84 protein-coding genes and 12 pseudogenes are annotated in these 93355 nt (G+C 69.8%); 42 read left to right on the top strand and 54 right to left on the bottom strand.

Translation table 11 applies throughout. The annotated features are described in order from the left end of the window. Window positions 1-42 precede the first annotated feature (42 nt). The 3 genes from ACWC1K_RS38875 to ACWC1K_RS38865 all read right to left on the bottom strand — a co-directional run bounded on the left by ACWC1K_RS38875 (window position 43) and on the right by ACWC1K_RS38865 (window position 5339). A complete protein-coding gene (locus ACWC1K_RS38875) occupies window positions 43-1242 on the bottom strand; it encodes an MFS transporter (RefSeq protein WP_450837693.1) in 1200 nt (399 codons plus the stop codon). Window positions 1243-1481: 239 nt separating this feature from the next. Next, window positions 1482-4694 carry a cytochrome P450 gene (locus ACWC1K_RS38870; RefSeq protein ID WP_450837691.1) on the bottom strand — a complete coding sequence of 1071 codons (3213 nt, stop codon included), beginning with the start codon at window positions 4692-4694 and terminating at the stop codon, window positions 1482-1484. Window positions 4695-4955: 261 nt separating this feature from the next. Then, a complete protein-coding gene (locus ACWC1K_RS38865; RefSeq protein WP_450837690.1) occupies window positions 4956-5339 on the bottom strand; it encodes a zinc-binding dehydrogenase in 384 nt (127 codons plus the stop codon). An 894-nt stretch (window positions 5340-6233) separates the two neighbouring features. Here ACWC1K_RS38865 and ACWC1K_RS38860 point away from each other — a divergent pair. Then, window positions 6234-6656: an Hsp20/alpha crystallin family protein gene (locus tag ACWC1K_RS38860; RefSeq protein ID WP_450837689.1), complete on the top strand. Its 423-nt coding sequence runs from the start codon at window positions 6234-6236 to the stop codon at window positions 6654-6656. 219 nt (window positions 6657-6875) lie between these two features. Here the strand turns inward: ACWC1K_RS38860 and ACWC1K_RS38855 are convergent, their stop codons facing one another. Continuing rightward, complete coding sequence (locus ACWC1K_RS38855; protein WP_450837687.1) at window positions 6876-7055, bottom strand: hypothetical protein; 180 nt, start codon at window positions 7053-7055, stop codon at window positions 6876-6878. A gap of 133 nt (window positions 7056-7188) precedes the next feature. Between ACWC1K_RS38855 and ACWC1K_RS38850 the strand changes: the two genes are divergently transcribed. From ACWC1K_RS38850 to ACWC1K_RS38840, 3 genes are read left to right on the top strand one after another with little or no spacing between them, the layout of a single operon-like run. Continuing rightward, window positions 7189-7842, top strand: a complete 654-nt coding sequence (locus ACWC1K_RS38850) for a response regulator transcription factor (protein ID WP_450837686.1) — start codon at window positions 7189-7191, stop codon at window positions 7840-7842. Next, window positions 7833-9101 (top strand): sensor histidine kinase, encoded by a 1269-nt coding sequence (locus tag ACWC1K_RS38845; protein WP_450837684.1) that lies wholly within the window; start codon window positions 7833-7835, stop codon window positions 9099-9101. Before ACWC1K_RS38850 ends, ACWC1K_RS38845 begins: the two co-directional genes overlap by 10 nt. Before the next feature lie 38 nt (window positions 9102-9139). Then, window positions 9140-10411 (top strand): COG4705 family protein, encoded by a 1272-nt coding sequence (locus ACWC1K_RS38840; protein WP_450837682.1) that lies wholly within the window; start codon window positions 9140-9142, stop codon window positions 10409-10411. Between the two features lie 134 nt (window positions 10412-10545). Here the strand turns inward: ACWC1K_RS38840 and ACWC1K_RS38835 are convergent, their stop codons facing one another. Further along, window positions 10546-11208, bottom strand: coding sequence for a response regulator transcription factor (locus ACWC1K_RS38835; protein ID WP_450837680.1), 663 nt, complete (start codon window positions 11206-11208; stop codon window positions 10546-10548). Between the two features lie 236 nt (window positions 11209-11444). Continuing rightward, the gene (locus ACWC1K_RS38830) at window positions 11445-12770 is read right to left on the bottom strand and encodes a sensor histidine kinase (RefSeq protein WP_450837679.1); all 1326 of its coding nucleotides are present in this window, start codon (window positions 12768-12770) and stop codon (window positions 11445-11447) included. Between the two features lie 152 nt (window positions 12771-12922). On the opposite strand from ACWC1K_RS38830, the gene ACWC1K_RS38825 reads away from it, so the two are divergent. From ACWC1K_RS38825 to ACWC1K_RS38805, 5 genes are read left to right on the top strand one after another with little or no spacing between them, the layout of a single operon-like run. After that, window positions 12923-13573: a hypothetical protein gene (locus ACWC1K_RS38825; RefSeq protein ID WP_450837678.1), complete on the top strand. Its 651-nt coding sequence runs from the start codon at window positions 12923-12925 to the stop codon at window positions 13571-13573. Window positions 13574-13578: 5 nt separating this feature from the next. Continuing rightward, window positions 13579-14319, top strand: coding sequence for an ABC transporter ATP-binding protein (locus ACWC1K_RS38820; RefSeq protein ID WP_450837696.1), 741 nt, complete (start codon window positions 13579-13581; stop codon window positions 14317-14319). Next, on the top strand, window positions 14306-14968 hold the full coding sequence (locus ACWC1K_RS38815) for an ABC transporter ATP-binding protein (RefSeq protein ID WP_450837676.1): 663 nt from the start codon (window positions 14306-14308) through the stop codon (window positions 14966-14968). The genes ACWC1K_RS38820 and ACWC1K_RS38815 overlap by 14 nt, the downstream gene beginning before the upstream one ends. Then, window positions 14965-17616, top strand: coding sequence for an FtsX-like permease family protein (locus ACWC1K_RS38810; RefSeq protein WP_450837674.1), 2652 nt, complete (start codon window positions 14965-14967; stop codon window positions 17614-17616). Before ACWC1K_RS38815 ends, ACWC1K_RS38810 begins: the two co-directional genes overlap by 4 nt. Window positions 17617-17675: 59 nt before the next feature. Next, complete coding sequence (locus ACWC1K_RS38805) at window positions 17676-18404, top strand: response regulator transcription factor (RefSeq protein WP_450837672.1); 729 nt, start codon at window positions 17676-17678, stop codon at window positions 18402-18404. A gap of 144 nt (window positions 18405-18548) precedes the next feature. On the opposite strand, the gene ACWC1K_RS38800 is transcribed toward ACWC1K_RS38805, so the two are convergent. Next, window positions 18549-19304, bottom strand: coding sequence for a hypothetical protein (locus ACWC1K_RS38800; protein ID WP_450837670.1), 756 nt, complete (start codon window positions 19302-19304; stop codon window positions 18549-18551). A 151-nt stretch (window positions 19305-19455) separates the two neighbouring features. Here ACWC1K_RS38800 and ACWC1K_RS38795 point away from each other — a divergent pair, with 151 nt between their 5' ends. Both ACWC1K_RS38795 and ACWC1K_RS38790 read left to right on the top strand, forming a co-directional pair. Continuing rightward, window positions 19456-20181 (top strand): response regulator transcription factor, encoded by a 726-nt coding sequence (locus tag ACWC1K_RS38795; RefSeq protein WP_450837668.1) that lies wholly within the window; start codon window positions 19456-19458, stop codon window positions 20179-20181. Beyond that, complete coding sequence (locus tag ACWC1K_RS38790) at window positions 20162-21601, top strand: HAMP domain-containing sensor histidine kinase (RefSeq protein WP_450837667.1); 1440 nt, start codon at window positions 20162-20164, stop codon at window positions 21599-21601. The genes ACWC1K_RS38795 and ACWC1K_RS38790 overlap by 20 nt, the downstream gene beginning before the upstream one ends. Before the next feature lie 231 nt (window positions 21602-21832). Here ACWC1K_RS38790 and ACWC1K_RS38785 read toward each other — a convergent pair. Beyond that, window positions 21833-22351 (bottom strand): annotated as a pseudogene (locus ACWC1K_RS38785) (transposase); the annotation flags it as partial. A gap of 64 nt (window positions 22352-22415) precedes the next feature. On the opposite strand from ACWC1K_RS38785, the gene ACWC1K_RS38780 reads away from it, so the two are divergent. Next, window positions 22416-22823 (top strand): DUF6193 family natural product biosynthesis protein, encoded by a 408-nt coding sequence (locus ACWC1K_RS38780; RefSeq protein ID WP_450837665.1) that lies wholly within the window; start codon window positions 22416-22418, stop codon window positions 22821-22823. A 37-nt stretch (window positions 22824-22860) separates the two neighbouring features. Further along, window positions 22861-23100: pseudogene (locus ACWC1K_RS38775) on the top strand (IS5 family transposase); the annotation flags it as partial. Window positions 23101-23103: 3 nt separating this feature from the next. Here ACWC1K_RS38775 and ACWC1K_RS38770 read toward each other — a convergent pair. The 7 genes from ACWC1K_RS38770 to ACWC1K_RS38740 form a co-directional block, all read right to left on the bottom strand. After that, on the bottom strand, window positions 23104-23619 hold the full coding sequence (locus tag ACWC1K_RS38770; RefSeq protein ID WP_450837663.1) for a hypothetical protein: 516 nt from the start codon (window positions 23617-23619) through the stop codon (window positions 23104-23106). Between the two features lie 189 nt (window positions 23620-23808). After that, a complete protein-coding gene (locus ACWC1K_RS38765) occupies window positions 23809-24591 on the bottom strand; it encodes a phosphotransferase enzyme family protein (RefSeq protein ID WP_450837662.1) in 783 nt (260 codons plus the stop codon). A gap of 338 nt (window positions 24592-24929) precedes the next feature. Then, window positions 24930-25274 carry a DoxX family protein gene (locus ACWC1K_RS38760; protein WP_450837661.1) on the bottom strand — a complete coding sequence of 115 codons (345 nt, stop codon included), beginning with the start codon at window positions 25272-25274 and terminating at the stop codon, window positions 24930-24932. Next, window positions 25271-27238, bottom strand: a complete 1968-nt coding sequence (locus tag ACWC1K_RS38755) for an acetoacetate--CoA ligase (RefSeq protein ID WP_450837660.1) — start codon at window positions 27236-27238, stop codon at window positions 25271-25273. The genes ACWC1K_RS38760 and ACWC1K_RS38755 overlap by 4 nt, the downstream gene beginning before the upstream one ends. Next, window positions 27235-28821, bottom strand: coding sequence for a bifunctional 3-(3-hydroxy-phenyl)propionate/3-hydroxycinnamic acid hydroxylase MhpA (gene mhpA / locus ACWC1K_RS38750; RefSeq protein WP_450837658.1), 1587 nt, complete (start codon window positions 28819-28821; stop codon window positions 27235-27237). Before mhpA ends, ACWC1K_RS38755 begins: the two co-directional genes overlap by 4 nt. 19 nt (window positions 28822-28840) lie before the next feature. Beyond that, the gene (locus ACWC1K_RS38745) at window positions 28841-29779 is read right to left on the bottom strand and encodes a fumarylacetoacetate hydrolase family protein (protein WP_450837657.1); all 939 of its coding nucleotides are present in this window, start codon (window positions 29777-29779) and stop codon (window positions 28841-28843) included. 35 nt (window positions 29780-29814) lie between these two features. Continuing rightward, window positions 29815-30957, bottom strand: a complete 1143-nt coding sequence (locus ACWC1K_RS38740; protein ID WP_450837655.1) for a VOC family protein — start codon at window positions 30955-30957, stop codon at window positions 29815-29817. 135 nt (window positions 30958-31092) lie between these two features. Here ACWC1K_RS38740 and ACWC1K_RS38735 point away from each other — a divergent pair, with 135 nt between their 5' ends. Continuing rightward, window positions 31093-31731, top strand: coding sequence for a TetR/AcrR family transcriptional regulator (locus ACWC1K_RS38735; protein ID WP_450837653.1), 639 nt, complete (start codon window positions 31093-31095; stop codon window positions 31729-31731). Between the two features lie 2 nt (window positions 31732-31733). Here ACWC1K_RS38735 and ACWC1K_RS38730 read toward each other — a convergent pair whose 3' ends face one another. Both ACWC1K_RS38730 and ACWC1K_RS38725 read right to left on the bottom strand, forming a co-directional pair. After that, complete coding sequence (locus ACWC1K_RS38730; RefSeq protein ID WP_450837651.1) at window positions 31734-32516, bottom strand: LmeA family phospholipid-binding protein; 783 nt, start codon at window positions 32514-32516, stop codon at window positions 31734-31736. Window positions 32517-32551: 35 nt separating this feature from the next. Beyond that, a complete protein-coding gene (locus ACWC1K_RS38725) occupies window positions 32552-33190 on the bottom strand; it encodes a TetR/AcrR family transcriptional regulator (RefSeq protein ID WP_450837650.1) in 639 nt (212 codons plus the stop codon). Window positions 33191-33376: 186 nt separating this feature from the next. Here ACWC1K_RS38725 and ACWC1K_RS38720 point away from each other — a divergent pair, with 186 nt between their 5' ends. The 3 genes and pseudogenes from ACWC1K_RS38720 to ACWC1K_RS38710 all read left to right on the top strand — a co-directional run bounded on the left by ACWC1K_RS38720 (window position 33377) and on the right by ACWC1K_RS38710 (window position 36250). Beyond that, a complete protein-coding gene (locus ACWC1K_RS38720; protein WP_450837648.1) occupies window positions 33377-34990 on the top strand; it encodes an MFS transporter in 1614 nt (537 codons plus the stop codon). A gap of 278 nt (window positions 34991-35268) precedes the next feature. Continuing rightward, window positions 35269-35756 (top strand): annotated as a pseudogene (locus ACWC1K_RS38715) (helix-turn-helix domain-containing protein); the annotation flags it as partial. 74 nt (window positions 35757-35830) lie between these two features. Continuing rightward, complete coding sequence (locus ACWC1K_RS38710) at window positions 35831-36250, top strand: nuclear transport factor 2 family protein (protein WP_450837646.1); 420 nt, start codon at window positions 35831-35833, stop codon at window positions 36248-36250. A gap of 436 nt (window positions 36251-36686) precedes the next feature. Here the strand turns inward: ACWC1K_RS38710 and ACWC1K_RS38705 are convergent, their stop codons facing one another. The 5 genes from ACWC1K_RS38705 to ACWC1K_RS38685 form a co-directional block, all read right to left on the bottom strand. Further along, a complete protein-coding gene (locus ACWC1K_RS38705) occupies window positions 36687-38606 on the bottom strand; it encodes a PASTA domain-containing protein (protein WP_450837644.1) in 1920 nt (639 codons plus the stop codon). A 102-nt stretch (window positions 38607-38708) separates the two neighbouring features. Further along, complete coding sequence (locus tag ACWC1K_RS38700; protein ID WP_450837643.1) at window positions 38709-39335, bottom strand: TetR family transcriptional regulator; 627 nt, start codon at window positions 39333-39335, stop codon at window positions 38709-38711. A gap of 102 nt (window positions 39336-39437) precedes the next feature. Next, window positions 39438-40526, bottom strand: coding sequence for a catalase family protein (locus ACWC1K_RS38695; protein WP_450837642.1), 1089 nt, complete (start codon window positions 40524-40526; stop codon window positions 39438-39440). A gap of 28 nt (window positions 40527-40554) precedes the next feature. Beyond that, on the bottom strand, window positions 40555-41895 hold the full coding sequence (locus ACWC1K_RS38690; protein ID WP_450837641.1) for a Dyp-type peroxidase: 1341 nt from the start codon (window positions 41893-41895) through the stop codon (window positions 40555-40557). Between the two features lie 13 nt (window positions 41896-41908). After that, window positions 41909-42517, bottom strand: coding sequence for a hypothetical protein (locus tag ACWC1K_RS38685; RefSeq protein ID WP_450694264.1), 609 nt, complete (start codon window positions 42515-42517; stop codon window positions 41909-41911). A 275-nt stretch (window positions 42518-42792) separates the two neighbouring features. On the opposite strand from ACWC1K_RS38685, the gene ACWC1K_RS38680 reads away from it, so the two are divergent. From ACWC1K_RS38680 to ACWC1K_RS38660, 5 genes are all read left to right on the top strand, one after another. Then, window positions 42793-43968, top strand: coding sequence for a DUF4331 family protein (locus tag ACWC1K_RS38680; protein ID WP_450837640.1), 1176 nt, complete (start codon window positions 42793-42795; stop codon window positions 43966-43968). Then, window positions 43965-45056 (top strand): tetratricopeptide repeat protein, encoded by a 1092-nt coding sequence (locus ACWC1K_RS38675; RefSeq protein ID WP_450837639.1) that lies wholly within the window; start codon window positions 43965-43967, stop codon window positions 45054-45056. The genes ACWC1K_RS38680 and ACWC1K_RS38675 overlap by 4 nt, the downstream gene beginning before the upstream one ends. A 29-nt stretch (window positions 45057-45085) precedes the next feature. Further along, window positions 45086-45679 carry a TetR/AcrR family transcriptional regulator gene (locus ACWC1K_RS38670; RefSeq protein ID WP_450837637.1) on the top strand — a complete coding sequence of 198 codons (594 nt, stop codon included), beginning with the start codon at window positions 45086-45088 and terminating at the stop codon, window positions 45677-45679. Window positions 45680-46039: 360 nt separating this feature from the next. Continuing rightward, window positions 46040-46474 carry a hypothetical protein gene (locus ACWC1K_RS38665; protein ID WP_450837636.1) on the top strand — a complete coding sequence of 145 codons (435 nt, stop codon included), beginning with the start codon at window positions 46040-46042 and terminating at the stop codon, window positions 46472-46474. 336 nt (window positions 46475-46810) lie between these two features. Then, complete coding sequence (locus ACWC1K_RS38660; protein ID WP_450837634.1) at window positions 46811-47032, top strand: hypothetical protein; 222 nt, start codon at window positions 46811-46813, stop codon at window positions 47030-47032. 824 nt (window positions 47033-47856) lie between these two features. Here ACWC1K_RS38660 and ACWC1K_RS38655 read toward each other — a convergent pair. Further along, on the bottom strand, window positions 47857-48129 hold the full coding sequence (locus ACWC1K_RS38655; RefSeq protein ID WP_450837694.1) for a phage terminase small subunit: 273 nt from the start codon (window positions 48127-48129) through the stop codon (window positions 47857-47859). A gap of 319 nt (window positions 48130-48448) precedes the next feature. On the opposite strand from ACWC1K_RS38655, the gene ACWC1K_RS38650 reads away from it, so the two are divergent. Beyond that, window positions 48449-49339, top strand: a complete 891-nt coding sequence (locus ACWC1K_RS38650; RefSeq protein ID WP_450837632.1) for a hypothetical protein — start codon at window positions 48449-48451, stop codon at window positions 49337-49339. Window positions 49340-49778: 439 nt separating this feature from the next. Here ACWC1K_RS38650 and ACWC1K_RS38645 read toward each other — a convergent pair whose 3' ends face one another. Then, window positions 49779-51293, bottom strand: coding sequence for a hypothetical protein (locus ACWC1K_RS38645; RefSeq protein ID WP_450837631.1), 1515 nt, complete (start codon window positions 51291-51293; stop codon window positions 49779-49781). A gap of 674 nt (window positions 51294-51967) precedes the next feature. On the opposite strand from ACWC1K_RS38645, the gene ACWC1K_RS38640 reads away from it, so the two are divergent. Next, entirely contained in the window at window positions 51968-52414 is a 447-nt protein-coding gene (locus ACWC1K_RS38640; protein WP_450837629.1) for a hypothetical protein, read from the top strand. 305 nt (window positions 52415-52719) lie between these two features. Here the strand turns inward: ACWC1K_RS38640 and ACWC1K_RS38635 are convergent, their stop codons facing one another. After that, complete coding sequence (locus ACWC1K_RS38635; protein ID WP_450837697.1) at window positions 52720-53331, bottom strand: hypothetical protein; 612 nt, start codon at window positions 53329-53331, stop codon at window positions 52720-52722. Here ACWC1K_RS38635 and ACWC1K_RS38630 point away from each other — a divergent pair. Further along, window positions 53296-53814 (top strand): annotated as a pseudogene (locus tag ACWC1K_RS38630) (IS5 family transposase); the annotation flags it as partial. The gene ACWC1K_RS38635 and the pseudogene ACWC1K_RS38630 overlap by 36 nt on opposite strands. Before the next feature lie 69 nt (window positions 53815-53883). Here ACWC1K_RS38630 and ACWC1K_RS38625 read toward each other — a convergent pair. The 3 genes from ACWC1K_RS38625 to ACWC1K_RS38615 form a co-directional block, all read right to left on the bottom strand. Next, window positions 53884-54756, bottom strand: coding sequence for a class I SAM-dependent methyltransferase (locus ACWC1K_RS38625; protein WP_450837628.1), 873 nt, complete (start codon window positions 54754-54756; stop codon window positions 53884-53886). A gap of 212 nt (window positions 54757-54968) precedes the next feature. Beyond that, the gene (locus ACWC1K_RS38620; RefSeq protein ID WP_450837626.1) at window positions 54969-55478 is read right to left on the bottom strand and encodes an NUDIX hydrolase; all 510 of its coding nucleotides are present in this window, start codon (window positions 55476-55478) and stop codon (window positions 54969-54971) included. A 643-nt stretch (window positions 55479-56121) separates the two neighbouring features. Continuing rightward, window positions 56122-56811 carry an HAD family hydrolase gene (locus ACWC1K_RS38615; RefSeq protein ID WP_450837625.1) on the bottom strand — a complete coding sequence of 230 codons (690 nt, stop codon included), beginning with the start codon at window positions 56809-56811 and terminating at the stop codon, window positions 56122-56124. A gap of 313 nt (window positions 56812-57124) precedes the next feature. On the opposite strand from ACWC1K_RS38615, the gene ACWC1K_RS38610 reads away from it, so the two are divergent. The 3 genes from ACWC1K_RS38610 (at window position 57125) to pyrE (ending at window position 58931) form a co-directional block, all read left to right on the top strand. Further along, window positions 57125-57514, top strand: coding sequence for a hypothetical protein (locus ACWC1K_RS38610; RefSeq protein ID WP_450837624.1), 390 nt, complete (start codon window positions 57125-57127; stop codon window positions 57512-57514). A 181-nt stretch (window positions 57515-57695) separates the two neighbouring features. Next, on the top strand, window positions 57696-58142 hold the full coding sequence (locus ACWC1K_RS38605) for an NUDIX domain-containing protein (protein ID WP_450837622.1): 447 nt from the start codon (window positions 57696-57698) through the stop codon (window positions 58140-58142). 261 nt (window positions 58143-58403) lie between these two features. Then, the gene (gene pyrE, locus ACWC1K_RS38600; protein WP_450837621.1) at window positions 58404-58931 is read left to right on the top strand and encodes an orotate phosphoribosyltransferase; all 528 of its coding nucleotides are present in this window, start codon (window positions 58404-58406) and stop codon (window positions 58929-58931) included. 276 nt (window positions 58932-59207) lie between these two features. On the opposite strand, the gene ACWC1K_RS38595 is transcribed toward pyrE, so the two are convergent. Both ACWC1K_RS38595 and ACWC1K_RS38590 read right to left on the bottom strand, forming a co-directional pair. Further along, window positions 59208-59879 (bottom strand): alpha/beta fold hydrolase, encoded by a 672-nt coding sequence (locus tag ACWC1K_RS38595; protein WP_450837619.1) that lies wholly within the window; start codon window positions 59877-59879, stop codon window positions 59208-59210. A gap of 660 nt (window positions 59880-60539) precedes the next feature. After that, window positions 60540-61973, bottom strand: coding sequence for a glycoside hydrolase family 43 protein (locus ACWC1K_RS38590; protein ID WP_450837617.1), 1434 nt, complete (start codon window positions 61971-61973; stop codon window positions 60540-60542). A gap of 446 nt (window positions 61974-62419) precedes the next feature. Between ACWC1K_RS38590 and ACWC1K_RS38585 the strand changes: the two genes are divergently transcribed. Further along, window positions 62420-62620, top strand: a complete 201-nt coding sequence (locus tag ACWC1K_RS38585; protein WP_450837616.1) for a hypothetical protein — start codon at window positions 62420-62422, stop codon at window positions 62618-62620. 267 nt (window positions 62621-62887) lie between these two features. Here ACWC1K_RS38585 and ACWC1K_RS38580 read toward each other — a convergent pair whose 3' ends face one another. Then, entirely contained in the window at window positions 62888-63472 is a 585-nt protein-coding gene (locus ACWC1K_RS38580; protein WP_450837615.1) for a hypothetical protein, read from the bottom strand. A gap of 77 nt (window positions 63473-63549) precedes the next feature. Then, window positions 63550-64569, bottom strand: a complete 1020-nt coding sequence (locus tag ACWC1K_RS38575) for an SDR family NAD(P)-dependent oxidoreductase (protein WP_450837613.1) — start codon at window positions 64567-64569, stop codon at window positions 63550-63552. A gap of 55 nt (window positions 64570-64624) precedes the next feature. Here ACWC1K_RS38575 and ACWC1K_RS38570 point away from each other — a divergent pair. Next, window positions 64625-65048 (top strand): annotated as a pseudogene (locus tag ACWC1K_RS38570) (MerR family transcriptional regulator). A gap of 34 nt (window positions 65049-65082) precedes the next feature. On the opposite strand, the pseudogene ACWC1K_RS38565 reads toward ACWC1K_RS38570, so the two are convergent. After that, window positions 65083-65166 (bottom strand): annotated as a pseudogene (locus tag ACWC1K_RS38565) (transposase family protein); the annotation flags it as partial. Window positions 65167-65199: 33 nt separating this feature from the next. After that, a complete protein-coding gene (locus ACWC1K_RS38560) occupies window positions 65200-65337 on the bottom strand; it encodes a hypothetical protein (protein ID WP_450837611.1) in 138 nt (45 codons plus the stop codon). Between the two features lie 32 nt (window positions 65338-65369). Here ACWC1K_RS38560 and ACWC1K_RS38555 point away from each other — a divergent pair. Together ACWC1K_RS38555 and ACWC1K_RS38550 are read left to right on the top strand one after the other, a co-directional pair. Continuing rightward, window positions 65370-65813 (top strand): annotated as a pseudogene (locus ACWC1K_RS38555) (cupin domain-containing protein); the annotation flags it as partial. A 10-nt stretch (window positions 65814-65823) separates the two neighbouring features. After that, window positions 65824-65931: pseudogene (locus tag ACWC1K_RS38550) on the top strand (AraC family transcriptional regulator); the annotation flags it as partial. Between the two features lie 47 nt (window positions 65932-65978). On the opposite strand, the gene ACWC1K_RS38545 reads toward ACWC1K_RS38550, so the two are convergent. Next, a complete protein-coding gene (locus tag ACWC1K_RS38545; RefSeq protein ID WP_450837609.1) occupies window positions 65979-66164 on the bottom strand; it encodes a hypothetical protein in 186 nt (61 codons plus the stop codon). Between the two features lie 211 nt (window positions 66165-66375). After that, complete coding sequence (locus ACWC1K_RS38540; RefSeq protein WP_450837608.1) at window positions 66376-66864, bottom strand: hypothetical protein; 489 nt, start codon at window positions 66862-66864, stop codon at window positions 66376-66378. Window positions 66865-66963: 99 nt separating this feature from the next. On the opposite strand from ACWC1K_RS38540, the gene ACWC1K_RS38535 reads away from it, so the two are divergent. Next, complete coding sequence (locus ACWC1K_RS38535) at window positions 66964-67314, top strand: hypothetical protein (RefSeq protein WP_450837607.1); 351 nt, start codon at window positions 66964-66966, stop codon at window positions 67312-67314. 224 nt (window positions 67315-67538) lie between these two features. Here the strand turns inward: ACWC1K_RS38535 and ACWC1K_RS38530 are convergent, their stop codons facing one another. Continuing rightward, the gene (locus ACWC1K_RS38530) at window positions 67539-68081 is read right to left on the bottom strand and encodes a peptidoglycan DD-metalloendopeptidase family protein (protein WP_450837606.1); all 543 of its coding nucleotides are present in this window, start codon (window positions 68079-68081) and stop codon (window positions 67539-67541) included. A 251-nt stretch (window positions 68082-68332) separates the two neighbouring features. Between ACWC1K_RS38530 and ACWC1K_RS38525 the strand changes: the two genes are divergently transcribed. The 3 genes from ACWC1K_RS38525 to ACWC1K_RS38515 all read left to right on the top strand — a co-directional run bounded on the left by ACWC1K_RS38525 (window position 68333) and on the right by ACWC1K_RS38515 (window position 69696). Continuing rightward, entirely contained in the window at window positions 68333-68722 is a 390-nt protein-coding gene (locus tag ACWC1K_RS38525; protein ID WP_450837605.1) for a hypothetical protein, read from the top strand. Next, entirely contained in the window at window positions 68719-69045 is a 327-nt protein-coding gene (locus tag ACWC1K_RS38520) for a hypothetical protein (RefSeq protein ID WP_450837603.1), read from the top strand. The genes ACWC1K_RS38525 and ACWC1K_RS38520 overlap by 4 nt, the downstream gene beginning before the upstream one ends. Window positions 69046-69348: 303 nt before the next feature. Beyond that, window positions 69349-69696, top strand: coding sequence for a hypothetical protein (locus ACWC1K_RS38515; RefSeq protein WP_450837602.1), 348 nt, complete (start codon window positions 69349-69351; stop codon window positions 69694-69696). Between the two features lie 34 nt (window positions 69697-69730). On the opposite strand, the gene ACWC1K_RS38510 is transcribed toward ACWC1K_RS38515, so the two are convergent. From ACWC1K_RS38510 to ACWC1K_RS38435, 16 genes and pseudogenes are all read right to left on the bottom strand, one after another. Further along, on the bottom strand, window positions 69731-71068 hold the full coding sequence (locus ACWC1K_RS38510; RefSeq protein ID WP_450837600.1) for a DUF6519 domain-containing protein: 1338 nt from the start codon (window positions 71066-71068) through the stop codon (window positions 69731-69733). Between the two features lie 55 nt (window positions 71069-71123). Further along, window positions 71124-73241, bottom strand: a complete 2118-nt coding sequence (locus tag ACWC1K_RS38505; RefSeq protein ID WP_450837598.1) for a hypothetical protein — start codon at window positions 73239-73241, stop codon at window positions 71124-71126. Further along, on the bottom strand, window positions 73238-76369 hold the full coding sequence (locus tag ACWC1K_RS38500; protein WP_450837596.1) for a putative baseplate assembly protein: 3132 nt from the start codon (window positions 76367-76369) through the stop codon (window positions 73238-73240). Before ACWC1K_RS38500 ends, ACWC1K_RS38505 begins: the two co-directional genes overlap by 4 nt. Next, window positions 76366-79065 carry a putative baseplate assembly protein gene (locus tag ACWC1K_RS38495; RefSeq protein ID WP_450837595.1) on the bottom strand — a complete coding sequence of 900 codons (2700 nt, stop codon included), beginning with the start codon at window positions 79063-79065 and terminating at the stop codon, window positions 76366-76368. The genes ACWC1K_RS38500 and ACWC1K_RS38495 overlap by 4 nt, the downstream gene beginning before the upstream one ends. Beyond that, complete coding sequence (locus ACWC1K_RS38490) at window positions 79062-79424, bottom strand: GPW/gp25 family protein (RefSeq protein ID WP_450837593.1); 363 nt, start codon at window positions 79422-79424, stop codon at window positions 79062-79064. Before ACWC1K_RS38490 ends, ACWC1K_RS38495 begins: the two co-directional genes overlap by 4 nt. A 5-nt stretch (window positions 79425-79429) precedes the next feature. After that, window positions 79430-79783: a hypothetical protein gene (locus tag ACWC1K_RS38485; protein WP_450837592.1), complete on the bottom strand. Its 354-nt coding sequence runs from the start codon at window positions 79781-79783 to the stop codon at window positions 79430-79432. 8 nt (window positions 79784-79791) lie between these two features. Then, window positions 79792-80322 carry a phage baseplate assembly protein V gene (locus ACWC1K_RS38480; RefSeq protein ID WP_450837590.1) on the bottom strand — a complete coding sequence of 177 codons (531 nt, stop codon included), beginning with the start codon at window positions 80320-80322 and terminating at the stop codon, window positions 79792-79794. Further along, window positions 80319-81437, bottom strand: coding sequence for a hypothetical protein (locus tag ACWC1K_RS38475; RefSeq protein WP_450837588.1), 1119 nt, complete (start codon window positions 81435-81437; stop codon window positions 80319-80321). The genes ACWC1K_RS38480 and ACWC1K_RS38475 overlap by 4 nt, the downstream gene beginning before the upstream one ends. Then, on the bottom strand, window positions 81434-81763 hold the full coding sequence (locus ACWC1K_RS38470) for a hypothetical protein (RefSeq protein ID WP_450837587.1): 330 nt from the start codon (window positions 81761-81763) through the stop codon (window positions 81434-81436). Before ACWC1K_RS38470 ends, ACWC1K_RS38475 begins: the two co-directional genes overlap by 4 nt. Window positions 81764-81792: 29 nt before the next feature. Further along, window positions 81793-82434, bottom strand: coding sequence for a hypothetical protein (locus ACWC1K_RS38465; protein WP_450837585.1), 642 nt, complete (start codon window positions 82432-82434; stop codon window positions 81793-81795). Continuing rightward, on the bottom strand, window positions 82431-82766 hold the full coding sequence (locus ACWC1K_RS38460) for a hypothetical protein (RefSeq protein WP_450837584.1): 336 nt from the start codon (window positions 82764-82766) through the stop codon (window positions 82431-82433). Before ACWC1K_RS38460 ends, ACWC1K_RS38465 begins: the two co-directional genes overlap by 4 nt. Then, complete coding sequence (locus ACWC1K_RS38455) at window positions 82763-83953, bottom strand: DUF4255 domain-containing protein (RefSeq protein WP_450837583.1); 1191 nt, start codon at window positions 83951-83953, stop codon at window positions 82763-82765. Before ACWC1K_RS38455 ends, ACWC1K_RS38460 begins: the two co-directional genes overlap by 4 nt. Window positions 83954-85652: 1699 nt before the next feature. Then, window positions 85653-86375 (bottom strand): hypothetical protein, encoded by a 723-nt coding sequence (locus tag ACWC1K_RS38450; RefSeq protein WP_450837581.1) that lies wholly within the window; start codon window positions 86373-86375, stop codon window positions 85653-85655. After that, window positions 86372-86893 (bottom strand): phage tail protein, encoded by a 522-nt coding sequence (locus ACWC1K_RS38445; protein ID WP_450837579.1) that lies wholly within the window; start codon window positions 86891-86893, stop codon window positions 86372-86374. The genes ACWC1K_RS38450 and ACWC1K_RS38445 overlap by 4 nt, the downstream gene beginning before the upstream one ends. A 29-nt stretch (window positions 86894-86922) precedes the next feature. Next, entirely contained in the window at window positions 86923-88737 is a 1815-nt protein-coding gene (locus ACWC1K_RS38440) for a phage tail sheath family protein (protein WP_450837577.1), read from the bottom strand. A gap of 234 nt (window positions 88738-88971) precedes the next feature. Continuing rightward, window positions 88972-89490: pseudogene (locus ACWC1K_RS38435) on the bottom strand (transposase); the annotation flags it as partial. On the opposite strand from ACWC1K_RS38435, the pseudogene ACWC1K_RS38430 reads away from it, so the two are divergent. From ACWC1K_RS38430 to ACWC1K_RS38410, 5 genes and pseudogenes are all read left to right on the top strand, one after another. After that, window positions 89489-89719, top strand: a pseudogene (locus ACWC1K_RS38430) (IS1380 family transposase); the annotation flags it as partial. The pseudogenes ACWC1K_RS38435 and ACWC1K_RS38430 sit on opposite strands and share 2 nt — an antisense overlap. 703 nt (window positions 89720-90422) lie before the next feature. Further along, window positions 90423-90809, top strand: coding sequence for a hypothetical protein (locus ACWC1K_RS38425; RefSeq protein WP_450837576.1), 387 nt, complete (start codon window positions 90423-90425; stop codon window positions 90807-90809). A gap of 135 nt (window positions 90810-90944) precedes the next feature. Then, complete coding sequence (locus tag ACWC1K_RS38420; protein WP_450837574.1) at window positions 90945-91370, top strand: hypothetical protein; 426 nt, start codon at window positions 90945-90947, stop codon at window positions 91368-91370. An 89-nt stretch (window positions 91371-91459) separates the two neighbouring features. Further along, window positions 91460-91571: pseudogene (locus ACWC1K_RS38415) on the top strand (IS5/IS1182 family transposase); the annotation flags it as partial. Between the two features lie 56 nt (window positions 91572-91627). Beyond that, window positions 91628-91966, top strand: a pseudogene (locus tag ACWC1K_RS38410) (transposase); the annotation flags it as partial. Between the two features lie 139 nt (window positions 91967-92105). Here ACWC1K_RS38410 and ACWC1K_RS38405 read toward each other — a convergent pair. Continuing rightward, window positions 92106-92255, bottom strand: coding sequence for a hypothetical protein (locus ACWC1K_RS38405; RefSeq protein WP_450837573.1), 150 nt, complete (start codon window positions 92253-92255; stop codon window positions 92106-92108). Between the two features lie 311 nt (window positions 92256-92566). On the opposite strand from ACWC1K_RS38405, the gene ACWC1K_RS38400 reads away from it, so the two are divergent. After that, on the top strand, window positions 92567-93247 hold the full coding sequence (locus tag ACWC1K_RS38400; RefSeq protein WP_450837571.1) for a sensor domain-containing protein: 681 nt from the start codon (window positions 92567-92569) through the stop codon (window positions 93245-93247). The last annotated feature ends 108 nt before the right edge of the window (window positions 93248-93355 follow it).

Here is a 93355-nt window from a genome sequence, read left to right as displayed (position 1 = left end):
GTCAGGGGCAGCGGCCGCTTGGGCCTGGTCGGGACGACGTCCTCAGACCGTCGGCACACGCCCGGGCTGCGGTTGTTCGGCGGTGGCCTCCCCGCTGGCCACCGTCATCCTCAGCAGGGGCAGCGAGGCGGCGAAGGTACCGACCGCCAGGACGAGACTCAGTACGCCGGCCCCGGCACCGTCGAGTATGGCGCCGACGGCCAGCGGCCCGACGCCGGTACCCAGCGCACCCGCCCCGCTGAGGGAGGCCACCAGGCGTCCGGTCGGGTCGATGAGCGCCGCGGCGGCGAGCATCTGCACCAGGACGGCCAGTTGGCAGGCCTGCCACAGGACAGCCGCGACGGTGAAGACGACCGGGTCGTGGGTGACGATCAGGACCGCCATCGCGAGGGCCTGCGCCGTGACGAAGGCGGCCATCGACCGCATGCGTCCGAAGTGCCGCGCGCAGAGGGGCCCCACCACGGCGCCCACGAGTGCCACGACGCTGGAGACGGCGAGGACGGCCGACACGGCCGAGTGCGACATGGCGGTGTGCTGACGCCCCAGCACCGAGGCGTACGACCACGCGCCCTGCGTGACGGCCCACAGGAGCCCGGTGCCGAGGAGCAGAAGGACTGTCGGTCCTGCCGAGGCCGCCCCTTCCGTGCCGGAGGAGCCGGCGTCCGGTGCCGCGGGACCGGACGCGCCGTCGGGGAGCCGGCGCAGCAGCGGCCAGGCGAGCACACAGCACAGCGCCATGAGCAGGAAGCCGGTGCCCTCCCCGAGGTCGTGGTTGGCCGCGGGGACGCCCATGATCAGCAGCGCCGTCACACCGACCACACCGGAGATGGTGACCGCGGAGGCCTTGTCGGCGTCGTCGGTGGCGGCGAGCGCGGCCGTGGCCGCCGCGTAGACCGCGCCGAGCCCCGCGCCGAGCACGAGGTTGGCCAGGACCAGGCTCACCGGGTCGGTGACCGTCGCCGCGCCCAGAAAGCCGACGCCCGAGACGGCCAGGCCCAGACGGGCCATCCGTACCCGCCCCGGGCGCGCCGCCCGCTTGGCCAGCAGCAGGGTGACGACGGCGGTCGCCATCAGCTGGGTCGCGGCCACGAGCCCTGCGGTGGAGTCCGACAGCGCGAAGCGGGTGGCGAAGTCGTCGACGAAGACGGGCATCACGTTCGCTCCGCCGTTCCCCAGGGTCACTCCGGCGATGAGGGCGACCGCCACGCCGAAGGTCAGGGCGGAACCGCTGCGCGCGTTCACCGGCCGCTCCTCAGCGGGGAGTAGGGAAGTGCGGGAAGTGCCAGCGGCCCCCGGCGGGGCGCGGAGCGTACGACAAGCATGGGAACCTCATGAGTTCGGGAGGGGCGGGCACGGGTGAAAGCAGAGGGACGCGGGGGTAGAAGACAGGGCCACGGACCTTGGGGGGAGTGTGTCCGTGGCCCTGTCGCTCAGTGGGGTGTGCGGTGGACGTCGGCCACCGCACACCGGGTGGTCTGCCGTCAGCCGGCCCAGACGTCCTCGACATAGATGCCGGACTCGATCAAGGCGTCCAGCCAGGCGCTCGCCTCGTCGTCACCGGTGCCGGTGTACTTGCGGTAGATCGCCATGAACGCCTCCCGTACCGCCGGAGCCATGCGGCGGCCGTCGCCGCAGATGTAGACGCGTCCGCCAGCCTCCAGCGCCGCCCAGACCTCCTCGCTCTCCTTGGCGATGCGGTCCTGGACGAAGCGGGCACCGTCCTCGGGGGCGCAGGAGAAGGTGGGGCGCATGCTGACGGCTCCGGCTGCCTCGGCCGCCTCGAACTCCGCGCGGTGGAGGTAGTCGACGTCCGGGTGGTCGCAGCCGAAGTAGCACAGCAGGGTGCCGGTCGACTTGGTGTGGTGGCGGTCGAGGACGGCCCCGCGGAAGGGGGCCAGGCCGGTGCCGGCGCTGACCAGGATCACGGGTACGGAGTCGTCCTCGGGCAGACGGAAGGCCTCGCTGCAGGGCAGCACCCGGGCCTGGACGGTGTCGCCGGCGTTCACGGTCTGCAGGTAGTGCGAGCCGATGCCGCGGAAGGTGCCCTCGCCGCAGCGGTGGGGCGCGGCGAGCAGCGACACCATCAGGTCGACCTCGCCGGGTGCCGCCGCGGCGGACGAGGAGATGGAGTAGTGGCGCGGGCGCAGGACGGGCAGCAGCTCCAGGAAGACCTCGAACGGCAGCTCGCAGGCCCGGTAGCGCTCCAGCAGGTCCAGGAGGCCGAGCCCGGCGGCGGTCACCTGCTCGCGGAACGTCTCCTCGTCCGCCGCCGCGAGTTCGGCCAGGGGACGCTTCTCGGGCGGGCAGGCGGTGTGCTCGGCGAGCACGGCGACCTGTTCCCGGGTGGCGGCATCCTGCAGTTCGACGAAGTCGGTGAGCAGGCGGCGCAGGGTCAGCGGGCGGTCGACGGGCAGGGCGCTACGGCTTCGGCGGCGGGCGCGGAGCCGGACGGTACGGTCCAGGTCGAGCGAGAAGCGGTCGGCCACGCGCTGGACGAGGTCGCGCGGGTTGCTCGGGAGGACAGCCAGGTGGTCGCCGGTGCGGTAGGTGACGCCCTCGGGCAGCCGGAGCCTCAGGAACCGCTTGGAGCGGCCCAGCCCATGGTTCATGTCGACGAGTTCGTACGCGTCGAGCACCTCCATCGGCTGGACGCCGTGGCGTGCCGCGAGCCCGCCGATGACCGAGTCGGTCGTGTCCTCCAGCTCGTACAGTGCCGTGTCCTCGTCGGCGGCCTGCTCGGTCTGCTGTACGTCTCCGGCGGCTCCGTACCGCTCCAGCAGGGCGGTCCACAGGTCCCCGGTCCACCGGTCCACCGTGCCGGCGAAGTCGCCGGCGGCGTCCGCGGCGCCACGCTCCAGCAGTGAGGTGGCGCCCGCGGCGGTGAGCCGTTCGTCGATGAGAGTGGGGACGCGTTGGTAGGTGGCGGCCCAGTTGCGGTCGCCGACGCCGAGCACGGCGTACTTCAGGCCGTCGAGTGCGCCGGGCTCCAGTCCTTCCAGCCATGCGACGAACTGCGTGGCGTCGTCGGTGGGCCTGCCGTTGTAGGAGGCGGCCACGATCACCACCGGCCCGTCGCCGGGGGAGAGCCTGCCCACGGCGTCGTTGAGGGGCGCGACGGACGGGGCGAAGCCTCGCTCGTCGCCGTCTTCGGCCAGGTCGCGGGCGATGCCCGCGCAGGTGCCCAGGTTGGAGCCGTGCAGCAGGGTCAGCGCGGTTCCGGTGGCGCGCCGGACGGCGGGGCGGCCCTCGGCGGCGGGGCCGGCGCTCGCGGAGACGGCGGGCAGGCGACGCTCGCCGCTGGTGCGCCGGGCCAGGTTCAGGGTGAACTCGTCGGGCTTGAGGGTGAGGGACTGCTTGATCTTCAGCTGGTAGTTGGTGTGGTCGATCAGGCGGTAGCGGTGGATCACCAGTGCGAGGACCAGCGTCGCCTCGTGCAGCGCGAACTGGCGGCCGATGCAGGCGCGTTCGCCGCTGCCGAACGGCTTGAACAGGTGGACCGGGCGCTCCTCCTCCCGTTCCGGCAGGAACCGGTCGGGGTCGAACAGCTCGACGTTCTCGCCCCAGGCGGGATCGCGGTGCAGCTGCGGGATGAGTATCTGGATCGACTCGCCCTTGCGCACGGCGTACTTCCCGCCGATGACCGTGTCCTCGAGCGGCTCCACCGCGAAGGCGGGCGCCGTCGGCCACAGCCGCAGGCCCTCGTTGAGCACCTGGCGGATGTACGTCAGCTTGCCGATGTCCCCGTAGTCGGGCTCGGGGGCGTCGGCGTCACCCCAGAGGGCGTCGACCTCGGCCTGGGCCCGGGCAAGAACCTCGGGGTGCTTGGTCAGGTAGTACAGGGCGAACGACAGGGCGCCGCTGGTGGTCTCGTGACCGGCGATGAGGAACGTGATCGCCTGGTAGCGGATGTTGACGTCGTCCAGGGGCTCGCCCGTCACCGCGTCGCGGGTGTGCAGCATGCGCCCGAGCAGGTCGTCGGTGCTCTGGTCGCCGGACGCCCGGCGCTGCCGGATCACGTCGTCGACCAGGTCCTTCATCAGGGTGACGTCCTTGCGGAACTGCTCCGTCTGCTTCCACTTGAACAGCTCCGTGCCGGGGATGGACTCCCCCTTGGCCTGGGCGAAGCCCAGAGCCCGCGACAGAGCGGTGACGAAGGGGTGCGGCTCCTGACGGCTGAACGACTCGAAGTCGTAGCCGAAACCGCACAGGCCGATCGTGTCGAGCGTCAGCCGCGTCATGTCGTCGGCGACGTCCACGGGCTCCGAACCCGCCGCCCGGTCCCACTTGCCGATCAGCTCACGGGCGACCTGGAGCATCGTGTCGTGATAGCCGCGCATCGCGCCGAGGGAGAACGCCGGCATCAGGACGTCGTGCGCCTTGCGCCAGTTGGGCTCGTCGTTGAAGGCGGTGAAGAGACCGTCGCCGCCGATCTCCCGGAGGATGACGAGGTCGGGGTGCACGTTCTTGCGGAACCGGCTCTCGTCCGCCAGCTCGGTGACCAGGTCGAGGCCCGAGGCGAAGTTGATCTCGTTGCCGAAGACGCGGATCTTGAACAGCGGCCCCAGCTCCTTGGCCTCCTTCATCACGTAGTGCAGGCCGTCGACACCACTGGGGATGTCGAACGCGTGGCCGACCAGAGGCAGGGCGGGACGCTGGGGAATCGGTTCGGTTCCGCGCAGGGTCTCGTGGGTCATGAGCATGCCTTTCGTTCCGCACAGGCTGTCGCTGTCCAGAACTATACGGGTGACATTGTCACTCGACAATGTCGATCGATTGTGGCAACTGACACAGTCGCCTGACGGAACCATTCGAAGCCCGGTCCGTCCGCCGGGGTCAAGGCCCCCGCAGGGGGCACGCCCCCCTCTGCCGGCCCGCCGCAACGCACGAAGTCCCTCCCGCGACTCACGTCGCGGGAGGGACTTCTCGGACCCGCCATGAACCGGGGCCGGCAGACGTCAGGGGGTGAGCACGAACCGGATCGGGTCGCCGATCTTCTTCTCCAGCCGGGCGGCGGCGTCAGCGGCCTCGGCCAGCGGTATGTGAGCCGTGACGGAAGGGGTCAGATCGATCCGTCCGGCGGAGGTCAGGCCGATGAGCTGCTCCACGTGCTCGAACCCGGAGCCGTAGTGGCCGCGGACCTGGTGGCCCCGGAAGCTGAACCCCGTACTGTCCTCGACGACGATCGACTCCGGAGTGAGCCCCGCGAGAACCAGGACTCCGCCGGCTCGCAGCGCGGCAACCGCCTGAGCGCGCGCGGCGGGTACGTCGACGAAGTCGAACGCGACATCGACACCCTGCCCCGCGGTGGCCTCCGCCGGCGCCTTGGCAAATCCGTCCACCGTCGGGTGGAGCGGGAGATCGGCAGTGATGGCCGGACTGATCGCGGCCGTATGGCCGGGTCCGACGGCCCTGGCGCTGTTGATCGTGGCGGCGCCTGGCCATCGTGACGGGCTGCCTGGAGCTGTGGGTCGCCACGCGGATGCGGCATGAGTTGCGGCACGCGTGGTGGTGGCGGGCCTCGGCCGGCGTGTCGGTGGCGGCGGGTGCACTGCTGTGGCTGCGCCCGGAGGTCGGCGCGGTGGTCATCGCGCTGGTGCTGGGCGTGTACGCACTCGCGGGCGGACTGTGGCTGCCGCCTGGCGGGAGTACCGCACCCCTCCCGGGCGCGGTGCCCCGCGGGCGAACTGGAGCACCCCCGAGGCCGGGACGCACCGCAGGCGAGCGGGGCATGCGGTGCGCCCTGGATACCCGAAAGGCAGGTGAGCATCGTGACGCGGCTTGCGCATCGACGGCGGCGACCTGGTGGTGCACCTGCCGTGGCGGTGGGCGCCGGCGGCGCGGCGCCGCAGCGTGCGCCTGCGACTTGAGTTCGTGGACGAGGTCCGCGTGGATCCGCACGGGTGGCGCGCGGTGCGCCCGCATCCCGGGCCCCGCTACCGCTTCCGTCCCGGGCGCTGGTGCGCGGGCGAACGGGAGCACCCCCGAGGCCGGGACTTCGCCGCCCTTGACGCTCGGGGCCCGGTGCTCGTGGTGACGACCTTCTCCCGCGACACCCCGTATACCCGCCTGGCCGTGTTCACCGGCCGACCCGGAGGGGGACGCGGTCTGGCTGCGGCAGGTCACCGCTCAGAACAGAAAAAAGTTGAGCCGATAGTTGGCAACTTTACGGCGTGGTGCTATATCAGAAGTGGAGCGGATTACACGCAAGGAACGACGTGAAGGAGGGATGACAGATGCTGATGCGTACGGATCCCTTCCGCGAGCTTGACCGGCTCGTCGAGCGGGTCTGGGGCACGGCCGCGCACCCGGCGGGCATGCCGCTGGACGCCTGGCGTGAGGGTGACACGTTCTTCGTGGAGCTGGACCTGCCGGGCGTGGACGCGGAGTCGATCGATCTCGATGTCGAGCGCAACGTCCTGACCGTGAAGGCCGAACGCAAGCCGGCGTACAGCGAGAACATCGATACGGTGGTCACCGAGCGGCCCGCAGGGACGTTCAGTCGGCAGCTGTTCCTCGGCGAGACCCTCGACACCGACAAGATCGAAGCCACCTACGAGGCCGGTGTGCTGAGCCTGCGGATCCCCGTCGCCGAGCAGGCCAAGCCCCGCAAGATCGCCATCAGCGGCGGCAGCGACCGCAAGGAACTGGGCAGCTGACGCCACAGCGGCTCCTTTCTCAAGGGCCTCGGGCACCAGCCCGGGGCCCTGACGTCGTCTCTGGCTCCTACGCGCATTTGCGACCGCGGGGCGCCGCCAGGTGCCCCCTGGGACACCTGGCGGGCATCGTCATCGGGGGCATCCGAGTGGCCCACCCCACCGACACGACGGCGTCGGGGCAGTGCGCGTGATGCGGGACCACGTGCACCACGCCGGCGGTCAGCAGCCCAGGCCTGGATCCTCGACCGAGTACGCGGACCTGCGCTTCTCGACGCAGTAGGTGCGCATTCCGCACGACAGCGCTACGCCCCCCGGCGGGAATTCCTGCAGGATCAGCCTGCCCACCCGGTCGAAGAGCGGGCGGTGACCTGGCGCGATGGCGTCGACGTGCTCCTGCACGGGGTCCCTACGACCCGTCGTGGTCCTCCCGCGTCCGGCACCCCGCAGCCTCAGCTCGGCCGCTCGTGTCCGACCGGCAAGCGGCTGATCAGGGCAGATGGAGAACTGGGACCCGAGTATCTAGGGTCGGCACGTGGCTTTCATCATGGTGTGCGAAGACGACGCGGCGGTCCGCGGCATCCTCAAGCGCGCCCTGGAACACGACGGCCACACCGTCTCCGTCGCCGCCACGGCCGACAGCCTGCTGCGGCAGCTCGCACCGGCGCCCCAACTGGTCGTCCTGGATCTCGGGCTCCCGGACGCCGACGGCCGCGATGTCTGCCTGGCCCTGCGGGCTCGGGGCGTCGACGTGCCGGTGTTGATGCTCACCGCCCTGGACGGCCTGCATCACAAGGTGGGCGGCTTCGAGGCCGGCGCCGACGACTACATGACCAAACCCTTCGACATCCCGGAACTGCTGGTCCGCGTCCGAGCCCTGCTGCGCCGGGCCACCGTCGCGGCCGCACCGCACGAGGTCGTCCTCGACCCGTCGAAGCACGTGGTGACCTACGATTCGGTGAGCATGAGTCTGACCCCGACGGAGTTCCGGCTGCTGGGCCGCCTGATCGCCTCGCAGGGCGACGCGGTACGCCGCCACGCCCTCGTCGCCGCCGGCTGGCCGCACGGAGCGCAGGTCAGCGACAACACCCTCGACTCCTATGTGCGCCGGCTGCGGGCCAAGCTCGGTCCGTTGGGTGTGGCCGAGCGTCTGGCGACCGTCCGCGGCGTGGGCTACCGATGGCAGTGACGGGATTCCGCCGAAGCGTCGTCGCGCTCACCGTGCTGATCGCCACCGCAGTGGTCGCGATCCTGGTCGTGGTCTCGCACGTGCTGCTGAGCAGGGTGACAGACGCCGACGCGCACGATCTGGCCCGTACGCGCGCCGAGGCGGTCGCGGCGAACGTCAGCACGAAGGGTGGCCGTGTCGTGCTCACGGAGAACAGCAGCGAGGCACTGGACGAGGTCGCCTGGGTGTACGCCGACGGCAGTCTGATCGACGGGAACGTACCGGCGAGTATGGTCGGGCGCGTCGAGGAGCTGGCGGACTCGGAACGATCGCAGACCGCGTCCGTCGGTGACTACCTCCTGTACGCGCGGCCGGTTCCGATCGACGCCCACCACGTCATGGTGATCGTCCGAGTGGACCTCACGCCCTATGAGACGTCCGAGCAGCGCAGCCTGACCTTGTCGTTGATTCTGGGCGGCCTCACGATCGTCCTCGCCGGGGGTGTCGCGCACCTGGTGGTGCACCGCGCGCTGCGGGTCGTGCACGAGATGGCCGCTCTCGCCGACGACTGGGGCCATCACGAGCCCGGGCGCCGTTTCAACCTCGGAGTCCCCCGCGACGAGTTCGGGGAACTGGGACAGACTCTGGACCGCCTCCTGGAGCGCGTTGACAACGCGCTGGCGGACGAGCGACGGCTCACCGATGAGATCGCCCACGAACTGCGCACACCGCTCACGGTCCTGCGGGGCGAGGCGCAGCTGGCGCAGCTGTCCGGTGAGCACGTGGTGCCGGAGGCGGTGCTGAGCGAGGTCGACCGCCTCGATGCGGCGATCACGACGATTTTGCGCGCCGCGCGCGCACGGACGGACGAGGGGACCCGCTGCGATCTGCGCTCCGCCGCGCGGCGGGCGATCGGCAGCCGCGCGGTCGAGATCGCCTTCCCGGCGAAGGTAGAGGTGGCCGTGGCGCCCGACGTCGCCGTGTCGCTGCTGTCACCCCTGCTGGAGAACGGCCTGCGGCATGCGAAGTCCCGTGTGTGGATCACCGCACGCAGCCAGGGCGAGGCCATCGTGGTCGACGTCCTGGACGACGGCCCCGGGTTCGATCCCGCTGAGGTCGACCGGGTCTTCGAAGCGGGTGTGACCGGTGGCGGAGGGTACGGGCTGGGGCTTCCTGTGGTCCGGCGCATCGCCGCCTCGGCCGGTGCGGAGGTCCGGGCCATCGCGGACGGCCGCGGTCACGTCGAGGTGACACTCCCGGCCGCGCGTGCGGGCACGTAGTCAGGTTGCTTGCAGGTTCCCCGCGTAAACCTCCCCGCATGACAACGACAACGGAAGCACGCCCACGCAGCGGGCGCCTCATGCTGAACAAGGTCCCCGAGGTCACCATCTGGTTCTGGGTGATCAAGATCCTGTGCACCACCGTCGGGGAGAGCTTCGCCGACTGGATCAACATGAAGCTGGGCGTCGGTCTGGTGAACACGGCCTGGATCTTCACCGCGGTGTTCGTCGTGGTCCTGGCCGTCCAGCTGCGGCTGAAGCGGTACGTCCCGTTCCCGTACTGGCTGACCGTGGTCGTTGTCAGCGTCACGGGCACGCTGTACACCGACATCCTGACCGACCAGCTGACTGTGCCGCTGTGGATCAGCACTGCCGTGTTCTCGGTCCTGCTCGCCGTGGTCTTCGGCGTGTGGTGGCTGCGTGAGCGCACCCTCTCGATCCACTCGGTCACGACGCTTCCGCGTGAGTCGTTCTACTGGCTCGCCGTCCTCGTCACCTTCGCGCTCGGCACCGCGACCGGTGACTGGACCCTGGAGCTGACCGGCTGGAGCCCGGGCGCCTCGGTGCTGCTGCCGCTCGGCCTCATCGGCGCGATCACGCTGCTGTGGAAGTTCGGCGCGAACCCGGTGCTGTCCTTCTGGCTCGCCTACATCCTGACCCGCCCGCTGGGCGCGAACATCGGCGACTGGCTGGCCTCCCCGAAGGTCGCTCAGCCGGGCGAGCCGACCGGTCTCGACCTGGGAACCTTCACCACCAGCCTGATCTTCCTCGGCCTGATCCTGGCGACGGTGGTCTATCTGACGGTGACGCGCTCGGACGTGACCGAGACCTACGAGGCCGCCCACGCCGCCCATGCCACCGGCGATCCGCGCAAGGAGCGCGTCGGGCTGGCCGGCTTCGGTCTGCTGGCCGTCGCCACCACGGGCCTGCTGGTCTGGGCCCACGGTCAGCCGCACGTCGGCCCGGCGCCGGAGGAGGACAACACCTCCGCCGTCCAGATGGCTCCCGGCCAGGCGGTGAAGAAGTTCCCGCCCGCCAAGGTCGCCGCGCTGAAGAACCTCGCCTCCACCTCGCTCAACGACGCACGCTCGGGCAACGAGAAGGGAGCGCACGCGGCCGCACAGTCGCTGCGTGACCTGTGGGATGCCGACCAGGCATCGCTCCAGCCGCTGGACAACACCGGCTGGACCTCCATCGACGCCCAGATGGACAAAATGCTCAAGACCTTCGGCATCGACCACTCGAACCCGCCGATGTCGCCCGCGCAGCAGGAGAAGGAACTGAACGCCCTCCTGACGGACATGGGCTGACCAGTGGCGGACAGCGCAGGCGGCCGCTTGGAGCGGCCCGGGCATGTCCGCGGACTCACCTGGGCGGTCGAAGCCGGCGTCTCAACGGCTTCGACCGCCCACTGTTCCTCCGAGCTCATCGAGGACGACGCTTTTCATGAAAGGCGGTGTCCGACCCCGCGGGCCGTGCCGATGGTCAGCGCGCTGCCGGCTTCACGCAGCTTCCGCCGCAGCCGGGTCAGGTACTGGTCCAGCGTGTTGTCACTGACCTGGGCACCCTCCGGCCAGCCCGCCCCGATCAGTTCGCGGCGCCGCACGATGGTCCCGCCCGCGGCCACGAGTGTGGCCAGCAGCCGGAACTCCGTGGGGGACAGGGCGACGGCCGTGCCGTGCACGGTGACGCGGTGGCCGAACGGGTCCAGAATCAGGTCCCCGGCCGCGATCGCCGGGGCCGGCGCAGCCCGCTTCACGGACGCCCGCAGCCGGGCGGCGAGTTCGGCCAGATGGAAAGGCTTGTGCAGGTAGTCGTCACCGCCTGCCGAGAAGCCCGAAAGCCGGTCCGCGAGCCGTTGCCGGGCGGTCAGGAAGATGACCGGGGCCACGAATCCGTTGGCGCGCAGCGCCTGGCACACGTCCCGGCCGTCCGCGTCGGGCAGCCCGATGTCCAGGACAACCGCCGCGATGTCGCCGGTGGCCAGCCGCAGGGCGGTGGCACCGTCGCCGGCGAGGACGGGCTCGAAGCCCTCCTCGTACAGCCCACGACGCAGCACGTCCAGCAGCACCTGATCGTCCTCGACGACCAATATCTTGTGACGCACGGTCTCCCTCAGGTGCTCCGGCCGGGCGGGTCCTGTCCGAGATGAGCGATCCGGGCGGTCAGCGGGCCAGGGCCCACGGACACACCGCCGGCCGGCCTACGACGAGTCGCGGCGGCAGCGCCCCTTTCCTTCGGGCCGCCTGACGCAGGTGAACGGCTGGATACGAATGACTACAAGGGTGTAGACGTTCTTCGCACTGTAGACGATCGGCGAGGGGCGGCGTTCCCGGGGGTGCACTACCTGTCCGTCGGCTCGGCGGCGTCATGCTCGTTTCGGCGGACCGGGACAAGCAAGGTGAAGGTGGCCGGGGTGTCACTGGTCAGGAAGAGCCGTCCGCCCATGGAGACGGCCAGGTCGCGGGCGAGGGCCAGGCCGATGCCGGTTCCCCGTCCGTCGCCGGTCTGTCCTCGGTCGAACAGCTGCGCCGGTTCGCCCTGCACGCTGCCCTCGTCGCTGACGTCGAAGGCGAGGGCGTCGTCGAGGTCCCGTACCGCGACCCTGGTCGTCCCCTGCCCGTGCGTCCGTGCGTTGTCCAGCAGCACGTCGAGAATCTCCGACACGGGGCCGCCGGGCACCCGGACATCCGCCGGTACCTCCCGTGTGCCGCACTCCAGACGGCGGCCGCCGTCGGCGAACAGGCCGTGCCACCGCTCCTGCGTCTCCTGCAGAAGGCGTGTCACCGCAATCTGCCCGGCGGCGAGGCGGGGCGTGTCCTGGGGGCGGGACAGCCGGAGAACTTCCTCCACGGTGCGGTGCAGGCCCTGGGCAGCGGTCAGGGCCTCGGCCAGGATCGGTCGCAGCCGGGCGTCGTCGTCCTGCTGGAGGCCCGCCTCCAGCGTGAGTTGCAGACCGGTCAGGGGTGTGCGCAGCTGGTGGGAGGCGTTGGCGGTGAAGTCGCGTTCGCGGCGCAGGAGTTCGGACAGGCTGCGCAGCATCTCGTTGTGGGTGCGGGCGACCTGGTCGATCTCGGCGATGCTGCTGGGCGCGGCACGGGCGTTCAGGTCGCCCTCGGTGACGGCCCGGCAGTGGCGGGAGAGGTCCTCCAGGGGTGTGGCCAGGACCCGGGCCTGACGGCGGACGACGAGGACGGCGACACCGAGCGCGAACAGGGTCACCCCGAGCAGCACCGCCCACACGGCCAGGACCCGGTCCCGTACCGCGCCCGCGGGTGAGGACGCCCGGACGACGCCGATGACCTGTTCGGTGTGTGAGACGGGCACGGTGACCACCAGATCGCCGTCCGACCGTCCGCGCACCGGCTCACCGCCGAGCGCGCGGCCGACCGGTGCGTCCCCCGTCCCGGGGCCGCTTCCGGACCGTAGACGCTGGTGCCGGTCGTACAGCCCCAGGTGCCCACCCGCCGGGGCGGCGGGAAGTTCCACCGGATCGCCGGTCGTGTAGTCCGGGCTCACCCGCACCGCGGCGGCCAGGGCCGCGCGTTCCAGCGTGTCGCGCTGGTCGGCGTACAGGGACGACCTGATGGCGAGGGCCAGCGGTACGGCCAGCAGGACGACGGCGACCAGGGCGGCGGTGACGGCGACTCGCACCACGCGCTGTCTCATGCCTTCATCATGCGGGCCCGCCACCTGGCCGGGCGGCCGCGGCACAGGCTTTTGCCGTCGTCTAACCCTCGGCGGGCCGGGCGCTAACCGGCGGCTTCCTAGTGTCGGTGCCATGACCGTCCGCTCCGGGCGCTCCTTGGAGGTCAGTGGCCATGGCAGCACACCCCCGTTCATCTGCGATCGCCGGACTGGCACTCGTCGCGGCGGTGACCGCCGGCTGTTCCGGTTCGACCTCGCACTCCGGTTCCGGTACGACGACGCCATCGCCGTCGGCTTCCTCGGCGGGAGGCGGCAGCGCCGGCCGGGCAGCGGCTCCCACGGAGTCCAATCCGCCCGGTGACATCCCCGACAACCAGGTCTACGTCGCCTACCGGCCGGCCGGCGGAGCCTTCACCGGCTTCACGGTCAAGGTGCCCGAAGGCTGGGCCCGCACCACACAGGGCGGTACCACTTCGTTCACGGACAAGCTCAACACCATCACGATCACGGCGGTCTCCGCGGCCAACGCACCCACGGTCGCCTCCGTCACCCACACGGTCGTCCCGCAACTGCGCTCCCAGGTGGCGAAGTTCGCCGCGCCGAAGGTGTCGGAGGTGAACCGGCACGCAGGCCGTGTCGTGCGCCTCACCTATCGGGGCGATTCGGCGAAGGACCCGGTCACCGGCAAGGTGGTGCGGGACGCGTTCGAACGGTACGCCTTCCACCGGTCCGGTCACGAGCTGGACTTGACCCTGTCCGGCCCGGTCAACGCCGACAACGTCGACCCGTGGCGCATCGTCAGCGACTCTTTCACCTGGCGGTGAGCGCGGTGTCCCTCCACTCCCAGGGGCCGGCCGAAGTCGTGCTGGCAGCCCGCGAGTTGTACCGCTTCTACCGGGCCGGCGACGAGGAGACGCTCGCGTTGCGCGGAGTCTCACTCGCGGTACGCCGCGGCGAGACGGTCGCGGTCGTCGGCCCGTCCGGGGCGGGCAAGTCGACCCTGCTGGCGTGCCTGGCCGGCCTCGACGAGCCCTCCGGCGGCGAGGTGTGCGTCGCGGGCGTACGGATCAGCCATCGGCCGGAGACCGAGCGGGCCCGGCTGCGGGCCCGGCATGTCGGCGTACTGCTGCAGTCCCGCAACCTGCTGCCCCACCTGAGCGTGCGCGACAACATCCGCCTGCCGCAGCGCTCCCAAGGCGGCACATCCGCGACTTCGGCCGGAGAACTGCTCGCCCAGGTGGGCCTCGCCGACCGCGCACACGCCCTGCCCCGGCAGCTGTCGGGCGGCGAACTGGCCCGTGCCGGTCTCGCCGTCGCGCTGGCCAACTCTCCCGCCGTCCTGCTGGCCGACGAGCCGACCGGTGAACTGGACGGCGAGACCGAGCAGTTGGTCCTCACGATGCTGCGGGAGCGGGCCGCCCAGGGCTGCGCGGTACTGATCGTCACGCACAGCGCAGAGGTCGTCCGCAGCGCGGACCGGGTGATCGAACTGGAGGACGGCAGGGCCAGGACCACGTCGGCGCGCCAGGATCGCCCTGTACTGCGGGAGGACCACGATGTCACGCGATGAGGTCCTCGTGGCCTGCCGCGACGCGGCGCTCACCTTCGGGCGAGGCAGCCAGGCCGTCGTGGCCGTACACGGCGCGCACCTGGAGATCGGGGCAGGAGACCGGCTCGCGGTCGTCGGCCCCTCCGGGTCGGGCAAGAGTTCGCTGCTGCACCTGCTGGCCGGGCTCGAGCAACCCACCAGCGGCACGGTGACCCGGGCTCCCTCCCTGAGGCCGTACGACATCGGTCTGGTCTTCCAGGGCGACAGCCTCATCCCCGCCCTGGACGTGGTGGAGAACACCGCTCTCCCCTTGATCCTTGACGGCCGACCGGAAGACCAGGCCCACCAGGCCGCCCTCGCGTCCCTCGCACTGGTCGACGCGGCCGACCTGGCCGAGCGGCTGCCCGAGGAGATCTCCGGCGGCCAGGCCCAACGGGTGGCCGCCGCCCGCGTCCTGGCCCAGGGCCCGCGTCTGATCCTCGCCGACGAGCCCACCGGCCGCCTCGACCACCGCACCGGCAGCCGCGTCCTGGACGCCCTGCTGACCGTCGCCGACCACACGGGCGCGGCCCTCGTGGTCACCACCCACGACCCAGCCGTCGCCGCCCGGCTCACCACCCGGCGCACCATGCGCGACGGCCGACTGCTCACACCCGAGGAGGTGTCATGATCGCCTCGTGGGCACGCGGCCTGGCCCGCCACCGCACCGGACGACTCCTGGCCGCCCTGGCCGGCATCGCGCTCGCGGTCGCCCTCGTCGCCGCGCTCGGCTCCTTCCTGACCGCGTCCAAGGCCACCATGACCCAGCGCGCCCTGCGCTCGGTCGCCGTCGACTGGCAGGTCCAGGTGCAGCCCGGCGCCGACCCCAACACCGTCCTGCACCTGGTCGGCAAGACCCCCGGCACCCGCACGGCCCTGCCGGTCGGCTACGCCCGTACCACCGGCTTCACCGCCCGTGTCCAGGGCAGCACCCAGACCACCGGCCCCGGCATGGCCCTCGGACTGCCCGACGGCTACCGCAGCCGGTTCCCGGATGAGATCCGTACGCTCTCCGGCGCCTCCACCGGGGTCCTGCTGGCCCAGCAGACCGCATCCAACCTGCACGCCGCCCCCGGCGACACCGTCAGCATCCAGCTGCCGGGCATCGGGGCGCGCTCAGTGAAGGTGGACGGCGTGGTCGACCTGCCCCAGGCCGACTCCCTCTTCCAGACCGTCGGCGCGCCCAGCCAGTCGCAGCCGACCGCACCACCCGACAACGTCGTCCTGCTCCCTGCCGCCCGTTTCGCCGCCCTCACCCGGGGCGCCGGCGCGGTCACCACCCAGATCCACGTCGCCCGCGACGACGCCCGGCTGCCCGCCGACCCGGCCGCCGCCTTCACCGCCGTCACCGGCGCAGCCCACAACCTGGAGGCCCGCTCCGCCGGTACCGCGCTCGTCGGCGACAACGTCGGCGCCGCCCTCGACTCCGCCCGCCAGGACGCCCTGTACGCACAGATCCTCTTCCTCTTCCTGGGCGTGCCCGGCGCCGTCCTGGCCGCCGCGCTGACCGCCGCGGTCGCCTCGGCCGGCGCCGAACGGCGGCGCCAGGAACAGGGCCTGCTGCGGCTGCGCGGACTGCGCCCGCGGCAGATCACCATGCTCGGGGGCCTCGAAGCCGCCCTGGTCGGTCTCCTCGGCGGTCTGGCCGGGCTCGGCATCGCCGCGCTGACCGGCCGGCTCGCCTTCGGCGGCGCCTCCTTCGGAGCGGGCGCGGGAACCTGGGCCGCCTGGTACGCCATCGCCTTCGTTCTCGGCGCAGCCGTGGCAGCCGGATCCGTCCTCGTGCCCGCCGTACGCGACCTGCACGCGGCGACCGTCGCCGACACCCGCAAGGAAACCGGCGCGCGCAGCACCCGAAGCCCCTGGTGGATGCGGTACGGCCTCGACTTCGTGCTCCTGATCGGCTCCTGGCTGGTCTTCCGAGCCTCCTCCGGCAACCAGTACGCCCTCGTCCTCGCCCCGGAAGGCGTCCCCACCCTCTCCGTGTCGTACTGGGCCTTCCTCGGCCCCGCCCTGCTGTGGATCGGCGCCGCCCTGCTGCTGTGGCGTCTCACCCTCCTCGCGCTCACCCACGGCCGCCCCGTCCTGGCCCGGCTGGCCCGCCCGCTGACCACGACGCTCGCCGGCACGACCGCCGCCGTACTGTCCCGGCGCCGCCGCCCGCTCGCCCGCTCGGTGGTCCTGCTCGCCCTCGCCGTGTCCTTCGCGATCTCCACGGCCGTCTTCAACGCCACCTACAAGCAGCAGGCCGAGGTCGACGCCCGGCTCACCAACGGCGCCGACGTCACCGTCACCGAACCACCCGGTGCCCGCATCGCACCCGGCGCCGGAGCCGCCCTGAAGATCTCGGGCGTACGGCACGTCGAACCGCTCCAGCACCGCTTCGCCTACGTCGGCTCCGACCTCCAGGACCTCTACGGCGTCCGCCCGGACACCATCACACAGGCCACCTCGCTCCAGGACGCCTACTTCTCCGGCGGCACCGCCCACCAGCTCATGCGCAAGCTGGCCCAGCGCCCGGACAACCTGCTGGTCAGTGTCGAGACGGTCAACGACTTCCAGCTCTCGCCCGGCGACACCGTCAACCTGCGCATCCAGGACGCCCACACCAAGGCGCTGCGCACGGTCGCCTTCCACTACGCCGGCATCGCCAAGGAGTTCCCCACCGCGCCCAAGGACAGCTTCTTCGTCGGCAACGCCTCCTACATCACCAAGGCGACCGGCAGCGACGCGGTCGGCGCCTTCCTCCTGAACACCGGCGGCACCTACCAGAAGCAGATCGCCGCCCACCTCCGCGGCCGACTCGGCACCACCGCCACCGTCACCGACCTCACGCAGACCCGCGGCACCGTCGGCACCAGCCTGACCTCCGTCGACCTGGCGGGGCTCACCCGCATCGAACTCGCCTTCGCGGTCCTGCTGGCAGCCGGATCCGGCGGACTCGTCCTCGCCCTGGGACTCGCCGAACGCCGCCGCACCTTCGCCATCGCCACCGTCCTCGGCGCCAAGCCGCACCACCTGCGCGGCATGGTCCTCACCGAGGCCCTCCTGCTGGCCGCGGGCGGACTGGCCGGAGGCGCCCTGATCGGCTGGGCCCTGTCGGAGATGCTGGTCAAGGTGCTGACCGGCGTCTTCGACCCACCGCCCGCGAGCCTGTCGGTGCCCGGCGGCTACCTGGCACTCACCGCGACCGCCGCAGTGATCGCCGTACTCGCCGCGGCCCTGAACGGCATCCGCGGCACCCGGCGCCCCGCGGTGGAGGAGCTGCGCGACCTGTGAACCGGCCGCACCCGGGGGAGTCCGTGCCGATCGCCATGCCGCCTCCTAGTTTGTCGACCATGGGCACGTCCCCGGCATCCGACCCCAACCGCCTGCGCGTCCTCGTCGTCGAGGACGACGACACCATCGGCCACCACCTCGACACCGGACTGCGCAGCAACGGCTACGCCCCCACCTGGAGCCGCACCGGCGCATCGGCCCTGGCCGAGGCGGAGCGCAGCCGCTACGACGCCCTGCTCCTCGACCTGGGTCTGCCCGACATCGACGGCCTCGACATCGCCCGCAGCCTGCGCGCCCGGTTCCCGGACCTGCTGATCATCATCCTCACCGCACGCACCGACGACATCGACGTCATCGCCGGCCTGGACGCCGGCGCCGACGACTACCTCGCCAAACCCTTCAGCCTCACCGTCCTGCTGGCCCGCCTGCGCGCCCACCTGCGCCGCCGCACGGTCACCTCCCCCGCGCAGCAGCCGATCCAGCTCGGCGACCTGGTCATCGACATCACGGCACGCCGCTGCGTCCTCCACAACAAGGAAATCCCCTTGCGCCCCAAGGAGTTCGAACTGCTCGCCCTCCTCGCCCGGCACCCAGGTGAAGCCATCGCCCGCGAAACCTTCATGGCCCAGGTCTGGGACGAGAACTGGTTCGGCCCCACCAAGACCCTCGACGTCACCATGGCCGGCTTGCGCCGCCGCCTCACCGAGGCCGCTGACCGGGCCGTCCAGCCGTGCCGGCTCCCGCAGATCACCACCCTGCGCGGACACGGCTACCGGCTGGAGGGCTGACGCGCTGCAGGGCCGCATGATGGGCGATGGAGCGACAACAAGCGGATTCTCCCAACCCGGCAGACCGGTTCGGCCAGCGCCGCGCCCACGTCCTGCGCCCCGGACGAGTACCTCCGCTCCTCTTCGCCACGTGCTCCCGCACCTTTAACCCCTGACCGCGACCAGCACGTTCTCTTCGAAGGGGCCGCCCTTGACGGTGATCTCCTTCACCGTGCCGATGCCCTTGACGTAGTACTTGTTGTCGACGACGCCGGGCTCCAGTGGTGTCCATTCCTTGGTGCGGAGGGTGCCCGTGAAGGTCTTGTACGGGACGGACACGCGGGAGGTGAGATTCAGGACCTGGAAGTGGTCCTCGGCCTGGCCGGGGTAGTACTCCTGCTGCCCGCCGGCCCCGGGCACCGGGTGGGCGGGGAGGAAGATGCCGGGCCGGGCGCCGTTCTGGCCGGCGTGCCAGGTTCCCTCGGTGGAGACCATGTTGCCCCGGGCATCGAGTTCGGCGGTTTCCTCGCCGAAGTACCAGACGTTGCCGGTGGAGTCCTGGGCGTAGTAGTCGCGCGTGGCCTCGTGAAGCGTGCGGCCGACGTAGAGGCGGTCCAGTACGACACGGCAGGGGATGCCGGTGATCTTCTGGGTCTCCCGGCTGCTGGTGAGGTACTCGGTGGACTTCGCACCGTCCTTGACGCCGCTGTACACCAGGGTCCGTCCCGGGGTGAGGGGGAACCACGGGTTGTCGACGGTCGCCGAGAAACTGTGCGGAGACGGGGTGGCCGCCGTGGCCTCGTGGTGCCGGCTCGAACTCGGCGAACAAGCCGTGGAGACAAGTACGGCCGCGCAGCCGAGGACGGTGAGCGCCAGTGCCGTGCGGGTGGCGTCGGAGCGGCCCGTGCTTGTGCGGATCATGGCGACTCCCTGGTCAGGCGGTGGGCTTCCAGCCTGCTCGCCCGAGGCTAAGGGGACCCTGAAACGCCCACGCGCCCCACCCGGCCGACTCAGCGTCCTCTTATCCACGCGCACTACGCTGGACGCAGCAGGGCCTGTCCGAGGAGGCGGCATGCGGATTCTCGTGGTCGAGGACGAAGCCCCCATGGCGGAGTTGCTGCGACGCTGCCTTGCGGAGAACGGCTTCGCGGTCGACGTGGCCCCTACCGGCGAGGACGGCCTCTGGTACACCGGGGAGAGCGACTACGACGCGATCGTCCTGGACGTGATGCTGCCGGGCACGGACGGGTTCGGCGTGCTGCGCGAGATGCGCGCCGCCGGCTCGTGGGCGCCCGTGCTACTGCTCACCGCACGCGATGCCGTCGAGGACCGTGTACGGGGCCTCGACCTGGGCGCGGACGACTACCTCGTCAAGCCCTTCGCGCTCGCCGAGCTGCTGTCCCGGCTGCGCGCCCTGATGCGCCGTGGCGCCCGCGAGCGGCCCGCCGTGCTGACCGTGGGCGATCTCAGCCTCGACCCGGCGACCCGCTCGGTGACCCGCGACGGCAGGCCGATCACCTTGACGGCCAAGGAGTTCGCCCTGCTGGAATGCCTGATGCGGCGGCCCGGCCAGGTGCTCTCCAAGTCCGAACTGATCGAGCACGTCTGGGACTTCACCTTCGACGCGGACTCGAATGTCGTGGAGGTGTACGTCGGCTATCTCCGGCAGAAGATCGACCGGCCCTTCGGACGGCAGTCACTACGCACTTCCCGGGGCGCCGGCTACTGGCTGCGCGACGACCGTGCCGACCCGACAGCGCACGCGAAGCAGGCCGACCATGCTCACGGCGTTCGCTAGGCTGCCCATCCGACTCCGGCTGACCCTCGCGTTCTGCCTGGGGATGGCGGCGGTGATGGCTGCGCTGGGCGCTTTCCTCTACACCCGGATGGGTACGGAGCTGACCCGCGCCATCGACCTGGACCTGCGCGCACGAGCCGCGGCCTCAGTCAGCTCGCTGGCCCAGCGTGAACGGGCGCCGCTGGACGCGGGACGCGGGCTCGTCGACCCCGACGAGTCGTTCGGCCAGATCCTGTCGCCGAGCGGCGACGTGGTGGAGACGACCCCCGCCGTCGCGGCGGCGCCGATGCTGCCGCCGGGCACCACCCGCGCCGTCACCAGGCCGGTCTTCCTCGACCGCCGAGTCGTGGGTGTCGACGACCCGGCCCGGCTCCTCGCCGTGCCGGTCCGGCTGCCGGGTCCGGTCTCTCAGCCCGCCGTCCTCGTGGTCGGTGCACCGCTCGGCGACCGCGCGGAGGCCCTCCACCAACTCCTGCTCCTGCTGCTCGTCGGCGGCCCGCTCGCCCTGCTCGCATCCTCGTACGCCGGATGGCTGCTCGCAGGCGCCGCCCTGCGCCCCGTCGAGCGCATCCGACGGGAGGCTGCCGCGATCTCCGAGACCGAACCCGAGCGGCGGCTGACCGTTCCGCCGGCCGGAGACGAACTCGCCCGGCTCACGGACACACTCAACGCCATGCTCGCCCGCCTCCAGGAGGCCCTGGAGCGCGAGCACCGCTTCGTCGACATGGCCGGACACGAACTGCGCACGCCCCTGGCGCTGCTCCGGGCCCAGCTCGAACTGGCCACGGCACGGCCGCGCGACCGGGCCGAGCTGGAAGCCGCGATACGGTCGGCCACCGCCGAGACCGACCGGCTGGTCGCTCTCGCCGAGGACCTGCTCGTTCTCGCCCGTAGCCGAGGAGGCCGACTCCCGCTGCGTCGCGAGCCCGTATCGCTCGAGCCGTTGCTCACCCACGCGGCCGACGCGTTCCGGACCCGCGCGATGGCCCAGGGAGCGACCATCGCGGTCGAACCTAGCGGCCTCCCTGGAGCGACGGCCGACCTCGATCCGGTTCGCCTGCGCCAGGTCCTGCACAACCTCCTGGACAACTCCCTGCGCCACTCAGGGCCCTCGGGCCCGGGCCGCATCACCCTGAGCGCCGAACGCGCCGATGGCATGACGTACCTGCGCGTTCACGACCAGGGCCAAGGCTTCCCGCCTGCCGTGCTCGCCGGTCCGCCGCCGCACCGACTCCCCGAGGGGCACACCACCGGGCTCGGCCTGTCCGTCGTGGAGATGATCGCCGAAGCCCACGGCGGCCTGGTAACCCTGGCCAACCAGCCGCCGGGCGGAGCCCTCGTCACCATGAGCCTGCCGTCCTCGTCATGTCCTGGCTCGCAGGACCGAGACGAGGCGAACGTGGCCAGAGAGCGGGTGTAGTCCGGGGCGTGCGTGATGCTGCGCCACGGGTGCCTCCAGGGCTCATGGACCAGCGCAAGGCGGCAGGGACACGTCGGATCGCGAGTGGCCGCTGCATCAGGATGAGTCACCGCCACCAAGGCCCGAAACGCAGCGGAGCCCGTCGCCGCGAGTGCGGTGACCGGCCCCACGGCCATGTACACGTCTTTGGACGGGGCGGCCGATGCGTGGTGGGATGCCTCGGCCGCCCCGGGGACCACCCCAGGTCCCCCGCGGAGCGAAGACGAACTCACCGCCGTGCTTCGGCGGTCGCCCGCCTTGGGGGTAGGACAGGGCGGACTCCGTGAGCCAGGGCGCCGGCCGACGCATCACCCGGTCCGACCGCAGTGAGCCCAGGACCTCGACGGGGCCGTCGCTCAGCAGGTGGGCGATGCGGGGCGCGTCGTATCCGGCGTCCAGCACGACCGGGACGCTGGGGTCGCCGGGCTTCCACTGGTCGGTGGCGACGAGCCGTTCGACGAATGCGCAGAGCTGGGACCGTGGTCAGGTGTCGGCGTCCGGCCGCAGCAACGGCGAGACGTCCGCGGCCGGCGCGATCCGGCTGTCCGCTGTCCGCTGTCCGCTGTCCGCGGCAGCGAGGGCAGTGCGCGGCGCAGCCGGGTCACGTCGATCCGCCTCTGGTTGAGACCGCCGTAGAGCGCCGCACAACTCGAACAGCGCGTCGCCCCGCGCGGTCAAACCAAGGCCGCTCTCGCGTCCGGCCGTTCCCATCCCGAGTGATCAAGTTCGAGGGGCCATTCGACCCATCAGGCGGGCTCGGCCGACCGCGTTCCTGGTGCACGATGGTGACGTGAACAGGGATGCAGCGCGCGAAGCCGTCGTTGAAGCAGGCTGGCAGGCAGTACGGGACGACGGGCGGGTGCGGGCGGAGTTGTTGGAAGCGGCCTATGCCGAGCCCTGCCTGCGGCAACTGTTCCCCTGGACCGGGATGGGAGAACTTCACTTCAGCCGTTGCACCGAACGGCGGTGGACCTGGGACGTCCCGTACATTCAGCCCGCCGCTGGGGGGACCTACTGGGTCTCCGGTCCCCTCCGGAGCCAGACAGTTGGCCCGGCAGCTACCGCGCAGGAGGCCATCGCCATGGTGGTCCAGCGTCTTCCAGCGGGCTGCGGTCCTGCCTTCCTGGGCACACCGGAAGAACTCGCGGCTCACGAAGCCACAACGAAGAGGTACACAGATTGACGAAGGTCAACGTCGGTGAGGTCGTCTGCGGGATTGCAGACGCGGCATCCGCTGCACGATTCCGGAGAAGTCCGACCAGCTCCGCAACCGCAAGAAGCTGGGCGCTCGCGGCGGTCGCCCGCCGAGGTTCGACAAGGCCGACTACCGCGAGCGTCACGCAGTCGAGTGCGGGATCAACCGCCTCAAGCGCCACCGGGCGGTGGCCACGAGGTACGACAAGCTGGCCGTCCGCTACGAGGCCACAGTCACCATCGCCGTCATCAACGAGTGGCTGTGATCGCTACAACGATCGGCCACGTGCTGGGCCTGAGTGCGACCCTCCGATCCAGAAGGTCAGCGCCTTCCGTCCACCTCCCAGCGACCGCCGCATCGCATTGACCAGTCGCACCTGCGCCTGAGCCACCTCCGCGCTGGCCTCCCGGAACTCCTCTTCGCCGAGTGGCGTACGGACCGGATCGACCTCCCGCGCGACGCGGTCCAAGAAGCGGTCGACCGACTGCCCAAAGCTGCCGACCTCTCCCGCAACGTCTGCGGGAGCGATCAAGCTGACCCGCGTCAGCACGGCGCTCCACTCGGCCCAGTCGTAGTCCCAGCCGCGATGGTCGGCGTGTGCTCGCTTGATCACCATTGTGAACTTGGCGTAGTGGCTCAGGAGTTCCTGGTACGCCACCAACTGCTGATCCCGCGACCACTGATGGTCCTGGCCCCGTCTGGTGACGATCCCGCCCACCAGCACTCCGACGGTCGCCGAGGCCGCTCCAGTAACGGTCGAGATCAACGCTTCCAGCAAAGCCACCCCAGCCCCCGTGCCCAGCAACCTGCGTTCGGTCCCCGATCGGAACGTAGCACTGGTGCACCTTGGCGCGTCAGAGCATGCGATGGCCGCGTAGCGGGAGATGACATCGGTGGCCGGCCGACGCTTTTGAAACGCGCCCTGGTTCGAGACGTCGTTCGATGCCAGGAGCCAGGCACGCGCGCTGATGCCTCAGCTGGCGAGCAGGGCCTGCATCCACTGGTCTTCGCGTTGCTCGATGTATTCGGCATCGTTTCGCCAAGCGTCGCCGTGGCCTTCAGCCCACAGCCTTGCCCAGGGCTGGGCTCCTTGGGCTGCCTGGTCGCGCAGGAAGTCGTGCATGGAACGCGTACGGCGCCCCAGCAGGGGCACCAAACGGCGGCGTTCGGACTCAGCCAGACCGTAGGCGTCGGCGAAGACTCGCAGTCGGTCCGCCGCGTCCGGGCTCTGCCAGTCCGGATGCGCGGACAGCGGGATGAACCCGTGAATGGCGTATGCGACATCCCACAGGCGCGAGCCGGGACCTGCAGCGTCCCAGTCGATGAAGGCCCACCGCGCCTCGTCTGCGACCACGAGGTTCCAGGGGGCCAGGTCGTTATGGGCGATGATGTCACGGCCCTCAGCGGGGATCAGCGTCTGCCACCGCGCATCGGAAGGCGGCGTGAAGTCCTGCACGGCGTCGTGGAAGTCCCGGATCAGCCGTGCAACGTGAGCCAGTTGCCGAGCGGGTTCCATCAGCGAGAACCGGTCGGGCCAGACCACCTCTCCCGGCATGAAGGTCAGGACCTCGCGACCCTGATCGTCAATGCCGAGCGGACGAGGCGCCGCGCCGAATCCCGCCTCGTGCAGGTGGGCAAGCAGGGCATGCACAGCGGGAGTCCATGGTCCGGCCGGACGGCGAACGGTGTCCCCGACGCGAACGACACCATCACTGACGTTGCCGCCGGACAAAGGCTGTTCATCATCGTGCCGCATCGGACCAGTGTGTCGGATCCGCCCGTCATGATCACCCCATTAAGCGGGAGCGTCAGAGTCGGGACGGAGGTTAAAGGACAAGCTGAGTACCTGTTCCTGAGTCGCTCATGACATGACGGGACTTCTCCGGGTCCGTCGTTCGAGCCCGTCCGGCGGATCATGTCCTTGCCCTACCTGGCGCTGATCTCCCTCTTTCGCCCTCCAAGAGCGCCGGGCCACCGCCGTAGAGTGCCTCGGGGGAGAGGGAGGCCGTGGTGCGATGGCAGCCCGCGCGGAGCCGGGGAGGGGCGGCCGCCACCCTCACAGAGGGCCGCCCGTGCCCGGCCGTACAGGACGCGTCAGCCGGCGGTCATCGCCGTTGCCGCGTACGTCAAGGAGATCAGGGCCATGACGGCGGCCGGGACGGCCCGGGGCGGCGGGTCGCCGAGGCGCAGGTGGACCACCGCCGCCGCGGCCATCAGCAGGGCGAGGCCTGTGGCGGCGGCCACGCCCAGTGGCGTCCAGGTCAGACCCGTCAGCAGACCGGCGACCCCGGCCACCTCCAGCGCGCCGACGATGCGGTAGAGCCGTACCGACATGCCGAGATGGGCCGCCGCCTGGCGCATGACCGGCGCCGCGGCCAGCTTCGCCAGCCCCAGCGGAAGGAAGACCAGGGACAGGGCGACAGCGAGCACGGTGGTCATGAGGCGGACCTGCCCTTGCGTCGCTCGGCGCCCAGCCGGGCGTAGTGGTCGATGAGTTCGGGACTGTCCACCGTGGCGGGGTTGACGACCTGCTCGACCGGGGCGCCCTGGAGCAGCCGCTTGATCGGGACCTCCAGCTTCTTGCCGGTGCGGGTGTGGGGGATGCCCGGCACTTCGAGGATCTCGTCGGGGACGTGGCGGGGTGAGGCACCGGTGCGGATGGCCTCACGGATGCGGTCGCGCAGGGCGTCGTCCAGGGTCGTACCGGCGGCAGGGACCACGAACAGCGGCATCCAGTAGCCGCCGTCCGGCTCCTCCGCGCCGATGACCAGGGCCTCGGCGATCTCCGGGAGGCGTTCGACGGCGTCGTGGATGTCGGCGCTGCCCAGCCGTACGCCGTTGCGGTTCAGCGTGGAGTCGGAGCGCCCGTGGACGATCACCGAGCCGTGCCCCGTAACCGTGATCCAGTCGCCGTGTCGCCACACCCCGGGGTACGCCGAGAAGTAGGCGTCGCGGTAGCGGGTGCCCTCGGGGTCGTTCCAGAAGTACAGCGGCATGGAGGGCATGGGCCGGGTGACGACCAGTTCGCCGACCTGGTCGATGACGGGGAAGCCCTCGCCGTCGTACGCGGCCAGCGCCACGCCCAGGTGGGGTGCGGACAATTCGCCTGCCCAGACGGGGGTGTTGGGCGCGCTGCCCGCGAACCCGGAGACGATGTCGGTGCCGCCGCTGATGGAGGCCAGCAGGATGTGGTCGCCGACGTGGTCGCGGACCCAGGGGTAGGCGGAGGCGGGCAGGGCCGAGCCCGTGCAGCCGACGACGCGGATCGACGACAGGTCGTGGACGGACGGGTCGATGCCGAACTTGGCCATGCCCAGCAGGTATTGGGGGCTGGTGCCGAAGACGGTGACCCGGTGGCGGGCGGCCAGTTCCCACAGGCGGTCGAGTTTGGCGAAGGGGGCCGGGCTGCCGTCGTACGTACAGGTCGTCGCGCCGGTCAGGAGGGTGGAGGCGACCAGGTTCCACATCATCCAGTGGGTGGTGGTGTACCAGAGGAGGCGGTCGCCGGGGCCCAAGTCGGAGTGCAGCCCCAGGGTTTTGAGGTGCTCCAGCAGCACGCCGCCGTGGCCGTGCACGATGCCCTTGGGCAGGCCCGTGGTGCCGGAGGAGAACACGACCCACAGCGGATGGTCGAACGGCACCGGTACACAGGCGAGTTCCTCGGTACGGGTGGAGGCGTCCTCCCAGGGGACCACCAGCGACGGGTAGGCCTGCGAGGGCCAGGGCAGGCCCATGTGGTCCACCAGCAGGGTCGCCTTCAACGTGGGGAGGGCGTGGGCGAGTTCGAGGACGGCGTCGCGGCGGTCGTGGGTGGTGCCGTTGAAGAGGTAACCGTCGGCGGCGACCAGGACGGTGGGTTCGAGCTGCGCGAAGCGGTCGGCGGCGGCCTTGGGGGCGTAGTCCTGTCCGCACACCGACCAGACGGCGCCCAGGCTCGCGGCGGCGAGGAACGTGACGATGGCGTGCGGGGTGTTGGGCAGGTAGCCGACGACCCGGTCGCCCCTGCCGACGCCGAGGTCGCGCAGGGTGGCGGCCACGGACGACACCAGGGCACGCAACCGGGCGCCGGTCACCTCGTATCCGGCACCGGTCTCGTCGAGGGCGATGATCGCCACGTCGTCGTCGGCCAGGTTACGCAGGGCATGGTGGGCGTAGTTGAGGGTGGCGCCGGGGAACCAGCGGGCGCCGGGCATCCGTTCCTCGGCCAGCACCTGCTCGTAGGGGGTGTCGGCGTCGATGTCGAAGTACTCCCACACCGCACCCCAGAAGCCCTCCAGGTCGGTGACCGACCACTGATGCAGGGCGGCGTAGTCCTCCGGGTCCATGCCCTGGAGCCGGGCGAAGTCCGCGATGCGACTGGCGGCCGCCGTCCGCGGATCGGGTGTGAAGAAGGGCGTGCTCATCGCGTCGTGCTCCTCAACAGGCTTTTCGGGGCCGTCCGTTCGGCAGGGACAGGGCTTCGGGTGGTGTGCAGCAGGGAGGCCCAGGCGGCGGTCGACGTGAAGTCGCGGCCGCCCGAGGGGACGACGTCCATCACGACGCGATCGGGCCGCAGCAGGACCGCGTCCGCGCGTCCGGCGCGCAGCCAGGCGGCGAGGGTGCCGTCGTCGCCGAGGTCGGCCACCGGGACCGCCTGCACGCCGAGGCCGTGCGCGAGCGCGGTCAGGGAGGGGCCGGGTTCGGAGGCGGTCAGCACGGCGAAGGACTCGCCGAGCGCCTCGTCGAGACGGGTACGTCGTCCGCCGACACCCACCCACGGCTGGGGGCAGTGCGCGCCTGCCAGGCCCCGGCGGACCCCGCGCCGCACCAGGGGCCCGGCGGTGAGGGGCGGGCTGAGGTCGCGGCCGGCCAGCTCGGTCAGGCCGGGTATGCGGCAGGCGGCGGCCAGCGCCCGTCGGCGGATCGCGGCGGCGCCGTCCTGGCCGCCGGTCATGGCCCAGCCCATGGCGACCGCGAGGCGGACCACATGCCGTGCGTGCGGCTTGCGTTCGCTCTCATAGGTGTCCAACAGCCGTTCGTCGCCGCCCTGCTGGAGGACGCGGGCGAGCTTCCAGGTGAGGTTGTAGGCGTCCCGCAGCCCCGAGCACAGGCCCTGCCCGACGAACGGCGGGGTGAGGTGGGCGGCGTCGCCGAGCAGGAAGACCCGTCCGCTGCGCCAGCGGTCGGCGACGCGGGCCCGGAAGGTGTACTGCGTCTCGCGGACCACCTCGAAGTCCCCGTCGTACGAGGGCGGCAGCCACGGGGCGACCAGCTCACGGACCGCCTCCTGCCCTTCTCCTTCACGGAGCCGGAACTCCCAGCGGTAGCGGTTCTCGCTCACGCGCATGAAGGTGGCCGGGCGGGCCGGGTCGCAGACCTGGTCGACCCCCTCCCAGCAACGGACGGGGCCCGTCGTGTCGACGTCGATGACCTTCCAGCGTTCCTCGAAGCGCAAGTCCTCCCAGGCGCCGCCGATGGCTTCGCGGGTGAGGCTGTTGGCGCCGTCGCAGCCGAGGACCGCGTCGGCCCACAGCTCGTGCTCGCCGGTGTCGTCGCGGTAGGTGACACGGACGGGGCCGGTGGAGTCCGGGCCGACGCCGGTGACCTCCACGCCGCCGCGCAGTGCGCACTCGGGGCGCCGGGCCAGGGCGTCGCGCAGTACGCGTTCCAGCTCGGGCTGGTCGAACATGCTGGTCTGCGGATAGCCGTGGTGGCCGTGCCCGGTGCGCCGGAACTCGGCCATCACCCGGTGCCGGGCGTCCAGCAGCCGCAGCCCTTTCGCCGGGCGGGCGATCGCGGCGAACTCCTCACCGACGCCCGCAGCTTGGAGGATCCGGTGGATCTCGTCGTCGCTCGCGACGGCGCGGGGGAGCGGGTAGACGTCCTGGTGGCGTTCGAGGACGACACTGCGGACTCCGCGCCGGGCCAGGAGGAGGGCGGCGGTCACGCCCACCGGCCCGGCACCGACGATCACGACGGGCACACGTGCGGCTTCATCGACGGTCATGTGCGGCTCACCTCGGGGTTTAGTTCGCGCCCGCGACGGGCGTGCGCTGCTCGCCGAGGTCGATGCGGCCGTCGGGGGTCGCGATCGTCGCCGTGATCACGTCACCCGGGTTCAGGTAGTGCGGGTTCTTCGCCTGGCTCTTGAAGAAGGCCTTCCACTTCACGGCGGGCGGCAGCAGCGCGCCGATCTTCTCGACGGCCTTCGGCGGCGCCTTGAGGGCCGTGCCGCCGGGAGTACCGGTGAGCAGCAGGTCGCCGGCGTCCAGGGTCTGGAAGCGGGCCAGCAGGGTGAGCGCCTGGGCCGGGCGGACGATCATGTCGGCCAGGGTGCGGTCCTGGCGCAGCTCGCCGTTGACGCTCAACTTCAGCCGCAGGTCCAGGAGATGGGCGAAGTCCTCCGGCTCCAGCAACGACAGGTACGGACCGGTCGGGGTGAAGGTGGGGTACGACTTGCTCTCGTAGAACTGGGTCTTGGTCAGCTGCACCTCACGGGCGCTGACGTCGTTGGTGATCACCAGTCCGGCGACGTACGACGGCAGGTCCCGCTCCTCGACGACGGTGCCGACGGGCAGGGGTGCGCCCATGACGAGGCCCAACTCGATCTCGTAGTCGAGGAACTTCACGTGGGAGGGACGGACGACGGCGTCGCCGGGGCCGCTGACCGAGCCGGAGGCCTTGCGGAAGAAGGCGGGCGGGATGTCGCCCTTGAAGCCCGAATCACGGGCGTGGCTGCGGTAGTTGACCATCTGGGCGACCACCCGGCAGGGGGTGGTGACCGGCGAGAGCGCGACCAGGTCGGCGACGGGCGTGCCCGGTTCGGCGGAGGCGGCGGCCTCGCGGACAGCCGGCCGGTCGGCCAGCAGCTCGGCGGTGGTCACGGCCTTGGTCTCGACGGGGACGGCGCGTTCGCCGAGGACGACCCACCAGCCGTCGGCGGTGCGCAGGACATTGGTGCTCATGTCAGTGCCTTTGTGTGAGGGATTCGCGTGCGGGGTCAGGAGTTGGCGGCCTTGAGCAGGCCGAACAGTCGTGCCGGGTCCATCTCGTTGTCGCCGCGCAGGGCCTCGATGACATCGCGGACCCGCTGCGGGGAGGGGCTCGCGCCGAGGAAGTCGCGGGTGGCCGGCGGGCCCCACTGGGCGAGGCCGCTGGTCGACATGGGCGCCCAGCCGGGCTCGACGTCGCAGGAGAACAGGTCACCGTCGGCGAAGTGCTCCAGCATGAAGTGGTCGGGGTCGCGCCAGTAGTCGAAGAGCTGGCTGCCCTGAATGTGGCGGCCGATGCCCCAACTGCGCTTGTATCCGCGCTCCTTGAGGTATTCGCCGCCGGCGGCGATGGAGTCGAGGTCGGTGACCTGGTAGGCGGAGTGGACGTAGCCGGTGCCCGGCCCGAGGTGCATGGCCAGGGTGTGGTGGTCGGCCGGCACACCGCCCAGGTCGCAGCGGATGAACGCCATCGTGGGACCACGTCCGCGCTGCCCGTCAAGGAACAGGAAGTCGGACACGATCATGCCGAGGGTTTCCAGGTACCAGTCCAGGGCCCGGCCGAACACCCGTGTCTCCAGCACGACATGGCCGAGCCGCTGGATGCGGGAGGGTTCGCGGGGCGGGCGCTGGGTGGTGTTCGTACGACGGTGATCCGTGCCGAAATTGAGAAGCAGGGGCTGCTGTTCCGGCAGTGCGGGGAGCTGTTCGCCGCAGTGCACGACCCGGACCGGGAATCCGGAGGGGTCGAGCAGGTCGACGACCTTGCCGCCCCCGGGAACGTCGGCGTCCCGCACGTCCCTGCCCGTCGCGCGGGCCAGTCGGTCCAGGTCGCCCCGCTCGGCGGCGCGGAACGCCGGACCGATGAAGCGGGACGTACGACCGCGCCGGATCACCATGCAGGGCGAGCCCGCGAAGGTACCCCGCAGCCACAGCTCGCTCTCGGTCCGGGCGGCGACGCCGAAGCCGAAGTCGCGGGCGAAGACCTCCGCCCGGTCCAGGTCGGGCTTCTCGAACTCCAGCCAGGCCAGGTCCGCCACCTTGATCACGGGGTTCCGGGAGCGGCCGGGGTGTTCGCCGCGCAGGGCGCCCTGCTCACTGTGGAGGTCCTGGTGGGCCGTGATGACGTCCCCGTTGACGCGTGTTTCAGACATGGTGCCCTCCGAGCAACATTGCCGTAATGAGGAAATCATCAACTGTGACAGTTCTGTCGTCAAGGCGTTCGCTGCAAGAAATGATGAATTCATCAGGACTGCGATCTGCATGGGGTAACCGTTAGACTCCTTCGCATGTCTACGTCAGCCCCGCCCAGCAACCGGTTCGAGCGACGTCGCGCGGAGACCCGTGGAGCTCTCGTGCGAGCGGCCCGGCAGATACTCGCCGAGAGCGGCGACACCAGCGCGAGCATCCAGGCGATCGCCGAGCGCGCGGATGTGGGCTTCGGCTCCTTCTACAACCACTTCGACTCCAAGGCGGAGTTGTTCGAGACGGCAGTGATCGACGCCTTCGAGGAGTTCGGGCAGGCCTTCGACGAGCGTCTGACAGGGATCGACGACCCGGCGGAGCTGCTCGCGGCCGGCTTCCGGCTCAGTGCCCGCATGGCCGACTCCCACCCGGAGCTGATGCAGGTCCTGCGCCGCCGTGGCCTCGGGCACATCCACTCGGGCAACGGACTGGCCCGACGCGCCCTGCGTGATCTCCAGGTCGGCATTGCCTCCGGCCGCTTCACCCCCACGCTCGACCCCGTGGTCGCCCTGACCGCGCTGGGCGGCACCCTGCTGTCCCTGGTGGAACTGCGGTTCGCCCGCCCCGAGGTGGACGGCGACGAGGCCGCGGTCAACCTTGCCGAGATGGTCCTGCGGATGCTGGGCCTGCCCGCGGACGATGCGTACGAGGTCGCCCGACGTCCCTTGCCTGACGCCCCCTGACCTCACGCGGACGACGAGTGCGGGTGGAACGTGACCGAGCGGCCCGTGAAGCGGGCGTCGATTCCGTCCTCGCTGGTGGTGACCGACCGCAGACGGAGTCCTTCGGGCACGTTCTGCAGCGGAATGGGCTCGTCCAGGGCCTTGTCGATGAGTGACTTCAGCGGAGGGAGCAGTTCACCCTGCTCCGCGCGTACGTCCGTGAAGACGATGCGGTTGCCGTCGGCCGCCGAGACGGCCGCGCTCACGGTCACGTCGCCGACGAGCGGCAGACTGGCGGTCGCGTCGACCCGGCCGGGCTCATCCCCCTGTGACACCTGCACGCCGAGCGCGCTCGACACGTCCGCGTACGACAGGAACGCGGTCGCTGTGACGCCGTCCGCGTGAGCCTCGTCGGCGCTCCCCGAGGTCTTCAGCCCGTCCATCCCGACCGTCAGCTTCGTCACCGGCAGCGGCCGGGTGGTGCCGTCGGCCGGAATGTCGTGGGCGGTCAGGTCGACATGGTCCAGGCTGCCCGCTGCCAGTTGGTTCAGTACGGGAAAGCCCCTGACGTGCACCGACGGCCGGTCGGCGGTTCCCATGCCGTCCTGGAACGCCTTGGCCGTACGGCTCTCCGCGCGAGCTGCGGCGATCCGGTCGACCGCGACTCCACTGACCAGCAGGGCCACCAGGGACGCGGCGGCGATGATCATGCGCCGTCTGGTCCGGGTCGGGGGGCTCACGTACACGGAGCCGTCGCCGTAGTGGGGCTCGCCGACGTACTCCTCGTCGCGGTGGGACTGATACATGCTTCTCCTCTTCGAGTGGTGCTGGGGAAGTCCGCCTACGCGGCGTCGCCCTCGGGCCGGACAAGCCCGTGGACGCACGCCGCAGCGCTGTCGTCGGCCACGCCCATCGCGATCAGGGCGGCGGTTGCGGTGCCGGTGCCGTCATCGCTCCAGACTCCGCTGTTCACGCAGTCGAGAAGCCCCAGCAGGTGCCCCTCCAGCGCCCGGGTCAGGGCCACCGGGGGGATGCCGGTCTGGAAGGCACCCTGTCGTTGCCCCCGGCCGATGATCGCCTCCGCCATGTCCCGCGCGGGGGCCAGGACTTCAGTGAGCCGATCGGCCCCGAGGTCCTGGGGAGCGAGACGGAGCAGGATGCGGTAGCGATCTCCGACGGGCCACACCGCGAGGACGAAGCGCGCCAGCTCCGTGACGGCATCCGCCACCGGCGCGCGCGGGACCGCGAGCGCCTGCCGCAAGGCCCACGTGGCCTCCTCCACCAGCCCCTCCATCAGTGCGGCCCGGCCGTTGAAGTGCCCATAGACCGTACGGCGCACCACCCCTGCCGCCTCGGCGATGTCACCGAGGCTGCTGTCGGGGTCACGCCCGAGTTCCTGCCGGGCCGCTTCGAGGATGCGGGCGCGCGTGAGCAGAGTGCGCCTGCGTTCCGGGGCGGCTGTCACATGTGCGTGGATCATGTCGAACCTCCGGTTGACGGGGGAGGGCGACTCGATAGTTGCACATCCACGGGCAATAAACTAGTCTGCACATCAACGGGCAATTAGCTGCCGCTGGTGCCGGGCCCCTCTGGGCCTCACGTGCACCGATCCCATTGATTCCGCACCCCGAAGCCTCCGCTTCACCTCCTGCCGAGGAGCCTGACCATGCCGCTCTTTCCGAACACACCCGTCGAGAAGATGACGGAGCCCTACCACCGCCGCTGGTGGGCCCTGCTGGTCCTGTGCCTGAGCCTGCTGATCGTCGTCATGGCGAACACGTCACTGATCGTGGCCGCCCCCGACATGACCAAGGACCTGGGCCTGAGCAGCAGTGACCTCCAGTGGGTCATCGACGGCTACACCGTCCCCTACGCCGCGCTGATGCTGGTGCTGGGCGCGATCGGCGACAAGTACAGCCGCCGCGGCGCCCTCGTCCTGGGCCTGCTGATCTTCGCCGGAGGCTCGGTGATGGGCGGCCTGGTCGACGAGACGAACCTCGTCATCACCGCCCGCGCGATCATGGGCGTCGGTGCCGCCGTCGTCATGCCGGCCACGCTGTCGCTGCTGGTCGCGATCTTCCCGCGCGCCGAGCGTGCCAGGGCGATCACCGCCTGGTCCGCGACCTCCGGCCTCGCCATCGCCGTCGGTCCGCTGACCGCCGGCTGGCTGCTGGAGAACCACGCCTGGGGCTCGACCTTCCTGGTGAACGTGCCCATCGCCGTCCTCGGCGTCGTCGGCGCGCTGCTGCTGGTGCCGCCGTCGAAGGCGGAGGGCATGGGCCGCATCGACTACGTCGGCGGTCTGCTGTCGATCGTCTCGGTCGGTTGCCTGGTCTACGCGACCATCGAGGGCCCGCACTTCGGCTGGGGCGTCGGCCCGATCACCGCGGCCGTCGTCGCCGGCGTGGGCCTGCTGGCCTTCGTCGCCTGGGAGTTGAAGCACCCCAACCCCATGCTGGACGTGCGCAAGTTCACCGAGCGTCCCTTCGGCGGCTCGATGATGGCGGTGCTGTTCTTCTTCTTCGGCACCTTCGGCTCGATCTACTACTCCACCCAGTTCCTCCAGTTCGTCCTCGGCTACGACGCCCTGGAGACCGGCATCCGCCTGCTGCCGCTGGCCGGAGCCGTCTTCGTCGGTGCCGCCGTCACCGGCAAGCTGGCTCCGAAGCTCGGCGTGAAGATCGTGGTGGGTACCGGCATGGTGATCGGCACCGTGGGCGTCTTCCTGCTCACCCGGATCGACTCCGGCTCCACCTACACCGACTTCCTGGCCCCGCTGCTGCTGCTCGGCTTCGCCATCGGCCTGAGCCTGTCCCCGGCCACCGACACCATCATGGGCTCCTTCCCCGAGTCGGAGCTGGGTGTCGGCGGCGGCGCCAACGACACCGCCCTGGAACTCGGCGCCTCGCTGGGCATCGCCATCCTCGGCTCGCTGCTCGCCACGTCCTACAAGGACAAGTTGACGGACATGGTCGGCGGCCACCTTCCGGCCGAGGCCATGGACACCGCCAAGGACTCCGTCGGCGGCGGCATCGCGGTCGCCGAACACGTCGCCAAGAACCCCCAGGGCGGCGCCGAACAGGCCCAGACCCTGCTCGGCGCGGTCCACGAGTCCTTCGCCCACGCCATCGCCCACACCAGCCTCATCGGCGGCATCATCATGGCCGCCGGAACCCTGATCGTCATCGCCGTCCTGCCCGGCCGGGGGCACACCACCAAGCACCGTGAGGAAGATGCGGCACCGGCTACCGAGGAGCAGACCGAGACCGTGGACGCCTGAGCCTCGTAGACCGGAGGCCGGAGCCCGATTCCGGCCTCCTCCACCCCCAGGACGGGCTGTGCCTGAGCGGCGCACGGCCCCCGGGACGGTGCCGGGAAGGGACACCCGGCACCGTCCCCTTTTTTTTGCTGTCCGTCCCGAGTGGCTGGGGTGGCGTTCAGCGGAGCTTCGAGGTGACACCGACCGGGCCCAGTTCTAGGCCGCGTCAGACAAGGTTCGCCCTGTTGTGACGTCGTCCGGTGCCGTGTTCACCGGGGCCGGACGGCCACAACGATCGCGTGGCGGAACGCGTGCGGGTGCGGGAGAGCGACGACGACGAGGGGCGGCGGTTGCCGCGGATCATCCGCGGGGGCACCGGCTCGGTGGTGACCTGGCGGGCCCAGATGGTGCTGCTGTCCGCGCAGGGTATGCCCGTCGACAAGATCGCAGCGGTGACGTTCACCAGCCCGGACCGGGTCCGCGATGTGATCCACAACTTCAAGGCCGACGGTTTTGCTCGCTCTGCTCCACATACAAAAGCGGTCGGCCCAGGACCTTCACGCTGCCCGAGCGCCGCGAGATCAAGAAGATCGCCAAGTCCAGGCCGGCCGAGCGCGGCCTGCCGTTTTCGACCTGGAGCCTGGTCAAGCCGGCCGACCTCCTCGTCGCGGAGGGGGTGGTCGACGACATCAGTCACGAGGGCCTGCGCATCCTGCTCCGCGAGGAAGGCGTCACCTTTTCACGCGTGAAGTCCTGGAAAGCCTCCAACGACCCCGACTACGCCGCCTGCCAGGGCCCGCCGCCGCTGAAGGCCGCCCGGCCGCCGAGAGCCTGCCGGCCGCGACCGGGCATCATGTCGCCATGATCCAGAACGACCGGCATGCGCCCGAGGCGCTCCCGCAGCATCCGGACGTCACCGAGGCGATCGTCCGGGAGCGACGCCTCCACGACCCCTCCGTCCGCCTCTCCGGCCCCCTCGCCGAAGCCCTCTTCGACCCCGATTTCCTCGAGGTCGGCGCCTCCGGGCGGCGGTGGACGTACGCGGAGATGGTCGCCGCCCTGCCCACGCTCCACGGCGGCGCCGAGAACAGCACCCCCATCACCGCAGAGCACTTCGAAGGCACAGTCCTCGCCCCCGGGATCGTCCACCTCACCTACGAGACCCGCATCGAGGACCGGCACGCCCGCCGTTCGTCGATCTGGCGCCGCGACGCCGCCGGCGAGCTCCGGCTCTACTACCACCAGGCCACGCCGGTGCCGGACAGGACGGCCCGACCGTAGAGGTCCGCCCTGGGCCCTGTCCGCCCCTTCCCGTCGGGTCCGGCCCGCCCGGCCTGATCCACAACAAATTTTTGAGACAGGCCCTGGGACCGAAACTGGCGGAAGGCGTGGCTCGCTGTGTCGGCTTGCCGTCGCGGTCCAGATCGAGCATGGGCCCTTCTTTGAACTGCCGGAATTGGAAGGGGCCTTGGACCCAGGCGGGGTACTTGGAACGCTGGGAACTGGTCGACACTTGCGCGTATGCCGGCAACGGCGGATTCACCCTGATCGGTCAGCGTCTCCAAGGGAGCCATCCTGACTGGGAGCCCTTCGAGCGTTCATCCCCGACATCCTGGCCCCGGTCATCGACTGAGTGACCTTCCCGAGGAAGACGGCAAAGGGCCCTCAACCGCGCATGGCCGGTTGAGGGCTTGATGCTGTCGGGTGGCAGTACGTGTCACTGGCCGCTGCTGGTCGCCCCCGGCGTCGTCGACGTGTCGTCCTCCGGTGTCCCGTCGTCCGACGCCGTGTCCTGGGCCTCCTCGGTGACGACGACCACCGTGCTGCCCACCTCGACCTCGCTCCCGGCCGCCGGGGTGCTGGAGGTGACCACGGCGTCAGAGGCCTGGGAGTACCCGGAGGCGACGGTCGCCTGGAGGCCGAGGTCACCCAGTTCGTTCTGGACCTCGGCGTGGGTCTTGCCGATGATGTCCGCCGGAATCTGCACGGTCCGCACCGACTTGGCGATCCGGACGTCGACCGACGTACCGGGCTCGACCTCGTCTCCCGCGGCGGCGCTCTGTTCGACGACGGTCCCGGCCGTGGCGCTGCTCTCCACCTCGGTGGTGTCGCCCAGCTCGAGGTCGTGCTCGGCGAGCAGCTTGCGGGCCTCGCTCAGGGTGCTGCCGGTGAGGTCGGGAACCGTGGCCTTCTCGGCCTCCTTGGCCACCGTGAGGGTGATCTCGGTGCCCTTCTCGACGCTCTCGCCGCCGGCCGGATCCTGCTTCAGGACTGTCCCGGCGTCCTCGGTGGACACCTTGTGCCGGAGCTTCACCTTGAAGCCCTTGTCCTCCAAGATGCGGGACGCATCGTCCTCGTCCTTGTCCGTGACATCCGGCACCTCCACCTTCGGCGCGCCGGTGGAGACGGTGACCGACACCGCCTCGCCCTTGTCGAGTTGACCGTCGAGCGGAGTCTGCTCGCAGATGTGCCCCTTGGGCTGGTCCGCGCAGGGCTCCTTCTTGGTGACGGTGAGCGTGAGCCCGACGTTGTCCGCCGTACGGCGGGCCTCCTCCAGGGTCTGACCGACGAGATCAGGTACGCCCGCCTTGCCGTCGTCTGCCGCACCGCGCCCGAACATGAACCAGCCGAGCACGAGTGCCGCGACGACGACCGCGGCACCCGTCCCGATCAGCGCGGCACTGCCTCTGCGGCGACCGCTCCCCGCCGCGTCATCGCCGCCGGGTTCCTCGTCTCCGCCGTCGAACGACCGGTCCAGCACGGTCTGCGCCCCGAGGTACGCCTCGATGTCGGCGAGCATCTCCTGCGCGGACTGGTAGCGATACGCAGGGTCCTTCGTCAGTGCCCGCAGGACGATCGTGTCGACCTGGGGGCCGACCCCGGGGTTGTAGAGACTCGGCGGTCGCGGTTCCTCCTGAACGTGCTGGTACATCACCGCCATCGGCGAATCGCCGGTGAACGGCGCGCGCAGGGTGAGGAGTTCGTACAGAAGGCAGCCCACCGAGTACAGGTCGGAGCGGGCGTCGGTGTCGTGTCCCATCGCCTGCTCCGGGGAGAGGTACTGCGCGGTGCCGATCACCATGGAGGTCTGGGTCATGCCGACGTCCCGTGCGTCACGGGCGATCCCGAAGTCCATGACCTTGACCTGGCCGGACCAGGTCACCATGACGTTGGCCGGCTTGATGTCCCGGTGCACGATGCCGTGCTGGTGGGAATGGGCGAGCGCATCCAGAACGCCGGCCGCCACCTCCAAGGCGCGTTCGACGCTCAGCGGCGGTCCGGAGTACAGGGCCTCGCGCAAGGTCGTGCCGTCGACGTACTCCATCACCAGGTACGGCAACTGCGCCCCGTACGAGAAGTGTTCGCCCGTGTCGTAGACCGCGGCGATGGCCGGGTGGTTGAGCGAGGCGGTGGACTGTGCCTCCCGCCGGAACCGCTCCTGGAGTGCCGGATCGTGGGCGAGGTCGGTACGCAGCGTCTTCACCGCGACGCCGCGGTCGAGCCGGAGATCGTGCGCGAGATGCACCTCGGCCATGCCTCCGGAGCCGAGCAGCAGCCGCAGTTCGTACCTGTCGCCGAGGACCGCCACCGGCGCAGGCTGGGAGAAGGCCAGATCGTCTGGTCCACCGAAGTTCATGCACAAGATAATTGCACATTCGGGGGTAATTAAAGAAGTGAGGGTGGACACGGAAAAACCCCGGCGCTTGGCACCGGGGTCTCGTCGGACTGCAGGGGGATCTCACCCCTCGGCGGCGGCCACCTCGTCCACGACGATCTGCGCCCGCTTCTCCGGCACGCCGGCCGCGATAAGCGTGGTGACGGCCACCCGGGTGCCGTCGTCCTCCAGCTCCCCGGTGTTGACCTCCTCCAGCAGGGCGACCGTCATCGCCTCAAGACCGGCGCTCAGCACCGGGGCCGGCAGCTGGGTGTGGAAGACGCCGTCCTGTTGTCCCTGCTCCACGATGGCCGTGACCCTGACCCGGGCGGGCTCCAGAATCCCGGCGACACGGTCCATGCCGAGGTCCCGTCGGGCCAGCGCCAGGAGCATCCGGTAGCGGTCGCCCACGGGCCAGAGTGACAACGTGAAATGGGCGAGCGCCCGGTCGGCCGGTTCTGTCGCCCCCGCGCCGACCGCGACGGCGGCCTGGAGCGCCTCGGCGGCCTCCTCGGCCAGCGCGTCAAGCAGCGCCGCCCGGCCGGGGAAGTGCCCGAACAGCGTGCGCCGTACGACACCGGAGGCGCGGGCGAGCTCTTCCAAGGTGATGTCGGGATTCCGCCCCAGCTCCTGGCGGGCGGTGGCGAGGATGCGCGCCCGGTTGGACCGGGCGTTGCGTCGCTGGGGCACACGGCCGACGGGCTGGGACACGAAAGGAACCTCGAATAAGCCAGGGCGGAGATTGGACTTCTCCATTCTGGCACGCGAGTCCCGACCGACCCGCGGACGCAGCCGGGGTCGGTCGGGACCTGGTCAGGCGGGCAGCTCCTTGATGTCGGACGGCTCCTGCGGCTCGATGCCGTTGAAGCGGTGCCGGAAGTCGCTGGACGCGGGGTACGCGGCGCGGCGGGAGCGCATGATCGAGCCCAGCGGGCGGTGGGCCTCCAGGGCGTGCCAGGGGCTGAAGGAAAGGACGTCGTCGGCGTAGCGGCGGCGGGCGTCGCTGTAGGCGTCCTGGGCGGGCAGATGCAGCACGGCCACGGTCTGGTGCGGTGACAGTTCCTCGGGCCACAGGACCGAGGCGTCCTCCACCGGCATCCGGTCGATGTCCGTGCACAGCTGGGCGCGGATGTCGTACTCGGCGCTGTTGTCCGCGAAGAAGTCGGTGACGAGGTCGCGCAGAGCCGACTCGCCGGCTTTCTTGTCGACGTGGCTGCCGGTGAGGGCCCTGACGTTCGCCGAGCGGGGCGCGGCGGACATCTTCGCCACATGGTCGCCGTAGCGCAGCGCGGCCATGGAGTGGAAGGTCTCACCGAGGATGTGGTCGTTGGCGGCGGCCAGGGTCTCGACGGCGGGCGGAAGCGGGCGTCCGACCCGGGTGAGGGCCTTGGCGGCCACGCGGGCGGCCGCGCCGGTGAGCTGGAGCTGCTGGTCGCTCTGGCCGGGCTGTTTCTCCAGGATGCCCTGGAGTTTGGCGTATTCGGCGATGTTGCCGAAGGGCAGGGTGGGGTGGTTGACGAGGAGGAAGTCCTGGGTGGTGAAGCCGTCGTCGAGGGCGCGGGGCCCGGGGGCGCCGATCACCTTCATCGCGAGGCCGCGCTGGACGGGCACCTGGTCGGAGCGCAGGTCGCCGGGGGCGGAGGAGAAGCGGACGATCACCGGGTAGGTGGCCGGTTCGGCGAAGAGGCCCTGGGCGAGGTGGGCGGGCAGGTCCGGCTGGATGCGCAGCTCGCCGGCGAGCACGCCGTGGCTCTTCGCGTGGGCGTCGCGCAGGCCGTGCCGGTGTTTGTCGGCGACCTGCTGGTTGGCCTTGCCCATGGCCGCGACGACCTGGCGGACGAGTTCGTCCTCGTCCGGGAAAGGCTGCTCGAGGTCGGGGCTGTAGCGGACGTACGAGGTCATGGGGAGTGTCTCCGCGCGGGGTGGGGGGTCAGTTGCCGCTGAGCCAGCGGATGGCGGACAGGCTGGGCATGAAGAAGTACTCGCCGCCGAGCAGGGTGTTGAAGGACTGGATGTTCTGCACCCGGCGCGGCGGGGTTCCGGGCACGGTGAAGTAGGCGCCCTTGTCCTGGAGCGAGATCATCGGGTCCTTCTCCTTGCCCAGGCCCATGAAGTTGCCGGAGCCGACCCATTCGCTCTGCAGGAACTCGACGTTGTCGATGGCCCGGGCGCCGAGGGCGATGAAGTCCAGGCCGCGCGGTGTGCCGTCGTCCTTGAGGCGGTCCGGGGGCAGCGGGGTGCCGTAGGAGGTGCCGCGCCGGATGATGCGGCGGATATTGACGTCGGTGAGGACCGTCAGCTTGGTGTCGCGCGGGTTCATCCGGCGGATGTGGGAGCCGAGCGGGGTGCGCAGTCCGCGCGGGTCGGCGGAGTAGTCGAAGTCGTTGATCCGGTTCGGGTCCTCGCCGATGGCGGGGGTGTCGCGCTCCGGGGTCAGAGCGAGAGGAGCGCCACTGCGCCAGCGGCCGACCAACTTGGCGGCCAGCAGCTCGCGTTCGGCCTCGGTGGAGGCATTGTCGTGCAGCCACTTGTTGAAGGCCGCGACGTGGGAGTGGTACTTGCGGAAGACGACGTACGTGCCGTTGCGGCCCAGGACGTCCGGAGCCGGCACGGGCAGCGGCACACCGGTCTCGCTCGGGTAGCCGAGGACGAACTCACCGGCCTTGATGGGCCGTCCGTCGCCGGGCAGGGGTTCGGCGCCGCTGCCCTCGACCACCGGCTGGCTGAAGCCGTCCCGGTAGCCGAAGACGTTGAACCCGTCGGCCGCGAAGTCCTGGTGCGACAGCAGCCGTACGCCAGGGACCTCGCCCAGTTCCTTCTCGTAGGCGGCGACTTCGGCCCGCCAGTCGTCCTCGCTCGCGGCGTAGACCGTGACGGCCGCGTGCACGCGCGGGGTGCCGAAAGGGAACTCCCAGCGGTCCGGCGCGTTCACGCCGGTGTCCCGCAGCCGCTCGGCGCGGGCGGCCATCCCGGCGCGGAAGTTGGCCGGGAAGGAGGCCAGTGACGTCTCCGGCAGCCCCAGTGCGACCAGACCCTGGTAGCTGAGGGCGAGGGCCAGCCAGGACGGCTGAGGTTCGTCCCAGCGCGCCGCCGAGGTCACCCTCGGCGCCAGTCGGCGCAGCAGTTCCCTGCCCGCGGCCGGTTCGGTGATCTCCAGGATCGCGTGGGTGCCGAAGTAGGGCTCGGGCCGGGCCCGCAGCAGGGTCGCCTGGATGTCGTCGAGGTCCAGGGTGGGCGGGCGACGCAGCCGCCGGAACAGCGGGGAAGGCATGGTGCGCCTGCCTTCAGTTGAGGTCCGACAGGAAACGCTGCACAGCGGCCTCCTGTCGCTTGAGCCGGTGGCCCTCCGCGACGGTGAGGTTGGGGTGGGCGACGAACCACGCCTCCGCCGGGATCTGGTACTTGACGATGAATTCCTTCACATCCGGCGAGGTGATCCCGGGCCAGCCCTCGACGTTGCTGAACAGGTAGTCCATGAACTCGGGGATCTTCGTCGCGAAGTCGTCGATGTACGGGTCCCACTCGCCGTCGAAGGCGGTCGCGAACAGCAGCTTCGTGTCGTTGTCGAGGAACACGAACCGCATGTTGTGCAGGGTGCCGACCTGGCCTGCGCCCGCCAGGTTCCCACCGACCAGGCCGAAGAACTTCCGCAGCCGCGCGGCGCCGTTCGGCTTCAGCGGCAGGATCGTCGTCAGCTCGGACACTTCACCGCTCTTGGCGCCGATCCGGCCGGCGGTGGTGACGGCGTGTTCGGCCATCTCCTCCTTGTCGGCGAGGATCTCGGCGGCCTTGAGCTTGAGGGCGATCTTCGCGTCCGAGAGCGCGGTCTCGACCTTCTCGCGGACGGCATCGGGGAACTGCTGGAACTTGGCGTGCAGGTCTGTCTCGCTCATGGCGCCTCTCTTTGGGCGTGGGCGGCAATGCGTCACGTACCGCCACAAATAGGCCATTGCAGGGTGGCCTGCAAGCGGGCCGAAGCTCACTTTCTGACCACCTCCGCATAACTGATTACATCATCAGTTCACTGGTTCGGCTTGTCAACGCACTACTCGCAGGTAGTCGCATGACTCACGCCACTATGAGACAGATTGACTCACAGTGCCTCTGTGAGTCATCGTGCCTCACAGATGGCGCACCTCGACCCACCCATCACTCGAAGGAGTTCCCGATGGCGGATCACTTCTCCGGCCCGCGCATCCTCTTCGACCCTGCGTCCGACGTCGCTGACGTCTTCGCCTTCCCCAGCCCGGACCGCCCCGGCTGCCTGGTACTCGTCCTCGACGTGTTTCCGGCCGCCGCTCCGACCGCGCTGTTCTCCGACGCGATCAGCTACCGCTTCCGGGTCCGGCCGGTCGCCCCGGCGGCAGATCGGGCCGCGTTCACCGTCGGCGACACCGAGTACGGCCTCGATTTCACCTTCGCCACGCCCGGTCGGATCCCCGGCAGCGACGAACCCCTTCAGATCGGCACCTGCACGACGTCCAGCGGTGAGGAGGTCCTGTTCCTGGTCGGCGGCGAGAAGCCCACCGAGGCCGAAGGGCTGAGGATCTTCGCCGGACCACGACTCGACCCGTTCTTCATCGACCTCGCAGGCGTTCTGGCCGCCGACGCCACGCAGAAGCCGGCCTTCCGTTCCGGCGCGGACAACGTCCTCGAAGGGCTGAACGTGCTGAGCATCGTCGTCGAGGTGGACCCCGAGGTGGTGTTCGGCTTGGACTGCGGCCCCCTGCTCGGCGTCGTCGGCGAGACCGTGACCTCCGGCGGACGCCCGGTCCGGCTGGAACGCATGGGCCGCCCCGAGATCAAGAATGTCGTCCTGGCGAGCAAGAGCTACGACCTCGTCAACAGCGACCTGGAGATCCGAGACCTCTACAACGAGGAGGACGCCTTCGCTCTACGACCGGACTACGCCGAGGCCTACCGGGCGCGGTTCAACGCCAACCTGGCCTTCTTCGACCGCCTCGACGGAGAGCTCGCCTGGCCGCCGGACGACCAGGGCGCCCACCCGCTGACGGAACTCCTCCTGGCTGACTTCCTTGTCGTCGACATCTCCAAGCCGTTCGCCGAGGACAGCTGCTTCGAGATCGAGACCGCGCTGCTCGCCGGGCGCCCCCACGTGACCTGCGGCGGCCGTGCGCCCAACGACGACATCGTGGACACCCTGTACACACTCCTGGTGGGCGGCGTCGACGGCCCGCGCATCAGCGACGGCGTCGACCAGGCCACCCGGCCGGCCACGCACGACTTCCCGTACCTCGTGGCCCCCAACCCGAACCCGCCGGACCTCATGACGGTGATGACCGCGCTGCTCGCCCCGGCGGAGCCTGAGGCGGAAGCGGCATGACGGGCCGGCCCGTGCTCGCCGACCAGGAACCGGTCACGACCAGTGGCACCCTGGCCCTGGTGAACCTGTCGGCCCAGATCGACGGCATGGCGGCACCCGTACGCCGGGCGGCCTCGACCGCGCCACTCGGCGTCGCACAACAAGCGGTCCTGGTCGACCTCCTGACGCTCCGCGGACACCTCCTGGGCCGCGTCGCCGACTACGAGCGGGCCGCACAGCTCTCCGAACACATGGTGGGGAGCGCACCTGACGACAGTGCCGCCCTGCTGGCCCGGGCCCGCACCCGGGCGACCCTGCACCGGTTCGCCGAGGCCATGGCCGACCTCGACGCGGCAGGCCGGGCCGGCGCGGAGCAGGCCGCCCTGGACGCGGAACGGGCGTCGATCCTCCAGGCGGTCGGCTGCCCTGCCGAAGCCCACGCCCTGCTGCGGAGCGCGACGCCCCATCAGTCCGATTTCACCAGGCTGTCGGCGCTGGCCGTCTTCCAGGCGGAGCGGCGCGAGACCGCCGAGGCGGAACACCTCTTCGACGAGGCGCGCGCCGCTCACCGGGGCGTCTCGCCCTTCCCGCTCGCCCAACTGGACTTCCGCCGCGGGGTGATGTGGCTGCGCGAAGGCGACCTGCCCACGGCTCGGTCCTGGTTCGACGCGGCCCGGCGCCGGGTGCCGGGCTACGCACCGGCGACCGGCCATCTCGCGGAGGTCGACCTGCTCCTGGGTGATCCCGAGACCGCTGTTGCCCGCCTGCGCCCCCTGATGGAGACGAGCGACGACCCCGAGTACCCCGCACACCTCGCACTCGCCCTGCGCGCGGCCGGACGTCACCAGGAGGCTCGGCCGTGGCGGGATCGAGCGGCGGAACGCTACGAGGAGCTGGTGGCACGTCACCCGGAGGCGTACGCGGATCACGCCGCCGACTTCTGGCTCATGGCCGGAGGCGATGCCGACAGAGGGCTCCAACTCGCCCTTCAGACTCTGGTCATGCGCCAGACCAGCCGCTCGTTCGCCCTGGTCAGGCGCGCCCGCGAAGCAAGCCGGGGACTCGCTCACGACGCCTCTGGTCCGAGACACCCTGCGACTAGCATGTGAGGCAACCTGTCTCACACGAAGGATGCCGCATGCCGGAGGAGCGAGCCGATCCACGCCAGGTGCGCAGCCGCGAGGCCATGGTGACCGCAGCCACCGCGCTGCTCACCGAGGGCGGCCTGGAGGCCGTCACGCACCAGGCGGTCGCCGCCCGCGCCGGAGTCGGCCGGGCCACGGTCTACCGTCACTGGGCCGACCTGCTCGGTCTCCGTCTGGCGGCACTGGAGGCAGGCATGCCGCCCCTGTCACCGGCGCCCGAGGACGTGCGGGCGGCGTCCGGTGCCGAGCCGCGCGCCGAGCTGGTCCACTACCTGCGCCAGCTCGGCGAGCGGCTCGACGACGCCCAGGCCGGGGCCGTTCTCGCCGCCGTACTGGGCGGGGCACAGTACGACGACGGGATGCAGCACCTCCGTCAGACTGTGCTGACCCAGATCGTCGACTCCCTGCGCCCTGCCGTCACCGCTGCCGTCGCCCGGGGGCGCCTGCGCGCCGACGTCACGGCCGAGACGTTCGCCATGACGACCGTCGGGCCGCTCGTCTACCAGCGCTTTCTCGTGGGTGCCAGGCTCGGTCACGACACAGTGGAAGCGGTGGTGGATGCGGCACTTCGGGCCTGGGCGCCGTAGCGACCCGGTGCCGCGGGACTTCTGTATGCCGCGTTCGGCATCGGCAGGCCTGTCCGGCTTCGCCTGCGCCTGGCTTCATCAAGCGGAACCCTTTGACGGACAGCGAATCTCGCACCACCCGCATGCCACGACCCTATGCCGCCAACCCCCTAAGACCTGGCCGCGCTGATCACGGCCGCCCACGAGGCGAGCTGACCGGGTCGAGCGCCGCCACGGCCGTGTCCGCTATCCCAGGCGGCGGCTTTCGATGACGGAAACGTTCTCATGCAGAGCTGGATGGCCGCTCCGTTCGAGCCGCCTCAGACATACAAAGACCAGCCGCATCCGGCTCTCCCACCCCCAACACCACATGGAGACACCATGAGCCTGCGCGACATGCCCGAAAAGCAGCGACGACACGCGCTTGAACTGCTCACCGTCAGCGCCATCGGGCTTGTCCCCTGGACCTTCCTGCTGGCTGTGACCCTGCCGACCAACTACCACGTGCATGACTGGCGGACGACTTGGGTCGGGTTCGACATCCTGCTGATCGCGGCCATGGCATCCACGGCCTACTTCGGCTGGCGGCAGCGGCCTCGCGTCCTCGCCGTCTCCGCGCTGGCCACCGGAGTTCTGCTGATCTGCGACGCCTGGTTCGACGTGTCGCTCGCCATCAACACATCTGATTTCTGGCTGTCGTCGGCCCTAGCGGTATGCGCGGAACTGCCCATGGCAGTCTTCCTCATCCATCGGACGTACTCACTGCTCCCAGCTGCCGTCGCCGCTGATCTCGTCGAGACCGAAGCCGAGACATGACTCCACCCAACTCGGGAAAGTCCGGTGCCTCCATCAGACCCGGAGCGCTTCATGTTTGGTGTCTGTCGTACTTGTCGACCGAGGGTGCGCTCGACGGCACGGACTGGTCGCTGCGCTTCGGTCCCGGACGGAGGTGGCGAGGGCCAGCGGGCGACGTGGGCGGATGGATTCGTGAGCTCGTGCCGCACGGCCGGGATGTGTTGTCCCGGTCGGTGCTGCCCTCGGCCCAGGTCAACCGGCTTGTCGACCGGGTCGGCGCGAGACACCGCGCCGGCCTTCGTCGCGCACTGGGGCGTCAAGACCGCCCGCAGCGACGAGATGATCACGTGATACCGCGTGGTCTTCGGCGCCCGCGTGGTTCACCAGGGCCGGCAGGTCACCTTCCTCAGCTGGGACCACGAGCATCACCGGCTGGTGCTGGTGCTGGTGCTGGTGCTGGTGCTGGTGCTGGTCCCGGTCCGTCTGTCCTGCGATACCTCTTCCCGCTGGCACGGCTGCGGCGCATGGTTTACGGGATCGGCCACCTCGCCGTCCAGTTCGCCTCGCTCGAACGCCTGATCACCACCTACGAGCGAACAGCGGGACCTCGCTCCTGGGAGCCGCGTCCGCATGGCTTCAGGAGCGGGGCGGGCAGCCCGAGGGCTAGGGTCACGGCAGACGTTGGACGCGATCCGGCACCTGGCCGCAGACAGGATCTCGTGCCGGCGATGCCCGCGAACCTCCCGGGCCGAGACCGCGTGTTGCCTTCCTTCGGGGCTGGCACGAGCACGGGCTGATCGGCGAGTCCATCTCAAACCAGCGCAGCCTCATGCGGACCTGTTCCGGGCGTGTACGCCCAGGGATCGCACGCGTCAGAGCTCTCCGGGTGCCCATCAAGTAGCGCCAGATGACTGACCAGTTGGCGAATGTGCCGCTACCGTGGGAGGTTCCATCGCCTGAACCACCAGCTCCAGGCGCGGAAATAAGGGGACCGCCCTCGGGCCCGGAAGGGGTTTTGGGCCCGAGGGCGGCACCTTCCACAGACGGGGACCGGTTTTCCCTTGCCGGAGCCCCGGACGGGCACGCCCGTCGTTCATCCGCGTTGGAGCTGGAATCAGGAGGTGGAAGGTGGCCGAGAACAAGAAGGAGTGGCGCAGGGATCTGGCCTCAAAGTTCGTCGTCGCAGCAGCTGTAAAGGTGCTGTGGGGTCTGATCGTTGAGCTGGTGATCCGCCCTCACGAATGATCTTGGCGTCAAGCGGTGCCTTGGTTACCCCTTGCCGGGGCACCGCCCACCTCTTACGTTCGGAGGTGCCTGGTCTGCTCAGCCGGGGGGAGTCCCCAACGACCCTGCGGCGTAAGCCTCCATCGTCACGCGGGCGACGCGTGGATCCTCTGCGCCCTCTAGCTCCGACCCGTGGCTTCCGCTGCGTACTGCCCCATCGTCCAGTCGCTGGCCCCGTAGAACTGCATTTGGCCCGAGTCGGTCAGCGACGCGTACCTGCGCACCGCGATCGGGTACCACTCATCGTCCGCTGGAGGAACCTTCGGGGCCGCACCGTCCGGGGTCGGCGGGCGGGAACGGGTGTGGGAGCGGCTGCCCGGTGCCAGCGGGTGCGCACGGAGTTGGCGTCGGCCCTTTGCCCTGGCCGCGCCCCGCGGGGTCTTGCCGCTCACCGTGAGATCGCGCAGCACGCCCGGCTTCGGGCGTCGGTCCGCGAGCCGGGTCCGCCTGCCCGGTCCAGCGCGTCGGAGTCGATGCGGCGCTGCAGCCAGTGGACCGTTTGCGCCATCAACGTGGGCTGCTTGACCGCACGGGGGTACGTCGGCTCATACGACAAGTCACCCAACGGAGCGGGTCGTTCGACGATCCTGGAAGCGGAGGCGCTCTCCCGCAGCAGTACGCACCCGCAGGTCGGTCACCGGTACCGGCAACGTGCGACACCGCGGGAGACGAGGTACAACTGGCTGTCAGGTAGGGGAGGAGCTGGTGCAGATGGGTCAGGGAGCAATTCCGTTCCGCTTTGAGGTGGTCAAGAAGTACCCGCCGCGGGGCCCTATGCAGCAGTACCGCCTCGCGACGGCGACAACATTCACGTGCTGCCGATGCGGCAGAGACAAGAAATCCAAGCTGACGGTCTCCATCCACGATGAGTGGAATCTCTTGTTGTGCAACGCCTGCTACGGGCGACTCCTGTCCATCTGGGAGATCAAAGCCGGAGAACTCAGCGACTCTGAACGCCATGCCGAGCTCATTCGACTCCTCGGCAGCCTGTCCGGGGAAGCTGAGGTCGAGCGAGCCCGCGCTGTTCTGCTGGCCCGTGATTCCCGATCCGTCCTCCTGTCGGCCCCTGCGCTTACGATGTTGGCGACGGCTGCCGCTGTGGCCGATGGATTTGCCGTCAAAACGGCCACGGAACTTGACTGGTCGGCTGCCGTTATCGGCTTGTGCAAGGCCGTTGAGTTGGAGGCTGTCCGGCTCATCTGCGATCCGCTGAGCACAGCCGTGTCCGGCATGGAACTGGCGGATGACCTGCGCGACCGCGGATTTCAGCGTATGGCCCAGTACTGCAAGAGCGGGAAACCCGTGGAGCTGGGCACCCTTGGCTACTTCATGCGATCCGTCGCTGGATCCCCTCGCTCGGCAACCAGCCCAATCGCGTCAGCGATGCGTACTCTCGCCAGCCGATGGCCCAGATCCGACTGGCTGTTCAAAGCAGACGGATTCCCCGAAGATGTGCGAATCCTGACCAAGAATTACAGAAACCCGGCTGCGCATACTGAACTGCTCTCTGAGGCCCAATACCGAGCATGCGCCGAACTCGTTCAGGGAACAGACGGAGTCCTCTGGAAGGTTCTCGCGGCCGTGGATACGACCCGGCGGTAGTCCGTTCGATAGCACAGTGCAGGCGACGGCCCGGTACAGATCGGCAGGATGTACAACCTCACGAAGGCGTTGGTCGGCAACCAGCTCAAGGTCGCAACGCTCCGGGGGAGTTCCTGCGGGGCGCGGCGTACAAGCTCGGCAGCGGCGCCGTGACTCTGCTCATCCTGTGGTGGGAATCCCGGCACTGAAACCGATGGTGGGCCCGGTCGCGGGGCCCACCACGTTCTCGGCAATCCTCCGTTCGTGGCAACGTGGACGGCGTTCCCAACGGAGATCGCGCCGTCAACCTCCTGGTTGACGGCGAGCCATGCCAGGGATGCGACTTGTCGGCGAGGTGCGTCGGCGCCGACTCTCTGTGCAGGGTCGGGCTACCCACGAAATGCGGTTCGCGAGGTGACGGACTGCCTCATCGGCCGCTGACGCCCTGCCGCGGGCGGCGTCAGCGGCCGCCCTGCGGTCGTGACCTCCGCGCCGCCAGGAACACCAGCGCACCGCCCGCCACCAGCAGGACGGCGGTGCCCGCCCGTAGCAGGACTCCGTCCGCGCCCGTGGCGGCGAGCCCGCCGCCAGTCGTCGTCCCGCTGCCGGTTCCTGCCCCGGAGCCGGACGGGCTCGCGCTGGCCGACGGGGACGCGGAGGCACTGGGCGACGGGCTGGACGGCGCCGCGCCGGTGGCCTTCACCGCGATCGCCACGGTGTCGTTCGCCGCGTCGTCGTCACGATTGGGGTACTGGGGGTTCTCCACCGCCCGCACGCTGCCCCGTGCGCCGGGGACGACCCGGTCGATCCGCACCGTGAACTCCTGGGTCACCGCGTCGCCCGGCCGGAAGTCCGTGCTGCCGATGACGCACGTGTAGCTCTTGGCACCGGCCTTGCCCGGTGTGCAGTTCCACAGCGGCCCGGGGTCGCCCTGCTCGTCGGGGCCGGGGACGCCGGTGATGGTGGTGCCGGCGGGCGGGGTCACCACGAACGTGCCGGAGTTGTCGGCGTCCCCCCACCGGAAGTCCATCCGGCCCGGCCCGTTGTTCCGCACACCCACGGTGATGCTCACCGTCTCGCCGACCTTGCCCTCGACCGTGTCACCGAGCGCCTCGTAGTCGGCGTGCTGGGTGGTGGCAAAGGTGCCGTACCCGGAGCCGGTGAATCCCGAGCCGGCGGCCACGGATTTCAGGCCGAGCGGCGCGCCGGTGCCGGTCTCGGGGAAGTCGGACGGGTCGAAGGAGTCGGGCGCGGTGCCGCCGACCGGCCACACGACGTAGGTGTTGTAGCCGTACATGGTGTCCTTGGAGGCGGTGTAGCGCAGCGGCGCGTCCGTCTCGTAGGCCGCGCCGGGCGCGACCGGGGTGTCGAACCGGCACCAGGCGCCGGCGTCGGGCCCGTCCGAGTAGTGGCAGTTGGAGTGGTCACGGGCGAGAGAGACGCCGTCTGAGTCCTGCACCAGCAGCATGACGCCCGTGTCGGCGGGGGATGTGCCGGTGTTGGCGAAGGCCGGGGTGCGCTCGAAGACGGCGCCGGGCGCGATGCCCTTCAGCGCCGGGTAGGGCCGGCTCACGAGCTTCGGCCCGCCGACCAGGACGTCCGTCTTCCCCTTCACGGTGGCCGCGTCGGAGGCGGTGGCGGTGTAGGTGATGGCGCCGGTGTCGCCCGCCTTGGCGGCCGCGGTGGGCTTCAGGAAGAACGGGTCGATCGACTCCTTGCCCGACAGCGGGCCCACGTCGCACCTCACCTTCAGGGTGCCGGTGCTCACGCAGTCCCCCGTGACCACCATCGTGGCCTTCCCGGCGAGGGACGACGCGTCGACCGCGACCGAGACGTCATGGGCGTCCCCGCCCGAGGCGGTGATGCCGAGGTCCAGGTTCGGGCCCTCGCCCTCGGTGGGGAGGTAGTAGTTCTCCTGGGCGTCCAGGACGAGCGTCGTTCCGGCGGCGTGCGCGGCCGGGGTTGCGAACGCCATAGCGGCGGTCGCGGCAGCGGCGGCCGCCGCTGTCCGCCATGTTCTGCGTATCGTCAGCACACTACGTGGACACGTCAGAACACCGGAAGGTTGCGCCCGAGCGTCCGTCAGCTGACGGACGCTCCGCTCTGGGGACCTTTCCAGAGCACCCGAACCAGCGACAGCCGACAGCCAGAAGTTCACCAGGAATCTGCACAGACCAGCGCTTGATCCCCACAGGCCAGAGGGCGCGTTTCAGCCCGCAGACGGCATTTGGCTGTCCTCGCAGTTCTCCATGAGGCCATCGTGCCAACAACAGCGGCTGAACACCCCACACGCCTCACATCCATTGGCTGAGGGACGGGGTGCGTCCCTCGCGATCATCGCAGTCGGCGGCCGGCTGCTGGCAATCCATCGCCGGCGGCTGCCGCCGATGCGGGATCGCGGCGCTGCAACTCCTCGTGGAGCCGGGATGCCCTCACCTCAGCCTCACAAGCGTCATCCGATCAGTGGCCACGCTGAAGACGCTCCGTGAACAGAAGGGGAACCGAAATCCACGGGCCGGTGGCCATTCAGGCGAGCGGACCGCACTCCGCCCAATGGAGCTGCGCCGACGGTATTTTGAGCGGACGTCAATCTGGCATTTCAGGGGGTAGTTGGTCATGCGCAGAATCATGAAGATCAGAATCATGGGGATGTCAGCCATCGCCATGGCCGCCCTGGGAGCGACTTACGCGGGAGCCACTGCGAATGCCTCGCAAAGGGTCGCCGCCGCCTCCGCCGCTCCAGGCGATGTCTACAAGGCGACGGCAGTGCACTCCATCGGGACGACGGACACACAGGTCGTCGCTCTGTCGCTTCCTGCCGGGACGTACACCCTCACCGGTTCCGCCTTCCTCATCTACGCCGACAAGGGGAATTGCAGGGTCACCGGTGGCCCCAACATGGCCACGCCTCGCGGCAGCGGCTACAACGAGGCTTCGCTGAGCGCCACGGGGACGGTCACTCTGGCGGCGGCGGGAAAGGTCCAGCTGCTGTGCAACAGTGAGAAGGCCCTTGCCGCGCCACAGGATCCCGCGGCCAACGGCACGCTCGTGGCCACCAGGGCCGGGCTTTTCGTCGATCAGGGAACCGGCGCGTAGTAGTCCCCGGGCGCCGCAGCCACACTCCAGTGACGCCAGCGCGGTGCCGAGGCGTCCGCCGACATCTCGGCCGTGTCAGCGCGCTGGCACACCGCCACCGGCAGGCGGGTCTGTCCCTCCAGGCGTCCGAAGCCGCCGTGCACACCGCACAGCGACGCGCCCCGCCGCTGGTGTCTGGGCTCACCACGGTGCGGCACCTGGAGACCGCCTGAGCCCTCGTCTCGGCCACCAGCCGGTGCTCGCCACCGCCGTCACCGAGCCGTTCGGTGCCTCCAAGGCTGCCGCGTAGGCCGGTTATGAGCCGGTCATTTCCCGACGCCGTGGGCGAGGAGCTTTCGGCGGGTCTCCGCGATGGTGTCCTCGACGGGACGGGCCCGCCAGCCGAGAAGCCGCTCCGCCTTGGCGCTTGTGGCGTCGAGATCCCGGCCGAGCTGGTGCCTGAGCAGTCGCAGTTCCGGGTTCACGGTGCCCAGCGCTCGTGCGAGCCACACGGGCAGTTCGCGGTCCGGGGCCTTGGCGGCGCGTTCGCCCAGGCGGTCACGGAGGATGCGCGCGATCTCGACAACCCGCAGGCTGTGCCCGGCGGTTGCGAGGAAGCGCTCGCCGGCGGCCGCCGGACCGGTCATCGCGCGCAGATGCAGATCCGCGACGTCGCGCACGTCGACGAAGCCCATCCCGAAGGGAGGGCAGGCCGGCACCCGTCCCTCGATCATTCTGCGCACCAGGCGCAGGGACGGCGGGTCGTCGGGGCCGAGCAGTGGTCCGAGGACCCCCACGGGATGCATCACTGCCAGTTCCAGCCCGCCGCCTTCGTCCGCGACGAACTGCCAGGCGGCGCGTTCGGCGAGGGTTTTGGAGCGCTGACAGGGCGGGATGTCGCTGTCGACCTCTCCCGGGCCACCGTCGACTCCAGCCATGTCCGGGCGATGAAGGGCGGGCCGGCCACCGGTCCATCCCCGGTGGATCGAGGCAAGACCGGCAGCAAGCACCGCATTATCGTCGAGGCCCACGGAATACCGCTGGCCACGATCACCACCGGCGGCAAGCGCAACGACGTAACCCAGCTGATCCCGCTGATCGAGGCCGTACCGCCGATCCGCGGCAAGCGCGGCCAACCGCTACAGCGGCCCAGGCACCTGTACGCCGACCGCGGCTACGATCACGACCTCTACCGCAACCGGGTGCGCAGATTCGAGATCACCCCGCATATCGCCCGGCGCGGCACCGAACACGGGTCCGGCCTGGGCCTCTACCGCTGGGTCGTCGAGGGCACGATCGCGCTGCTGCACTGGTTTCGCCGATTGCCCATCCGCGGGGAGATTCGCGACGACATCCACCATGCCTTCGTCACACTCGGCTGTGCCGTCATCTGCCGGCGACGGCTGAAACCGTCGCTGTGACTCCAGTCGATGGAGCCCACAGATCGTCGCGCATGTCAGAGCGCTCTTCTGGACCGCTGTCCAATTGGATCACTGCGAGTTGTGGACGCGTTGAGCAGTGTAGATGACCGTCAGGCGCGGGTCTGCGACCTGGCCGCCGAGTTCGTCGACGAGCGAACCGAGGCGAGTGAGAAACTCCGCGCGGTTCGGCGGGGCGAGTTCGGCGATGTTCGGGAATGTGGACCACTGGTCCCGCGCGGTCTGGGCGGTCAGGATCTGATTCCATTCGATGATCTCGACTGAGACGTCGTCGAAGTAGCCGCCGGCGGTCAACTGCCTGCGCCAGCGGTCGGTGTCGAGCACGTGCGAGCGGCTGTCCCGGTAGCCAGTCTCGGCGGGCAGCAGGTCGTGGTAGACCTCATCGAGCCGGTCGCGGAAGATCGTCGGCCGCTTGGCGTCGCCGAACTCGTTCCACCATGCCGCCAGCCAGCCACCCGGACGCACCAGCCCGGCGATCTTCGCGGTCGATGTGGCCGGGTCGAGCCAATGCAGCGCTGTCGCCGCCACCGCGAGGTCGAATCCGCCTGGCAGGTCTGCGGACTCAAAGTCGCTGACAGTGATCTCCAGCCGGTCGCACGCGAGATCGGCGGCGAGGATCGCGGCCAGGTTCTCGCCGGGCTCGACCGCGACCACGTGCGCGCCGGCCGCCAACAACGGCTCGGTAGCGAGGCCCGTCCCGGCACCGATCTCTAGCACCCGCGCGCCGGGCCGCAGTCCGCACCGCTCTGTCAGCAGGTCGAAGATCGCGTCGGGGTAGCGTGGTCTGCCCCGTTGGTAGGTCAGCGCATCGGCGTTGAACGACATCCGTCGAGCCTCGCGCGTCGTGTCAGACATCATCGATCCGTCAGTCACGGCAACATCCCGGGCAGCGCTGGTGTCGAGGTTGGATTCTTGATCGTCCATTCCGACAGTCTGCCCAGTTTGGCCTGCGGAGCTACAGGAATTTCACCCCGTCGACGTGGCCGCGCGAGTACCGTGCGCAGCCAAGCCGCGCTCATTTTGTTGCGAGTCGTAAAGCCCAAAAGACCGTAACCTGAGGCGAAAGTCCGGGAGTTCAGAAACATCGACGGTGTTGAACCCATGAATGAACCAAGTGTGGTGAGCCGATGACGGACTTAACTCAGGGGGCGGTCTGCCCGGCTCGGGTCGCGGTATCGATGGAACGCCTCGCGGGCGTCTGGGACGAACTTCTGCTGCTGTACGAGGGACTCGAGCCCTGGCTCGGTGAGCCAGTCGTACCAGGCGACTTCCTGGACATTCGGCCGGACGGGTGCCGTGATGACGACCTCGTGCAGTCCGAGCCAGTAGGGACTGATTGCCCCCGCGCACAGAAATTTGAGCACGAAGCGGGGGGCGGCATGAACGCCTAGTTCCTCTGACAACTCCCGGGCTGCCGCCTCCTCGTACGATTCGCCGACATCCGCGGCACCACCAAGCATCCAGTTGTAGTGACCAGGGAAGCGGGACGAATCGTCCGGGCGGCGATGAACAAGGAATCGTCCGTCTTCGTCGCGGCACACGATTGTGGCGATGCGATGCAGCCAGCCCTGACGAATCGCTTCGGCTCGGTCAACCACTCCCAGCACCTGGTCCTGCTCGTCGACGCGCTCAACCAGTTCGCCCATGGGCCACACGATGCCAGGGACTGCTCGTGGCGGAGTCAGCGGGTTCTGAGGTGGCGCAGGCGGGCACGAGCATGGCGGAGCCATTTGGCCTCGGAGGTGAAGCCGAGTATGGCCTGCATCGTGGCGAGGGTTGGTGGGGATATTTGAATCTCCCCGGGCGTGATCTGCTTGCGGGGCAAACCTGCTCGGGTTGCTTCCTCACCCTTCGGGCGATCTTGTTCGGTGTGTCGGGCTGGAGCCAGCCCGTGGTGGACAGCCTGCGTGTGCTCAAGGTTCGGCCTGTTCGGGGGCTCGGATGCTCACGCGGGAGGAAGACTGGACGCGCATGCTCTACGTCGCCAGGGGTGGACGATCTCGGCGCTCGCCCGGCATCTGGGCCGCGACCGCAAGACGATCCGCGCATATCTGAATGGCGAGCGGGTCGCGGGGCCAGCGCCGTCAGGCCCGGACGCGACGGCCGGATCCCGCACCGCTGGATCGACAACATCACCATCAGCGACCTCGTCCCCGGGATCGACCCGGTCCTCCGCACCTTCTCCGCGACCGACCACGACTGACTGTCCCTCACCGATCGCCAGGGCCCGACGACCTTCGGGCGCCGGGCCCTCAACATCGCGCCGAAAGTCGCGTCGGTCTGGCCACGTCAAAGGAGTGGGAGCACCTCGGCCAGTGCGCCGGGACGCCGGTCCACGGGCAAGGGATCGACCAGGTGGACCTGGCACCCCAGCTCGGCAGCGCCGACGTCCGCAACAGGCTCGTCTCCCACCATGAGTGCTTCGCCGGGCGTCACTCCGAGCTTGTCGCAGGCCATCTGGAAGATCCGGGGATCGGGCTTCTTCACCCCGCACTCGAAGGAGAGGAAGTAGGCGTCCACAAGGTCATCGACACCGTGGTCGCGGAAGACAGGGCGCATGTCCCAGCCGATGTTGCTGACGACAGCGACCGGGATGCCTCGCCCACGCAGGGCGCGGAGGGTTTCCTCGGTGTCGGGATAAGGCAGCCATGCCCCGGGCACTTGGGAACGTTCGTACAGGGCCTCGGCCAGGTCAGCCGCAGGCAGCTTCGCTTCCCGGGCAAGGGCTGTGAAGGCAGGCCGGTGTCGTTCGGCGGTCAGGTCGCGCTCCCGCCACAGTGCCTCCAGATGGGGCGGCACTGTGTGCGGAGGAACCCCTCCGGGCTGAGCCCCGAACTCTTCCAGCCGGCTGACGCACGCGTCGAGTTCACCCTCGGGCACGTCCAGACCGGCCTTCGTTGTCACCGCGCGCAGCCACTGCGCGGCCGATTCGATCCGGAAGAGGGTCCCGGAGAAGTCGAACATCACACCCTTGATCATGCAGTCGATCCTGGCTGCGCCGACGAGCCGGCCGCAAGCCCAAGACGATCAAGATCTGCAACCCGAGCGATCCGCCACGTCCTCAGATCCTTGATGTCCGAATCAGCTGAGGAACAAGATCTGCGCTGGTCGATTTCAAGAATCGCCATCAGGGTGATCGGGTTCGGCATCGCTCAGGCGGGGCGTAATGCCGACCGGCGGGCGCCACGGCACCAGCCCAGGATGCTCCTTCAGGATGTCGTCGGTCGTCGCATAGAGTGCCTCGTTCTCGTCTCCGCAGGCACACCTTGGGCCACACCACCAGGAGGAACCAGTGTCATACCCGCAACTGCTCACCCCCGAGGAGAAGCTCGCCGACGCGAAGAAGCAGCTGAGCCTCCCGCGTATCGTCGTGATCTGCGGCTCCACCCGCTTCATGACCGAGATGAACGAGGCCGATCTGCGGGAGACCAAAGCCGGAAGGATTGTCGTCAAGCCGGGCTGTGACATGAAGTCGCCGCACGAACTTTGGTCCGATCCTGTCGAGGCCGAGGCGCTGAAGGCTCGACTCGACGATCTGCACCGGGCGAAGATCCGGCTCGCTGATGAGGTGTTCGTAGTCGGCGACTACATCGGAGACAGCACCCGAGCCGAAATCGCCTACGCCCGGTCGCTGGGCAAGCCCGTGCGGTTCACGCACCCCGGAGTCGACCCTGACGCCTGACCGCCCGCTGCCACCTCGACAACCATGGCCGGCAGCCCGCCGTCTGACCGTCTCGCGGTGGCTTCGTCCGCTGCCCACCCCACACCCTCCGCAGGCATCCCTTGGAATTGATCATCTAGGGAGTGTCTCCCCGATCTGGGTATCTCACGTGATCGGGCAGTGCAGCCCTTACGCTGCGGGAATGCAGGAGTTGACGTTACGCCTCCGGGTGGCCGCCTATGTGTTGCGACGCCGCGCGGGACGGCCGGTGGAGCTGCTGGTGTTCGACCACGATGCAGACCTGCCACCCGGCACGCATGTTCCGGCAGGGGGTGTGGCACCAGGGGAGCCTCTGGAAGAGGCTGTGCTGCGGGAAGTGGCAGAGGAGTGCGGGCTGGCATGCGTCCGGGTCCTGCGGCCCGTCGCTGAGGAGCACACCCCGCACCCGATCCGCCGCTTCCCCCGCCACACCACCTTCTTCGAACTGGCAGTGGAAGGCGACGCAGATGTCCCGGATGCGTGGGACCACCGTGTGACGGGCGCAGGTCGCGACAACGGCATGACGTTCCATTGCCGCTTTGAGCCACTGCCCCTGGCCTTCGGCTTGGCGGATGGTCAAGACGCCTGGCTGGATCGTCTGGACGTATGAGGCACCCCGCCCAGAGGCCCCCACGGCTCCCTTCCGGACCGTGTGTTGCCCGACATGCTGCATGAGCACGTCGGCGTCACTGCCGTTGTGGACGCAAGGGAATGTGAACACCCCTGCGGCCGCAGGCCGCAGGGGTGTTTGGTATTCACGGTGTCGGCTCCGTGTTCACGGTGTCGGCAAGAACAGTGGGGCCTTGGGACTTGGCTCCGTGCAGGGAGCCGGTGTGCAGGCTGCCCGGGACTGCTGGAAGACTGGACGCCTGTGACACATTCTGATCTTGCTCGCCGTATCCATGCTGTCTCTCATCTGGCCGGGGATTTCACGCTCCGGTCTGGACGTACTGCCACGGAGTACTTCGACAAGTACCGCTTCGAAGGCGATCCCGTCCTGCTGGACGAGATTGCCCAGCGGATGGCTCCGCTGGTGCCGTCGGACACGGAGGTGCTTGCCGGTCTGGAGATGGGCGGCATTCCGGTGGTGACCGCGCTCGGCCGACACACGGGTCTGCCCTGTGCGTTCGTGCGCAAACAGGCCAAGCCGTATGGCACGTGCCGTCTTGCCGAAGGTGCCGACGTCGAGGGTCGTCGTGTGCTGGTCGTTGAGGATGTGGTCACCAGCGGCGGACAGATCGTGCTGTCGACCGCGGACTTGCGTGGGCTGGGGGCTCAGGTGCATGAGGCTCTGTGCGTGATTGACCGTGAGCAAGGCGGTGCTGATGCCCTCGCGGCAGAGGGCATCAGGCTGTTGTCGTTGCTGACGGCAGCGGATCTGCGGGCCGCTGCCGCCTGACCGGCGCGAACTGGGGACTCTGTCGCGGGGAGCTCACGGTCTTGCGTCCTCGAGAAGACACCCACCGCATCGTCCGTCGTATCGACTTCCGACGTGCTGTCGGCCGCCCGGTTCCTGCAGCAAACACCACCGCCACGGCTCGCACGTCCTCGCCCTGCACCGATCCCGCCCGCGCCACCCACCTCCTGCGCGCCCTCCTCGTGTTGACGAACCTCGACGCCATCACTGCCGGATGAACCACACGACAGATGAGGACGTCCGCGCACCGCGTCGTGGCTATTCGCCCAGCAGAAGGATCTCCAAGAACTCCTGCGGGGCATCCCTGCAGACGTCGTGGCCGCTGACCAGGGTGTGGACACGCCAGGTTGGATCGTTGGCCAGTCGGTCGCGGACGGTGGTGAAGGGCGTGCCGGCCCACCCGGACAGATACACGTAATCCCGGGTCTTGACGTCACGCAGGCCGGCCGCGTCCAGCCGGATCCGCTGGAGGAAAGAGGCCAGTGGATGTGCGGTCACGCGCGGGTCGCTGCCGGACGGCGGTTGGACCGCGTAACCGTCCGCCGCCGCACCGTCCAGGAACCGGCTGCGGTAGGCATCGGTGGTCAGGTCCCAACAGGACTGGCCGTCCTCGGGTACGTAGGCGTCGCAGTAGACCAGGCGGCGCACCACGCCGGAAGGGGCGCGGTCGGCGGCACCACTGATCACCATGCCGCCGTAGCTGTGCCCGACGAGAACAGCGTCGCTGACCTCCTCGGTAGCGAGTACGGCGAGCACGTCGTCGATGTGGGTGTCGAGATTGACGTTGGCCGAGTTCAGGTGGGCGCGGTCGCCGACACCGGTGGGTGTAACGGTCAGCGCCCGGTGTCCGGCGGCGCGCAGCCGGTCGGCCAAGCCGGAGAAGTACCAGCCGCCGCGCCAGCCGCCGGGAACGAGAACGAAGGTCGTCATGCAGGCATGAACGATGCCCCCATGACGCTGATTCCTTCACGGCATGGGCAGTTCGCAGGAGTCCTGCTCGTCCTGACGGACCTCGACGCCACCACTGCCAAGAGATCTACCCGTTGGACATCCGCCCACGACCGGTCCGAGCGTCCTGAACCGACGCCACACCAGCTCCTTGACCAGCTACTTCAAGACGGCGCAACTTCATTGATGACCAGGCCTTAAGGGGTGGTCGGCGGGCTCGTGTGCACCCCGAGGTTCACCTGCCGCCCGACTTGATCCATGGCCATTTCACGGTGCAGACCACGGCAGGGGCGAAACGAGCATGGCCAGCAGCCACAGGCCCACGCTCGCTGGAGAGCAGATGTAGTAGCGCCAATGCTCTGGCAGGGGCGACGGCGCAAGCAGGAGCAAGATCAGCGTGGTCCATGTGGCCGGCACGACTGCTGCCGTGCGTGCTGCGGTTATCCCCATCGCCCCCTCAATGGTGCGTCGCGCAGGTGCGGACGCGGTCCCCAGGGGCCGGCCGAGGGGCGCTCGAAGCGCCCCACAGCCGCTCCCAACTACCTTGCAAAACCTGGGGTGGCTGCCCGTACGGATACCAGGATGCCTCCGGAAGGAGCCGGCGCTCTCCCGGGAGGCGCCGGCATCCCTGTCGGTGTCGGGTCAGCTCGTCACGCGGAAGGTGGCGTCACTGCGCGCCGTCGCGGTGGTGATCGGGTCGAGGCGCAACTCGTAGGCGTAGTGGCGGATGTAGCGGTCGGGGTGGTTGTACGACTGGAACGACGACCAGGTGGAGTCGGCGAGCCCGGCGACCTGCCGGAAGGTCGCGTCCGCGGCGAACTGGCTGCTGCCGTCGTTGTGCACGAGTTGGAAGTCGTAGTTGGCGTGCCGCAGGAAGTAGCCGGGGTAGTTCACCGATTCGAAGGAGACGGTGCCGGTGCCCGCCAAACCGGGCCGCAGCCGGAACTGGGAGTCCTCGACGGGGCTGACGTTCGGATCGATGCGCACGTCGAAGTTGGTGTGGTGGACGTAGCGGTCCTGGAAGTTGAACGACTGGAGCCGGTTGGCCGGGGTGTTGGGCCAGCGGGCGAGGACGCGGCTCTCCTCGGCGGCCGTGAGGTTCATGATCCAGCCGTGGCGCTTCTTGGTGCCGCCCATGTTGTAGCTGGTCGACGCCAGCTGCTGGTAGGCGGCGGGGTTGGAGGGGTCGGTCGTGGTGACGGGCATGTAGCCGCGGTTGGTGGCGTACTGGTCGAGGTAGAGCGCCCACTTGTTGGTGCCGTTGAACTTCATCCACATCGGGCCCTCGACCATCGACCCGGTCAGGCCGATGCCGGAGAGGTCGCCTAGCTTGGTCCAGGTGCCCAGGATGGAGTTGCTGCCTTCGAGGGTGATCTGTCCGTCACCGGAGGCCCGCACATAGCGGTAGTTGCCGACGCCCGGGGGCACTTCGATGATCTGGGTGTCGATGATCTCCTGGGTGCCGGGGCGGTCGATGTACAGCTGGGGGGTGGTGATGGTGCGGAAGTCGCTGGTGTGGGCGGCGAAGATGCGGTGCTTTTTGACGCCGTTGAACGGGACGTTCGTGGCCCAGTACAGGACGTAGTCGTTGCTCTCGGGGTCCCAGATCGCTTCGGGTGCCCAGGCGTTGCGGCCGTCGGGGATCGCGCCGGCGACGTTGAGCAGCCACGGCTGTGACCAGGTGACCAGGTCGGTGGACTCCCACACGACGAGGTTGCGGCTGCCGTTGTTGATGGCGGAGTTCCAGTCCTGGCCGCAGCTGATGCACAGGTCGGTGGCGATGATCCAGTATTTGCTGCCGTCGGGGGACCGGACGAATGCGGGGTCGCGTACGCCCTTGGTGCCGACGGTGGAGCGCAGGACCATGCCGCCGCCGTTGAGGTCGTTCCAGTGCAGGCCGTCGGTGCTGTGCGAGAGGTACATCTGCTGGTTGGTCGCTCCCTCCCCGGTGAAGTGCACCATCAGGTAGCCGGGGTCGGCTGCCGCTGCCCGGTCGGGTGCGGTCAGGACTTGGCCTGTGAAGAGGAGGCAGGCGGCGGCCAGTAGCGCCGACAGCCGGGAGAGAAGAGTGCGCATGTACGTTTCCTGTCTTTCTGCGGGTGCCACCAGCGGGGGCGGTGCGGTGGTGGCGGTAGCTCGCTCTCGGCGTCGACGGGACCGACGCGGCCACCGCACGACGCGGAACGCAGTGCTGCGCCGGCATGCTGTTCTCGTGGGACTTCTGCTTCTGCGGTCCTTTGGCCGGGGGGACGCCTCGTAGACAATCCTTCCGAACGACGCCAGTTGTCCGAAAAATCGAACGATGTTCGTAAGATCGAGCAGACGTTAAGTGGGGGGAACTGGACGCGTCAATACTTTCGACATACGTGGTTTCCGGGGGCATGAAGGGGCGGGGTGCGGATTTCTGATGTGTTTCCGAGGGCGTGCGCGAAGTATGGACACCCGCACAGGCGGCTCCCAACTTCCCTTCAGCGCGATCCGGTTCGATGAGGGAGCGTCACGTGCCTGTCGCATCCCGAGTCATGGATGACCAGCGCGGTGACCCTGATCCAGGCGCCTGCCTGCGCAGGGGACCCGCGTCCGCGACTGACGGCACCGGGAACTGGATCGCCCACTACGCCAACAACTCCGCGGACTGCGGTACGACCGACGGCACGGACCTTCGGCAGTGGCCCTGGCTGAACGACGACTGCCGGCAGTGGTGGCTGATGCCGGCCACCTGACCGCCGTTCAGCCCACACGCCACCCGGGCCCGCCGGGACCCGGGCGTCACCCACCCACTTCCTCGGGAGACCTCATGCGCATGTCCCGCATCCTTGCTCCGCCCGGACACGACAGCAGGCCCGGCCCCCCGGGACGCCGCCGTATGCGCAGAACCACCGCGCTCGCCGCGCTGAACGCAAAGCCGCTCACTTCCTCGCCTTCGCGAGCATCGCCTGCACCATCATCTGCTACCGCAGACTCGAGTCCGGGAGGAGCTGAGTGCGCGCTCAGGTGTTGGCAGGCCCGTAGTGGAGGGTGCCATCTTCGGGAAGCAGGTATCCGATGCCTCGCTCCTTTGGCATCTGGCCCGCCAGGGTTGCAGCGTCCGAGCAGCCGGAGACCTCGAACCCGACGACCCCCAAGCTGAAGGCCGCTCTGGTGAACGTCTCCTTGCCGATAGCGGCCAGCCAGTCGTCCGTCACGTCGGATCGGAAGAAGGGCCGGCCGTCCCAGTAGGCCAGACCGGCGTTGTCCAACGCACCGACGGGGACGTAGAAGTCCAGCCAGTCACTGCTTTCATCACCGCCCCGGACAGCCACACAACCGCAGACGACCAGTTGGCCTGTCGGCAGGCGGACTTGACCGTGGAGGTGTCCGAACTCGGCCAGTGATCCCACGGTGCAGGGCACGGGATCCTGTTCCTCAGGTTCATGGTCTCTCTGCCCGAAGCACCCGTGCACGTCGGCGGCGGACCACAGAGCACTCAGGACGGCCTGAATCTGGGCATCGTCACTCGACCCGACCTCTATGGCCAACTCGTAGTAGCCACCGGACCAGTTGGTCTGGTCCCGGAAGGCGGCAGGACTCGTCATGGCATGATCATGCGACACAGCCCTCCTTCAGGACCACCCGCATTCAGGCGCGCCGCCGGACCAAAATGAGATGGCTTCTAGATCCCTGTGCCGCTGGCGGCGGATCGCGTTGCGGGCTGGCCCGGGGCGGCCGTGAACGGCGTGGCGCCGGTCGCAGCGACGGAGAGGTCCCAGAGCCGGGCGGCGCCGTCGGGGTCGACGGCGTACGCGCGGACGCCGCCTTCGTCCATGGGAGTGTCGGGGGCGGAGACGCGGGCGATGTCGCAGTCCTCCAGGTAGAGCCCGCCGCGGCCGTCGAGGAGCGGGGACGTGGCGGCCCACAGGCCGGTGGCGGCGCCCTGGGCGGGGGTCTTGAAGTCCGCGCCGACCACGTTGCCGTGCTCATCCACCCAGCCGCGGTCGATCTGTTCCTGGAGGGCCATCTCGCGCTGGAGACCGGTGATGATCTTGCCTGGATGAACGGCGAACGCGCGGACTCCATCGCCTTGCCCGAGGGCGTCGAGGTGCACGGCGAACAGGGCGTTGGCGGTCTTTGCCTGGCCGTAGGCCAGCCACTTGTCGTAGCCGGTGCGGAAGTGCGGGTCGTGCCAGCGGATGCCGGTCAGTGTGTGTCCGGCGGAGCTGTTGACGACGACCCGCGCTCCGCCTGCGGCGGCGAGGAGCGGGTAGAGCTCGCAGGCGAGCATGAAGTGTCCGAAGTGGTTGGTGGTGAACTGGCCTTCCCAGCCGGGCCCCACACGTCGCTCCGGGGTGGCCATGACTCCGGCAACGGCCATCAAGAGGTCGAGCCGGTCGAGACAGCCGCTGATGTGCGCAGCGGCAGAGCGGACACTGTGGAGGTCGGCCAGGTCCATGGGGATGACCTTGCAACCCTTCACCTCTTGGAGAGCGGCACGGGCGACGTCAGGGCGGCGGGCGGGAACGACGACCCGGGCTCCGGCGGCCGTCAGAGCCCGGGTGGTCTCCAGACCGAGCCCGGAGTAACCCCCGGTCACCACAGCGGTCCTGCCGAAAAGGTCACGGTCGGCCACGATGTCCTCAGCGGTGGTGACGGCCGAGAAGGGCGAGCCGAGTGGCTGCTGATCAGTAAAGGTCATACCGCTGACGTTAGGATCTAGAGCGAGGTCTAGATCAAGTCCAGGAGTGAGCGGCATGACGACCACCGAGGCTGCCGCGCAGTCGCTGAGCATCGGCGAGGTGGCCGAGCGGACCGGACTGAGCGTGCACGCTCTGCGCTTCTACGAGCGCGAGGGTCTGCTCGTCGGGCCGGTCCAGCGCACATCGGGCGGCAGACGGCGGTACACCTCCTTCGATGTCGACTGGCTGCTGATCTGCGTCAAGCTCCGCGAATCCGGTATGCCACTCGCCGACCTCAAGCACTTCGCCGAACTGGTACGCCACGGACCGGGCAACGAGGCTGAACGCCTGAGCCTGCTCGATGCCCATCGACAGCGCGTCGATGCACAGATCCGGGCGCTGGAGGAGTGCCGGTTCCGTTATCGCCTGGAAGGTCGGCGTCTACGCCGAGCACCTCGCCCGTGGCGAAGCCGGCGGGCTCTGGGACCCGACAGCCTGAGGCAGGCGCGGGCAGTCGCGTCGGCGCTGGATCACCGGCAGACGGCGGCCGGGGAGACGCCGAACAGCGGGGCAAGCTGCCGCGTGGTCAGGTTCGTGCGGTAGTAGACCGTCGCCAAGGGGTGTGCGTGCGCGGCTGGCGTCGGTGAGTCTCACGGGAAGGAGAGCCGATCTCCGTGTTCGGGCTGGGCGCCCCCTGCCGCGCCGAGCGACTCCCCGACGCGCTGGGCATCGAGGCAGATACCGATGACCGCCTTGCCCGCCTCCATGCAGGGTCTCGAACGCCTCATGCCTCTTCCGCGGGAAGGGCCGGCCGTGCCGCGTAGCGCGTGCGCATCGCGTCGCTGGCTGCGGGGCCTGCGGGCTCCTTGATGATGCGGAAGAATTCCGGGCACGCCACGCCCAGATGAACCCCGGGGACAACCCACAGGCCACCGTGTTCCTGCGCGGCGCCTACCAGTTCTCCGGAGATGTCGGCGCCGGGCTGCTCGACGCCCTGCCCCAGGTGATGACCCTCTCGGCAGCCGACGACGACCCGCTGCGGGACGTGATCACATTGCTGTCCCGGGAGCTGGTCCGCAGCGAACTCGCCCAGCAGATCGTCCTGGACCGCCTCCTGGACCTGCTGCTCGTCCTGGCCATCCGCAGCGACTTCCGCAGCAGCGCGACCGCACCGCGCTGGTACCGGGCGGCCGCGGACCCCCCCGGCTGGGCGCCGCGCTGCAAGCCATGCACGAGAACGCGGCCCACCCCTCGACAGTCCTGAACTCGCCGCGATCAGCGGCCTGTCCCGCGCCGCCTTCGCGCGGGCGTTCCGGGACGCACTCGGCCAAGCCCCCATGCAGTACTGGACCGAATGGCGCATGACCCTTGCCCGCGACCACCTGCGCGCCGACGACCTCAGCCTGGCCCAGATCGCCGACACCATCGGCTACGGCTCGCCCTTGTACGGTGCCTGGCCCGCAGTCAGGAACGCCGGGAGCGCCAGCTGTTGCAGTTCCTGGCCGCGTGCGCAGACAATCACGCCGCTCGGCGTCCCGTCGCCGAAGCCCTGCGCGCGCTGGAGACGGTGCCGGGCGCCGCAGAGCGCCTCCGGGGCGGTCCCTCGCGCGATCAAGGTGCCGCCGGCGACGGGAACAACAAGCCGCCGAGCAGCACCCCCGCTGGCAGACGCTGTCCGTGACCGGCAATGCGACCCCCTGGCACGCCCGGCAGGTCAGCGTCGCCGGAGACCCCGTGGAGCGTTCAGCGAACCGTCACAGTGACGGCAGTGAGAACGGCTGGAGCGGTCAACTCCCGTCAGATTCCTGCCAATTGCAGTTAGATCGTCAGCGGTTCTCAAGCCATTGAGTGATCTCGCGGATGAGACGCTGGCCTGCCTCGAAGAAGTTGCCGGCGTCCTGGTCTCGCCAGCGTTCATGGTCATCTTCGGAGTGTGGCGCTGCCTCGATCATGGCTGTCCGCAACTCGTTCACCCGGGCCGCGAAGGTTGTATCCACCGAGGCGATCACCGCTTGGTGACCTTTCGTTCGGATGAGGAAGCGGGAGTTTGCTGCGTTCAGTTCCCTCTTCCAGCCGTCCTCGAAGAGCCGACGTTTCCAGGGCTTGATGGCGAGGACGGACGTGAAGAGCACATCGACCTCAGCAAGAGCGGCCTGCGCGGCGGAAACCGCGTGCTGTTGCGCGGCATGCCGACGTGCGTGCCTGTTGGTGACCGTCACAACCGCCCAGGCGGTCACCGCTGCGACCAAGCCACCGATCATGGCGCTCAGAGCGCCCTGAAGAAGATTCGCCCACCAGTCCGTCGGTCCGCTCATGCCTGTGCATCCAACACCACGGTCCCGGGTAACAGGGAGACTTTCGAGGAGCATGGCCGCCCCCCGCATCGGAGTGAACTCGCATGCCAGGATGGGCAGATGGCGATCTCTCACGAGCCCGTCATGGAGCTGATCCGCACGTCGATGAACCCCGAGAGCCGCGCCGCGCCGCGCCCCGTCGACTCGCCTGCCGGCCGCGTCGCGTCGGCGGCCGCCCGCGCCGATGCAGACGAGAACGGCACGGACCGTATCGTCCTGCTCGCCAGCGGAACGACGGCCACCGCGACCTGGCTCGCGCTCGTACTCGCGGACGCGACCGAGCAGACGGTCGATACGGCCGCGGTACGGAACGCGCAGAGGACGACATGGACCGACTGCGTGGGCGCCCCGTTCAGAAGACTGTGCAGATCGCTCTTGACCCGCCAGGCCTTCGATGCCCGGCTCGCCTGACTGGCAAAGCCCGGAAACGGCCCCCAGAGAAACCGCGCATGGCCGCTCGGCGCGCGGTGTCCAGCCGGCGGTCAGGCGCCGTCGGTCGAGGATCCCTGTTCCTGTAGGGCCGCCGCCAGCGCCTCAACGTGCCCGTCTACACGCCGTCCTGCGACAGTCCCTGTCGGGCAGGGAACGTCACAGCCAGACTCTGGTGCGCCGTGGACCGACCCGAGGTGGACGATTTACCCCCCATCGTCCCCGGCGCCGGGGACAGGAGGCGAGCCGTCCTGGTTGAAGGTGACCGGTGTGACCGTGCTGGAGTTCGCCGTGTCCAAGAACATCCGGTACAGATCCACGCCCTGGTACGCGCCGTCGGGCGCGCCGCCGATGATCTCGACCAGCGCCAGGTGGAGATGGGTGTCGGTCCCCGCGACCTCGTACACCTCGCCGAGTACGTCCCCGCGGGAGACCTGTGTGCCGACGCCCAGCCCGTCCGGGACGTTGGTGAGGTGGGTGTAGAAGCCGCCCATCTGGTCGTTGGGGGAGCGCATGAACAACTGAGCGCCGTAGACCTTGCTGCTGTCGACGGCCGGGTCATGTGGGCTGTACTTGGTGATGTGGGCGTCGAAAGCGGCGAGTACTTGCGTGCCCGCAGGGGCGCCGAGATCCATGCCGTACTGGATGTACCAGTTCGGCGACTGGTGACCTCCCGTGCCCGGCCCGCCCAGGCCGCCGGTGAAGCCGCTGGGGAACGGGTTCGACATGTCGATGGTGAATGCGGACACGTCCTGCTCCTTGTTCGAGTCACCGGCCCAACCTCGTTCCAGTCTCCAGTCCTGCCTGGTCGATGGCGACTGCAATTACCTTCCCGGGGGAGGGGATTGGTGGAATCCTGAACAAATCCTGCGGTGGCTTCTCGCGAAGGCCGCACCTATACTGGGATTACTTCCCGGCTAACCGATTTACCCGTGCTCGGGCGGTTGTGAATACCCCGTCCTGATTCCCTTAGCCGCGCTCCTGTCTCTCGGAGACTGCTATGACCTGGGCCAACGAGTCCGACACGGAACCAGGCGATGTCATCAGCATTCTCGGTGTCGACCACGACTTTTGTGATGACGTGATGCGCACGGGAGGCAGCATCGCCTGGAACGATCAAAATCCCGGGAACATCGTCAGCTCCAGCGAGGCCGTGAGTTACGGCGTGTACCCCGGCAAACACAATGACAACTTTGCCGTCTTCCCCGACGAGGAGACGGGATTCCAGGCCGTCCGTACCCTTGCCCGGGTAGGCACCATCGGGGAGATCGTCAAGAACATCCAGCAGTGCCATCGTCGGCAACAGGACGTGGCGACAAAATCGTGGGGTCCAGCAACGGCGGGGCCCAGGAACGAAGGCGGCACAAGCACGACGGGAGCAGATCCATGACCGCGACCGCAACGATTCTCGACGTCTCCTGCGTCCATGCGGCGACCGGCACCGACGCGACCGTGAACGAGGCGCTGGGCGTATTGGCCGGCAAGGTCCCGCTGAGCGAGTTCGGTGTGCGTTCCGCGGGGGACTTCGTGCAGTCGTTCCCTCAGGCCATCGCGGCGATCGACGCCGTCCGCGGGGACCCGGACCAGCTGTACATCACGACTAGCACTTCGGGCGGCGTCGACGCGGCCGTATGGCCGGGCAACGGCTCGACTGGCTCGGTGAATTCAGGCCAGACACAGCCCCTCTACTACGTCACCAACCGGGTCGACTAGGTCACGACCGTGGATGGAGCCTGGCAGTGCGAGCGGTGCGGAGCTGAGGCACCGCCCGACACGCAGATCTGTCGCAACTGCGGTGCGCGCCTTCCGGCGTACGACGAGGGCCAAGAGACCGGGACGGGAGGCGGGCGGCACTGGCCGTGGACCGTGTTCGCGGGGCCGAAGCCGCCGCCCCCGCCGCCCCCGGAGCCGCCGCCCCCGGAGCCTCCACCGCCTCCACCGCCCGTCACCCCGCCTCCTCCGTGGGCTCCCCCGCTCCCCGTCGGCACCCTCCAAGGCAGCGGCACCGTCAAGGGCGTGGCGCGCAACGTGCAGTTGCGGACCGAGGTGCGTGGCAGTGGCGGGAACACCGGTACGACCATTGTCTGCGACTTCCGTGTGGAGGTGTACGACCGTGACGGGCGCCCGGTGCGACTGGTCCCGGTGGCGATGCGCGGGGACTCCTTCCAGGGCGCAGTCAACGAAGGGGACTGGGTACGCGCCGAGGGCAAGGCCAAACACGGCACACTGCGGGTCAAGCAGCTGCGGAACCTCACCACCGGAGCCGAGGTCTCGACCGGCGGCACACATTGGGGCGTGATTGCGCTCGTCGTTCTGCTCTTCGTCGCCTGGGCGATCTTCATGGTCTTCCTCGTTCGGTCCTGAGTGTTCTCTGCCGCGCATCGGCCGCCCCGTCGGGCTACCGCCGGTGAGGGAAGGGCACCCGCAGATCGATCAGCTGGAAGTCGTCGCCGCGCGGATCGATGTAGGCGAGCGGTGCGTAGTGATAGTGCACCCCGTGCGGGCGGCGCCGCAGCGGCTCGCCCTCCTGGCTGCGGGGCCATTCGACGTCCCCGGTGAGCAGCCGGGCCGGGATGAGCCAGTAGTCGCCCTGGCGGTAGATGCGGGGTTGCTCGTCGCTGGGCGAGAAGCGGATCTCGATGCCGTCCTCAAGCGGCAGCCACGCGTTCTCCCGTACGGGAAGGGCCGTTCCCTCCTCTCCGCACTCGCTGTCCCAGCGGCGCAGGAAGGGGTGAAGGGACCGGCGCATGCCGGCATCGTCGGCGGGTTCGGCGTCGAGCTCGACCCGATACTCGGCGTAGTCGACGTCGCGGACTGTGTACAGCCGTCCGCGCCTCGCGTCGGGCCGGTCCGACGCGGAGCGGCACACGACCGCATCATCGACGATCTCCACCACGTCTCCCATGCCCACACCGAGTTTGTCGTCCCGGCCCAGCGTCTCCAGCTCGACCGTGGCACCGTCGATCCTCCGGACGGGCAGCACGACCGAGCCGTTCTCCCGCGACCACTTGAACGTCGCCGTCCCTTCCCTGCCGCCCTGGTGCACCTCGACCCGGTACAGCTGATTCTCGGGACCCCGGTAGCCGGAGGACGAGGGCAGCTCGCTCGGGGCCAGGTGCTCCTCGGGGCGCCGAGTCCGGGCGGCGAGCAGGCCGCGAGGCTCGAAGTCGCGCCGGATGTGGTCCCGAAGGAAGTTCGCGGCGCTGCGCATGTCCGGTGTGAAGGAATCGCGCACCAGCGGGAGCTGGCACACCTGCCACACCACGCGCGTGCGTGCGGTCGTGTCCGGGCCGTTGGGGCCGAGTGCCACCTCGCGGATCCAGGGTGCCTGCACCGTGGTGATCAGCCGCTCCCATACCCTCAGGTACACCAGGAACGGCCCCGACGGCAGCCGGTCCTCCCCCTGTTCGGGCTCGAGGTGACCGTCGGGCTGGCCCCAGTAATCCGTGCCGTCGCACTCGCACAGGATGCCGTCGACGTACAGGCGACCTGGCGCCACACTGAAGGTTTCCCCGTCGAATCTGTCGATCCCGAACCCGCCGAGATCATCCCCGCCTGCGGCGGGTGGATACGCGGCAGGTCCCAGCATGTCGGCGGCGAGCGTGCGCATGTAGTGCAGCAGGATCGCCGTCTGCTCGTTGATCTCGGCGTCGAGCTGGACCCGGCCCTGCTGGGAGAGGACCGAGGAGAAACGGCGGGCGGGATCGAAGAGGACGCGGGAGAAGTCGCCGTGCATGTGGGGGTTCCTGCCTGGGCCGAGGGGATGAGGGAGAGAGGCGTTCGCGATGCGCTCAGGTGACGAAGAAGAGCCCCGCGTCGCAGCCGGCCGGGGTGTATTCGTCCAGCCGGGTGCACAGGTTGTCCTCGCGCTGCGGTTGGAAGAGGTGGTGCAGTGCACCGGGCTCGGACCAGTTTGCGCCGCCGCGGCGGATCTCGTGGGGGCAATCGTCGGCGAGTCGCATGTAGTTGGGCGAGCCGTACCGGATGGCGGCGAAACGCACCATCACCCGCTTCGGATCCCCGGAGTGGTCGGGCTGGCAGTGGAACCGCGGCGGGGTCAGGGAACCGTCCGGCAGCCAGCAGAACCGTAGGGAGCCCTCGTCGCGTCGCTCGACATGCACCTCGCCGTCCAGCAGGCAGTTCTCCAGCACGTCGACCGCGTGGACGAGCACGGCTCCACGGACGGTGGTGCCGTGGGCGGTGAGGAGGACGCCGGCGGGGCCGCCGTCCGGTGCGCCGATCGCCGTCGCGTCGCGCTCGGTGGCGTCCACCACGCTGTCGTACAGCTCGACGCGGTTGTCGTTGCCTCCGTCGACGGAGATGCTGCCGATCACGCTGTGGCGGATCTCTGTGTGCACCCGGCCGGCAGCGATGTCCAGCCCAGGCGCACCCGGTGCCAGCGGTGTGCCGCTTTCCTCCAGCACCCAGCCTGGTACGAATGTGCAGTGCCGGACGATCAGACGCTCCAACCCGCCCCGTACCCGCACCCTGCCTCCGGTCACCAGCAGTCCGTCGAGGACGATCCGTGCCGTCGGCCTGCCGGTGCCCGTGATGGTCAGGGCACGCCGACGGTCTCCGCTGTGCCGCCCGGTCAGCCGGATGACGGGGCGCACGCCGTCCGCAGCCCGCAGGACCAGGTGGTCGTCAGGGTCGAGACGGATTTCGGTCAGGTCCTCGTACACCTCGTTGGCGGTGATCTCCACGATCACCTGCTTCTTGCCGCCGTGCGCTCGTTTCCCGGCACGCCAGCGGTCGAGCGCGTCGGCGATACTCACGTGGTCCCCGCCCGGGCCCACCCGGTAACGCTCCGCGTCGGCGGCCGACGCGGGCTCGGGGCGCGGGTACTCGCCGCCGCCGAGGTCGCCGGAGAACGCGTGATGGTACGTCACTCGGACACCGTGTGCGGGAGCCGTGCCCGCGGGCAGCGCGAGTCGGCCGAGCACGGGGTCCACGGCGACCTGCCCGCGCGTGGGGCGGTACCTCCAGTCGGACAGGTCGGCGGCGACGATACGGTCCGGCGGCACCACATCGCGTCCGGAATCCGGACCGGTCCACACACACAGGCTCTTGCCGGGCCCGTAGTAGTCGTAGAGCCGCTCGGCCAGCGCTCTGCGGCCGATGGGCTGCGGCACATTCGTCTCGTCAGAGATACGACCGCTGGACGGCTCGGGCACGGGGGCGGTGTACAGGGGTGTGTCGATGGCGAGCACGTTGAAGGTGTAGCAGGCCCGGTCGCGGTCCAGGCAGAAGGAGGGAGCTCGTGTCACGGAGTAGCTGCGCAGCCGCCACAGGTGCAGGCCGACCGACTGGACGCCGTAGCGGCCGGGGCGGCGGGTGGATCCGACGCGCGGCACCTCCACGGTCCGGGCGCATGGGTCGAACGGGCCGCCCAGCTGGTCCAGGACCCCGGCGCTGCGCACATCGACCAGTGCACCGCGCGCCGTTCTGCGGCGCGCGTCGCCGGCGTCGGTGGAGTAACGGCGCACCGGCTGGGTGATGCAGAGCAGCCGGTGGTACTCGACGACCCGGGCCGGCCACCCGGCCACGCCGGACGCCAGATCCTCCAGCAGCGCCAAGGTGCCCTTGCGGCGCCGGTTCGAGACCGTGTCGACGACGTCCCTGCGGGGCACGGCGGCGGCCGGCAGCCCGGTGGCTCGGGAGGTGTCGTCCGACAGGGCGGCCGCGATGCGGGGCAGGATCTCGTACCCGACGAGATCCCCGAGATACGGCACCACCCAGTCGTCGCAGGTCTCGATGAACCAGTTGTCGTAGAGCCGCTCGATGTCCTCCTGGACCACGGCCGCCTGCTCGGCGACGACCGTGAGCAGCGCGCGCAGCGGGCCGCCCTGTTCCGCGTCACGTCTGCGGTGCACGGCGGGCAGAAGTGCGTACAGCTCGTCCGGGGTCATGGAGTCCTCCGCAGGATCAGGGTCTCGGGCACGGCCGGGTCCAGCAGGACGAGTTGGGCGGGACGCAGGACCTGCCGCGGGGGCCTTTGCTGGGCCGGGGCCGGTGCCGCGCGGCGGTCGAAGCGGACCGTTGGGGCCTGCGCGGCGTCGACCACGGCGGCCGGACCCGGCGGACCGTCTACGGGGGACAGGTCGCGTACCAGACGCGTCCCCGCGGGCAGGCCGGCCACGCAGGAGGCGACGGAGGGATGCTCGGCGAACCTCACCACGTCGGCCGGGTCGGCGCCCTCCGGGATACCACCGAAGGCGTCCACGTCCACGAAGTCGACACCCTCGACCCTGTGTGCGGCGGCGACGACCGCGCTCAGGTACACGGGCCGGGCCAACTGCGCCTCCGCGAACCCCAGTCGGGCGGCGAGCGCCTCGCGGACCCTGCGCTCGACCTTCTCCGGTAGGTGACCGGGCGCCGTACCAACGCTGACCACCAGCACCAGCCGGACGCGCTCACAGGGCTCGACCCGCACGGGCAGCGCGGGGTCGCCGTACCGCCGCAGCGCCGTGCGCAGCCCGGCGAGCAGAGAGGAGGACGCGTCCAGCGGGGCGTCGTCAGCGGCGGCGACGGTAACGTGCAGGACCGATCGGCCGCCGTCCTGGCAGCGCTGCGCCACCGCCTTGCCGACGCCCGCGAAGGCCTGTGCGAAGGATTGGTAGTCACGCACGGACACCAGCCGGTCGAAGGCGGCCAGCCGCAGCGGGATCGCCCGGCGCAACTGCGCCGGCCCGTCCGCGTCGGCCCCGCCGGTCGCGGGCAGCGGGTTGGTGACCCCGCTGACGCCGAGCGGCCGGCTCACCACCTGCGTGATCCGCCCGGCCGCGACGTTGCCGGCGCGGCCGCCGCCGACGCGGTAGCGGGCGGTGACGTTCTCGGTGCCCGAGGACAGCCGGGCGCCGCACAGGCCGTTGCCGAACTCTACGACGGCCTTGCCGTCCGGGCCCGCGCGCAGTTGGTAGACCTTGGCGGCCGGGCCCGCGTCGCCCAGATCGGCCGTACGCTGCCACACCACGTCGTCGACACGGACGGTCAGCGCCTCCTCGCCGCCCTCGGCGGTCGCGGACGGCAACCACACCAGCGGACCATGCCGCAGCGGCATCACCTGGCCCGCCCGGCCCGCGTCACCGCTGCCGAGGATCTCCCTCACCGTCTCGCCCGCCGTCGCCGGGACGACATTGCCGTGCACGACGACCGAGTCCCGCCGGTAGCGGTGCGCAAGCGGCGCGGTCAGCAGCAGCGTCGTGCAGACCCGGTCGACGAAGGAGTGGCGCACGCCCGCGAGGACGGCGAGCTCACAGCCCGGCACGCCCGTGGCGGCCCCGGGAAAGATGTCCGTACGTTCCCCGGAGACGATGAGCAGCCGTCCGGGGGAGAGTCCCCCGAAGACGCCGTCCAGCGTGAGGGCGTCGCTCGCCACGTCGGTCGGATCGGGCGCGGCGGCGAGCGTGAGCGGCTCGCCCGCGGCCCACACGGTGGTGGCGCGCCGGGCGGCGATGTCGTCGCAGTCCTCGGTCCACGGACCGGCCAGCCGCAGCCGTGTCACCCGGACGGCGTCCTGGTCGTTCGCCACCGACAGCTGGCCGACCTCGGTGACCTGGACGACACGGGTGCGCGGACGGCCCGTCACCTGCACCGCGATCCAGCTCCCGGGCTCAATCTCCTCGTGCACCGCGTCGAGCAGCAGAACGTCGGCCGAGAGTGGAGCAGCCCCCTCCGACTGCGGCCGCATGGCGGAGCGCAGCAGCCGCCTCACCCGGTCGTCGTTCGGGACCGAGGCACCCAGGGGGGTCGCGGTGACCCGGAAGCGCTGCAGGCCCGGCGGGGCGGTGGCCGGGACCGACACGGCCGACAGCGCCTCGTACAGCGACGCGTCGAGGCCGGGCCGGTGGCCCGCCACCACGCGGGGCAGGGCGTCGGAGCCGGCGCCCAGGGCGTCGGAGACGGCCGGCGGGGTACGCGGCGGGGGCTTGCCTCGGCCGAGCGTCATCAACAGCGGGTCCACGGCGTGCAGCACCGGGCGGCCCGGATTGCCCAGGTCGCGCAGCAGTGCCTCCGGGCTGGCCGGCGCCGCCCGCGCGGGCTCCTCGGCCATGTGGCGAACGGCATGCTGGACGGTCACGAGCCTGACTGCGGCCCGCTCGGCCAGCGCGTCGGTGTCGATACTCCCGCCGAGGTCCGTGAGCCGCTCGTGCAACTCGCGCAGCCCGCGGTCGAGCCGGGCCGCGAACGTGTCCGGGTCGCGAAGTTCCTCGGCCCGGTCCCGCACGTCCCTCAGCAGCGCCAGCAACCTCTCGAAGGGGCCGCGTGACGGCGCCCGGCGGGCGGCTTCCTCCATGTCCTCGTGCAACGCCTCCACCGCTCCGTCCAGCTGCCGTGTCGCGTCCGGCACCCGCAGTCGTACGGCGGTCCGCCCCAGCGCGGGATCCGGCTTCACGTCCCCCACCACCCGGGTCACGTTCAGCCGGGCGTCGGGATAGGTGAACAGCAGGCGGTCACCGGGGCGCAGAGCGGGCTGCACCCCGTCGATGTCGATGGACGCAGTGCGGACGGCGAGGTCGGGCGCGAGGGCGGCCGGAGTTGTGGTGCGGACGGGCAGCCGGTTCCACTCGGCCCGCGCGGTGAGGCCCTTGGCGGTCTCGAAGACCAATGGCAGCCCGCCGGGCTCCGGTTCACTCCGCACCTGGGAGCCTGTCGGTACGACGCAGGACGTGCCGGGGTCCAGTGTGTAGGCGAGGTGCGTGGCGGCGGCCAGCGCGCGGCGCGGCTGGTGGCCGACCAGCCGCCCCAGCCGGGCCAGGGATTCGTGCTCCGTCGCGGTGCGCAGGAACCCCTCGTTGGCGATGCGTTCCTGATAGAAGGTCAGCACATCGGCGACCACGGCCCAGGCGTCGAGCAGCGCGAGCGAGGGGTCGTCGGGCTCCCGGGTGGTGAGTGCGGTCAGCGACTGCGCATCCGCCCGGGACAGGCGGGCCAGCATCGCGTCCAGGAACTGCTGATGGGTTCCGACGCGATACGACAGCGCCGGCAGCCCGGGGCGGTTCCACACCCGTGTCGAGGGTGACTGCGGGTCGGTCATCGTCCTCCTCTCAGGCGCAGCACCAGCCGCCCGTTCTCCGGGCGGGTGACGTCGCCGTCGAGCCGCGGAATCTCCAGCGGGCGCAGGCGCAGCTCCCCGGAGGGCGGCACGTCAGGGCCGTCGCGGCGGGACCCGGACGCCTGGAGCCTGCGCAGCCGGGTGACCTCGGCGTGCCGCACCCCGGGCACCGCCATGCAGACGGCCACCAGGGCGCTGGTCCGCACCGGGGTTCCGAAGGTGAGCGCCGCCGGGTCGAAGAACCCTCCCTCTCCTGGCAGGAGGCAGCGCTCGAGCCCCTCCCGCACATGAGCGGTGACGTGATGTGGGTCGACCAGGACGTACACCTCCACGTCGAGCGGCACCAGCTGCGCGGGGTGGGTGACGACCTCATGGCCGATGCGCCGGTAGCGGTGCAGCGCGGTGCGTACGTCCTCCAGCAGGTCCGGCGACGGCACGGCGGCGCCCTCCGGATCGACGGCCACGTCGGCCTCGTACCAACTGCCGGTCCAGCGCAGCGCGGCGGCGGCGCGCTGCACGCCGGAGCGGCCCTCGGCGAGCGTGGCGTAGTCCTCGGCGGTGACGGCGCGCAGCAGTGTGCGGAAGGGGGCCCGGGGCACTGCCAGCCGTACTTCGGCCACCGGCTCCGGATCGGTGCCGCCGGTCGCCGGCACCGGGTTGCGCACCCGCATGACCACGCCCTCCAGACCGCCCTCGCGGTGGGCGATCCGGTTGACGGCCTCACTGCCGGCGTTGCCGGCGCGGCCGTTGCCCACACGGTAGGCGGCGCGCAGCACGGTGCCGGGGCGGGGCGCCCGGCCGCAGCGGTCGTCGCCGAACCGCAGGGTGAGCACTCCCTCGTCGTCGCTCTCGCCGACCACATGCCGGTCGCGCGGGCCGCTGTCCAGCAGGTCCCGGCACGGCGTCCACCGGACTTCGGCACCCTCCGCCTCCACCAGGCGCAGTGCGGGCAGGGCCTGCCGGGGGTCGGGGCACAGGGCGGCGCTCGCCGGGCCATGCAGGGCCGGATTGGCGGGGTGCAGGCCGGCCGCGGCCCGCGCACCCCAGGTGTGCCGGAGCTCCCAGCCCATGTCCGCCGGGTCGAGCGGATATCCGGATCCGGCGCGGCGGGCGAGGGATTGAAGGCGGCGGAGCCGGGGCGCCAGGACGTCGTCGAAGCGGGCCAGGAGGCGGGCGGAGCCGCGGGGGTCGTCGAGTTCGGAGGTACCGAAGAGCGCTTCCAGCAGATCCCGGTCCTCATCGGTGAGCGTGTCCGTCCCATGGTGACGGTCGCGCAACAACTCACGAGCCCGGACGGCGAGACCGAGCAGGTGCCTGGCCTGAGCGGCGGCCAGGTCGGCCGGGCGGGGGTGGGGCGGCGACCAGGTGACGGGGGCGCCACGTACCACCGCCTTGAAGGGGCGGGTCGTCTCCGTCACCCTGATGACCTCGTCCGTGTCGCCGCCGGGCAGCCATGTGTTCTCCACGCCGTGCTCGACGAGGAGCGCGTTGCCGCGGGCCACCACGCTCCCGCCCGGCCGGCCATCGGTTCCGGGCGGGTTGCTCACGCACAGCGGGAAGGTGAGCGAGTCCTCCTCGGCCCAGGCGATCTTCACGACCGCGGTGCCGGAGCCGGCGTCGACGTCCCGCGCGGCCCGCGTGAGCCGGACGGCCTGCCGGTGGCCGGGGTCGGGCGGACCGCCGTCGGCCCCGTGCAGCTCCTCCAGGACGAGGAGGTCACCAGGCCTGAGATGCAGCGCACGGTCCTCGTCGAGAACAGCGGCCCGCGTCGTGCCGACGGGCAGATGGAAGGCGTCCTGGCCCCACGCCCACAGCGGGATGCTGTTGTGCTGGGGTCGCAGATGCATCTCGCGCCGGTCCAGGGGGCGGTAGACCGGGTGGCCCCCGGAGACGAGTGCGTCGACGGGCAGTACCGGGCCGGTCTCCGGACGGAGCGCGTCCTCCGGCAGCGCGGCGAACGCAAGGTCGTCGGTCCGCGTCCGCACCGGTGCGGCCGTCTCCAGGCACACCACCGTGCGGGCCGCACAGCCGTCGTGCATCGCATAGCCGACGAGGCGCGCGTGCCGCCGTACCGAGGTGCGCAGCCGTGCGGTGTCCAGATACGCCTCGGTGGCGACGGCGTCCTGCTGGTAGCTGAGCCGGTCGCCGACATGGGCCAGCAACTCCACCAGGGTGACCCAGAGGTCGGGCACGTGGCGCTCGGTCCAGTGCGGCAGGGTGAGGGACAGTCGTTCCAGGAGGAGGCGCCGGAAGCTGGCGTAGTCCTTCGCCAGATAGTCGATGGCCGGAGCCGTGCGATCCGGCGGCCGGGGCGTGCTGGGGGCGGCCTCCGGGCGGCCGGCGGCGGGGGAGAAGGTGAAGTCGGCCCGGTCGTGGGCGCCGTGGAAGCCGTGTCCCAGGACGCGCAGGCGGTAGGTGGAGTCGTCCCCGGGGCGGTCGAGGAGCAGCCGGAACCGCTGCGCCGGAGTGCCGTCCCCGGCCTCCTCCCCGGCTTCGCGGACGACCCGGACCACGCGGATGCCGAGGACCCGCTGCCCTCCCTCGATCACGAACCGGGTGCGGTCCACGAGCCGGGGCAGCTCGCCGAAGAAGGTCACGGTCAGCGTGCGCCGGTCCGGGTGCGCCTGCACCTGCTCGATGCCGGCCGGACCGCTCCGGCGCTGGTCTGCCACGGTCATGAGCCGGTCCCCCCGCTTACGGTCATGGTGCGTTTCTGCCCGGTGGCCATCAGGACGTAGGCGACCCGCACATGGAGCGTTGCCTCGTCCACGGTGACGGAGAGTGACTCCACCGTGAGCAGGTCGCCGAGCCAGCGCTGCAGGGCGGCCTGGGCGGTCATCTCCAGGGTCGCGGCGAGTTCGGGGCTGTTTCCGGCGAAGACCAGGTCGAGTAGGCCGCAGCCGAAGTCGGGCCGGTTGATCCGCTCTCCCGGGCTGGTGAACAGAACCAGTTCGACCATGTCCCGGACGTGGTCGGCGTGGGCGGCCGTCGCCGTACGGCCGCGGGCGTCGACGTGGTAGGGGAAGGCGATGTCCATCGCGCTCACATCCCCCGGACCCGCAGCTGCATGGCTTGCACGAGCGGGGGATTGGGCGGTGGCGTGCCCACCCCCATCGCCGGGCCGGGGCTGCCCGGCGGACTCGGCTGGAGCAGGACCGGCAGACCGTTGACGAACACCCGTGTGGAGGTGTGGAGCCACACGATGCTCGTGCAGGGCGGAGCCCCGAGCGTGGCGGCCGGGAAGCTGCAGCCGGCCACCAGGAACGTGTCGGCGCTCGTGGCAACCGGGCTGGGGCCGACGAGAACACGCTGCTGCACCGGCGCGGGAATGGTCACGACGCCGGGCGGATGGGCACACATCATCAACGCGCCGTAGTGGAGCAGGAGTCCGGGCATGGGCGTCCTCACAACACCGTCAGCGCACCGCCGTTGACGGTGAGCTGCGGTCCGACAAGCTGGAGCGTGGCGAGACCAGGGCCGCAGGAGATCTCGATGGAGGTCTCGCTCATCTTGATGAACGGTCCGTTCTCACCGTGGAGTTGGAGTTTGATCCCGCCCGCAGGACCGGGCATGTCGCTGATGACCAGGGCGTTCCCAGACGGCGTGGCCAGCACGATCTGCGGCACGCCCGGGGGTGCGGACTTCGCCGCCGGGGGTACGTCACCCGACCCGCCCCGCCGGAACCCGACCCACACGGCCCGCTCCGGGTCCCCGTCGAGGAACCGCACCCACACACCGGAGTCCGGCGGTGGCACCACATACATGCCGCAGTCCGAACCGGCCAGGGGGGTGAGCGGGGCCGCCCACACGGGCGCCTCGTCGCCCAGCACCTCCGGGACCCGCACCAGAAGCCTGCCGACCCCGGTCGGGTCCACGGCGGAGACCACGACACCCTCGTACATGCCGTGCCATCGATGCATCTGCGCTGTTGTCATACGGTCACCACCTGGGTGTCGGCGCCGAGCCCGTCGCGGACCAGCGTGAAGTGCTGCTTGAACGTGTCCCGGGTGAGATCGTGGGTCACCGTGGCCACGAGATAGCGCCCGTCGTACGCCGTTCCCGCCCCGCGTACGCCCACCAGACCGTGGGCAGCCAGGACATGGCCGTAGCGCAGGACATCGACGGTCCCGCGCCCGTGGACGGCGTCGGCGGCGACCTCGCGGCCGAGTCCGGCCAACAGGGTCCGGGTGAGGGAGCGGCCGGTCTGCCCGGCGAGCGCACCGGCGCGCAGGGCCTCCGCCGGGCTCGCCGCCAGGGGTCCGCGCAGCACGAGCGGCTCAGGCGCGGTCGCCTCGGACGCGGTCGTGGACGGCGGTTCGAGCCGGTGGGTGGCGTATCGTGACGCGGCCAGACCGTCGAAGGAGAACGTCAGCTCCTCCACGTTGTCGGCGGCGCCACACCCGGTCGTCAGGGCCGGCTGGAGGGCCCCCGCGCGGCGCTGCGGTCCCCAGTAGGCGGTGCTGACCCCCGGGGCAGGCCCCGGCACGAGGTGGAAAACATGGCCGACGTCCGCCGCCATCGCCCGCAGATAGGCCAGATCGGTCGACACCTGCACCGGGATGTCGATCAGCGGATTCGGCTGGTCCGTGAGCACCGGCGCCACGGCCTCAGGCGTGATGCCGTACTGGGCGTACGCGGCACAGACCGCCGTCGCCCGCAGATGCGGAGCGAGCCCCGGGTACGCCCGCCGGACGTGCTTCAGATCCATCAGCAGTGACAGGTCCTCACCGGTGACGACGAGGAAGGACGCCCCGGGAGCCCGTGCCGCATGCCACTCCTGATGTGTGATCACACCGTCCATGAGCACATGGCACCGTCCCGCGAGCAACACGGCGACCACGACCCGCTTCTTCGCATACAGCGCCCCGCCCGGCAGCACGGCCCGGGCCAGCGGCGAGCCGGGGGCCACCGAGAAGGTCAGCTGGAAGCCGCTGGTCGCCCCGCTGGCAGAGTTGATCCGGACCCCGTGCAGGGCGTCGACGAACGCCGCGGCGGCGGGGGCGGGCACCGTGTCGCCGAGGAGCAGCATCACCTGGGGGCCGTGCGTCATCCCAGCGCCGCTTCGCCGCCGACGGCCGCCGCCGTCGCCTCGACGGGCAGGGTGATCCGCAGCTTCCGGTGGGGCACGGCTGTCAACTCGTCCGGCCTCAACGCCCGGTTGGCGTCCGCGATCCGCCACGACTGCTCCGCGTCGCCGTACCGCCGGGCCGCGATGTGGTCGAGCCGTTCGCCGGCCGCGACCACGTGCTCGCCGACCACCGTCAGCTCTTCCGGCCGGGGCAGGAAACGGCGGCGCAGGTGAGTGACGGTCCGGCCGTCCGCAAGGGTGTGGGTCGTCGTGGGGACTCCGTGATACCTGCTGCCGGGCTGAAACATACCGACCTCCTCCGTGGCGCGTGTGCGGCTCAGCCGCCCGTGTAGCCGACGATTCCCGGGCCGTACGCGACGGCTGCCGCGAGGCGCTCCCGGCTCTGCTGGTACTGCAGGTAGAGACCGCCGGCCTTGTGGTTGAACCCGACGTCGTCGACGGTGAGGACCCGCACCGTCAGCGTCACGCGCGCCCGGATGGGGGTGAGCTCCCCGTCGTACGCCTCCTCCGTCACGTCGATGTCCAGCATCCGTACCGGCAGGACCCGTCGTGGTCCCAGCACCAGGACGGACAGCGGGGCCTCTGCGGGGGCGATCTCCAGGATTCCCTGGTCGGCCAGGTCCTTCTGCCGGGTCAGCTGCGCGCTCGTGGGGGTGACGGCGCTCTCCAGTGCGGCCAGCGTCGCGAACAGTCCCGACCCTGCGGGCGGCGCCGGCATGGCCTTCGAGGCCACCTGGTCCACGGCATCGAACTCCGCGTCGATCCGAAACGTCTCACGGGCCGGACCCTGCAACCGCAACGCTTCCAGCCGTTCACGAGCGTCGGCTGAGATGCCGCGCGGCTGAAGGGTGCGGGTGATGCAGTCGGGGTTGTACTGGAAGGGCATGACCCGCAGGACCTGGCCCTGGTCAGGGTCCAGGAAGACGAAGCCGCCGCGGCGGGGAGCGGGGGTGCTCATGGGGTGGGGGCTCCTGCCTCTGGCCGGGGACCGGGTGTGGGCTTGGCGTCGGGGGTCGGGCAGGGGGCGAGGTGCAGGGATCGGTGGTGCGCGTTCGGTCGTTGCTCGGCCCGGAGTGCCTCGTGGACGGCGAGGGCGATCCGGCGGGCGTGCGCGGTGAGGGCGGAGCCCGCCGGTACGGCGCGGTCGACGGCGTCGGCAGTGGGGGAGTTGCCGAGCAGTACCCCGAGTTCTGCCTCGACGGCCGCGCACAGCGCCGCAGGTGAGGGCGGGTCGACCGCGTCCCATACCAGCCGACGGATGCGCAGCTCGACCCGTGTGGCCGTCGTCATGTGATCACCACAGCCGCATCGGTGTCGAACCGCCCGGCTTCCCCATCGATCAGGGGGCTGTCCACCCCGTCGACGCGCAACCTCAGCGGATACCGCCCCGCGGCTCCCGCGGCCAGTCGGAACCGCAGTGTGCCGGTCGCCCGGGTGAACGGCTCTGCAGGCACGGGCCGATCCGCCACGAGCAACTCGGCCCGCTGACCGGCGTGCACGGCGGGCGCGCACTGAACCGTCAGCACCACCGCCCCCTCCTCGTCCCGCGCGCCGGTCAGCGGCAGGGCACTGGTGATGCGCGGTGCGATGTGGAAGTGACGGGGGGCGGTGGTCCGTTCGCTGCCGTCGGGCCCGGCGAGGACGAGGACGGCTGACCAGAGCCCCGCGCCGAGCTCGTCGCCGAGCGTAGCCCGCACCGCGGTCGCCCCGTCCGCGCGCGCCGGCAGCACGACCGGCCCGCCGAGCAGGGGGTGCGTGAGGCGCACACTCGGCGTCCCCGTCTGAAACCCGCTGCCGCTGAGCACGATGTCGGAGCCCGGCGCGGCGACCGACGGCAGGACTGCCTGAAGCACCGGCCAGCCCGCCGCCGTCGGCATCGCCTCGGACCCGGTCCCGGTTGCCCCGCGCCGCAGCACCGGCAGGGGGGCCCGGCCGGGCATGGCACTGTCGATGAGGACGACACGTGCTTCGTACGCGACGGACAGCCGGTAGCCGTGGCCAAGGGCCGTCCACAGCCGGCACATCTCGTCGGCCGTCATCAACGCTGGGGTGACCCTCACCGGTTCCTGCTGCAGATGCAGGTCACTGAAGTCGGCGGCGGTCCTGAGGTCGTCGGCACGCAGCTCCGGCCGCTCGTGCAGGGCTGCCATCGCCGCACCGAGCAGCCGCTCGGGGACGGTGGAATTCTCCCCGAGGGGCGCGTGGGCGGTGAACACGTAGTGCAGGACGAGCGGCAGCGCGGGATGCCGACTCTCGCCGGGGTGCGCGCCGACGGGATCGGTGTTGCGCCAGGCGGGGTCGACGCCGGTCCGGTGGAGAAAGAGGTTGAGCACGGCTGTCGCACCGTCGGCGGTGCCGGCGACATCACTGGGGTGACGGATCGTCACTTCTGCGCCGGGGACGATCGGTCGGATGGCGTCGTGTAGTACGGCCCGCAGGGTCTCGGTCACGGCGGCAAGGGCCAACGCATCACTCACGCCCGCCTCCCGAGGTACTCCTCCAGAGTCAGCCGAGGCTTGCGGTGCGGGGCAGTGGGGTGGTCGTCGCCGGGTCGAGGAGGGGCGGCGCGGACGACCAGCTGATCGATGGTGACTCGGACGACGGTCCGGTGTGCCGGGTGTTCCGTTGCGGGTGGTGGCGCCGACCCGGTGCGGGTGGTGGCAAGGCTTGCGGTGCGGATGTGGGGGGCCGGGGCGAGTGCCCATTCGGCACGGACCGGGGGCGGTTGGGGGAGGGCATCCGCTGAGGAGGGCCTGCTTGCCGAGGGCTGCGAGGGCTGCGAGGGCTGCGAGGGTGATGGCGCGCGCGACAGTGATGGCTGCGCCGGTGTCCGTGACGGTGACAATGAGGGTCTCGGCGAGACGGGCAGTCCTTCGGGTACTGCCGTTCGTGCGGGTGATGCTGCCGATTGCGCTTGGTCGTTCCCTGCATCGGCGGCCGTCCTAGGGGGAGATGCGGAGGATTTCTGGATGGACACGCCGAAGTTCTCGCGACGCACTCCGGGGCCTCGCACCGGCGTGCCCGGGCCATGCGGAGACACCGCGTGACTCTGAGGCGCCGCGCCGGCCTCTGTCGGGAAAAGCGGGGGGTCCGGTCGGAGGGGATCCTGTACGTGCGGCGCCGACGCTGTGGCGCGCGTGCGGACGGCAGCGGGGCGCTCCGGGCGACTTCGGCGACGTACAGGTGGCTCATCCGCCGTGGGGCTGCGGTGGGAGTTCTCCGCGCGCGAGCCGACCGGCACGGCGCGGTGGCCGATGGCTGGAGTTGTCGCAGAAGGCTGCGATTCCTGGGCGCGCGGCGCTTCGAACACGGCTGCTTCCGGCGGTGCGTCGCCCCCTTGACGATGGCCGACACCGCGAGCTTGCGCACAGGACCCGGCATCGGACGTCCGCTGTGACGACGCGCTCGGCCAGGGGTCGGTTCCGGTCAGCGGTACACCTTTCCCGCTGACCAGGCATGACCCCTCCTTCTCGTCCTCCGAGCGTGATTCTTTCCCGTCGGCACGGGGTGTGGCCTGGGCGTCGGCTCGGGGGGGCCGTTGGGGGACAGCGGTGCGCGTGGCCTCGGCGTCTACCGGGCTCGTCTTCTTGTGCTCGGCAGGACGCACGCCCCTGCCGATGTCTCCACCGGTCGGACGCATGTCCTCGCTGCCGGCCATATGACGACCGATCTCATTGGCCTCAACAGCATCAGGGGCCTCATGGGTTTTACGGAGGGCCCCATCGGCCTCAGCGGTCTTCAAGATGGTTTGAGCGGTCTCGCAGACCTCAATGGCCTCATCTGGCTCATCAGTCTCAATGGCCTCACCAGCCGTCCTCGGATCCGCCGCCTCCTGCCCGACCGCTCCCGTCTCCTGGCCCGGGGCCACGTACAAGAATTCCCCTGCCTCGTACGAAATTCTCGCCTGCCCCGTGGCGCCCGGCACGTGCGCTCGCTGCGTTCTCGGGTTCGCCCGCGTACGTCCAGTACAAGGGGGACCCTCCGGCTTGCGATGGCGCGCACTGACAGCGACATCAGCCGCCGGCGCGGCGGGCGCGGGGCCCGCCCTTCGGGCGGACGACGGGACTTTCGTGGCAGGCCCTAGCGGCAAACGCGGCGCCCCTGGATCGAACACATTCGGTGCGAGCGGCCGCAACCTCGGCCCCGGTGCCCCGAGGAGACGGTCCACGAAGTCGGTCATACGGTGCTCGCCTCCAAATAGAACTGCCGCCTTGTCGGGCTGATCGCGAGCACGTCGGCCTCCGTCCAGCCGTAGGCTCGGGCGAGGGTGTGCACTTCGTGCAGGAGGCGGTGTGCGTAGGCGCAGACGTCGGTCCACAGGTGTTCGGCGAGGTCGAGCGCGGCTTCCCAATGGTTCTTACACTGCGGGCAGTTCAGCGTGAGTACGGCATCGGCCCCAGGGTCGAGGTCGGCGAGCCGCAGGGCGACGTCCTCAAGGACCTCGTCGGGCACGTCGTCGTCCGGTGGGTCGACCCGCAGGACGCAGCGGCGCAGCAGGGTCTGGCGGGCGCGGGGCGCGGCGGGATCGACGGCGTGGACATCCTGGCCTGTCAGGGCGCGATACGTGACCGTTCTGCCGTACGACATCACCGTCGCAGTAGCGGCCACGGCGGTGCCGGCCCCGGCAGGCGACAACTCACTGGCGGCCACGATGACATCGAGACTCTCGCCGCACTCCGGGCAGTCTGCCGTGCACGGCAGCGCGTCGCCGAACGCACCGCGACGCAGCTCCACCAAAAGGGAGTTGAGCGCGCTCAGGGGCAGGCCCGCGACGCTCTGTCCGCTCGGCGCCGCCAGCGAGGCGAGCAGGAGGGAGCGGGCCGCCGGTGGCCCGGCGAGCCCGCTCTCCCACACGTCGAGGACGTTCGCCTCTGTCAGCTGCCGCGGCACGCCGCTCACCCCGCGGTGTCTGAGAACTGCGGTTCCTGCGGCGGATTGGTGTGCTCCCGTACCCAGCCGTGGTGTTCCACCTTGATGTGCTCGAAGGCCACGCCGTTGGTTCCGGCGTCGAGTTCGGGCAGGCCCTGGTACTCGGAGACCCAGCAGTCGTGGACGGAGTAGGACAGCACCTGCTGTCCGCCCTCGTCGAAGACGTCGATGATGAGATCGCGCCGGAAGTCCTTCAGCGAGGTCTCCAGCCCGCCGGCCGAGTTCTTCAGGCTCCAGACGCGGTTGGCCCATTCCTCGAAGGCCGTGTCGACGGTGCAGCCGCGCTCAAGGGTGATGGCCTCGTACTCGGTGCGGCCGGGAAGTTTGCGGCTGGTGCCGGGGTCTCCGCCGTCGCGGTGCCGGATGACCTCGGTGGTGCGCTTGAGCCCACTGACCTTGCTGATTCCCGCGATGTAGTCGGTCTCTCCGCTGAACTTCACCCGGAACCGGAAGTTCTTGAAGGGGTCCCGGCGCTTGATTTCGGGCATCGGTCGTCCTCCTGGACCTGGATCTCGACCTAGACCTGGATCTGGCCGGCGAGCTGCTGGATGTGCACGATCACGAACTCCGCGGGTTTGAGCGGTGCGAAGCCCACCTGGATGTTGACGATGCCGCGATCGATGTCGTTCTGCGGGTTGGTGTCCTTGTCGCACTTCACGAGATAGGCGTCCTGGGGCGTGCGGCCCTGGAACGCCCCCGCTCGGAAGAGGGAGTTCATGAAGGCGCCGACGTTCAGCCGGATCGATGCCCACAGCGGCTCGTCGTTCGGTTCGAACACCACCCACTGGGTGCCCCGGAAGAGGCTTTCCTCGATAAAGAGGGCGAGCCGGCGCACGGGGAGGTACTTCCATTCGCTGGCGAGCCGGTCGGCGCCGCGCAGGGTGCGGGCACCCCAGGCGACCGGACCGGCAGCGGGTAGCCGACGCAGACAGTTGACGCCGACCGGGTTCAGCTGCCCGATCTCCAGGTCGGTCAGCGGCACTTCGAGCTCACTGACGCCGCTCAGCGAGGCGTCCGTACCGGCCGGCGCTTTCCAGACGCCGCGCTGCACGTCGGTCCGTGCGAGCACACCGGCCATCACACCGCAGGGCGAGAAGGGTCTCAATGCGCCGTTGAGCAGCGGGTCGGGTGAGAGAACGCGGGGGTAGTACACGGCGGCGTTCTTGCCGGATTCGCCGAGTGGCTCCAACTCCGTCATTTTATCCAGGACGTTGTCCACGACACCGGTGTTGGAAGCGCCGCTCCGCTGAACAGCGGTCCACGAGGAGGGCGGGTCGACCAGCAGAACGGCCCGCCGGTCGACGCACAGTTTCAGCGCCGGGGCGAGCAGGGCCTGCACGCTGCCGCCCTTGGCCCGCGCCTGCTCGTCGAGCCAGTGGGCGTCGGGCAGACACAGGATGTTGAAGATGTCCGTCTTCAGCAGTTGGTAGAGGCCGGTCTTTGCTGCCGGGTCGCCCTCGTACCGCTTCAGGTTCTCGGGCCGTTGGTCCCTGCCACCGGTCTCTTCCGGGGCGTAGCACAAGGGCGGCTGCCAGGGATCTGCCTCCGCCGTCGGAACAGCGCTTTCCCCCGGCACTGTATTGATGGGAGCTTCCGGGGCGACGCGCACGAGCCGTGAGGACTCCAGAAGATGCGCGAGGTTGCGCGGACTGTCCTCCTCGACACTGGCGTTGAGATAGCGCTCCTCCGCGCCCGTCTCCACGTCACGGATCGTCAGATTGAACAGCTTGCGCTGTCGGTCCGGGGTGCTCTTGCCCTCGGAGGTGTCCCAGTCCACGCGGGCGCGAAGGCTGCGCGCCCACTGTCCTGGGGAAGCGGCGAGAAGGTAGGGGCCGCCGGCGGTCGTTTTGCCGGACGAGCCGGAGGCCGAGGCCCCCTTGGCGCCACCGCTGGACGGTGGGGTCCGGTTCCTGTTCTTGTCCTCACCGGAGGAGTCGTCCTCTCCGGACCCGGCGGCGGACTCTCCGCCCTCGCCGCCCGCCGCGGAAGCGGGCTCGGGTTGATTGGACTCTTTGGGCGGCGGGCTCGTACTCGTGCTGAGCGGCAGGTGGACGACGTCCGTCTCGTCTTGCACCACTCTGACGATCTCGGCCTCGCTGCCCCCGTTCAGATAGAACTGGTAGACGGCGTAACTCAGCGGGCAGTTCGGCCGCAGGCCGCCGAAGACGGCCTCGTAGTCGGCCCAGGTGGTGATGTGCACGGGCCGGTCGACCGGGCCACGGGGCGCGTAACCGACGAAGGCGGCCACCGAGGTGGGCACGCCGGTGATTGTCCTGACCGAACTCTTGACCTCGTCGACGTAGACACCCGGGTAGGTGACGTTCACCGGCATGCCGGCCCCTTCCGAAGCTGCTCACGATCGTGATCATAATATGCAGATATGTCACCATTGGGCACTCAGTGTGGTGCCCGGACTGCATCGCTCGGGTGACGAGGGGATCGCCGGCAGGTCCAACGGTGTGCAGGGCGGGGTGTGGCAGCCGGAACAGGCGGAGGGGTCGATACGGTCGGCGGGGGAGGGCGGCCAACTCAGTGTTTGGTCCGGTGATTCGTGTTTGGTCCCAGGTCAGGTTCCGAGCCAGTTCGGGGTGGATTCGCCGGTGAGTCTGCGGGCCATGAGGTTGGTCATGGCCAGGTGGATCATGGCTTCGGAGTGGTGCGGGTGGGGCTCGCAGGGGCGCGCCAGGCGCCGGTGCACCATGAGCCAGCCATACGTCCGCTGCACCGCCCAGCGTTTCGGAATCGGGGTGAATCCCCTTGTCCCGGGCACGCGTTGGACGATTTCGAGGTCGACACCGAGAACGGCGGCGTGCTCGACGAAGTGCTTGCGGTAGCCGCCGTCGACCCGGACCCTGCGCAGGCAGGGGTGGGCGGCAGCGGCTTGCTCCAGGGGGGAGCGGCCGGCGGTGGAGTCCTGGACGCCGGCCGCGGAGGCCAGCACCGCCAGCAGCAAGCCGAGGGTGTCGGTGATGATGCTGCGCTTACGCCCGACGATCTTCTTGCCCGCGTCGATGCCCTGCGTCCTGGTGGGTACTGAGGTGGAGGTCTTGACGCTTTGCGCGTCGATCACGCAGGCCCGAGGGTCCGGCGAAGTCCTGGACGGCCGGCCGGAGGGCATGCGGCTGGTCGTTCGTCAGGAACGGCCATACCCTGATGCCCAGTTGCGGCTCACGGACGCGGACACCATGCGGCTGACCTGTTTCGCCACCAACGCCTCGGGGCGGCCGATCGCCGAGCTTGAGCTGCATCCCCGGCTGCGGGCCCAGGCCGAGGACCGCGGCCGCGCCGCCCGGGTCACCGGCCTGCGGAATCTCCGTGCTGAGTTCCTCTTTCGCTGGGTATGTGTCCTGGTGGCGGGGTAGTTGAGGGTGCTCGGGAGTGGGTGCTGGACCATGGTCAGAGCGAGCTGCCGCCGCTGCCGTATTTGTGGGTTTGCGCCGGCAGATGACGCAGGGGCCGACCTGGTTGCCGGAACAGACCAGCTCGGGGGGCTTGGGCTCGGTGATCGAGGACAAGGAAGTGCCGAGGGCGGGCGGAGATGTGGTGGGTGCCGTTGACCGGGTACGCCGAGCTGTTGCCCGGCCTGTTGCGGGTTCTGAGCCAAGACCGCCCATACCGCCCGATCACGCGTGGCCGGCTCACCGGGCGTCAGGAAACGGCGGGTCGCGCGACTGTTGAGCAATCGACTGATTCTTGATCGGTTGTTAAGGCGCCGCTCAACGTGCACCGCAAGGGGATCGGAGCTAACCTGAACTCCGAGGCTGCAGATTCCTTGGACGCGGTCAGCGGCGGGAACGCCAGGTTTGGGAACCGGAGTTGATTCTCCCTTCGGGCCCAGGAGGCCACCTCAATTCAACGGACCAGATTAACTCTGGCGAGCGCAATCCGCATTGTGGACGCTCGGCTAGTACGCGACGAGGGCTGGCAGACCCCGCAATCCCAGAGAGCTGGCGGTCGCCATGAGTGTCTGCCGGTGGTATTGGGGCCCGGTGGGTTCTCGTTTCAGGAGGCAGGGAAATGGCGTTCTCGGATGAATTCCAAACATGCATGCACGCAAGTGGTCTGCCGACCCCTGCGCAAGGGTTGGACAGCGCCGATGAGGTGTTGGAGTTCCTTGAGCGGGTTCACCGGGCTTGGGAAGATGCCGGTGGCGAGACTGAGCTGGTGCTTGGAACTCTTGTCGCCGCCGGTGCTGTGACAGGCATCGATGAAGAGGTCATCGGTGGAGCTGCTGCCGTACTCGTGTCTGCCTACATTGGGGCATGCATTGGCTGCCTGATCGGCGCAGCTGGCTCGTCCATCTGGGACGCACTGGCCAGCGTGGAGCCAGACGAGAGGGTGAGGGCCCAAGTTGTTGCCGCTGCCGAGACACAAGGCATCAGCCCACCCGAAGGCGTCGCGTGACAACTCTCCTCCCCAATACGCTTGCCGACGCTCAGAGGCGGGTCGCTAATCGAAGCGAAGTTGCTGTCGGGGTGAAACGCAGAGATCAAATGCACGAACAATTCGGCCGCCGCGCGACCCATAGGAGGGTTTGACATGGCAGACACACTTCCCAACCCGGCAAGCGACAATACAACCCGATTCGAAGCCGCACCCGACGACACCCTGATCCCGGTACCCTCAGAAGCGCCGCAGGGAAAAACAATTCGGGACGACGCCCAGATCTCAGTCAGCGCACGTCAGGAAAACGGCTACTACGTGACAATCTATAACGGCCCGCCTGACCGGCCAAGTGGAGTCGACGACGTAATCAATGATCTCCTCACGGAGGCGGGTCGGAAGGAAATCGAAGACGCGCTCGGATTCAGTGCGGCGCCCGCGATCCTGCGTTACGTCAATTCTGTCGCTGGCGTATTGGCCTCGGTGCTCACAACCTCGCCCTTGCTGAACGAACAACTGTTCAGAGGCGTCATGGACGATGGAACAGCAGTGACATATATGGTGCTTACTCCCCAGGGCTAGGCCGTTGGTCGACTCCACCATCGTCCGCGCTCACCAGCACGCCGCCGGGGCCCGTCAAAAGGGGCCCCGGCCGGCGAGCTGCCGACCATGCCCTCGGACGGTCACGCGGCGGCCTGACTACCAAGATCCACCTGGCCGCCGACAGTCGCTGCCGGCCCCTGGCCTTCGTCGTCACGCCCGGTCAGGCAGGCAATGCACCAAAACGCGGTGATGGCCCCGTCGAAGTCCTACGGCTGTTACGCATGGCCAAGACCCCTGTGGGACCAAACACCGCCGCCGCCCTGCTCATCGCGATGGGCGACAACCCTGAACGGCTGCACAGCGAAGCAGCGTTCGCCGCCCTCTGCGGCGTCAGTCCCGTTGAAGCCTCGTCGGGCAAGAGCCAGCGCCGACGGCTCAACCGGGGCGGCGACCGCCAGGCGAACTCCGCCCTCTATACGATCGTGCTCGCCTGCCTGCGCTGGGAAAACCGAAGCCGCACCTGCGTGGAACGACGCATCAAAGAAGGCAAGACCAGACGCGAAGCGATCCATTGCCCCAAACGCTACGTCGCCCGGGAGCTCTACCTGATCATCGTTCGGTCCCAACCAGCGTAGCTCCGCGCCGTCGCGGCTTGACGATCCATAGGGGCATCAAGAGAGCTTACGTCTTCCATGGCACGGTCACACTTGCCGCGATTCGGCTGTGGCTCCGCTCCTCATGTCAGCCATTGCAGCGGATGCGCCGATGGTTGGCTCAGTCGTCGGCCGCGACGACGAGGGAGATCTGCCCAGCCGAGCGGTCGATCAGCACGAACTCGTGGAAGTAGTCGTGCACACGGCCCCTGTCGTGAATCGCCTCATCACCGAACTCGCTGACATAGTAGATGCCATCGGCTGCAGCCACGCGGTCGAACGCCTCCTGCTGCAGATCTTCCTCCAGCTCGCTGGGTACACCCAAAGCGGATCCAACCACTCCCGCGGGATCTGCACGGCCTTCTCCTGGCTGATGTGCTCGTAGGGGTCGAGTAGCGATCGTTGGTCAGCACCGAAGGTCCGAGGCGCTGCACAGCCGCGCTGCTATATTCCGGTGGCCAGCGGGGCGATCACAGGGGGGCACACATGAACGCGGTCCGACGTACGGTGTGTGCCGTTGTCGTGAGCATGGCGCTGGGCGTTACGGCTGCGTGTGGGGGGTCTGGGTCGAAGGTCCACTCCGTGGCGTCGCAGGCCGCCGGGCCGCCGACGGCCAAGGCTGCGAGCCTCGACCCCAGGGTGCAGGCCGTGGTCCTGAGCGAGAAGCAGCTCCACGTGGTCGCCTTCTCCGACGCAGACTTCCCGCTGCTGAAACGCGCGCCAAGATACGACCGCACAGGTGTGACGAGCATCAGGTACAAGGCGGATGCGGGCAGCGCCGAGTGCACGACCTTCCTCAACGCCCAATTTCTGAGCGGCTCCTACTATCACGGGCTGCACGAGGTCGACAGGGGATACACCCTCACCACCACTGACCGTCCGGTCCAGTTGGAGAGCATGGTGGTCAGCTACCCCAGTGCCAGAGAAGCTGAGCGAGTCATCGACGACACCCGGACCTCAGTCAAACACTGCTCCCACCTTCACTACCGGCTCAAGAAGTACTCCTTTTCCTTCAAGGAGGTAGTCAGTATGCCGGTCCCGCGAACAGGCGACGACTCCACAGCGTTCCAGGGGTCGTGGAGCCTGCAGGGCGGCAAGGCCGAGCCATGGGCTACGGAGCTGATCCGTGTGGGCACCGTCGTGGTGAGCGTAAACGCGACGAGTAGCCCCGACCCGTTCAGGCTGCTCCAGCAAACGGGGAAGCAGGCGGCGGCCGAGCTGCGCCACGAAGAGGTTCTCGCCGCAGATGCGAAGGGCCCATGATCCGCCGGACAGTGCCTAGTAGTGTTTCGTTAGGTCTAGGCGTTGGTGCTGATCACGAGCATGTTGGGTGTGTGGACACGCATGAAGTGAACCGATTACGGGCGGCGT

This window comes from Streptomyces sp. NPDC001492 (assembly GCF_053597275.1).
Note: the sequence above shows the minus strand (reverse complement) of the source record. Positions and strands in the feature narration are given on the sequence as shown.

Bases quoted from the DNA above. Each gene is read 5' to 3' on its own strand.
- ACWC1K_RS38870 (WP_450837691.1), bottom strand. From the start codon at position 4,694: ATGACCCACGAGACCCTGCGCGGAACCGAACCGATTCCCCAGCGTCCC.
- ACWC1K_RS38860 (WP_450837689.1), top strand. From the start codon at position 6,234: ATGCTGATGCGTACGGATCCCTTCCGCGAGCTTGACCGGCTCGTCGAG.
- ACWC1K_RS38845 (WP_450837684.1), top strand. From the start codon at position 7,833: ATGGCAGTGACGGGATTCCGCCGAAGCGTCGTCGCGCTCACCGTGCTG.
- ACWC1K_RS38840 (WP_450837682.1), top strand. From the start codon at position 9,140: ATGACAACGACAACGGAAGCACGCCCACGCAGCGGGCGCCTCATGCTG.
- ACWC1K_RS38830 (WP_450837679.1), bottom strand. From the start codon at position 12,770: ATGAGACAGCGCGTGGTGCGAGTCGCCGTCACCGCCGCCCTGGTCGCC.
- ACWC1K_RS38825 (WP_450837678.1), top strand. From the start codon at position 12,923: ATGGCAGCACACCCCCGTTCATCTGCGATCGCCGGACTGGCACTCGTC.
- ACWC1K_RS38815 (WP_450837676.1), top strand. From the start codon at position 14,306: ATGTCACGCGATGAGGTCCTCGTGGCCTGCCGCGACGCGGCGCTCACC.
- ACWC1K_RS38810 (WP_450837674.1), top strand. From the start codon at position 14,965: ATGATCGCCTCGTGGGCACGCGGCCTGGCCCGCCACCGCACCGGACGA.
- ACWC1K_RS38805 (WP_450837672.1), top strand. From the start codon at position 17,676: ATGGGCACGTCCCCGGCATCCGACCCCAACCGCCTGCGCGTCCTCGTC.
- ACWC1K_RS38800 (WP_450837670.1), bottom strand. From the start codon at position 19,304: ATGATCCGCACAAGCACGGGCCGCTCCGACGCCACCCGCACGGCACTG.
- ACWC1K_RS38795 (WP_450837668.1), top strand. From the start codon at position 19,456: ATGCGGATTCTCGTGGTCGAGGACGAAGCCCCCATGGCGGAGTTGCTG.
- ACWC1K_RS38790 (WP_450837667.1), top strand. From the start codon at position 20,162: ATGCTCACGGCGTTCGCTAGGCTGCCCATCCGACTCCGGCTGACCCTC.
- ACWC1K_RS38765 (WP_450837662.1), bottom strand. From the start codon at position 24,591: ATGCGGCACGATGATGAACAGCCTTTGTCCGGCGGCAACGTCAGTGAT.
- ACWC1K_RS38760 (WP_450837661.1), bottom strand. From the start codon at position 25,274: ATGACCACCGTGCTCGCTGTCGCCCTGTCCCTGGTCTTCCTTCCGCTG.
- ACWC1K_RS38755 (WP_450837660.1), bottom strand. From the start codon at position 27,238: ATGAGCACGCCCTTCTTCACACCCGATCCGCGGACGGCGGCCGCCAGT.
- mhpA (WP_450837658.1), bottom strand. From the start codon at position 28,821: ATGACCGTCGATGAAGCCGCACGTGTGCCCGTCGTGATCGTCGGTGCC.
- ACWC1K_RS38745 (WP_450837657.1), bottom strand. From the start codon at position 29,779: ATGAGCACCAATGTCCTGCGCACCGCCGACGGCTGGTGGGTCGTCCTC.
- ACWC1K_RS38740 (WP_450837655.1), bottom strand. From the start codon at position 30,957: ATGTCTGAAACACGCGTCAACGGGGACGTCATCACGGCCCACCAGGAC.
- ACWC1K_RS38735 (WP_450837653.1), top strand. From the start codon at position 31,093: ATGTCTACGTCAGCCCCGCCCAGCAACCGGTTCGAGCGACGTCGCGCG.
- ACWC1K_RS38730 (WP_450837651.1), bottom strand. From the start codon at position 32,516: ATGTATCAGTCCCACCGCGACGAGGAGTACGTCGGCGAGCCCCACTAC.
- ACWC1K_RS38725 (WP_450837650.1), bottom strand. From the start codon at position 33,190: ATGATCCACGCACATGTGACAGCCGCCCCGGAACGCAGGCGCACTCTG.
- ACWC1K_RS38720 (WP_450837648.1), top strand. From the start codon at position 33,377: ATGCCGCTCTTTCCGAACACACCCGTCGAGAAGATGACGGAGCCCTAC.
- ACWC1K_RS38710 (WP_450837646.1), top strand. From the start codon at position 35,831: ATGATCCAGAACGACCGGCATGCGCCCGAGGCGCTCCCGCAGCATCCG.
- ACWC1K_RS38705 (WP_450837644.1), bottom strand. From the start codon at position 38,606: ATGAACTTCGGTGGACCAGACGATCTGGCCTTCTCCCAGCCTGCGCCG.
- ACWC1K_RS38695 (WP_450837642.1), bottom strand. From the start codon at position 40,526: ATGACCTCGTACGTCCGCTACAGCCCCGACCTCGAGCAGCCTTTCCCG.
- ACWC1K_RS38690 (WP_450837641.1), bottom strand. From the start codon at position 41,895: ATGCCTTCCCCGCTGTTCCGGCGGCTGCGTCGCCCGCCCACCCTGGAC.
- ACWC1K_RS38685 (WP_450694264.1), bottom strand. From the start codon at position 42,517: ATGAGCGAGACAGACCTGCACGCCAAGTTCCAGCAGTTCCCCGATGCC.
- ACWC1K_RS38680 (WP_450837640.1), top strand. From the start codon at position 42,793: ATGGCGGATCACTTCTCCGGCCCGCGCATCCTCTTCGACCCTGCGTCC.
- ACWC1K_RS38675 (WP_450837639.1), top strand. From the start codon at position 43,965: ATGACGGGCCGGCCCGTGCTCGCCGACCAGGAACCGGTCACGACCAGT.
- ACWC1K_RS38670 (WP_450837637.1), top strand. From the start codon at position 45,086: ATGCCGGAGGAGCGAGCCGATCCACGCCAGGTGCGCAGCCGCGAGGCC.
- ACWC1K_RS38665 (WP_450837636.1), top strand. From the start codon at position 46,040: ATGAGCCTGCGCGACATGCCCGAAAAGCAGCGACGACACGCGCTTGAA.
- ACWC1K_RS38650 (WP_450837632.1), top strand. From the start codon at position 48,449: ATGGGTCAGGGAGCAATTCCGTTCCGCTTTGAGGTGGTCAAGAAGTAC.
- ACWC1K_RS38645 (WP_450837631.1), bottom strand. From the start codon at position 51,293: ATGGCGTTCGCAACCCCGGCCGCGCACGCCGCCGGAACGACGCTCGTC.
- ACWC1K_RS38640 (WP_450837629.1), top strand. From the start codon at position 51,968: ATGTCAGCCATCGCCATGGCCGCCCTGGGAGCGACTTACGCGGGAGCC.
- ACWC1K_RS38635 (WP_450837697.1), bottom strand. From the start codon at position 53,331: ATGGCTGGAGTCGACGGTGGCCCGGGAGAGGTCGACAGCGACATCCCG.
- ACWC1K_RS38625 (WP_450837628.1), bottom strand. From the start codon at position 54,756: ATGGACGATCAAGAATCCAACCTCGACACCAGCGCTGCCCGGGATGTT.
- ACWC1K_RS38620 (WP_450837626.1), bottom strand. From the start codon at position 55,478: ATGGGCGAACTGGTTGAGCGCGTCGACGAGCAGGACCAGGTGCTGGGA.
- ACWC1K_RS38615 (WP_450837625.1), bottom strand. From the start codon at position 56,811: ATGATCAAGGGTGTGATGTTCGACTTCTCCGGGACCCTCTTCCGGATC.
- ACWC1K_RS38605 (WP_450837622.1), top strand. From the start codon at position 57,696: ATGCAGGAGTTGACGTTACGCCTCCGGGTGGCCGCCTATGTGTTGCGA.
- ACWC1K_RS38595 (WP_450837619.1), bottom strand. From the start codon at position 59,879: ATGACGACCTTCGTTCTCGTTCCCGGCGGCTGGCGCGGCGGCTGGTAC.
- ACWC1K_RS38590 (WP_450837617.1), bottom strand. From the start codon at position 61,973: ATGCGCACTCTTCTCTCCCGGCTGTCGGCGCTACTGGCCGCCGCCTGC.
- ACWC1K_RS38585 (WP_450837616.1), top strand. From the start codon at position 62,420: ATGGATGACCAGCGCGGTGACCCTGATCCAGGCGCCTGCCTGCGCAGG.
- ACWC1K_RS38580 (WP_450837615.1), bottom strand. From the start codon at position 63,472: ATGACGAGTCCTGCCGCCTTCCGGGACCAGACCAACTGGTCCGGTGGC.
- ACWC1K_RS38575 (WP_450837613.1), bottom strand. From the start codon at position 64,569: ATGACCTTTACTGATCAGCAGCCACTCGGCTCGCCCTTCTCGGCCGTC.
- ACWC1K_RS38560 (WP_450837611.1), bottom strand. From the start codon at position 65,337: ATGAGGCGTTCGAGACCCTGCATGGAGGCGGGCAAGGCGGTCATCGGT.
- ACWC1K_RS38540 (WP_450837608.1), bottom strand. From the start codon at position 66,864: ATGAGCGGACCGACGGACTGGTGGGCGAATCTTCTTCAGGGCGCTCTG.
- ACWC1K_RS38535 (WP_450837607.1), top strand. From the start codon at position 66,964: ATGGCGATCTCTCACGAGCCCGTCATGGAGCTGATCCGCACGTCGATG.
- ACWC1K_RS38525 (WP_450837605.1), top strand. From the start codon at position 68,333: ATGACCTGGGCCAACGAGTCCGACACGGAACCAGGCGATGTCATCAGC.
- ACWC1K_RS38520 (WP_450837603.1), top strand. From the start codon at position 68,719: ATGACCGCGACCGCAACGATTCTCGACGTCTCCTGCGTCCATGCGGCG.
- ACWC1K_RS38510 (WP_450837600.1), bottom strand. From the start codon at position 71,068: ATGCACGGCGACTTCTCCCGCGTCCTCTTCGATCCCGCCCGCCGTTTC.
- ACWC1K_RS38505 (WP_450837598.1), bottom strand. From the start codon at position 73,241: ATGACCCCGGACGAGCTGTACGCACTTCTGCCCGCCGTGCACCGCAGA.
- ACWC1K_RS38500 (WP_450837596.1), bottom strand. From the start codon at position 76,369: ATGACCGACCCGCAGTCACCCTCGACACGGGTGTGGAACCGCCCCGGG.
- ACWC1K_RS38495 (WP_450837595.1), bottom strand. From the start codon at position 79,065: ATGACCGTGGCAGACCAGCGCCGGAGCGGTCCGGCCGGCATCGAGCAG.
- ACWC1K_RS38490 (WP_450837593.1), bottom strand. From the start codon at position 79,424: ATGGACATCGCCTTCCCCTACCACGTCGACGCCCGCGGCCGTACGGCG.
- ACWC1K_RS38485 (WP_450837592.1), bottom strand. From the start codon at position 79,783: ATGCCCGGACTCCTGCTCCACTACGGCGCGTTGATGATGTGTGCCCAT.
- ACWC1K_RS38480 (WP_450837590.1), bottom strand. From the start codon at position 80,322: ATGACAACAGCGCAGATGCATCGATGGCACGGCATGTACGAGGGTGTC.
- ACWC1K_RS38475 (WP_450837588.1), bottom strand. From the start codon at position 81,437: ATGACGCACGGCCCCCAGGTGATGCTGCTCCTCGGCGACACGGTGCCC.
- ACWC1K_RS38470 (WP_450837587.1), bottom strand. From the start codon at position 81,763: ATGTTTCAGCCCGGCAGCAGGTATCACGGAGTCCCCACGACGACCCAC.
- ACWC1K_RS38465 (WP_450837585.1), bottom strand. From the start codon at position 82,434: ATGAGCACCCCCGCTCCCCGCCGCGGCGGCTTCGTCTTCCTGGACCCT.
- ACWC1K_RS38460 (WP_450837584.1), bottom strand. From the start codon at position 82,766: ATGACGACGGCCACACGGGTCGAGCTGCGCATCCGTCGGCTGGTATGG.
- ACWC1K_RS38445 (WP_450837579.1), bottom strand. From the start codon at position 86,893: ATGCCCGAAATCAAGCGCCGGGACCCCTTCAAGAACTTCCGGTTCCGG.
- ACWC1K_RS38440 (WP_450837577.1), bottom strand. From the start codon at position 88,737: ATGCCGGTGAACGTCACCTACCCGGGTGTCTACGTCGACGAGGTCAAG.
- ACWC1K_RS38425 (WP_450837576.1), top strand. From the start codon at position 90,423: ATGGCGTTCTCGGATGAATTCCAAACATGCATGCACGCAAGTGGTCTG.
- ACWC1K_RS38420 (WP_450837574.1), top strand. From the start codon at position 90,945: ATGGCAGACACACTTCCCAACCCGGCAAGCGACAATACAACCCGATTC.